Annotated in this window: 102 protein-coding genes, 1 tRNA gene, 1 pseudogene and 1 riboswitch (1 of these 105 running past the window's edge); of the genes and pseudogenes, 38 read left to right on the top strand and 66 right to left on the bottom strand. The window is 38.0% G+C overall.

What is annotated here, in order from left to right; translation table 11 throughout:
• A protein-coding gene (locus AC3EA5_RS11950) for a YjiH family protein (protein WP_488608549.1) crosses the window boundary here: on the top strand, positions 1-918 show its 3' portion. Its footprint begins 438 nt before the window's first position; the window shows 918 of its 1,356 coding nt (coding positions 439-1,356); the start codon falls outside the window, past its left edge; it ends in the stop codon at positions 916-918.
• A gap of 422 nt (positions 919-1,340) precedes the next feature.
• Here the strand turns inward: AC3EA5_RS11950 and AC3EA5_RS11945 are convergent, their stop codons facing one another.
• On the bottom strand, positions 1,341-2,288 hold the full coding sequence (locus tag AC3EA5_RS11945) for an L-threonine 3-dehydrogenase (RefSeq protein ID WP_488608548.1): 948 nt from the start codon (positions 2,286-2,288) through the stop codon (positions 1,341-1,343).
• A 214-nt stretch (positions 2,289-2,502) separates the two neighbouring features.
• Here AC3EA5_RS11945 and AC3EA5_RS11940 point away from each other — a divergent pair, with 214 nt between their 5' ends.
• A complete protein-coding gene (locus tag AC3EA5_RS11940; protein ID WP_488608547.1) occupies positions 2,503-3,123 on the top strand; it encodes a hypothetical protein in 621 nt (206 codons plus the stop codon).
• A 271-nt stretch (positions 3,124-3,394) separates the two neighbouring features.
• On the opposite strand, the gene AC3EA5_RS11935 is transcribed toward AC3EA5_RS11940, so the two are convergent.
• The 12 genes from AC3EA5_RS11935 to AC3EA5_RS11880 form a co-directional block, all read right to left on the bottom strand.
• Positions 3,395-4,591: a glycine C-acetyltransferase gene (locus AC3EA5_RS11935; protein WP_488608546.1), complete on the bottom strand. Its 1,197-nt coding sequence runs from the start codon at positions 4,589-4,591 to the stop codon at positions 3,395-3,397.
• A gap of 108 nt (positions 4,592-4,699) precedes the next feature.
• Complete coding sequence (locus AC3EA5_RS11930; RefSeq protein WP_488608545.1) at positions 4,700-6,781, bottom strand: peptidase M6; 2,082 nt, start codon at positions 6,779-6,781, stop codon at positions 4,700-4,702.
• Between the two features lie 96 nt (positions 6,782-6,877).
• Entirely contained in the window at positions 6,878-7,960 is a 1,083-nt protein-coding gene (locus tag AC3EA5_RS11925) for a hypothetical protein (RefSeq protein ID WP_488608544.1), read from the bottom strand.
• 233 nt (positions 7,961-8,193) lie between these two features.
• Positions 8,194-8,811 carry a YczE/YyaS/YitT family protein gene (locus AC3EA5_RS11920; protein WP_488608543.1) on the bottom strand — a complete coding sequence of 206 codons (618 nt, stop codon included), beginning with the start codon at positions 8,809-8,811 and terminating at the stop codon, positions 8,194-8,196.
• 172 nt (positions 8,812-8,983) lie between these two features.
• Positions 8,984-9,475 (bottom strand): Cys-tRNA(Pro) deacylase, encoded by a 492-nt coding sequence (ybaK, locus tag AC3EA5_RS11915; RefSeq protein WP_488608542.1) that lies wholly within the window; start codon positions 9,473-9,475, stop codon positions 8,984-8,986.
• Positions 9,476-9,489: 14 nt separating this feature from the next.
• On the bottom strand, positions 9,490-10,164 hold the full coding sequence (locus tag AC3EA5_RS11910; RefSeq protein ID WP_488608541.1) for a hypothetical protein: 675 nt from the start codon (positions 10,162-10,164) through the stop codon (positions 9,490-9,492).
• A 141-nt stretch (positions 10,165-10,305) separates the two neighbouring features.
• Positions 10,306-12,480 (bottom strand): DNA topoisomerase III, encoded by a 2,175-nt coding sequence (locus AC3EA5_RS11905; RefSeq protein WP_488608540.1) that lies wholly within the window; start codon positions 12,478-12,480, stop codon positions 10,306-10,308.
• Positions 12,481-12,719: 239 nt separating this feature from the next.
• Positions 12,720-14,543 carry a SpoIIE family protein phosphatase gene (locus AC3EA5_RS11900; protein ID WP_488608616.1) on the bottom strand — a complete coding sequence of 608 codons (1,824 nt, stop codon included), beginning with the start codon at positions 14,541-14,543 and terminating at the stop codon, positions 12,720-12,722.
• 223 nt (positions 14,544-14,766) lie between these two features.
• The gene (locus tag AC3EA5_RS11895; protein ID WP_488608539.1) at positions 14,767-15,330 is read right to left on the bottom strand and encodes an NADPH-dependent FMN reductase; all 564 of its coding nucleotides are present in this window, start codon (positions 15,328-15,330) and stop codon (positions 14,767-14,769) included.
• A 91-nt stretch (positions 15,331-15,421) separates the two neighbouring features.
• The gene (locus AC3EA5_RS11890; protein ID WP_488608538.1) at positions 15,422-17,269 is read right to left on the bottom strand and encodes a cation:proton antiporter; all 1,848 of its coding nucleotides are present in this window, start codon (positions 17,267-17,269) and stop codon (positions 15,422-15,424) included.
• A gap of 4 nt (positions 17,270-17,273) precedes the next feature.
• On the bottom strand, positions 17,274-17,558 hold the full coding sequence (locus AC3EA5_RS11885; RefSeq protein WP_488608537.1) for a hypothetical protein: 285 nt from the start codon (positions 17,556-17,558) through the stop codon (positions 17,274-17,276).
• Between the two features lie 54 nt (positions 17,559-17,612).
• Positions 17,613-18,062, bottom strand: coding sequence for an NAD(P)H-binding protein (locus AC3EA5_RS11880; protein ID WP_488608536.1), 450 nt, complete (start codon positions 18,060-18,062; stop codon positions 17,613-17,615).
• A 128-nt stretch (positions 18,063-18,190) separates the two neighbouring features.
• On the opposite strand from AC3EA5_RS11880, the gene AC3EA5_RS11875 reads away from it, so the two are divergent.
• The 3 genes from AC3EA5_RS11875 to AC3EA5_RS11865 are packed head-to-tail and all read left to right on the top strand — an operon-like array spanning position 18,191 to position 21,045.
• Positions 18,191-19,219, top strand: a complete 1,029-nt coding sequence (locus tag AC3EA5_RS11875; RefSeq protein ID WP_394191703.1) for a hypothetical protein — start codon at positions 18,191-18,193, stop codon at positions 19,217-19,219.
• 39 nt (positions 19,220-19,258) lie between these two features.
• Entirely contained in the window at positions 19,259-19,441 is a 183-nt protein-coding gene (locus AC3EA5_RS11870; RefSeq protein ID WP_488608535.1) for an SE1832 family protein, read from the top strand.
• A gap of 35 nt (positions 19,442-19,476) precedes the next feature.
• Positions 19,477-21,045: an ABC-F family ATP-binding cassette domain-containing protein gene (locus AC3EA5_RS11865; RefSeq protein ID WP_394191699.1), complete on the top strand. Its 1,569-nt coding sequence runs from the start codon at positions 19,477-19,479 to the stop codon at positions 21,043-21,045.
• Between the two features lie 272 nt (positions 21,046-21,317).
• Here AC3EA5_RS11865 and AC3EA5_RS11860 read toward each other — a convergent pair whose 3' ends face one another.
• From AC3EA5_RS11860 to AC3EA5_RS11850, 3 genes are all read right to left on the bottom strand, one after another.
• Positions 21,318-22,772, bottom strand: coding sequence for a phospholipase D family protein (locus AC3EA5_RS11860; protein WP_488608534.1), 1,455 nt, complete (start codon positions 22,770-22,772; stop codon positions 21,318-21,320).
• A gap of 342 nt (positions 22,773-23,114) precedes the next feature.
• The gene (locus tag AC3EA5_RS11855) at positions 23,115-23,660 is read right to left on the bottom strand and encodes an RNA polymerase sigma factor (RefSeq protein ID WP_488608533.1); all 546 of its coding nucleotides are present in this window, start codon (positions 23,658-23,660) and stop codon (positions 23,115-23,117) included.
• Between the two features lie 123 nt (positions 23,661-23,783).
• Positions 23,784-25,046: a CNNM domain-containing protein gene (locus AC3EA5_RS11850; protein ID WP_394189616.1), complete on the bottom strand. Its 1,263-nt coding sequence runs from the start codon at positions 25,044-25,046 to the stop codon at positions 23,784-23,786.
• Positions 25,047-25,299: 253 nt separating this feature from the next.
• Here AC3EA5_RS11850 and AC3EA5_RS11845 point away from each other — a divergent pair, with 253 nt between their 5' ends.
• Positions 25,300-26,697, top strand: a complete 1,398-nt coding sequence (locus tag AC3EA5_RS11845; RefSeq protein WP_488608532.1) for a dipeptidase — start codon at positions 25,300-25,302, stop codon at positions 26,695-26,697.
• A gap of 614 nt (positions 26,698-27,311) precedes the next feature.
• Here the strand turns inward: AC3EA5_RS11845 and AC3EA5_RS11840 are convergent.
• Positions 27,312-27,890, bottom strand: a complete 579-nt coding sequence (locus AC3EA5_RS11840) for a nitroreductase family protein (protein ID WP_488608531.1) — start codon at positions 27,888-27,890, stop codon at positions 27,312-27,314.
• Positions 27,891-27,920: 30 nt separating this feature from the next.
• On the bottom strand, positions 27,921-28,271 hold the full coding sequence (locus tag AC3EA5_RS11835) for a DUF3307 domain-containing protein (RefSeq protein WP_394189622.1): 351 nt from the start codon (positions 28,269-28,271) through the stop codon (positions 27,921-27,923).
• A 143-nt stretch (positions 28,272-28,414) separates the two neighbouring features.
• Here AC3EA5_RS11835 and AC3EA5_RS11830 point away from each other — a divergent pair, with 143 nt between their 5' ends.
• Positions 28,415-29,560 (top strand): HD domain-containing phosphohydrolase, encoded by a 1,146-nt coding sequence (locus AC3EA5_RS11830; RefSeq protein WP_488608530.1) that lies wholly within the window; start codon positions 28,415-28,417, stop codon positions 29,558-29,560.
• A 55-nt stretch (positions 29,561-29,615) separates the two neighbouring features.
• Here AC3EA5_RS11830 and AC3EA5_RS11825 read toward each other — a convergent pair whose 3' ends face one another.
• Positions 29,616-31,445 (bottom strand): sensor domain-containing diguanylate cyclase, encoded by a 1,830-nt coding sequence (locus AC3EA5_RS11825; RefSeq protein WP_488608529.1) that lies wholly within the window; start codon positions 31,443-31,445, stop codon positions 29,616-29,618.
• Between the two features lie 85 nt (positions 31,446-31,530).
• Here AC3EA5_RS11825 and AC3EA5_RS11820 point away from each other — a divergent pair, with 85 nt between their 5' ends.
• A complete protein-coding gene (locus AC3EA5_RS11820) occupies positions 31,531-32,088 on the top strand; it encodes a glycerol-3-phosphate acyltransferase (RefSeq protein WP_488608528.1) in 558 nt (185 codons plus the stop codon).
• A gap of 112 nt (positions 32,089-32,200) precedes the next feature.
• On the top strand, positions 32,201-33,058 hold the full coding sequence (locus tag AC3EA5_RS11815; RefSeq protein WP_488608527.1) for a DegV family protein: 858 nt from the start codon (positions 32,201-32,203) through the stop codon (positions 33,056-33,058).
• Between the two features lie 190 nt (positions 33,059-33,248).
• Here AC3EA5_RS11815 and AC3EA5_RS11810 read toward each other — a convergent pair whose 3' ends face one another.
• On the bottom strand, positions 33,249-33,737 hold the full coding sequence (locus AC3EA5_RS11810) for an amidase domain-containing protein (protein ID WP_488608615.1): 489 nt from the start codon (positions 33,735-33,737) through the stop codon (positions 33,249-33,251).
• A gap of 63 nt (positions 33,738-33,800) precedes the next feature.
• Between AC3EA5_RS11810 and AC3EA5_RS11805 the strand changes: the two genes are divergently transcribed.
• Positions 33,801-34,199, top strand: a complete 399-nt coding sequence (locus AC3EA5_RS11805) for a hypothetical protein (protein WP_488608526.1) — start codon at positions 33,801-33,803, stop codon at positions 34,197-34,199.
• Positions 34,200-34,282: 83 nt separating this feature from the next.
• On the opposite strand, the gene AC3EA5_RS11800 is transcribed toward AC3EA5_RS11805, so the two are convergent.
• From AC3EA5_RS11800 to AC3EA5_RS11790, 3 genes are all read right to left on the bottom strand, one after another.
• On the bottom strand, positions 34,283-34,843 hold the full coding sequence (locus tag AC3EA5_RS11800) for a DUF6241 domain-containing protein (RefSeq protein WP_488608614.1): 561 nt from the start codon (positions 34,841-34,843) through the stop codon (positions 34,283-34,285).
• 86 nt (positions 34,844-34,929) lie between these two features.
• Positions 34,930-36,036, bottom strand: coding sequence for an HD-GYP domain-containing protein (locus AC3EA5_RS11795; protein WP_488608525.1), 1,107 nt, complete (start codon positions 36,034-36,036; stop codon positions 34,930-34,932).
• 231 nt (positions 36,037-36,267) lie between these two features.
• Positions 36,268-36,340: transfer RNA gene (locus AC3EA5_RS11790), tRNA-Ala, on the bottom strand.
• Positions 36,341-36,468: 128 nt separating this feature from the next.
• Here AC3EA5_RS11790 and AC3EA5_RS11785 point away from each other — a divergent pair.
• On the top strand, positions 36,469-37,491 hold the full coding sequence (locus AC3EA5_RS11785) for a DUF2804 domain-containing protein (protein ID WP_488608613.1): 1,023 nt from the start codon (positions 36,469-36,471) through the stop codon (positions 37,489-37,491).
• A gap of 49 nt (positions 37,492-37,540) precedes the next feature.
• On the opposite strand, the gene AC3EA5_RS11780 is transcribed toward AC3EA5_RS11785, so the two are convergent.
• Together AC3EA5_RS11780 and kynA are read right to left on the bottom strand one after the other, a co-directional pair.
• Positions 37,541-38,266, bottom strand: coding sequence for a glycerophosphodiester phosphodiesterase (locus AC3EA5_RS11780; RefSeq protein WP_488608524.1), 726 nt, complete (start codon positions 38,264-38,266; stop codon positions 37,541-37,543).
• Between the two features lie 11 nt (positions 38,267-38,277).
• A complete protein-coding gene (gene kynA / locus AC3EA5_RS11775) occupies positions 38,278-39,138 on the bottom strand; it encodes a tryptophan 2,3-dioxygenase (RefSeq protein WP_488608523.1) in 861 nt (286 codons plus the stop codon).
• 407 nt (positions 39,139-39,545) lie between these two features.
• Here kynA and helD point away from each other — a divergent pair, with 407 nt between their 5' ends.
• Positions 39,546-41,774, top strand: coding sequence for an RNA polymerase recycling motor HelD (helD, locus tag AC3EA5_RS11770; RefSeq protein ID WP_488608522.1), 2,229 nt, complete (start codon positions 39,546-39,548; stop codon positions 41,772-41,774).
• A 123-nt stretch (positions 41,775-41,897) separates the two neighbouring features.
• Positions 41,898-43,085: a GTP-binding protein gene (locus AC3EA5_RS11765; RefSeq protein ID WP_488608521.1), complete on the top strand. Its 1,188-nt coding sequence runs from the start codon at positions 41,898-41,900 to the stop codon at positions 43,083-43,085.
• A gap of 19 nt (positions 43,086-43,104) precedes the next feature.
• On the opposite strand, the gene AC3EA5_RS11760 is transcribed toward AC3EA5_RS11765, so the two are convergent.
• Positions 43,105-43,974, bottom strand: a complete 870-nt coding sequence (locus AC3EA5_RS11760; RefSeq protein ID WP_488608520.1) for a GNAT family N-acetyltransferase — start codon at positions 43,972-43,974, stop codon at positions 43,105-43,107.
• A 121-nt stretch (positions 43,975-44,095) separates the two neighbouring features.
• On the opposite strand from AC3EA5_RS11760, the gene AC3EA5_RS11755 reads away from it, so the two are divergent.
• Complete coding sequence (locus tag AC3EA5_RS11755; protein WP_488608519.1) at positions 44,096-45,163, top strand: acyltransferase family protein; 1,068 nt, start codon at positions 44,096-44,098, stop codon at positions 45,161-45,163.
• Between the two features lie 37 nt (positions 45,164-45,200).
• Here AC3EA5_RS11755 and AC3EA5_RS11750 read toward each other — a convergent pair whose 3' ends face one another.
• The 5 genes from AC3EA5_RS11750 to AC3EA5_RS11730 all read right to left on the bottom strand — a co-directional run bounded on the left by AC3EA5_RS11750 (position 45,201) and on the right by AC3EA5_RS11730 (position 52,027).
• Complete coding sequence (locus AC3EA5_RS11750; protein WP_488608518.1) at positions 45,201-47,024, bottom strand: ABC transporter ATP-binding protein; 1,824 nt, start codon at positions 47,022-47,024, stop codon at positions 45,201-45,203.
• Positions 47,005-48,747: an ABC transporter ATP-binding protein gene (locus tag AC3EA5_RS11745; protein ID WP_488608517.1), complete on the bottom strand. Its 1,743-nt coding sequence runs from the start codon at positions 48,745-48,747 to the stop codon at positions 47,005-47,007. Before AC3EA5_RS11745 ends, AC3EA5_RS11750 begins: the two co-directional genes overlap by 20 nt.
• A 29-nt stretch (positions 48,748-48,776) precedes the next feature.
• Positions 48,777-49,055, bottom strand: a complete 279-nt coding sequence (locus AC3EA5_RS11740; RefSeq protein WP_488608516.1) for a hypothetical protein — start codon at positions 49,053-49,055, stop codon at positions 48,777-48,779.
• Positions 49,056-49,254: 199 nt separating this feature from the next.
• Complete coding sequence (locus AC3EA5_RS11735; protein WP_488608515.1) at positions 49,255-51,084, bottom strand: methyl-accepting chemotaxis protein; 1,830 nt, start codon at positions 51,082-51,084, stop codon at positions 49,255-49,257.
• A gap of 49 nt (positions 51,085-51,133) precedes the next feature.
• Positions 51,134-52,027: a DMT family transporter gene (locus AC3EA5_RS11730; protein WP_488608514.1), complete on the bottom strand. Its 894-nt coding sequence runs from the start codon at positions 52,025-52,027 to the stop codon at positions 51,134-51,136.
• A 347-nt stretch (positions 52,028-52,374) separates the two neighbouring features.
• On the opposite strand from AC3EA5_RS11730, the gene AC3EA5_RS11725 reads away from it, so the two are divergent.
• Complete coding sequence (locus tag AC3EA5_RS11725; protein ID WP_488608513.1) at positions 52,375-54,402, top strand: sensor domain-containing protein; 2,028 nt, start codon at positions 52,375-52,377, stop codon at positions 54,400-54,402.
• Positions 54,403-54,528: 126 nt separating this feature from the next.
• Here the strand turns inward: AC3EA5_RS11725 and AC3EA5_RS11720 are convergent, their stop codons facing one another.
• Positions 54,529-54,984 (bottom strand): threonine/serine exporter family protein, encoded by a 456-nt coding sequence (locus AC3EA5_RS11720; RefSeq protein WP_488608512.1) that lies wholly within the window; start codon positions 54,982-54,984, stop codon positions 54,529-54,531.
• A gap of 10 nt (positions 54,985-54,994) precedes the next feature.
• Positions 54,995-55,741, bottom strand: coding sequence for a threonine/serine exporter family protein (locus tag AC3EA5_RS11715; RefSeq protein WP_488608511.1), 747 nt, complete (start codon positions 55,739-55,741; stop codon positions 54,995-54,997).
• 173 nt (positions 55,742-55,914) lie between these two features.
• On the opposite strand from AC3EA5_RS11715, the gene ade reads away from it, so the two are divergent.
• A complete protein-coding gene (gene ade, locus AC3EA5_RS11710; RefSeq protein WP_488608510.1) occupies positions 55,915-57,669 on the top strand; it encodes an adenine deaminase in 1,755 nt (584 codons plus the stop codon).
• Between the two features lie 191 nt (positions 57,670-57,860).
• On the opposite strand, the gene AC3EA5_RS11705 is transcribed toward ade, so the two are convergent.
• From AC3EA5_RS11705 to AC3EA5_RS11685, 5 genes are all read right to left on the bottom strand, one after another.
• Positions 57,861-59,075 carry a hypothetical protein gene (locus AC3EA5_RS11705; RefSeq protein ID WP_488608509.1) on the bottom strand — a complete coding sequence of 405 codons (1,215 nt, stop codon included), beginning with the start codon at positions 59,073-59,075 and terminating at the stop codon, positions 57,861-57,863.
• Positions 59,076-59,088: 13 nt separating this feature from the next.
• Entirely contained in the window at positions 59,089-59,922 is an 834-nt protein-coding gene (locus AC3EA5_RS11700; protein WP_488608508.1) for a hypothetical protein, read from the bottom strand.
• Positions 59,919-60,608: an ATP-binding cassette domain-containing protein gene (locus tag AC3EA5_RS11695; protein ID WP_488608507.1), complete on the bottom strand. Its 690-nt coding sequence runs from the start codon at positions 60,606-60,608 to the stop codon at positions 59,919-59,921. The genes AC3EA5_RS11700 and AC3EA5_RS11695 overlap by 4 nt, the downstream gene beginning before the upstream one ends.
• A gap of 2 nt (positions 60,609-60,610) precedes the next feature.
• Positions 60,611-60,994: a GntR family transcriptional regulator gene (locus tag AC3EA5_RS11690; RefSeq protein WP_488608506.1), complete on the bottom strand. Its 384-nt coding sequence runs from the start codon at positions 60,992-60,994 to the stop codon at positions 60,611-60,613.
• 283 nt (positions 60,995-61,277) lie between these two features.
• Entirely contained in the window at positions 61,278-63,440 is a 2,163-nt protein-coding gene (locus AC3EA5_RS11685; RefSeq protein WP_488608505.1) for a beta-propeller domain-containing protein, read from the bottom strand.
• 177 nt (positions 63,441-63,617) lie between these two features.
• On the opposite strand from AC3EA5_RS11685, the gene AC3EA5_RS11680 reads away from it, so the two are divergent.
• The gene (locus tag AC3EA5_RS11680) at positions 63,618-64,931 is read left to right on the top strand and encodes a short-chain fatty acid transporter (protein ID WP_488608504.1); all 1,314 of its coding nucleotides are present in this window, start codon (positions 63,618-63,620) and stop codon (positions 64,929-64,931) included.
• A 260-nt stretch (positions 64,932-65,191) separates the two neighbouring features.
• Here the strand turns inward: AC3EA5_RS11680 and abc-f are convergent, their stop codons facing one another.
• The 5 genes from abc-f to AC3EA5_RS11655 all read right to left on the bottom strand — a co-directional run bounded on the left by abc-f (position 65,192) and on the right by AC3EA5_RS11655 (position 71,256).
• Positions 65,192-67,063 carry a ribosomal protection-like ABC-F family protein gene (abc-f, locus tag AC3EA5_RS11675; protein ID WP_488608503.1) on the bottom strand — a complete coding sequence of 624 codons (1,872 nt, stop codon included), beginning with the start codon at positions 67,061-67,063 and terminating at the stop codon, positions 65,192-65,194.
• A 103-nt stretch (positions 67,064-67,166) separates the two neighbouring features.
• On the bottom strand, positions 67,167-67,298 hold the full coding sequence (locus AC3EA5_RS11670; protein ID WP_488608502.1) for an RAxF-45 family protein: 132 nt from the start codon (positions 67,296-67,298) through the stop codon (positions 67,167-67,169).
• Positions 67,299-67,337: 39 nt separating this feature from the next.
• Positions 67,338-68,543 (bottom strand): acyl-CoA dehydrogenase family protein, encoded by a 1,206-nt coding sequence (locus AC3EA5_RS11665; protein WP_488608501.1) that lies wholly within the window; start codon positions 68,541-68,543, stop codon positions 67,338-67,340.
• A gap of 15 nt (positions 68,544-68,558) precedes the next feature.
• Positions 68,559-69,731 (bottom strand): saccharopine dehydrogenase family protein, encoded by a 1,173-nt coding sequence (locus tag AC3EA5_RS11660; RefSeq protein WP_488608500.1) that lies wholly within the window; start codon positions 69,729-69,731, stop codon positions 68,559-68,561.
• 46 nt (positions 69,732-69,777) lie between these two features.
• The gene (locus tag AC3EA5_RS11655; protein WP_488608499.1) at positions 69,778-71,256 is read right to left on the bottom strand and encodes an aldehyde dehydrogenase family protein; all 1,479 of its coding nucleotides are present in this window, start codon (positions 71,254-71,256) and stop codon (positions 69,778-69,780) included.
• Positions 71,257-71,433: 177 nt separating this feature from the next.
• Between AC3EA5_RS11655 and AC3EA5_RS11650 the strand changes: the two genes are divergently transcribed.
• Positions 71,434-72,234: a TIGR00266 family protein gene (locus AC3EA5_RS11650; RefSeq protein WP_394189689.1), complete on the top strand. Its 801-nt coding sequence runs from the start codon at positions 71,434-71,436 to the stop codon at positions 72,232-72,234.
• A gap of 196 nt (positions 72,235-72,430) precedes the next feature.
• Here AC3EA5_RS11650 and AC3EA5_RS11645 read toward each other — a convergent pair whose 3' ends face one another.
• On the bottom strand, positions 72,431-73,627 hold the full coding sequence (locus AC3EA5_RS11645; RefSeq protein WP_488608498.1) for an MFS transporter: 1,197 nt from the start codon (positions 73,625-73,627) through the stop codon (positions 72,431-72,433).
• Between the two features lie 268 nt (positions 73,628-73,895).
• Between AC3EA5_RS11645 and AC3EA5_RS11640 the strand changes: the two genes are divergently transcribed.
• The 5 genes from AC3EA5_RS11640 to AC3EA5_RS11620 all read left to right on the top strand — a co-directional run bounded on the left by AC3EA5_RS11640 (position 73,896) and on the right by AC3EA5_RS11620 (position 79,483).
• Positions 73,896-75,506, top strand: coding sequence for an ATP-binding protein (locus AC3EA5_RS11640; RefSeq protein ID WP_488608497.1), 1,611 nt, complete (start codon positions 73,896-73,898; stop codon positions 75,504-75,506).
• Positions 75,490-76,182: a response regulator gene (locus AC3EA5_RS11635; RefSeq protein ID WP_488608496.1), complete on the top strand. Its 693-nt coding sequence runs from the start codon at positions 75,490-75,492 to the stop codon at positions 76,180-76,182. The genes AC3EA5_RS11640 and AC3EA5_RS11635 overlap by 17 nt, the downstream gene beginning before the upstream one ends.
• A gap of 139 nt (positions 76,183-76,321) precedes the next feature.
• Positions 76,322-77,329: a Bug family tripartite tricarboxylate transporter substrate binding protein gene (locus AC3EA5_RS11630; RefSeq protein WP_488608495.1), complete on the top strand. Its 1,008-nt coding sequence runs from the start codon at positions 76,322-76,324 to the stop codon at positions 77,327-77,329.
• A 159-nt stretch (positions 77,330-77,488) separates the two neighbouring features.
• Positions 77,489-77,938, top strand: coding sequence for a tripartite tricarboxylate transporter TctB family protein (locus AC3EA5_RS11625; RefSeq protein WP_488608494.1), 450 nt, complete (start codon positions 77,489-77,491; stop codon positions 77,936-77,938).
• An 18-nt stretch (positions 77,939-77,956) separates the two neighbouring features.
• Positions 77,957-79,483, top strand: a complete 1,527-nt coding sequence (locus tag AC3EA5_RS11620) for a tripartite tricarboxylate transporter permease (protein WP_488608493.1) — start codon at positions 77,957-77,959, stop codon at positions 79,481-79,483.
• A gap of 182 nt (positions 79,484-79,665) precedes the next feature.
• Here the strand turns inward: AC3EA5_RS11620 and AC3EA5_RS11615 are convergent, their stop codons facing one another.
• From AC3EA5_RS11615 to AC3EA5_RS11570, 10 genes are all read right to left on the bottom strand, one after another.
• Complete coding sequence (locus AC3EA5_RS11615; protein WP_488608492.1) at positions 79,666-80,070, bottom strand: VOC family protein; 405 nt, start codon at positions 80,068-80,070, stop codon at positions 79,666-79,668.
• 98 nt (positions 80,071-80,168) lie between these two features.
• The gene (locus AC3EA5_RS11610) at positions 80,169-81,209 is read right to left on the bottom strand and encodes a ribonucleotide-diphosphate reductase subunit beta (RefSeq protein WP_488608491.1); all 1,041 of its coding nucleotides are present in this window, start codon (positions 81,207-81,209) and stop codon (positions 80,169-80,171) included.
• A gap of 14 nt (positions 81,210-81,223) precedes the next feature.
• Positions 81,224-83,437, bottom strand: coding sequence for a ribonucleoside-diphosphate reductase subunit alpha (locus AC3EA5_RS11605; RefSeq protein WP_488608612.1), 2,214 nt, complete (start codon positions 83,435-83,437; stop codon positions 81,224-81,226).
• Between the two features lie 263 nt (positions 83,438-83,700).
• Positions 83,701-83,878: riboswitch (cobalamin riboswitch) on the bottom strand.
• 199 nt (positions 83,879-84,077) lie between these two features.
• Complete coding sequence (locus AC3EA5_RS11600; RefSeq protein ID WP_488608490.1) at positions 84,078-84,905, bottom strand: undecaprenyl-diphosphate phosphatase; 828 nt, start codon at positions 84,903-84,905, stop codon at positions 84,078-84,080.
• 9 nt (positions 84,906-84,914) lie between these two features.
• Positions 84,915-85,526, bottom strand: a complete 612-nt coding sequence (locus AC3EA5_RS11595; RefSeq protein WP_488608489.1) for a DedA family protein — start codon at positions 85,524-85,526, stop codon at positions 84,915-84,917.
• A gap of 63 nt (positions 85,527-85,589) precedes the next feature.
• Positions 85,590-86,690, bottom strand: coding sequence for a metallophosphoesterase (locus tag AC3EA5_RS11590; RefSeq protein ID WP_488608488.1), 1,101 nt, complete (start codon positions 86,688-86,690; stop codon positions 85,590-85,592).
• A 4-nt stretch (positions 86,691-86,694) separates the two neighbouring features.
• Positions 86,695-87,975 (bottom strand): DUF4139 domain-containing protein, encoded by a 1,281-nt coding sequence (locus AC3EA5_RS11585; RefSeq protein WP_488608611.1) that lies wholly within the window; start codon positions 87,973-87,975, stop codon positions 86,695-86,697.
• Between the two features lie 698 nt (positions 87,976-88,673).
• Complete coding sequence (locus AC3EA5_RS11580; protein ID WP_488608487.1) at positions 88,674-89,822, bottom strand: acyl-CoA dehydrogenase family protein; 1,149 nt, start codon at positions 89,820-89,822, stop codon at positions 88,674-88,676.
• Between the two features lie 12 nt (positions 89,823-89,834).
• Positions 89,835-90,605 carry a 3-hydroxyacyl-CoA dehydrogenase gene (locus tag AC3EA5_RS11575; protein WP_488608486.1) on the bottom strand — a complete coding sequence of 257 codons (771 nt, stop codon included), beginning with the start codon at positions 90,603-90,605 and terminating at the stop codon, positions 89,835-89,837.
• Positions 90,602-91,771, bottom strand: a complete 1,170-nt coding sequence (locus tag AC3EA5_RS11570; protein ID WP_488608485.1) for a thiolase family protein — start codon at positions 91,769-91,771, stop codon at positions 90,602-90,604. Before AC3EA5_RS11570 ends, AC3EA5_RS11575 begins: the two co-directional genes overlap by 4 nt.
• Before the next feature lie 195 nt (positions 91,772-91,966).
• Here AC3EA5_RS11570 and AC3EA5_RS11565 point away from each other — a divergent pair, with 195 nt between their 5' ends.
• The 5 genes from AC3EA5_RS11565 (at position 91,967) to AC3EA5_RS11545 (ending at position 95,436) form a co-directional block, all read left to right on the top strand.
• On the top strand, positions 91,967-92,317 hold the full coding sequence (locus AC3EA5_RS11565; protein ID WP_488608484.1) for a lmo0954 family membrane protein: 351 nt from the start codon (positions 91,967-91,969) through the stop codon (positions 92,315-92,317).
• Positions 92,318-92,329: 12 nt separating this feature from the next.
• Positions 92,330-92,989, top strand: coding sequence for a PspA/IM30 family protein (locus AC3EA5_RS11560; protein WP_488608483.1), 660 nt, complete (start codon positions 92,330-92,332; stop codon positions 92,987-92,989).
• Positions 92,990-93,065: 76 nt separating this feature from the next.
• Entirely contained in the window at positions 93,066-93,770 is a 705-nt protein-coding gene (liaF, locus tag AC3EA5_RS11555; RefSeq protein ID WP_488608482.1) for a cell wall-active antibiotics response protein LiaF, read from the top strand.
• The gene (locus tag AC3EA5_RS11550) at positions 93,767-94,801 is read left to right on the top strand and encodes a sensor histidine kinase (RefSeq protein ID WP_488608481.1); all 1,035 of its coding nucleotides are present in this window, start codon (positions 93,767-93,769) and stop codon (positions 94,799-94,801) included. The genes liaF and AC3EA5_RS11550 overlap by 4 nt, the downstream gene beginning before the upstream one ends.
• On the top strand, positions 94,798-95,436 hold the full coding sequence (locus AC3EA5_RS11545; protein ID WP_488608480.1) for a response regulator: 639 nt from the start codon (positions 94,798-94,800) through the stop codon (positions 95,434-95,436). Before AC3EA5_RS11550 ends, AC3EA5_RS11545 begins: the two co-directional genes overlap by 4 nt.
• Positions 95,437-95,596: 160 nt before the next feature.
• Here AC3EA5_RS11545 and AC3EA5_RS11540 read toward each other — a convergent pair whose 3' ends face one another.
• The 3 genes from AC3EA5_RS11540 to AC3EA5_RS11530 form a co-directional block, all read right to left on the bottom strand.
• Positions 95,597-96,061, bottom strand: coding sequence for a DinB family protein (locus tag AC3EA5_RS11540; protein ID WP_488608479.1), 465 nt, complete (start codon positions 96,059-96,061; stop codon positions 95,597-95,599).
• Positions 96,062-96,191: 130 nt separating this feature from the next.
• On the bottom strand, positions 96,192-97,964 hold the full coding sequence (locus AC3EA5_RS11535) for a mechanosensitive ion channel (RefSeq protein WP_488608478.1): 1,773 nt from the start codon (positions 97,962-97,964) through the stop codon (positions 96,192-96,194).
• A gap of 52 nt (positions 97,965-98,016) precedes the next feature.
• Positions 98,017-99,039 carry a potassium channel family protein gene (locus tag AC3EA5_RS11530; RefSeq protein ID WP_488608477.1) on the bottom strand — a complete coding sequence of 341 codons (1,023 nt, stop codon included), beginning with the start codon at positions 99,037-99,039 and terminating at the stop codon, positions 98,017-98,019.
• 93 nt (positions 99,040-99,132) lie between these two features.
• Between AC3EA5_RS11530 and AC3EA5_RS11525 the strand changes: the two genes are divergently transcribed.
• On the top strand, positions 99,133-99,783 hold the full coding sequence (locus tag AC3EA5_RS11525; RefSeq protein ID WP_488608476.1) for a CPBP family intramembrane glutamic endopeptidase: 651 nt from the start codon (positions 99,133-99,135) through the stop codon (positions 99,781-99,783).
• Between the two features lie 19 nt (positions 99,784-99,802).
• On the opposite strand, the gene AC3EA5_RS11520 is transcribed toward AC3EA5_RS11525, so the two are convergent.
• The 4 genes from AC3EA5_RS11520 to AC3EA5_RS11505 form a co-directional block, all read right to left on the bottom strand.
• On the bottom strand, positions 99,803-100,153 hold the full coding sequence (locus tag AC3EA5_RS11520) for a DUF3889 domain-containing protein (protein ID WP_488608475.1): 351 nt from the start codon (positions 100,151-100,153) through the stop codon (positions 99,803-99,805).
• A 159-nt stretch (positions 100,154-100,312) separates the two neighbouring features.
• Positions 100,313-102,502, bottom strand: coding sequence for a sensor histidine kinase (locus AC3EA5_RS11515; RefSeq protein WP_488608474.1), 2,190 nt, complete (start codon positions 102,500-102,502; stop codon positions 100,313-100,315).
• Positions 102,503-102,659: 157 nt separating this feature from the next.
• Positions 102,660-103,352: a response regulator transcription factor gene (locus AC3EA5_RS11510; protein WP_488608473.1), complete on the bottom strand. Its 693-nt coding sequence runs from the start codon at positions 103,350-103,352 to the stop codon at positions 102,660-102,662.
• 182 nt (positions 103,353-103,534) lie between these two features.
• Positions 103,535-104,413 carry a DMT family transporter gene (locus AC3EA5_RS11505; protein ID WP_488608472.1) on the bottom strand — a complete coding sequence of 293 codons (879 nt, stop codon included), beginning with the start codon at positions 104,411-104,413 and terminating at the stop codon, positions 103,535-103,537.
• 103 nt (positions 104,414-104,516) lie between these two features.
• On the opposite strand from AC3EA5_RS11505, the gene AC3EA5_RS11500 reads away from it, so the two are divergent.
• Both AC3EA5_RS11500 and AC3EA5_RS11495 read left to right on the top strand, forming a co-directional pair.
• Positions 104,517-104,747: an excisionase family DNA-binding protein gene (locus tag AC3EA5_RS11500; protein ID WP_488608471.1), complete on the top strand. Its 231-nt coding sequence runs from the start codon at positions 104,517-104,519 to the stop codon at positions 104,745-104,747.
• A gap of 193 nt (positions 104,748-104,940) precedes the next feature.
• The gene (locus tag AC3EA5_RS11495; RefSeq protein WP_488608470.1) at positions 104,941-106,440 is read left to right on the top strand and encodes a glycine betaine uptake BCCT transporter; all 1,500 of its coding nucleotides are present in this window, start codon (positions 104,941-104,943) and stop codon (positions 106,438-106,440) included.
• Between the two features lie 266 nt (positions 106,441-106,706).
• On the opposite strand, the gene AC3EA5_RS11490 is transcribed toward AC3EA5_RS11495, so the two are convergent.
• From AC3EA5_RS11490 to AC3EA5_RS11475, 4 genes are all read right to left on the bottom strand, one after another.
• A complete protein-coding gene (locus tag AC3EA5_RS11490; protein WP_488608469.1) occupies positions 106,707-107,498 on the bottom strand; it encodes an ABC transporter permease in 792 nt (263 codons plus the stop codon).
• On the bottom strand, positions 107,491-108,138 hold the full coding sequence (locus AC3EA5_RS11485; RefSeq protein ID WP_488608468.1) for an ABC transporter ATP-binding protein: 648 nt from the start codon (positions 108,136-108,138) through the stop codon (positions 107,491-107,493). The genes AC3EA5_RS11490 and AC3EA5_RS11485 overlap by 8 nt, the downstream gene beginning before the upstream one ends.
• 135 nt (positions 108,139-108,273) lie before the next feature.
• Entirely contained in the window at positions 108,274-108,789 is a 516-nt protein-coding gene (locus AC3EA5_RS11480; protein WP_488608467.1) for a YcxB family protein, read from the bottom strand.
• Position 108,790: 1 nt separating this feature from the next.
• A complete protein-coding gene (locus AC3EA5_RS11475) occupies positions 108,791-109,762 on the bottom strand; it encodes a DMT family transporter (protein WP_488608466.1) in 972 nt (323 codons plus the stop codon).
• Between the two features lie 260 nt (positions 109,763-110,022).
• Here AC3EA5_RS11475 and AC3EA5_RS11470 point away from each other — a divergent pair, with 260 nt between their 5' ends.
• The 5 genes from AC3EA5_RS11470 to AC3EA5_RS11450 all read left to right on the top strand — a co-directional run bounded on the left by AC3EA5_RS11470 (position 110,023) and on the right by AC3EA5_RS11450 (position 113,659).
• Positions 110,023-110,655 (top strand): glycerol-3-phosphate acyltransferase, encoded by a 633-nt coding sequence (locus AC3EA5_RS11470; protein ID WP_488608465.1) that lies wholly within the window; start codon positions 110,023-110,025, stop codon positions 110,653-110,655.
• A 150-nt stretch (positions 110,656-110,805) separates the two neighbouring features.
• Positions 110,806-112,035 (top strand): peptidase T, encoded by a 1,230-nt coding sequence (pepT, locus tag AC3EA5_RS11465; RefSeq protein ID WP_488608464.1) that lies wholly within the window; start codon positions 110,806-110,808, stop codon positions 112,033-112,035.
• A 274-nt stretch (positions 112,036-112,309) separates the two neighbouring features.
• A complete protein-coding gene (locus AC3EA5_RS11460) occupies positions 112,310-113,008 on the top strand; it encodes a hypothetical protein (protein WP_488608463.1) in 699 nt (232 codons plus the stop codon).
• 94 nt (positions 113,009-113,102) lie between these two features.
• The gene (locus tag AC3EA5_RS11455) at positions 113,103-113,408 is read left to right on the top strand and encodes a DUF3243 domain-containing protein (protein WP_394189791.1); all 306 of its coding nucleotides are present in this window, start codon (positions 113,103-113,105) and stop codon (positions 113,406-113,408) included.
• Between the two features lie 23 nt (positions 113,409-113,431).
• On the top strand, positions 113,432-113,659 hold the full coding sequence (locus tag AC3EA5_RS11450; RefSeq protein ID WP_394189793.1) for a hypothetical protein: 228 nt from the start codon (positions 113,432-113,434) through the stop codon (positions 113,657-113,659).
• 123 nt (positions 113,660-113,782) lie between these two features.
• Here AC3EA5_RS11450 and AC3EA5_RS11445 read toward each other — a convergent pair whose 3' ends face one another.
• Positions 113,783-114,871, bottom strand: coding sequence for an AI-2E family transporter (locus AC3EA5_RS11445; RefSeq protein WP_488608462.1), 1,089 nt, complete (start codon positions 114,869-114,871; stop codon positions 113,783-113,785).
• Between the two features lie 98 nt (positions 114,872-114,969).
• On the opposite strand from AC3EA5_RS11445, the pseudogene AC3EA5_RS11440 reads away from it, so the two are divergent.
• Together AC3EA5_RS11440 and AC3EA5_RS11435 are read left to right on the top strand one after the other, a co-directional pair.
• Positions 114,970-115,068: pseudogene (locus AC3EA5_RS11440) on the top strand (NUDIX hydrolase); the annotation flags it as partial.
• Positions 115,069-115,220: 152 nt separating this feature from the next.
• The coding region (locus tag AC3EA5_RS11435) for a helix-turn-helix domain-containing protein (RefSeq protein WP_488608459.1) at positions 115,221-115,343 on the top strand (123 nt) is incomplete at its 3' end.

Below are 115,343 nucleotides of genomic sequence, written 5' to 3'. Positions count from 1 at the left end.
TTACCTCTGTTATTAAACTTTGGGTTACTTGAATTCTTCGGTACGATGATGGTTAAAATCATGCGTCCCCTTTTCAAATTACCTGGTCGTTCTTCAATCGATGCATTAGCTTCATGGATTGGCGACGGAACAATTGGGGTTTTATTAACAAGCAAGCAGTATGAAGAAGGCTTTTATACAAAAAAAGAAGCAGCTATTATCGGAACAACCTTCTCCGTTGTGTCGATCACGTTCTCAATCGTTGTTATTGAAGAAGTTGGTTTAGGAAGTTACTTCCTTCCATTTTACGCGACCGTTGTGTTTGCAGGGATTGTATTAGCATTTATTATGCCACGCATATTCCCATTGTCTCGTAAACCTGATGAATATATCGATGGTCGTCCATATGACGAGACTGGCGAAGCACTTCCTGAAGGTTACAATGTGGTATCTCACGGTTTAGAAAATGCTCTAACTAAGGCTAATAAAAACCGTTCTATTGTTGAATTCGTAAAAGATGGTCTAAAAAATGTATTAGATATGTGGATGGGTGTTGCACCTGTCGTTATGGCATTTGGTACAATTGCGCTTATCCTTGCAACTTACACAGATGTATTCGTATGGTTAGGAAAACCGTTTGAGCCATTGTTAATGGTACTAGGAATTCCTGAAGCAGCTGAAGCAGCTCAAACGATTGTTGTTGGGTTTGCCGATATGTTCCTTCCAGCACTTTTAGGTGGCGAAATGATTGAATCTGAATTAACTCGATTCGTTATTGCAGCTGTATCGGTTACACAATTAATTTACATGTCTGAAGTCGGTGGATTACTATTAGGATCTAAAATTCCCGTGAACATTTTAGACTTATTGATTATTTTCATTCTACGTACAGTCATTGCATTACCAATTATCGCTGGTGTTGCTCATTTATTGTTTTAATTATTGTTTCATCCGCAAGTTAAAAGAGGGTGTCTAAGAGTCATGTAAGTTGACTCTTGGAACACCCTCTTTCTTTTTTTTAAATGTAATGGTCGATTTTCATTGCTGCGGACGCTTTCCGCGGGCAAGACTTCAGCCGCTTCCCTCGCGAGCTCAGTCCAGGGTCTTCAGTTCTTGCTAATTCCGCTGGAAAGATTAGAAGCATCGTTCTAATCTTTGCGACGAAGCTAGCGCAGCGATGCAGGAGCAGATGTTTTACGCCGCCTCCATTACAATCGACAAAAGCACGTAAAAATAAATAATCTTAATAAAAACTAAAACTTCTAGACGACTACTTTATAATTTCTCCACCTATTAATATTTGGTTCTTAATGAAAAAACAAAGCATGCTCCTTCAAGGTGCATGCTTTGTTTAGTAATACTTACTTCATTTTTGTTGCTAATTTTTCTAGCATATCTTTCGTCATTTCATCTAAATCATATTGCGCCTTAAATCCCCATTCAGCTTTTGCAGCACTTGCATCAATTGAATCTGGCCAGCTATTGGCAATCGTTTGACGAATTGGGTCAACTTCATAGTTCATTTCAAAATCAGGTATATGTTTGCGAATCGATGCTGCAATTTGCTCAGGTTCAAAACTCATTGCGGTAACGTTGAAGGCATTTCGATGCTCTAGCTTGCTAGCATCCGCTTCCATTAAATCGACAATCGCTTGAAGAGCATCAGGCATGTACATCATATCCATGTATGTACCCTTTTCAATATATGACGTATATTTACCTTCTTCTAACGCTTTATAGTAAATATCCACTGCGTAATCCGTCGTTCCACCACCTGGTGGAGTTACGTAGGAAATCAATCCAGGGAATCGAACGCCTCGTGTATCCACTCCAAATTTTTGGAAGTAGTAATCACATAGTAATTCACCAGCTACTTTATTCACCCCGTACATCGTTGTTGGACGTTGCAAAGTATCTTGAGGTGTATTGTCTTTTGGTGTAGAAGGGCCAAATGCACCGATTGAGCTCGGAGTAAAGAATTGAAGACCAAGTTCACGAGAGGTTTCTAGTGCATTAACAAGACCACCCATATTCAGGTTCCAAGCTAGCAAAGGCTTCGCTTCAGCTGTAGCAGATAACAATGCAGCCATATGCATCATCGTATCCGCACCGAAATCTTTCGCAAGTTTTCGCATATTTTCTAAATCCATTACATCCAATAATTCAAAAGGGCCATCATTTACGACAGGAGAATCTGTCTTACGAATATCAGTAGCCAATACATTTTCAGCACCATAAATGTCACGTAGTTTAACGATTAGCTCCGAACCAATTTGTCCTAAAGCCCCAGTTATCATTATTCTCTTCAAATGAAATCTCTCCTTGTGAATAAAACATTTGTGTTTTTACAGAGTACATATTATTCCAATAAAACGTTGATATAAAAGCTTTTAACCATCACTCATTATAAAGTGTTCATTGTAAATACACAACGTTTTATCAAATACGTTGATTTTAGAAATAACTCGATTCTTTTCTATTGCTGGTTTGCTATACTTAAAATTAAAAAGGGCGTTTCATTACATGAATATTTACAGAACCAGTGTCACTTTCGTACTGACTTTCATTTTAGCTACTTTATTGTTTTCACTTCAGTTCCCCCCATTGGTAATCATACTGACTGTCTTCATTTTTTTCTTGGGATTCAATTTACTCCCTACCTTATATACAATCTATCGCTCAAACAATCTAAAAAGCATTGAGAAGTATATCCAAGCAAATAAAAAGAAACCAATCTTTGCTTACCCATTGGCATTGGCTCATGGCAATGAAGTCGAAATCGAAGAAAGTTTACGTGCCATAATCGAAAAACACAAACAGCCTTACATGCAAAATGTATATAAAACTCTTTTAGCATTGCATCTAAAAAATATTGAAGCCGCGGATACGTACGCACAGCGAATCGATACCGAACCTTTAAAATCTTATTACGCAGCACTAATTGCTACCAAACAAGGTAATTTTGAAGAAGCCGCACGACACGAAGAAAATGTAGGCGTCGAATGGATGATTCATGCATTACATGCCTTGTATGCAAAGGAAAAAGGACAACAAGAATTATTTGAAAAAGAAGCACAACAGGCAATTACCCATTCTCGTGGAATCCAAAAGTATATTGTCGTCCATTCTGTTGGACGCATCTGATTATATAAGTGTCAGCTAGAACGATTTATCCTATTCATGTTAAGAAGCGATTAGCCGATTATGGCTAATCGCTTCTTTAGAGCGGTGTGCGAACAATTACTACTGAGATGACGATAATTCGAACTGAGATCGATATTTTTCTAACTGAGATTGCCATTCTTCTAACCAAGAAGCCAATATTTCTAACTGAGACTTCTCACGTAACCTCAAACATACAAAAAAGCATCAAGGAGTCTCCGTTTAGAGACCCATTGATGCATTGTGAGATGAATTATTGAATTACGCCTAGTTCTTTTCCTACTTTTTCGTAAATCGCGATGGCTTCGTCTAACATTTCTTTCGTATGAACGGCAGTTGGCATATTACGAACACGGCCTGTCCCTTTTTGAACCGTTGGGAAGACAATCGCTTTCGCATAAACACCCTCTTCAAATAATCGTTTCGAGAATTGTTGAGTTAATTTTTCGTCACCAATGATACATGGTGTAATCGGCGTTTCAGAAGCACCGATATCAAAACCTAATTTTTTAAGTCCTGCTTTTAGATAATCTCCATTATCCCAAAGTTTGTCGTGAAGCTCGGTTGAATCGATAATCATCTGAAGAGCTGCTGTGATCGCTGCTACATCACCTGGTGGGACTGCTGTAGAGAATAAAAATGGACGCGAGCGAACTTTTAACCAATCGATTAACGATTGCTTACCAGCTACGTAACCGCCGACTACTCCAACAGCTTTTGAAAGCGTACCCATTTGGAAGTCGATATCTTTTTCTAAACCGAAGTGTTTAACGGTCCCCTTACCTTTACCAGTAACACCAGAGCCATGAGCATCATCAACATAAGTAATTAAATCAAACTCTTTCGCAATTTCAACGATTTCAGGAAGTTTCGCAATATCCCCATCCATTGAAAATACGCCGTCAGTGATGACCATGACCTTATTGTACAGACCAGATTCTTGCACTTCTTTTGCTTTCGCTCGTAAATCTTCCATGTCGGAATGCTTGAACGCAATAATCTTAGCTTTCGATAGACGACAGCCATCAATGATTGAAGCGTGGTTTAATTGATCCGAAAGAATGGCATCGTTTTTATCCATAACTGCAGAAATAGCTGCCATATTACAGTTGAAACCAGATTGGTACGAAATAGCCGCTTCTGTTCCTTTAAACTCTGCTAACTTTTCTTCTAATTTCACATGTAAGTCAAGTGTTCCATTAATGGAGCGGACTGCACCTGCACCTACGCCATATTTATCAATAGCTTCTTTCGCTATGCGTTTTAAGTCTTCGTTTGTTGCAAGGCCCAAGTAATTATTTGAGGATAAATTGATTAACTCTTTTCCTCGAATTTGAATTTTCGCTCCATTAGGACCTTCTACAGGATCCACTTCGTTATATAAACCTTGGTCACGCAGTTCTTGTAAGTTTTCTTGTAAAAAAGCATCTAGTACGTTAGACAAAATCATCTTCCTTTCGATTGTCGTGATACATAGTATTTTAACATACGACGAATCTATACGCACAAAAGAGCGAGCTCGAAATGAGCCCGCTCTTAGTTAATTGCAATTAATCAATTATTTATTCTTCTTGTTGTTTGATTTTAAAACTACTTCATACGTGTAATCTTGTGCATCAAGTTGACCTGGTGCAGCTGCATATGAAGTAATCATTTTCACATTACCTTGTGTTAAGAAGTTACGTACTTGTAACGCTTCTTTATCCGTTACATTGAATGGATCAATATGCATTACTTTTTGTTGACCGTTAGCACGTGTTTGAATTAACGTCACTGTGAAATCAACGTACTCACCTTTAAGTTGACCTAATGATTGGAACTCATCTGTCGATGAACCGTCAGAAGAGAAATCTCCAAGGTTAATATTTTTAATAAACCAACCAGTATCATTGTAGCCCCAGTCTGTTAAGTTACGGAATGATACTAAAACGTCTTGACCAGCATAAGCTGATAAGTCGAATGACTCTGTAGACCAATCTAATTTATGTCCTGTAAATCCAGGTACGTTTTCTTTGATTGTTGGATATCCTTCTTCAACAACATCTGTACGAGTATTTTCATTTGCAAGAGATGTCCATGTTTCACCATTATCAGTGGACACTTGAACTACTGCATAATCCCATTGCTCTTCAATATCATAGTAATGATCGAATGTTAAAGTAGGATTTTCAGTTGGGACTGTTGCACCAAAAATTAAAGCTTGATCCGCTTCATCCCCATTGTTTGCGTGCAGTACTTGTTCAGAAGCATCTAATGGATTAGCAACAGTTGCCCATTGCAACGGTAAGAAATCTACTCCATCAAATTTCAACGCACGTACATCTTTACCGAAATCTAATTCTTTAAAGTCGCCACCCCATGCAGGTACGCCTTCTTTTTCAAATGTTAATGCTTTCTCGAAATCAACCGTTTTCCCGCGTTTATCTCCAGCAGCATTAATCGGCATTTCACGAAGGTCAATGCTATCAAACTTGTAATCACTGCTTACTTTGTCATCGTCTAAAGCAAGAGCAGTCATGAAGTTTTGGTATACCTCTGTAAATGTTTTACCAGTGCCGAACGATTCTAAATGTTGGTCTACTGATGCCATACCTTGAGATGTACCGTCTACTGCTAGTTCACGAATAAAATCTTTGCCGAACTTGTCATACATATAAAGAGTGAACAAGTAGACTTGCCCATAATCTGCAATCGTTTCTGGTCCAGTCTCCGCTGTCCCATGCTCATCCCAGTTTACTAAAGAATTTTCTGGATGATCTAAATAGAAGTTAATCGAACCTTCACCATGTCCGTATCCACCTAAAAATTCAGAGAATGTAGACATTCCTTCATTTAACCAAGTCTCTTCAGAACCATCATTATCGGCTTGAATTAAATGTTGAAGTTCATGGATTGTCGTACCAAAGAATGTGTTTTCTAAACGAGTCTCCCATGAATTCGTATCGATCGTTACAATATTACGGTCTGTATAGTTTTCAAGTGTTTGCCAGAAGAATCCAGCGACAAAGAATGGATAACTTGGATTATTCCAACCTTCATCTTGTACATTATCTACTAACATAATGATTTTGTCTGATCCTTCATAGTATCCCTCTGGAAGACCTACCATACCCGGTAAAGGTGATTTTGATCCATCTAATGCATCTGGTGTCCCAAAGAAATCAGTGGCAACTGGATAAATATTCGAATCAAATTCATCACGTAATTTATCAGCCTGTTCCTGTGTAACAATATCCGCTGGTTTCGGATTATCCGGACCGTACGCTAAATCCTTAGCAACCCAAATTTCAACGTTGTCTCCTACACTTCGTAAAGTAAATTCTTTAAAGCTTAAGTTACGATCAAGGAATAATTTCGTACCACCATCAAACGTAAACGGACTTTCTTCTGAAGCTTCCTCATCTGTAGCAGGTAATTCATCAGCTTGTGCTTTAATGATTTGGTCTGCTTGTATTTGGAAGCTATCACTTGTTGATAAATCATTTAAATATTGATCGATATCAACACGATCTCCGTATTTGGCTGTATTAAAGTTTGAATATGGACTGGCTGCTTCTGCAGGAGCAGATGCGAATGGTGCAAATAATGAAGCTGCAAGTGCACCAGTTGAAACAATAGAAAGAATTTTTTTCTTGTTCAATTTATTTTCCCCCTCCGAATTAAAAACATTAAATCTTCGTCGGGTTCAAGCTTAACACTTTAGAATATTCTGAAAAATGCGGTAAATCTATCATTTTTATATGGTAATATTCTCTATCATTTGATATACAGAATCTTCTATTTCTCGCCATTTATAGTTATTTACACACATGTCCATAGTCTCTCTTATAGTCTCTTCGTCCGTGGAAAATACCTGTAAATACTCCGTTGCAACCCTAATTTCTTCTTGATAGCGCTCTTTTATTTGATTAACAAATATCTGCTCTTCTTCATTCAACTCACGGAACTTTCTAACATCGAATATTTCGTCACTCGAACGTTCAGGCTCGTATTCATGCGGACTTGTGCTATCAAAAAGGATGGTCTGAAGCTCTGGTAGATACACATAATCTATGCTGTTACAATCAAGACCACACCACCCTAACTGTGTATTTAGTCCTACACTTTCTGCTTTTGCTGCAAACCGCTTCATCATCGTTGATTTACCACTACCTGGATAGCCTTTGATGAATATGCGTCTTTTTACCCCCTTAGTTAATGAGGCAAAATGATCTTTTGCTCCCTCAGGCGTGATTGTTCCCATTAATCGATGCGTTTTTAAAGCTTCTTTATTAAAATTAAACGACGAAAATACGTTTTCAAATAGTTCCTCAGCTTGTTGATCGAATGCTTGCCAATCCATCCCTACAATATATGGCTGTTCCCATTCATCATGAATTTCCTTGGCTTTTGTCATGGTTTGCAACATCTTAGCTAGCCATTGCTCACTATGAATGGTCTTTTCTCTTAAAAACCCACCATGTTCTTTTAACTTAGCATCATCATAAGCTTCATAAAATGAAATGACTTGATGGGTGCTGCCGTAATATTTGGGTTCAAATGATAAAGGATGTGCAGCTTGTAAAAATAGCGTTCGGTTTCCTTTAACATATACAGCTTCTAAAACATCCGCATGTAAAGGATCATGAAACCACTCAATGTCATAACCTCTTTTTAAATAATGAAAGCCTACTTGTCGAAATAGTTCAGACAATCGAAATGTAGGTGGAGATTTTATAAAATAGACTTTTCGAGCTTCTCCAATTAATTCATTATAAATGTGTTTGACGCCTTGACCGGTATAAGCCCGTCCAAACTGGTGTGTGATTGTTCCGTTCAATGTATCCACCCTTTCTAATATCAGATGTTTCTACTATATGAAAGAGGTGGTGAAAACATGTTCAGATTTTACCTAACACCGTATTAATGCTTGCTATCGTCAAATTTTCTACCGCTTGCACCATAACCTTCCCTCACTCACGACTTATAATTTACTGCACTCGCCATATTTCTTTCACAATCTATGAATTCGTCCCACGAAAAAAAGCATGCACTGTGTGCACACTTTTGTATCTAAATTTCGATTTCCTTCGTGAATCGATTCAACCAACTTTTCGCCATTGGTAATGTCATGTGAACTATTTGTCCGAGTATAACAGCAATGAGTACTGTTCCGAATCCTATTGGACCACCTAACATCCAACCAACAATCGCAACTACGATTTCAATTCCAGTACGTACTCTTTTTACAGTCCATCCGGTCTTTTCAACAATGAGGATCATGATACTATCACGTGGTCCTGCCCCCATATTGGGTGCTACATATATCCCTACACCTAATCCCATGATCAAAACACCTGCAACAAAAAAGATGGTTTGTCCAAAGTAACTGGTCAAATCAGGTAGTAACCAATTAAAGAAATCGATAAACAATCCTATCAGAATCATATTTAGCCATGTACCTATTTTAGGGAACCTCTTCGTACCTATCGCAGTTCCAATAACGATCACTAATCCCGAAATAATGGACCAACTACCTATTGTTAAACCTACGTTTAAATAAAGTCCCACGTGCAAAACATCCCATGGGCCAATTCCTAAAAGTTGTCCTTTGATTGTTAATGAAATGCCAAATGCAAGAATGATTAGACCGGCTATGAAAAATAGCCACCTCCAATATTTAACTTTCATGTGAACTGCCTTCTTTCTAGCTTATCCTCACTGTGAGTAAGTTGAAGTCTCTTCTGAGAGCTGTATAGTGCTCTTCCAATATTTATCCGCAAAAAAACCATCCATGTATGACATGAATGGCATTACTCATTTATCTATTATAACAAGTATTAATGTTTTGGATAGGCTATTATCAAGAACGGGAAATTAATGCAAATTCCCCTTTTGTATTGGCAATTAAATCCGTCGGTTTCAACTGAATTTGCATACCGATTTTTCCGGCACTCACGATCATTTCATCTAGATTTTTTGCAGATAGATCGATGAAAGTAGGGAACAATTTTTTCATCCCTATAGGAGAGCATCCCCCACGAATATAACCAGTTAACCCAAGTAAATCTTTCACCGGTATTAGTTCCACTTTCTTTTCTCCTGCACTTTTAGCAGCTGCTTTTAAATCTAATTCTTTATCTACTGGTATTAAGAATACATAAGCCTTGCCAGGTCCAGCCGAAGCTACTAATGTTTTGAATACCATTTCAACTGGTCGTCCGATTTTATTTGCAACTGAAACGCCATCTATTTGACCATCTACTACGTTGTATTCATGCAACGAATAGGGAACTGATTGTTGATCTAACAATCGGATAGCATTTGTTTTTGGTGTTTTATTAGCTTTCGCCAATCTTTATTCAACTCCTAAGCAATACGGTAAAAGCTTGGTTGCTGGATTTGGAATCCTTGTTGATTCATTTGAACATGGAATGAGTATTTCGAAATCGCCTCTTCAAACAAACGAAGTTGTCTATGTTTTTGTTGTTCAACTAATGTATTTTGTGGTTCTTGAAAATCAACTTGCATCGATTTATTTGTTGCTTCAAATTGAATTTCTGTTTGTCTTTGTGCTTCGAATTCTATTTGAGACTCTGCAATTTCATTTAACTCCACTTGCGCTTGAGCTTCTTGAATTCGAGTTGATGCACTTGCCGCTAAACGTAAATCTTCCACTGAAGGTTCTGCAGAAGCTAGAGCAGCTCGTTTAACATGCTCTAATAATTCAATTGTTTCTTCTGGAGTGGAACCCGAGATTGCTTGAATTGGCGCGTTACCAAAGGCTAGTGTGTGTTTCGGTTGTTGTTCAATTTCTTGATACACACGAACAGCATCCGCTACTTCTTCTGTATCACCGTCTAATTCCATCTTCCCTAATAATAAATCTTCTAGTTCTGATAATGTTGGTGTTTTAGACTGATAAAAATCCGCCTGTTTTTTATAGGTATCACTAACTTCTCGACGTAGATTCAACTTTTTTCTGTAATCATTTGCAACATCTCGATCCAAAAAACTAGAGCCTATGGTTGCGCTTAAATTCATGCAATTCACCCCGTTTCCACTGTTATATTATGGGTTAGTATACCACCATTGTCAGACTTCTTAAACATTCTTAAGTCCTTAGTCGAAAAGTGATATACCAGAGCCTTTATACCTAATAAAGAAAAATAATAGTTAACTTATTTAGTCATTCTTTTGCATTAACTTCTTTAAGGCTTCAGCCATCGCTGTATTTTCAGGTTCATCTTGTTGTTTTAAATACTTTTGGACGTCACGTTTATTTGCTTTAGCACCGCCAGAAGATTCACGTCGTTTTTCAAAAGCTGAGAGCTTTTCGCGGTGTCCGCATTTACAAACAAATAGTTTTCCTTCGCCTTCACCACGCATTTCGAGGCGTTTATGACAAACTGGGCATCGTGCATTTGTTTGAACAGCAACTTGTTTTTTATAGCCACAAGAACGATCTTGGCAAACAAGGATTTTTCCACGTTTCCCATTCACTTCTAATAAGTTCTTCCCGCATTCTGGACACGTTTTGCCAGTAACATTATCATGTTTAAACTTTTGATCACTTTGTTTAATTTGACCGACCACCGTTTTGGAAAAAGTAATCATATCTTTCACAAACACATCTTTCTTTAATGTTCCTTTTGCAATTTTCGTCAATCGCTGTTCCCATTCACCAGTTAGTGAAGGAGATTTTAAGTCTTCAGGAACTAGTTGCAATAATTGTTTACCTTTTGATGTGGTATAGATATCCTTGCCTTTTTTCTCAATAACAAAAGAATTAAATAGCTTCTCGATGATATCAGCACGCGTTGCAACGGTTCCTAGTCCACCTGTTTCACCTATAGCTTGAATGATTTCTTTTGACTCGCCTGACATAAACGCAGTCGGATTTTCCATCGCCGCTAACAATGTTCCTTCATTAAATCGAGCAGGGGGTTTGGTATCTCCTTGCGTCATGGTAATCGCACGAATCTCAATTGAATCACCTTTTTGGACAGGAGGTAAAGAGCTTTCAACTTCTTCTTCATCTTCCTGTTGATACACCCGCTTCCAACCTTCGTCTCGTACGTTTTTACCCTTTGCCGTGAATTTTTCACCATTCACTTCTAATGTAATGACAGTTTGGTCATAACTGAATGGACCAAGAAAGACAGCTAAAAAGCGTTTTACAATTAAATCGTATAATTTGCGTTCTTTGTCCGATAAGTTTTGAAGAACAGGTGTCACTTCAGTTGGGATAATCGCATGATGATCACTTACACGTGCATCATCTATTACTCCTTTTTGCGGAGCAATTTGAGGTAAAAGCAATATGGAATTTACGACGGCACGGTATGGTTGGACTTCAACTGCTTTTATTCTCTCTTTTAGTGTCGACTTCATATCACTTGAAAGATGTTTGGAATCTGTTCGAGGATACGTGACGACCTTATGACGTTCATAAAGTGCTTGCAATGTATTTAACGTTTCTTTTGCCGACCAACCAAATCTTCGGTGTCCTTCTTTTTGTAGTTCAGTTAAGTCGAATAAAGGTGGTGCTGGTTGTTTTTTGGGTGTGGTTTGAATTTCAATAATTTTACCGTCATGTGTATTTGCCAGTTTTTGAAACACTTGATCTACTTGGTCTTTATTGAACAGCTGTGTTTGGTTGTTTTGACCGAACGTCCACGTATAGGTTGCTTCACCAGTTAGAGCTTGAAGCCCATAATAGGTTTTTGGTTTAAAATCACGGATTTGATTCTCACGCTCAGCAATCATTGCAAGTGTTGGCGTTTGCACACGTCCAGTAGAAAGTTGTGCATTGTATTTAACGGTTAAAGCACGAGTGGCATTAATTCCTACAACCCAATCTGCTTCTGCTCGAGCGACTGCTGCATGATATAAGTGCTCATATGCTTTTCCATCTTTTAATTCTCTAAATCCTTTTTGAATCGCTTGGTCCGTTACAGAAGAAATCCATAATCGCTTCACTGGCTTATGACATTTAGCTTTTTCTAAAATCCACCGTGCAACAAGCTCGCCTTCTCTCCCAGCATCAGTTGCGATAATAACCTCTTTTACATCCGCTCTTGATAGTTGTGATTTCACTGCGTTATATTGTTTCATTGTTTGTTTGATTGGAACGAGTTTGAATGGTTGAGGAATGATTGGTAAATCCTCAAGCTTCCACTCTTTAAAGCTATTGTTGTATTGCTCTGGGTCTGCGTGTGTCACTAAATGACCTAGTGCCCAAGTTACAATATATTGATTTCCTTCTAAAAATCCATTTCCTTTTTTATGGCATCCGAGCACACGTGCAATATCTCTCGCTACGGAAGGTTTTTCTGCTAATACGACTGACTTTGACATACGTCCGCCCCTTTCTTATGTGTTTCATTATAACGGAAGTTCGATTGATTCTAAAATGTTCGAAAGAATCCGTTGAGATTAGCTTTTAAAATTTAGAGAACGAAATACCTACCTTCCCACAAACTAATCCACTGTTTAAAAACAAAAACCAGTCTATTCACAATGTGTGAATGACTGATTTTTGCGGTTGATTATATATGCACGATCTAAAGGTTTTCCAAAGGACTGAAATCTACATTTTATGATTTTAATACGACAACTGTACGATCATCGTGAATATCACCTAGGCGATTTTTTTCTACCTCAGTAATCAAATGTTTTGATATGGTATCTGCAGGTAACGTTAAGTCTATATTGCGAATGGCATTCATCAAGTCTTCGAATAGGTCATCTTCCAATCTTCGACGATCTTCTATTAAGCCATCTGTGTAAAGAACGACTATATCATCTGTTGAAAGTTGAATCGTCTTTGTCTCATACTTAGCATCTTTAAAGAAGCCGATTGCTGCTCCTTTTGTTTCTAGGAAATCAAATTCATTTCGTTCTTTATTGTAAACAAGTGAAGGTTCATGACCCGCAGAGCAATATTGAAGAACTTGTGTTTCTTCATCATAAATCATCGTAAATAAAGTCATAAAGTGTTCAGACTTACTATATTTAGAAAACATTCGATTAATAAAGGCTACAAATTGATCAGGTTTTTCTTGATGTAAATTCACATGTTCAATTGCACCAATCATCAAGGATGTTTGGATAGCAGCCGGAATGCCTTTCCCACTAATATCGGCAATCGTCACCATCGTTTTGCTTCCTTGTTTTAAAATATTATAAAAATCACCATTCAATCGTTTGAAAGGGAAAGAAACAAAACCTATTTGCTCACCTGAGGAGATCTCGGAATTAAAGTCTTTTTGAACAGCAGCAGCTGTTTCAATTTCAAAATCGGTAACTAACTTCTCTTTTGCTAAACGCTCATTTTCTATAGATTCACGTAAATCTCGTAATGTATAAAAATAGCCGATAATTTGTTTGTTTTCTATCAAAGGAAAGCGGTCAATTTCAACAGGGATTCCCTCACCAGTATAGGTTTGAATTTCTTCATATTCTTGGCCTTTTGTCGCTTTGCTTTCAAATTGATTCATCATCAATGTCTCATCTAAACTTGAAGGTATCCGCAATAACTCCCTAGCAGATAAATTGATATATTGAATGGCCCCTCTTGCGTCTGTTTCAATGATCCCGAGTTCAAGCATATTGAACATCATTCGGTTTCGGTCATGTAACCGAGTAATATTGAGAAACGGTGCCTTAACACTGACGATGAATAATACGATGAAAAACATGGAATACCCAATTATTTTATATAAGTGTCCTGCCGTATGTAAATAAGTATCTATCGACTTGTATTGAATGAAAAATACGGATGACAGTACAATTGAAAAAGCACCAATGATATATAAATTACGAATGAATATATCATTAAATTTTTTGGTATTTCTAAGTAAGTGAAAAATAACCAGAAGATGGAGTAAAGCAGTGATAATTTCGAGTATGATTTTTGTTAATGTCGGAGCACCATTCATAATAAGCACCGGCAGTTCCTTATAAAAAGAGAACACAATACCTATTAATACAATGGAATAGATTGTGGAAACCAAAAATGCTATATTTCGATCGAGAAGCTTAAACAACTTTGGCATGAAGACCACAACTGCTAGAATTGAGCTCTCTGTTAGTCGAGCGAAGATCCATAGCCAAATGGAAGTCATTGGAGTGCTTTCAATAAAAAACAGTGGCATCCCTTGAAATGTCAAAGCATGAAAGGTATCAAGAATTCCAACGGAGAAGAAAGCAGCAGCAAGTATGATCGGGAAATGCATTTTTCCTTCTTTATATGTAATCCAGCTATGAATGGCAATGCTCATCGCGATGAAAATAGATACTATTTCAAATAGCAAATGTATACTCGTATGGCTCGGACGAATAGGTTTGTATAAATCGGTGTAAAAAGTAGGGAAAATAATGAAACTTGAACATACTACACTCAAAACCAAGATATACATAGTTAAACGAAAAGTTGTGTTAGGGATAAAAGGATTCATAGGTTCTCCAATAGTTATTAAATAGACTTTAGATTACATATTACATATTACAAAGAAGAATAGCTATAGCCTATCATTCAAGGTTTGACGATTTTTCAAAAGAAAGGTTTTAAGTTGCCACTATTGCTGCTAAAACACAAAAACCACTTCATTCTATTGAACGAAGTGGTTTTTAAAACTGCCATTAAGGAAGATCAATGGTTTCTTTAGATAAGTTTTTACCCATTTCTACATAGTGCACAAAAACACGTGCTAACTCGCGTAATCGATCGTGTACATCTTCATCCACGATAACATTACCTTCACCGAAATGACTCGTATGCGTATACACATAATTTGGTGTCACTAGGCATCTAAAATAATCTAAAATTGGTTTCAATTGATTTTCAATGACCAAATGATGTTGATATGTTCCACCATTCGCGACAATCGATACGGGTTTATATCTCATCGCACGCGGATGAAGCATGTCAAAGGCATTTTTCAATACGCCAGGAATCGACCCTTGGAATATAGGTGTTGCTAAAATATAGCCATCCGCTTCCTCAATTTTATGGACAAGCTTTTGCATATCCGCATTATATTCACCAAGCGGTCGGCCATCTACAAATTGGTGTTCATAATCCGCTAGTTTTAGCACTTCTAGTTCAAGCGCTCCATTCAAATCTTCGATATATACTTTCACTTGCTCGAGTATAGCTCCCGTTTTCGAACCAATGATTGTTCCATCAATAAGCAAAATTTTCATTTGGCATCCTCCTAGTCAAACGCAGTTCTTTCTTCTATTGTATCAAAACGAACCACGTTGACCTATGCACGACGTGTTATTCAACCCAAATTCATTCTTTTGACTGAGACTGTTTAGAACGGTCTGCTTCAATACGTTCTTGTAATTTGACTAATTCCTTTGTCGGTCGCGTTAAGCTAATAACCGTATCACCTGGACCTGCTTGTAATTCATTATTGACTGAATAAAACTCAAGTGTTCCATTTTCTCTCATCAAATACAAAAGAAGCGTATCTTCTTCTCGTTCTTTTAAGTATTGTGTATACGTATATTGCTCAGTTATTGGGGTCTTACGAATAATTTGACCTCTTTCAATTCGGTCATTCAATTTATAAATGGTTTCGTTTGGATTAAATAAGATGCTACCGCCAAGTGATTGATTAATATCACTTACATCCCCTTTGTGTAATGCGGTTTGGAATAAAGAATTGCGACCAAGTTCGGGAACAAAGTTTGAACATACGAGTGCGTTGTAGGAATCCACTTCCGTCGCCGCAATCAAAATCGGGTACGGAGTTAAATCCACATTGTATTCGGTTTGCTCAGAAAGTATTTCCCCCATTTGCGAAGGAATTCCAGCTTTTCTTGCTTCACTTAAGTGGGAAAATGAATTATCCATGATTAACACTTGGTGATTTAGATCTTTTAAAGATTTAGCTAGTTCAGTTGTAAAACGATTTCCACCAACGATTAATACACCTGGACTTTCGGAAGAAGCTAAATTTAATTTCTTCGCAAACCACCCAATGGTAAAACCATGCGCAACAACTGTTGAGAAAACAAGTGCAAAAGTAAGTGCGGTTAATAATTCTGCATCTTCATAACCTTTTTCCAATAAAACATTTGCAAAATACCCAGACACTGTAAGCGCAACGATTCCTCTAGGAGCAATCCATCCAATCAATGCCTTTTCTTTATTGGTAAGATCGGTTCCAATCGTTGAAAGCCAAATAGATAAAGGGCGAACAACTAACAACATAGCTGCTACAAATGAAATAATTCTCCAATCAAATATACGGAGTAGAGTTTCTGGTTGCAGAGACGCCGTCAACATGACAAAAATACTCGATACTAATAAAACAGTAATATTTTCTTTAAAATGTCGCATGTCTTGAATAGAGGCAATATGTAAATTCGCCATCGTCATCCCCATAGCGGTAACTGCGAGTAATCCCGTTTCGTGCATAATCTCATCCGATATGACGAAGGTAAATAGTACGACAGCAAACACCATCGGCGACTTTAAGAACTCTGGGACATTTCCTTTCCCAAACATCCAACCTAATCCTTTACCTGCGAATACCCCAAGTAAAGCTGCAAAAATGGAAGCTGCAAAGAATGTTAACAAGGCTTGAAGTGTTACATCTTTGTTTATAAATTGAATGAATTCAAATGCAAAAACGGCTAATAATGCACCAAAAGGATCGACTACGATTCCTTCCCATTTTAAAATCGCCGCTGGTCTTGGCTTTAGCTTCGCTTGTCTAAGTAGCGGTAAAATAACGGTTGGACCCGTTACAATGAATAATCCACCGATTACAAAGGATACTGCAAGTGAAAGACCTGCTAAATAATGGGCTGCTAGCGAACCGGCAATCCAGGCAATAAATGCACCTAGCGTAACGATTCTCAACAAAGGTTTATTAAACCCTCTTACTTCTCGAAAATCTAAATTCAAACTTCCTTCAAATAAAATAATAGCAACTGCTAAGGAAATAATCGGACCAAATAACTCGCCGAAACTTGCCTCTGGATTTATCCATCCGAACACTGGCCCTACTAATAGACCCGCAATCGACATTAGAACAATTGCCGGCATTCTCGTTCGCCAAGCTACCCACTGGGAAGCGATTCCTAAAAAGATGACAAACATTAAATCAAATAATAGCGAATCAAGCATGGAATCACTCCTCCTTTTTTAATGGTTTATCCACTACTTCAGTAGTTAAGTCCTCTTTAACGAATACACCTTCACGTTTTTCCCAATTAAATAATTGTTCTCTTGGAATGGGTTTTTCTTCTTTTGGAAGTATCGCTTTAACTGCTGCAATTTCATCGGATTGATAAATGGACACCGGTTTATTATTGCCGGATATCGCCTTTTGCAGCATAGCAAACGCTACTTGTTGAGAATCAATTGATCGGTATTTCTTCAAAGGACCGAAGAGCAGTGGATTAACGATTTGCATAACACTTTCACCAATACGTTCTCCTAGTCTAAACTCTTTTCGGTCTCCCGTTAATTAAGAAGGTCTGAAAATCGATAATTTCTTTAATTTTAAATCAATCAGCTGTTTTTCCATCTCACCTTTAACTCGATTGTAGTAAACAGTTGAATTTGGATTTGCCCCCATTGCTGAAATAACTAAGAAATGGCTAACTCCTTTATTCTTAGCCATGCAAGCTAATTGGACTGGATAGGTTAAATCCACTTTTTCAAACGCTTCCTTTGAACCTGCTGTTTTAATGGTCGTTCCTAAACAACAGAAAAAGTCATGAGCAACCTCAAGATCGTTTTCTTCAATGGTATCAAAATCTTTAACGAGCACATCTAATTTAGGATGCTCATAGGATAATGCCTTTCTTGCGATGACATGAACTGCTATGTATGCTTCACTTTCACACAACCACTTCACTAAATGGCTACCTGTTAGCCCCGTTGCTCCAATTACAATAGCAGATCTTTTTTCCAACTCAGTCACCCTTTCAAGTCAAAACGAATGATTAAAGTTTACCATATGCCGAGACAATTTCTGAATATTTATTCATACATCCCGCGAGCTTCCCATACCTTAAGAAGTACATGAAAGGTGGGATTTTAATGGACAAACCGTTCCAACGAATAACAATTCTTTTTTATGTCGGTCACTCTGGCTACCCTTTAAGTCGATGTATCCAACTTGCCAAATTTTTAGCATCTCATCATATACTTTTCCTAGTGAATCAAAAACACACTTCGGTAGTCGAGTCTTTACGCCTCAAAGGGATTGAACCGTTGTTATTTAGTAAGCACTCCGATTTAGAATCACTATTAGAAGATGTTCAAGCAGATGTGTTGATTACGGATGGACTTGATACGGATCTGGAAGAAAGTAAAACGTTCAAAAAAGTGATTCCAACAACCATTCACTTTGATGATTTTGGCGAAGGTGGAAAAGAAGCTTCTCGCGTCATTCAAACCCTTTACCGTGAGGAACGCGAAGCATTGCCTTCTAATTACGTCACTGGCCATAGTGGTTTTATTGTCCCAGATGAATTGGAGCCTTACGCACAACTCGGTTTACGGCCTTCACAGGCATTACCGTTGCCACATATCGTCGTTGCCTTTACAGAAGAAGATGAAGATAATTTATCCTACCGTACACTTCGACATCTCCTGCATTTACAAATCCCATTAGCTGTTACTGTTTTACTTCATTCTAACTATCGCCATAAACGAGATGAATTAAAAATGATGGCACTCGGACGAAAACAAACCCGCATTATCGAAACGGATGATTTCTTGCAAAGTATAAGTGAGTGCGACATGGTTATTTGCGATGCACGCTATACACCTTACTACGTGGCGGTCATTGGAAAACCATGTATAGTCATTGCACAAAACGAAAAAGAAGGACTGCACGGTTTTCCTCGTGAACATAATGGGTTTGTTCATCTTGGGTTGGGACGAAAGTTAAAACAGTCTCATTTGCAACAAGCGGTGATGGAATTTATCCTTCATCATAATCGAAGTGGAAAAGCCGTAAAAAAGCAGCTTTCCTTAAAGTTAAGTAGCAATAATCAAAACATGTTACGTTTAATTGAAAAAATCATTCAAGAAGGGTCTTCAGAGGTGACAAGAAACGCATAAATTGTGATACAATGTAGAAAAAAGGGGAGTTCCTCCTATATGAATGCATCAGAAATTCAAACACAAATCGCAGAACTTAAAATGGATTATATACGATTGCAAGGCGACATGGAAAAATTGGAGTCTACGGGACATCCGGCCATGCTTGAAAAAGCCGAGCAACGATTAGCAGATATGGAAGTACAACTCGCAGAACTAAACAACAAGCTCGCGGCGCTGTAACATGCCCGCGAGCTTTTTAATGGAGGAATGGAAACATGGCATTATTAACAGTAGATAATTTAGGACACACATTTGGGGATCGCACCCTTTTTAAAGACGTTTCTTTCCGCCTTGTTGAAGGGGAACACGTAGGTTTAGTTGGTGCCAACGGCGTTGGTAAATCAACATTAATGAGCATTATTACTGGAGAAATCATTCATGATTCAGGTCGAGTAGAATGGCTACCTGGTACGCATTATGGATATTTAGATCAACATACCCGCTTAGAACCAGGCCGCTCTATGCGCGACACATTACGTGATGCGTTCTTGCCTCTTTATAAAAAAGAAGAAGAAATGAATGTTATCACAAGTAAAATGGGTGACGCCACACCTGAAGAATTAGAAGAATTACTTGAACAAATGGCTGATATTCAAGATGCATTAGATGCCGGTGATTTCTATTCTCTAGATATGAAAGTAGAAGAAATTGCACGTGGTCTTGGTTTAGACGCTGTCGGATTAGATCGTGAAGTTTCTGCTCTTTCTGGAGGTCAACGTACGAAGGTTTTATTAGCAAAACTGCTTTTAGAAAAACCGAAAGTTATGTTACTCGATGAGCCTACTAACTATTTAGATGAAGAGCATATTAATTGGTTATCCAATTATTTAAAGAACTACCCACACGCTTTCCTATTGATTTCACATGATACGGAATTTATGAATGGAAATGTAGATGTCATCTTCCAGTTGGAATTCTCTAAGCTATCACGTTACACAGCAACTTATGAGAAGTTTTTAGAACTTGCTGAAATTAATAAACGCCAACATATCGATGCATATGAAAAACAACAAGATTTCATTAAAAAACAAGAAGATTTCATTGCCAAAAACAAAGCACGTTACTCAACAACTGGCCGTGCTAAATCACGTCAAAAACAATTGGATCGTATCGAACGAATTGACCGTCCAGAAACAGCTGCAAAACCTCAGTTTGGATTTAAAGAAACACGTAGTCCAAGTCGTTACGTAGTAGAAGCAGATCATTTAGTTATCGGTTATGATAAGCCTTTACTTCCTCCACTCTCATTTTCAATCGAACGCGGCGAAAAAATCGCGTTAGTTGGAATGAATGGTGTTGGTAAATCAACCTTACTAAAAACCATTTTAGGCAAAGTACCTGCTCTTGGTGGCAGCGTCATTCGTGGAGATTACTTAGTGACTTCTTACTTCGAGCAAGAAGTGAAAGCTGGTAATGAAACGCCGATCGAAGAAGTATGGAAAACGTATCCGAGTATGGAGCAAAGCGCAGTTCGTGCAGCACTTGCCCGTACTGGTTTGAAAAACGATCATATTTCACGTCCAATGAGCAGCCTTAGTGGTGGAGAACAAGCGAAAGTCCGACTATGCAAATTAATGATGGAAGAAAGCAACTGGTTACTATTTGATGAGCCAACAAACCATTTAGACATCCACGCTAAAGAAGAATTAAAACGTGCGATGACTGAATATAAAGGCACCATCGTCCTTGTAAGCCATGAACCGGACTTCTATGAAGGATTAGCAACAAAAGTATGGAACGTAGAAGAATGGTTCCAAACGGGCGAGCAAAAAGAAATCGAGTAATGCGAAAAAGGGATTGTCTCTATGATGAGGCAATCCTTTTTTGTTGCGGTGGAGTGATGTAGAGATGGTCATTCTCGATTTCGCTGGGGTATTCAAGATTTGGTTGTGTCGATTCTCGATTTCAATGGGTGTATTCACGATTTCATGCGGGCTATTCCGAATTCGATGCCTTATTCAAGTATTCATGAATTTCACACAATTTTTTACCGCTAAAAAGCTCTATGCAACGTTTCTGCATAGAGCTTTTTATTTCTTATTTGCAATCCTATCGATTAATAAGTTGTCACTTTAAATAATTTCTGAATGGAATAGATACCACGTTGCCAAACTGTAAATTCATCTTGGAATTCTTCAAGTTCTACTGTATACATGGCATCTTCATTATTCCATAGTCTTTCAAAATAACTTTCCATTTCGGTTGCCAATTCACTGTCATTTGGGGCAATTACTCTCAGATTCGCTTCTAAATTATAGTTATCTAGTGTGCGTTCTGTATAATTTCCAGAACCATTTGAAATAATGGTATGGTCTTCATTTTGAATCCAAATTGTTTTCGTATGATATTGACCAATAACTGCATTGTACCAGCGTACATTCAGTTTCCCATCTGAATCCTCAACCATTTCTTGAACGACCGGTCGATTTGGTAGACCCGATTTTTGTTGACCAAAAGAGTTTTCATTCGGGTCAAGGATGACGTTTATCTCAACTCCTCGATTCGCCGCATCAATTAAGGTAGTAACAATATCGCGCTTCGCAATAAAGAACATCCCTAACCAAATTTTGTCCCCTTTTTTGGTGTTTTCTAAATCAGCAAGCAGTGCATCTAGAATTTTCTTCTCCGTTAGGTATTGAACCTCATACTGTCCGTCTGATTTCTCCACATCGACTCGGGGTAATTTAGGACCACCGGAATATTGCGAAACTGCTTCTTCCGCTTCCAAAATATCATTTAATACTGGTCCACTTACTTTCAACGCAATATTGCCATGGAATCCACTAGCATCATGAGGATTCGAAGAAGTAACCATACCTTCTTTTTCCGTTATAACTGCTTTTCGATGGTTAGCTTTTACGTTTAATAAAGTCATATAAGATGCAACCGTCATTTTTGGTGCATCACTTGCCATTGCGTTATCAATCCATCCCTTCCCACCAATATCAAACCATTGGAAGAGAATTCGATAGATGCCTGAGTAAACAGGTGTTGAATCTCTTAAAGGATCCAAATCAGTATAGACAATCTCAACACCAGCTTCTCTCATCTTTTTAAACCATTCATTTTCATATGATCCATAACCACGATTAATCGGATCTGTTATAAAAACAATCGGCATATCCGGATTTTCTTTTTTCTTATCTGCTAACTTCGAAGATAGCGTATCTGCAATCTTCGGAAAATCTTCTTTTTGATCGTAAAAACCATCAAACAAGAAAAAATCGACAACGATGAAATCCTCAGCTTCTTCAATCAACTGATAGACTTCGTCAAATATATTAAGTTCATGAACCATGCCCGTCCCTTTTTTATCTTGAGCAAAGGATAAATCGGTTATCATTTCAATATTGTCTGTTTTATGCAATTCTCCTTTATATGAAATCCCTTCAGGCAAAGGCTTAAATGTATGCCATAAAATAACGGCGATATATATTAATGCGAAAACACCTATTGAGCCCATGATAATACGCTTACGCTTGCTCCATTCTTTACGCGGCTTTTTAGCCATCCGCGGTTCCCCCTCATCAAACAAATGTATTACTACGGATATTCCCGTCTATCTGTTTTAACAAACCCAAATAACCTTCAGAAAACAGATTTAAAAAAATAAAGTTTCTCATCAAACTTTGTCATGAACATATTGGTGCTGCACGCTTCGCTTACGCAGCCTTTACTGTTGGCGTTTCCTTTTGAACAATTACAACTGAGATGGCGATTTTTCTAACTGAGATTGTCAAAATTCTAACTGAGACCTCAATAATTCTAACCGAGAACCACAAAATTTTAACTGAGCCACTATTCACCCATACAAAAAAGCATAACCCTTTTTTGGGCTATGCTTTATTCAAAATCAAGCTGGGATATAGTCGGTAATCGCGGAATCGGCAATTAGCATTTCTTTTAATCGCTGTTTGGCACGGAATAGGCGGGATTTCACTGTACCTATTGATACTTTCATGATTTCTGCAATTTCGTTTAGTGAATACTGATGGACATAAAAATACATGACTGTTGTTTGGTAAATGGAGTCGAGTTCCGAAATTTTGTCTCGTACCATTTGTGATAAATCGCTTTTTTCTAAAAGGTCTTCAGATGAAAGGGTTTCACTAGGGACTAAATCGAGAACCGGAACATCTAGTGTTTCTGGTTGATTCATCACATGCTTATTGATTCGCACATTTTTTCGGTAACGGTCTCTAAATGTATTCATACAGATGGTTGTTAACCATGCTTTAAGATGATCAACATCTTTGACGTTCGTTTCATATCTGACTACTTTCAACCATACTTCCTGCATCAAGTCTTCTGCTTCTGTTTGGTTTCGAGTTAACTTTAAACATAGATGGTACATATACCGATTGTATTCGTCGTATACATGATCAAGTGTAACATTCATTTTATTGTCCTCCGTTCGTCCTTGCTGTTATCTCTATTTTGCCAAAGACGAACCTTACCCTCTATCGGAATCTCTTTCAAAATTCTTACAAACGTGTAATAAAGCAAAAAAAGAACAGAAGGACTAGTTGTCCTCCTGTTCTTCCTCTTCTTCTTTTTCTTCTTGAATTGTAATTGTTAATTGCATAATACGGTTTCGGTCCATCTCGTTTACTTCAAAACGAAGATTTTCATAAGTGAATTGTTCTCCGTTATCCGGCATATGTCCAAGTTGTTGAAGGACAAACCCGCCGATGGTATCGTGGTCATTTGGAATTTCGATTTTGAACATTTCATTCACATCTTCAATTTCAAGGCGACCGTGACAAATGAGTCGATGCTCTGTCATTTCAAAAACCAAGATTTCTTCATCTTCATCAGATTCATCTTCGATTTCTTGTCCAATCATTTCTTCGATGATGTCCTCATGTGTAACGATTCCTAGGGTTCCACCATATTCATCTAACACGATAGCCATGTGTTTCTTCTTGGCTAACATTTGTTTAAATACTTTTTCAACGCTGACCGATTGAACAACAAAAAGCGGATCACGATCGATAAGCGATTCTAATTCAAGGGTTGGATCCATTGACCATTCGATAAATGTTTTTGAGTAAAACATTCCGACGATATGGTCCATGCTTTCTTCATATACTGGATATCTTGTATAGTAATGTTCCAATATAATATCTCGTACTTCATCATATGTAGCATTTGCAGGAATTCCTACAATTTCCATACGGTGTGTTTCTAATACATCTTGAACATCTTTATTTGGAAAATCGAGTACACCTTTTAAGCGTTCTGATTCCTCTTCCTCAAATGTTCCTTCCGTAGAAGCGATATCTACCATTGTACGAAGCTCTTCTTTTGTAAGTGTTGCTTCTTTCACTGCGCCTTTAGAAATTATGCGAATAAAAACGTTCGTAAATTTTGCAATTAAGAAAGTAACTGGACGCATAATTTGAACAAGTAATGCAATGATCGGCGCTACCAAATACGCAATACGATCAGCAAAAGTAACGGCTAGTGTTTTTGGAAGTACTTCTCCAAAAATAATGATAATTAATGTTAATCCAGCGGTTGCAATGGCAATATCCCAACCGTATTCCAAAGCAATTAACGTTAATAATGTAGGCATAGCAATATTTACGATGTTGTTACCAATTAAAATCGTCGTAATCATGCGGTCCGGTTTCGCGATGAGCACAAGGAGCTTTTGCGCCATACGGTCTCCTTGCTCAGCACGAAGCTGGACCTTCATCCTATTTACTGCTGTGAGTGCCGTTTCACTACCTGAAAAGAAAAACGACAACACTAAACTAATGGCTAAACCTATAAACTCCAACCGTGTTTCCTCCTATATGAGTCAAAAAACCCGCTCAATTTCAATATCTATAACTATATCATATTCAGAATTTCCATGTCTCAAATGGGAATTCATTTTTTATAAAAATATTAAAGTGAGTTCTTACTTTATACATCTCTTCAGTGATCATTCAAAATTTCCATCTGAATAACTAACCGGTGCTTTACGGATTTCAAGAAATGATTATGATATACTACTCCTATTCTCGAACTATTTAGAAAAGAGGGATATCATGAGTCATTTAAACGAATTGAACAGCTATTTTGAAACAAAACGTGAGGAACATTTAGATGAATTAAAACAGTTTCTTCGCATCCCTAGTGTTAGTTCTTTATCGGAACATAAAGAAGATATGCGTACAGCAGCTGAGTGGTTATCCAAATCATTACAAGAGGTTGGTTTAGAAAACGTTTCAATTGATGAGACGAAAGGTCATCCAGTTGTTTATGCGGATTGGCTCCATGCCGAAGGTAAACCAACTATTTTGGTCTATGGACATTACGATGTGCAACCTGTCGATCCATTGAACCTATGGGAGACAGAACCTTTTGATCCAACCGTTCGGGATAATAAATTATATGCTCGCGGAGCAAGTGACGATAAAGGTCAAGTATATATGCATGTAAAAACAATCGAGGCTTTATTCAAAACAAATGGCGCTTTGCCAGTAAACGTTAAGTTCTGTATTGAAGGTGAAGAAGAAATCGGCAGTCCGAATCTTCCCGAATATGTAGAAGCGAATAAAGAAAAACTATCAGCGGACATTATTGTAATATCTGATACAGGAATGCAAGGACCCGGAAAACCAGCAGTATGCTATGGTTTGAGAGGATTAGCAGGAGTTCAAATTGAAGTGAAAGGTCCTAAAGGCGACTTACATTCAGGACTGTACGGTGGTGGGGTTCAAAATTCAATACACGCTTTAGTTGAGTTACTTGCGTCGTTCCGTGATCAAGAAGGCACTATTCAAGTGGATGGCTTTTATGACAATGTACGGGAAGCGACAGATGAAGAACGTGCGGCATATAAAGAACTTGATTTTGATGAAGAGGCACTCAAAAAAGAATTACAAGTTGATGAATTATTTGGCGAAAAAGGATTTACACATTTAGAACGCACATGGATTCGTCCTACTTTAGAAGTGAATGGTGTATTCGGTGGATTTTCTGGTGAAGGAATTAAAACAGTATTACCTGCTGAAGCTGGTGCGAAAATTACTTGCCGTTTAGTTCCTGATCAGGATCCGGATGAAATCGTAGCGAAATTAAAAGCACATATTGAAAAACATAAACCAGTTGGTGTAAATGTTGAAGTCACGGAATTTGATAAAGGAAAGCCATTCATTACTCCTTTTGATCATCCTGCGATTCAAGCGGCTGGTCGTTCGTACGAAAAAGTATACCAAGTTCCAACTTCCTATGTTCGTGGAGGCGGTTCGATCCCAATCGTCGCGGCTTTTGATGAGATTTTAGGATTACCTGTTGTATTAATGGGCTTTGGTTTAGCATCAGAAAATTTCCATGCGCCTAATGAACACTTCCATTTAGAAAACTTTGATCAAGGTTTGCGCGTTATTGGCGACTACTATTATGAACTATCGAAATTTAACTCAAGTGAATTAGTGAAATAAAAAAATCCCGAATCCGCATATTGTATGCCGGATTCGGGATTTCGTATTTTAGACAAATAATAATGCTTATTTCCATTGCGATGGATGCTTTCCGCGGGCATAACTTCAGCCGCTTCCCTCGCGATGCTCAGTCCAGGGTCTTCAGTTCATGCTTATTCCGCTGGAAAGATTAGCACTAAGAAATTAGTGCTAATCTTTGCGACGAAGCTAGCGTAGCGATACAGAAGCAGATGTTTTACACCATCTCCATTCCAATTACAATTGAAGTAGTTGTAAATGTAAATTTATAATGTTCAATTTTGCTCATATTCAATAAATAACTTATGAATTTTATAACTTTCAACTATATAATTTATTCACATATAAGCTAGTGGTCGGCTATTTCTGAAGACTCCTGCGGAAAAACGAAACACGCTAGACCCCGCAGGTGAAGCTGTCAGAGACAGGTGAGCCGAGGAGGCTAACGTTTCGTCCGCGGAAAGCGAAAGAAATAGCCTACTACATTCTATCAATTGATTATTTATAAAAACAAGATTTCTATTATGAATACTCTTTTGTCTACAATATAAAATCCCGAATCCGCATATTGTATGCTGGATTCGGGATTTGGTATTTTATTCAGTTGCGCCAAAGAAAGTGATGAATTCTTCCGAATCCTTACGTTGTTTCGCTTTTGGCATTTCATCGAAGTAACCGAATTGAAGCATACTTATGATACGCTCTCCTGGTTTCGCTCCCATTGCTTGACGGAATTTCGGTGCATCGATAAATGGAGGCGTCTTCCAACATGAACCAATCCCTAGATCCCAAGCAAGTAATTGTGCATTTTGAATGTATGCGCTAGCTGCAGCATAATCCTCTAAACGTTCTTTTTGACGAACATCTTCAGGTACGATGACAAAAGCATATCCACCTGGTGACGTGAATTTTTTCATGTTTTTCACTAAATCTTCTTCAGAAAGCTCTTTCCATTTCGGTACACCGAATTCACGTAAAAGCTCATGTAATTCAGTGAGTTCTTTTCCGCAAGCAACGACTAAGCGCCATGGTTCTCGGTTTCCGTGATTTGGAGCCCATTTTGCATCATCCAACACGGATATTAAAGTTTCGCGCTCTACTGGTTGTCCATTAAAGTTTTTAATTGAGCGTCTTTGTAGAATCGCATCTCTTATTGATAAAGATTGTTCATTCATGATTGTATGTTCTCCTTTTTATTGCTGAAGTTAAAACCAAATGTGTGCAATCACACCTAAAATAATGAGATGGAAGATTTGGTCAGCCATTATGATTAACCAGCCAGCATCTTTTCCATTTGTTTTCATCACATTCTTTACCCACCACTGCACGAATGTCCGACGGTCTAAAATAATATGACTTCCTATCATAAGTATAATAGCAGTTAAAGGTAATAATCCATAATCCAAATAGACTACGGCAGTTACGATTAGTGTATATATGAAAGAGTGGACCAAAAGTGGAATCCATTGTTTGGTTTTATTCATTGCCATCCAACTCGTTTGAAACAAATAATCGCCTATAAAATGGCCGATTAACATATAACTAAACACCGTCATCCAAGATCCTCCTAAGTGCTAAAGAACTATTTTCAAGCCAATAATCCTTACTATGTCATTCAATAATCCTATGGTAATATTATCATACCAACTAATCGGCAAGAAAAAAAGAACCGCTTTTGAGCAGGAAAGGATTTTCCATGATGACAAATGATAAACCTATCTCCAACTTCAGTGACCAAAACGAGCTAAAGTCCGAAGAAATGCTCGCTGTTATCTTTGAATACATGGGAAAAATAACTGCTGAAAATGATTTAGATAAGTTACTGATGATTTTAGCTGACCTAGGTAAACGGCTAATCATTGCAGATCGCTGTACTGTTTGGCTCTATCAAGCCGCTGAACATCAGCTATGGACTATTGTAGCACATGGCATTGACAAGGTTGTAATTCCCGCAGATAGCGGCTTTGTTGGCCACAGCTTTATGACTGGAGAGCCGGTCATAGTCGAAGATGCGTACCAGGATGAGCGATTTAATGATGCGATTGACCGGAGCACGGGTTATTTAACGAAGTCTGTCGTTTGTATCCCTTTTCGTAATTCAGAAGGAGAAATCATCGGTGCCTTTCAAGCTATAAATAAAATGACCGCCAGTCAAACATTTTCAGAGAAAGATATCGAAGTATTAACTCTAGCTGCTTCGTATTCAGGTAAGTCCTTTGAATCTTCCATTCTTCGAAATGAATTAATAGAAACTCAAAAAGAAATGATTGAAACAATGGGAGAAATCGGTGAAAGTCGTTCGAAGGAAACTGGTCATCATGTTCGACGAGTCGCGAAATATTCATATGAACTAGCTAAGTTAGCAGGATTGCCCGAACAGCAAGCGAGACTACTAAAATTAGCTTCACCAATGCACGATATCGGTAAAGTGGCTATTCCTGATCATATTTTATTAAAGCCTGGAAAATTAACAGACGAAGAGTTTGAGTTAATGAAGACGCATACGTCAATTGGATATTATGTGTTTAAACATTCACAACGTGACTTATTAAAAACGGCTGCGATTATTTCACATGAACACCATGAGAAATGGAACGGAACTGGCTATCCGAATGGGTTAGCAGGAAAAGAGATTCATATTTTCGGACGAATAACAGCCATTGCTGATGTATTCGATGCTTTAGGTAGTGATCGCGTCTACAAAAAAGCATGGCCTCTTCAAGATATTATCGATCACTTAAAGGAACAACGTGGCCAACACTTTGACCCTACTCTTATCGATTTGTTCTTAGGCAACATTGATACATTTTTAGATATTCGGACTGCATTATCCGATGAGATATAAAAAGGCTGCGAGACGATTTTCATAAAGTCATCTCACAGCCTTTTTCTGTATATCTTCACATCATCGTCACTTTGTTTTTCCCGCTCATCTTAGAAGCATAAAGTGCTTTGTCTGCTAGTTCAATCCAATCATTTGGCTTATTAAAATCATGTACGCTTGAAGAAGTACCGCCAATACTAATCGTCGCGACCCCGATAGTTGAACTGGTTTTATGTTCAACTTCCGCATTTCTCATTTCTCTACAAATCTTCTCGGCCATTTGTCTGCCTTCTTCTTCCATCATATTTGGAAGAATGATGCCAAATTCTTCTCCCCCATACCGAGCAACAAATCCATCATAGCCCACTATTTCTTTGAACATGGATGCAGCTTTTTTAATTAACTCATCACCCATGACGTGTCCATAGGTGTCATTATATTTTTTGAATTCATCTAAGTCGATTAACAACAGAGTTAACAGTGATCCATTCTTAATAGCATCAATCGAAAGTTCCTTCATTTTTTCATCAAAGAATCTTCTGTTATTCACACCTGTTAATCCATCAAGTAAAGTTAATTCTTTTAAACGAGCATTGGTTTCACTAAGCTCTTGTGTTCTTCGTTCGATTTTTTCATCTAACGTTTGATTTAAATGAAGGAGATCACTAGTTAAGTTTTCAGATTCCTGGAACTTCTGTGCATAATTGCGACTTAAATTTAATGACTGCACAAAAATGTAAATAAAGAATCCGTACGTCGCTATATTAGAACCTTCAATCCAATCGAGCGATAAAAATACGTCATTTAGTACAGTAATAAAGAAAAATATGCTAGCTGTTAAGTTAAGAACGGCTGTTCTTCTTTTTCTTTTAACCGCTAAAATTAACACATAGAGAGTGTAAATCATGGTAATGGCTGCAACTATCAAGAAGTAGTCAAAAGCAGTCCGATAAAAAACGGGATTTGTCACTAAAGTGAGCAGTATTAAGATTGACGTGATAATAACTGAACCTTGTATTACCCATTTTTTCATTTCGTTTGGATATAAATTACGTAGGAAGAATAAATATAGTAAATAGCCTCCATACATGATGAGAAATTCGAATCGATGCTGCCAAATCCACGAAATATCTGGAAACAATACAGCGATAAACAAAGGTTCCACAAAAAGTGCTCGTAAGGCTACTAAAATACTTAATAAACCAAAATACAGAAAGGCTCTTTCTTGTCTTCTAAATGCAAAAATACCAAATTGGTAAATACCCATAATTAAAATTCCACCGATGACAAATAAAGTAGAAGCCACTAATTCGGTGTAATAAGCAGTCACAGCATTAGCTGCCCCAAAATAAATCGGGTTATTTGCGCCACCGATTGGGTGTTCAAAATTAGCAATATGCATGATTAAACGTACTTCCGTATCTTTAGGGGTAAAAAACGCAACTTCTTTTTTAAACGCAGCTTCACTTGATTGTCTTGACGTCCCTACAAATCCATTGGAGGCAACTTTAACTCCATCAACTATTAATGAGTACGAGGAATATTGATGCGGAATGTAAATCCCCATAACATTTCCTAACCGATTTTCTGGAATTTGAAGTGTTAGTGAATAGGTCGCATACCCATTTCGATCATTCGTAAGTGATGTCCAATCGCTCGGAACCGAAATAAGTTGAGGCGTTTTTAATTGATTCGTTTCTTCAATTTGAGACTCTGTTAAAAACTGTTCCCAGTAAAAAGTCCATTCTCCATTGAGTAAGACTAATTCGTCCTCATTCAATGGACTATTGGTTAAATCCATTTTCCCATTATTCGCAATCATGTAATTGGAATTTTGTATAGTTGGCGTTGCGCACCCCGTTAGAAGGAGAACAATTAGTAATGTAATTTTCAATATAGGATGCATAACCACCCTCCTCTCTATTTATTTTGATTTCCCAATTTAGTGGTTTCGTTCATAATAGAAAGAAAGACGAATCAGGGGGTACTATATGATTGTCTATTGGATCTCAAGCTATCTTATTGGAAACTTTATGACAGCATGGTGGGTTGGCAAGAGAAATAAGATCGATTTACGTGCGCACCGTAGTGGAAATCTTGGTGCACGAAACGCAGGGGCTGTCATTGGGAAGAAAGCATTTTTTATGACATTTCTAGGGGATGCATTAAAAGGAGCACTTGTTATTGTAGTAGGTTTTTATTTTGATTTTTCATTATGGATAATTGCACTAGCCGGATTACTCGTGATTGCAGGTCATTTATATCCTTTTTGGTTAAAAGGTAAAGGCGGAAAAGGCATCGCTACTTTTATAGGCGTTGGACTTGCTATTAATCCAGTATTATTCTGTTCGTTTATATTAGGATTTGTTTTATTTATTCCATTTTTAAAAAGTGCCACTTTAAGCATGTTTTTTGGTTATGTTACGTATATTATAACAGTCTTCATGACACAAGAAGTAACAAATATGTGGCCTCTTCTTATAGCCATTGGTCTTATCTTGTATCGACATCGATTTGATTTTCGACAGTCTTTGGATGAAAGAAAATAGTATCATTTGCATAACTTTAATTAGCTAAAAATAAGAGTTTTGGTTGATTAAATACTTTTAATGTTATAATAATTATAATATTCATACTTTCATATAGATAGGATGTTTTATAATGACAAAGAAACCAATTGCCTGGGTAGTGGATAGTACCGCATATGTTAGTCCTGTGCTAGCAAACCACCCTGATGTATTTGTAGTACCATTGAATATTCATTTTGGACAAGAGCAATATGCTGATGGAATTGATTTAACAACAACTGAATTATATGATCGCATCCGAAATGCTGAAGAGTTCCCTAAAACTTCTCAACCGGCTGCCGGTGAATTTGCGACATTGTATGAAAAAATAAGTGAAGCGTACGAGGCCATTATTGCTGTTCACGTTTCTGAAAAATTAAGTGGAACGATTGGCTCTTCAAAATCAGGAGCTGAAATTGCCGAAGTTCAAATGGAAGTTGTCGACTCTTTTGCTCTCTCTTCGGGTATTACCAAACTTGTAGAACGCGGTTTACTCTTACAAGAAAGCGGCATGGAGTTACATGAAATTGCTGCTCAGTTACGAAATGAAGTCCAAAACCTAAGAAACTATATATTGATTGGTAATCTAAATCAATTGTATAAAGGTGGACGCATGAGTGGTGTTCAATTCTTCCTTGGAAGTTTACTTCAAGTAAAACCAATCATTCATTTAAATGAACAAGGCGAATTAAAAGCATTAGATAAAGTTCGTTCTCAAAAGAAGGCAATGAATTATATTGTTGATAAAGCGGTTGAGTCTTATGAAAAAGACGGCACTCGATCGATTGATTTAATGCACGGGAACGTTCCTGAGCAAGCCGAAGAAATTAAAAACTTAATTCAAGCAAAAACGCCTGACTTAGAAGTTCGAATCGGAGAAATCAGTTCCGTTCTAGCAGTTCATGCTGGAGAAGGTACGATAGCCGCATTGTGGCATGTCCCTGTGAATTAAATAATTAGAAAAGGTTCAGCTAGTCATGAGAAATGACTAGCTGAACCTTTTTTAAACTGTATTGGCTTGTAATGAATAAGTTTACTCGTCAATTTTGTGATTTTACTCGTCAACTTTGAAACTTTACTCGTCACTTTTGGGAATTTACTCGTCACATTTCATCTTTTACTCGTCAAACCTACAAACTTACTTAAGTGAATGAATCTAATATATGAAAGAAGATATAAGTTGTTTTTCCGGGTTCATATGCCATCGAGTTCGTATAGCGCCAATCTCGATTAATACTATTGTTTGTGTGTGCGTTTACGCGTGGTTCATTGCCATCAAATCCCGTAACAATAGTGGAGTGATTAAACCTTCCATCTCCTTCAAAGTCATAACAAATGACGTCGCCTAATTGAAGTTCACTTGCAGATCCCACTTTTCTCGCACGTAACCCTTTCGTGGAAGTATCTAAATACCATCGAAATGAATGTGAAACAGACCAACTAAAACTCCATGTTCCACCTTGCACCCACCAACCTTGTGCACGATTTGGGTATCCTCTCATCGGTGCTCCACCCGCTCTTAAACACTGCGAAACATAATTCGTGCAATCAACGTCAAAGATAGGATAAGCAGGATTGTATGAATTCCACCACTTATTTGCATATTGCACAGCAGCTTCACGATTATACAGATTGAATCCCTCCTAGTGAAAGGTTATGTGTATGAGAGTAAAATTAGAATGGAGTGTCGATGTATGAGAAGAACGGCATTTGGTGTTTTTGTATCGATGATTATTGGGGGAATCGGATTCATCATATTATTTGGAGACCTCAATGCTATATTACTTTCAGTATACGCGTTTCCATTTTTGATTTTTTATGGTCTTCCTGTTGCATGGATGGCTCATCAATTGACTCATGACGAAGTGGAATGGCCGGCTTTAAAGAGACTTCTCGTTTATATTGTAATGGGAGGATGGTTGCCGATACTTATCGGATTCATGGTTTCTTTATATAATGAGCCTTACGACGTGCTAGCCGTCATTGTAATTGTACTTTCAATGATTTTTGCATTTGGATTTTGGTTGGGAGAAGAATTATTTGTCCGAACAAAATTGAACGAATGTACTGAACCGAATTTAATGAAAGTTTAAGTCTTAGAATTAATAACAGTCCTCGCAATAAAAGATCACCCCATTCTGGTGTTCTCTAGAATGGGGTGATCTTTTGTTCTTATTTAATTAACATTAAAGTATTTAGAGATAAAACGCAGTTCCTCTTCATACGTCAAAATTCCAGTTGCACGTCCTACTGTACCGTTTTGTAGCGACCAAATGCTATTGTGATCTTCATCCACTCTACTGAAGTCATCCTCTTTCCAGCGATTTAAGATCTTCAGATACGTACTTTCATGTTTAAAGTTATCTTTATTTCCTTCTACAACATCTATCAATCGTACGACCCTTTCTTTGGTAAGTGGAATCATGCCCCACTTTTTATCAGCCTTAACTTTTTGATGAGACATTTGGTGAATCGCATTTTGAACTTCCCCATCTGTCATCGTTTCTGGATATAGTTCAATGACATCAATTATTTCTTTATCTCTGATTTCAATGACTTTTTCTCCATCATTTTCAATAGCCTCGGTTACAATAACATCCTTTTTGTTAACGATGATTTGGAGATCTGGTTTAATTTTCATATATATAAGAATGCCGATTAGTCCTATAAAGGCAACCAATAAAACCGTTTTTTGAATTTTGTTAAATTTGAGTGGTTTTTTATCTGCGATTGTCATCAACCTCCAATTCCATCTACTAATGGTATTATCACCCAGTTGTTCGTTGATAACAACACTAAAATAGATATTAGAAATTGATGTGCTTATAACAAAGCATCAGCTTCAACAATTTCAATCGTTTGATTTCCTATAGTTGATAAATCAATTTCATATGGTGTTACGTCGATTTGTTCTTCATCCCTAATAATTCGGATTTCCGGACGACCGACCGCTTGATAATTGTATTTAGTCACGATGCCTGTTCTTCCATCATTTAATTTTACAGTTAGACCTGGCGGGTATAGTGCAATCGAATTTTTAAATAAATGAATTTGTTTGCTATCGAACTGTGTCCCGCTCCCCACATAGAGTATTTCCATCCCTTTATGGGGTAACATTGCGGGTCGGTATGGTCTTGGGTTCGTCAATGCATCAAATACATCAACTACACTAATAATTTTTGCGTACTTATGAATTTCTTCATCTTTTAACCCTCTCGGATAACCTAAGCCGTCAACTCTTTCATGGTGTTGCAAAGCACAGTGCGCAACAGTTACAGGAATTTCATGCATTTTTCTTAGCATTTCAAAACCTAGTTCACAATGGGTTTGAACCTGAGCATATTCTTCTTTGGTTAGCTCGTCTGGTTTGTTGAGTATTTCAAGGGGCACATATACTTGTCCAATATCATGTAACATTGCCCCTAAACCGATTTCTTCAATGTTCTTTAATGGCAACCCATTTTCGATGGCCAATTGACACGCATAAATCGATACGTTTAAGCAGTGATTGTATACATAGTTTTCGTGCATTTTAGTCGTAGCTAGTAGGTTAAGTGCATCTTGATTAGTATTTATGCAACTATAAATATCTCGAAATACTTTTTGAAAGCTACGCATGGCTCTCCCAGATTTCAACATATTTTGAAGGTTGGTACGGTTTGAGCTGAACTCGGAAATCGTTTTAAATCCTTCCGTAATCGTCTCCATTGCCTCTAATCTAACGATATCAGGAATCGAATCCACGATTTCAATACCTTCTGAAGCATGATCTTCTATGTAAATTGTAGCGATATGATATTTTTTTAATTTAGTGATAAACCGTTCCGTCAGTTTGGATCCTTGAGTTAAGAGCACTTTTCCCTTGTCATTATAAATAGCTTTCCCTATTCTCATGCCAGGCTGACAGCTATTTATGTTCACTAATCGCATTTCAACATTCACTTCCCTCATATTTACCTAATAACAGAAACAATAAATGCACGTACGAATAGAACTATATGTGTAAACTTATTTAAGTCTATTATATTATAAATTTTGCGAATTATATCTATTTTTTATTAAAAAAAGTGATTAATTAATAAATAATAAAAGTGGTTTTTGCTATTTTTGATAAAAAAAAGAAACGACAAAGATTCTTTGTCGTTTCTTCAAAAATATAAATGGAGACTATCGGGATCGAACCGACGACCTTTTGCATGCCATGCAAACGCTCTCCCAGCTGAGCTAAGCCCCCAAAATTCTGTGAGTGATAGAAATAAAAAAGTGAGTCAATACCGCTTTTTTCAGATTTTTGTTACAATGTACAGTATACCTTAAATGGAAATTGATTCAAGGTGCGAGAGGGTGTCGGAGATGCAGAAAATGCAACAGCATGCGGAACGTGAAATCAGTACACCAGTTTCTTTATGTGATTCAAAAGGGAATTTAAATCCGGCTGCCATTGGATTTGCTCGACAGCCGATTATCGATAGCAATTTAACTGGACATTTTATGCGCAAGAAAAAATGGAACTATTGGTGCGTGTATGGTGAAGATATTCTTTTCTCAGCAACGATTAGTCATTTGGATTATGCCGCTGTCTGTTTCGTGTATTTCTTAGATTACGAAACTCAAAGATTTTTCGAGAAAACAATTACCATTCCACTTGGACAACGGATTAATATGCCGAGTAAGGTTTTAGAAACAGTAAAATTTTCAAATAACGATATGAGCATTCAACTTTTACATATGCAAGGCGAAACACATATGACCGTAACGATTTCAGATTTCGATGGAGAACTACTTCATGCCGATCTGCATATTGAACACCCGAAAAATGATGATTCTTTAAACGTGGTCATCCCATGGAATCGACAACTTTTCCAACATACAGCTAAGCACCATACACTGCCAACAAGCGGCTTTGTGAAAATTGGAGAAAAACGCTATACATTTAACCCAGAAGAAAGCTTCGCCGTTTTAGATTATGGACGCGGTGTTTGGCCGAGATCTGCACTTTGGAATTGGGCAATGGCCTCTCAAAAAGTTGGGGATCAGCGCATTGGCTTAAACTTTGGTGGGAAATGGACCGATGGAACTGGGATGACAGAAAATGCAATTTTCGTGGATGGCAGAATGACTAAAATTCATGAAGATGTATTATTTGAGTATGATCAAAATGATTTTATGAAACCATGGCGCATTCGAACTAAATTTTCTAAGGACGTTGACTTAACATTTACTCCCTTTTTCAAGCGTGTCGCTAAATCGGACGCACGTCTAGTCACATCTTCAGTGCATCAACTCGTCGGTTACTTCAATGGTGTTTTGAATTTAGAAGATGGGTCAAGCTTAGCCATCACTCAAATGCTTGGAAGTTCTGAAGAACATTTAGCTAAATGGTAAATGAAAATCCTCACTGGCCGTTAAAGGCAATGAGGATTTTTTTATTTTTTTAATTATGTGGACCAATAAAATCCATCATCTTTTCAGGGTAATCTGTAAAGATTGCGTGAACACCTATCTCATTCAAAGCTTGAGCATGTTCGATTTCATTTACGGTAAAAACGCGAATGATTGATCCTTTTAACAAAGCTTCTTTCGTCATTTTCCTCATGGCTGCTGGTAAAAAAATATGAAGTGCATCTGCTGGAATAAACCGAGCATAATCATATGCATCCACTAATACTTCCATTGTTAACAAAGCGACTTCTATATGAGGCGCACTCTTCTTAAACTCCCGAATTGCTTCATGATCGAATGAAGATACTACAACTCTATCAGCTATTCCTAGTGATTCAATTTCATGTAATACCTTATTGCCTAGTCCTTCATATGGAAAAATATCTGACTTTAATTCAATGTTAATATGGTGGTTTGTGTCTTTAAAAATATGCAACACTTCTTTTAATGTTGGAATTGATTCATTAACAAATTCTGATGAAAACCAACTGCCGTAATCATATGCTCTAAGTTCAGCTAGCGATAAGTCTTTCACATAACCTGTACCAGTAGAAGTGCGGTCGATGGACTCGTCATGAATAACGACAAGCTCTCCATCTTTCGTTAAATGTACATCCAGCTCGACGCCGAAAATCGGAAGATTAGCCGCTGCTTTGAAAGCGGCGATTGTATTTTCCGGATGTGTTCCTGATAAACCTCGATGTGCATATATTTTCATCCTGTCACCCCTTAAATTTCAGTGCGTAAAGTCCACAGTTCAGGGAAGAAATATTGATCCAACACTTTTTTCAAGTAATGAACTCCTGATGAACCTCCCGTACCTGTTTTAAACCCAATGATTCGTTCCACTGTCTTCATATGACGGAAACGCCATTGCTGTAACCAGTCTTCTATATCCACTAATTTTTCAGCTAATTGATACAGTTCCCAATATGAGTCTACATCTCGATAGACCGTTTTCCATGCTTCTAAAACACTCGCATTTGGTTCGTATGGGCATGAAACATCACGATCTAAAATATGTTCATCAATAGGCAAGCCGCTGCGTGCTAACTTACGAATCGCTACATCATAAAGCCCAGGTTGATTAAATGCCTTTGTTAAAATGCCCAACAATTCTTCGTCTTTTTCATATATTTTAAGAACATGCTTCGTTTTGTAACCTAAAGCAAATTCAATCATGCGATACTGATAAGACTGGAAACCGCTAGCATTTCCTAGAGATGATCTAAATTCCATATATTCTGCTGGCGTCAATGTAGATAGGACATCCCAGGCTTGTATAATTTGAGCTTGTATTTTTGACACACGAGCCAATTGTTTCAGTGCTGGTTGCACTTCATCCTTTTTAATATGAGCAATAGCTCCGCCTAACTCATGCAAAATTAGTTTCATCCACAACTCTGATACTTGATGAATCATGATAAATAATGGTTCATCATGATGGTTCGTTAATCCATCTTGTGCTGATAATAGTTTATCTAAGTGTAGGTATTCACCATATGTCATATTTTCTTTAAAATCCGTATGTAGTCCCGCTTCTCCTTGAGCAGCAAAGTTTTGACCATGATCCATTTTTGGCTTTTCCATGTTTTCAATCTCCTTCAGCTCAACTTCGTCTCGATCTCATCTACTTAGATTATGACATGCATCTTTCCACATTAACAGAGTTCTTGCAATTTATTGAAAATTCTACTTGCTCTTGTTAATTTCATATGATAAGATTCTATTCTGTTTTCAAACCCCAACATCATTAGAAAAACGAAAAGCGCTACTCTAGCCTGACATCGGCGCTGGAAGGACCGATTCGAAAGCTTGCTTTCGTATGAGTTAAGGAAGGAAAGGCTAAGAACGCGACATCGTGTCGCAACGCCTTCATGACCCACTTCCTATGGGCCTAAGCTTAGATGCAGGCTGGCGCTTGTAGTTAGACATTCCTGATATGTAAGACCCATCACGAATTGCAGGACGCAAAAATCAAAATAGCGGAGGACTGTATGACACAGAAACATCCTGATTTTGAACAAGAGCAAGAGCGCCTGACTTACACCAAACACTATATGAAACAACTCCTCGACGAATCCATGCGTGATGTGAAATCTGCGCAAGAAAATATTCGTCACGCCATGGCCGATTTGGATTACTTAGATTCCAGTTTAAGCTATATGAATATTTTAACGAATGCTCGGTTTTTTGAAATGGCTCGGTCCCAAAAAGAAGGACTCGAAGCTATTCAGCAAAAGCCTTATTTTGCGCGCATTCATTTTCAAAAAGATGGCGAAGACAGTGAAATGTTATACATCGGAAAAACCTCTTTATTCCATCGCGAAACACAAGAACCGATTATCGTTGATTGGCGCTCACCCGTCGCAAACGTTTACTACGATGGACGACTCGGGGACATCGAGTATGATGTCCGTGAAGAACGGTTTTCTGGTCATTTGTTTTCAAAACGGCAATACATAATTGAACAAGGCGAACTTCAATCCGTTCGTGATATCGATTTAACAACCAACGACGAATTACTTCAAGATGCACTAGCCGGAAAAGCGGACGTTCGCCTTACTGAGATTGTATCGACGATTCAGGCTGAACAAAATGAAATTATTCGGGCACACTTAAAACAACCTATTTTAGTTCAAGGTGCGGCCGGTAGTGGGAAAACAACAATTGCTCTTCATCGTATTTCTTACTTCCTCTACACAATGGGTGAACACTTTCCTGCCGACAAATTAATGATTCTCGCCCCTTCTAAATTATTCATGGACTATATCGCCGATGTATTGCCTGAACTCGGTGTTAGTCAAATTTGTCAAACCACCTATGCGGATTACGTCTTACAAGCAACTGGCATTAAAGTAAAATTATCCGATTCCAATTTAAAATTGGCTGCATTAACGGAGCAAACAGTTCCAGACGAACAGATGCTTTGGCTTTCACAAATGAAGGGATCCCTAGACTATAAGGATTTGCTCGATTTGTATGTAACGAAATATGAAAAAGAAATCGCTTCTCAATTCGAAGATATTTTCATTGAAAAATATCGAATCATGAAAGGTGCTCGTCTTAAGAAACTATTTCTGGTCGATTTCGCTTATATGCCAATTGAAAAACGGTTGGAACGAATTAAAACTATCTTACTTTCACATGTGCGCCAGAAAAAGAAAGAAATTTTATTGATGTTAAATCAAAAATACGACGATGCATTAGACAAAGCCCTTTTTGGCATACGAGATGACGCAAAACGGAAATCCGAAGTGACAAAATTCATTGATGAACGCGATCGACGTATTCCATTAATTGAAAAAGAATCAAAATCAACCGCTTCGGCTTATATGAGACGTTTCAAAAAAGCTTCTATCAAATCGATGTATCGGAACATCGTGACTGATTCCGTATTTTTTGAATTGCATGCATCAATTTGGAACGAAGAGCAACTTCAATCTTTCCATCAGCATCATGTCCGCGATTCTTGGGAATTAGAAGATTTAGCTCCCCTTTACTATCTTCATTCAAAAGTAAAAGGAATTTCTGACCAATGGAAAATGCGTGTAGTTTTTATTGATGAAGTGCAAGACTATAGTATTTTTCAACTTGCTGCTTTAAAAGAAGGACTGGATACGGATATGTTCACAATGGTCGGCGATTTAGCCCAAGGCATTCACAGTTACCGAGCATTGACTTCATGGGATCCAGTTGTCGAACTTTTCCCTAGAGCGACCTATACAACTCTCCAAAAGAGTTATCGAACAACGATTGAAATAATGGAAATGGCGAATACCATTTTGCTTCAAATGGAGGAAGAGTTGCCACTTGTTGAACCCGTAGTTCGCCATGGCATTCCACCACTTTTTCATGAAATGAAAGAAATTGATGCAAAGAAAATAGCGAGTTTACTGACTGAAATAAGAGAGCGTGGGCATCATTCCATCGCACTGATTTGTAAGACCACAAAGGAAGCTGCTCGTGTTGCACATATATTAAACGAGGAATTTCCGGTTCAATTATTAACCGATCACTCTGACATTGATCAGCAGAAGTTATTAATTGTTCCGAGTCATTTGGCAAAAGGATTAGAGTTCGACGCTGTTTTGGTGACGTCTCTTGACGAACCTTTTAGACCACATTCAATCGATCGCAAACTTTTGTATGTGGCTATGACTAGACCCATGCATGAACTTCATTTAATTGGACCGAGTTATTCTCATTTTCTACTGAATAATTAAAAGATTTTTAGCCGCTTCTTCTTAACTTGAAGAAGCGGTTTTTTTATTTACTCTTGCAACCTTATAAAAATACGTGTATCTTTAAATCGTAATGATTACTATTTAGGCTCAAGGAGTGAAAGTATGAATAATCAAATTCCCGTTACAGTCTTAAGCGGATATTTAGGGGCAGGTAAAACAACGGTTATGAATCATTTGTTAGCAAATAAAGAAGGAAAGAAAATTGCAGTTATTGTGAATGATATGAGTGAAATTAATATTGATTCACAATTAATACAAAACAAGGGATTTTCTCGTACAGAAGAAAAATTAGTTGAGTTAACGAATGGGTGCATTTGTTGCACATTACGTGAAGATTTAATGATTGAAGTTGAGAAACTAGCAAGACAAGGCAATATTGATGCCATTCTTATTGAATCTACGGGAATTTCCGAACCTATTCCAGTGGCTCAAACGTTTACATATATAGACGAAGAAGTTGGGATTGATCTTTCTAAATATTGTCGCTTAGACAGTATGATCACAGTAGTCGATGCTTTTCGTTTTTGGAGTGATTATGAAAGCGGAGAATCCCTCTTGGAGCGAAAACAAACGGATGACGAACATGACGTGCGTGATGTATCTGATCTATTAATAGATCAAATTGAATTTGCAAATATCATTCTAATCAGCAAGACTGATTTAGTGTCCACCGAATATTTACAAGCATTTAAATCCTTTTTAACAAAAATGAATCCTGATGCCATTTTAATTCCTATTCAAAATGGTGTTGTAAACCCTTCAGTTATCTTCAATCAAAATTTATTCGACTTTGAAAAATCGAGTCAATCCGCTGGATGGATGAAGGAGTTAAACGAAGAACATATTCCAGAAACAGATGAATATGGTATCAGCTCATTTGTTTATAAACGCAAACGTCCATTTCATCCAGAGAGATGGAATGCTTGGCTTAGTGCATTCCCGCAAGAAATCGTTCGCTCGAAGGGGTTTTTCTGGCTTGCTACAAGAAATAAGATGGCCGGTCTACTTTCCCAGGCAGGAAACTCTTTGCAATTCCAAGGAGCTGGCTATTGGATTGCGAGTTTATCAAAAGCAGAACAAAAACAAATTATGGCTGAAGATGAAACGATTAGCTTAAATTGGGATGATATACACGGAGATCGACAAACGGAAATGGTTTGGATTGGACTCGATATGGATCAATCTGAGATTGAATCGCAACTTGATGAATGCTTATTAACTGATGAAGAAATGAAGGGGGATTGGACAAAGTTCCAAGATCCCCTTCCACCGTTTGTTGCTGCTAATTAAAATTATAAAAACCACCACTTTAATTAGTGGTGGTTTTTACGTAATAATCTACTTGCAAATTTGTTTTAAACCCTGCTTTTTCGTAGATGGATAGTGCTCCAGCATTATCGATTTCTACATCCAGCATAACCTTTTCTACTTCTCGGTTTTTCGCTTCTGCTAATACAAAATGCAAGATGGCAGAACCGATGCCTTGCCCTTGTTTAGACGCATCTGTTGCAAGCGCAGTGATCCAAAACGACTGATCGTCTTCGACAACCGTGACAGTTCCTACACAAGTCTCATTTATCTTTGCTACGTATACATGGCGACTCGGATTTGACTCATTGAAATTCAAAAGGGTGTGTACTTCTTCTTCAGTATCTCCAAATGCATTCATCAGTATTTGCGTAATTTCATCATGCTCATTTGTTAAAGATTGCACGTGAACTTGGCTATCTGATTTCTGTTCAGCAGGGGCAGCTTGCATGGTTGCTTCCGAGAAATTCCATTCGTAATTTAATGCATCCAAAAATTGCTTGGCATTCGGTGCGTTTTTAATCGCGAGTGCTAACTCTGATTCCGCTCCACGCATTTCAAGATTTTTATTCAAAGCCGAAACTAAAGCTTTGCCAATTCCTTGCTTTCGATATCTTGGGTGCACAAGTCCACTCCATTCATAAGAATGAACACCAATCATATCAATAGCGGATACGACTCCTACTAATTCTTCCTCATCATATGCTACAACTACAAACCCTTTGACAGATTCATCTGTCATTGGATACAGATTAAGTACTTGCTCATATGAAAGCTGGTCCTGTTTTTCAGTTAATTGAATGAGTTCCATGATTTCTCTCGCTGTATCTTGATCGACAGGAAAGGAAACAGTCATTAAGGAAATATCCACACAATTTTCCACCTTTCTATCAGTTGTATGTCATGCTTGTATCAAATCCATAACAATGGTTTATTTTTCATTGAGAAAGGCTATATAATAACAAAAGTTTGATATTTTAAGGAGCCTTCACATGGAGAAGAAACGTTTAAATTGGGTTGATGTCACAAAAGGATTTTTGATGATTTTAGTCGTCATTGGACATTATCCAGGACAATTAGATTTCCCATTAGGAAAGTATATATATTGGTTTCATATGCCTGCGTTTTTCCTGTTAAGTGGGCTATTTTTTAAGCCTGTTTTGGAAAAAGGCAAATCCAAAGAAGTCATCTACAAACGCTTTATGCAGCTTATCGTACCATATTTATTTTTCCTTGTAACGATAACTGTCATCCGTTATGGGATGGAAATCGGGTCAGGAAACATGGAGCTTTCATGGTACTTGAATGACTTATGGACACTCGTCATCGGTGGCCGTTTCGCACGTGGAGCATATGGCGTGTTTTGGTTTGTCACTACCCTATTCTTTACATTCTTGTTTTTCTTATGGATGACTAAGTATTTTAATCGTACAAAACAGTTTATTATTTTGTCGGTATTTTATCTAATTGCTCATGTCGAAAGTTTGTTTGCAATGCGCGTGATTGGCGGTGCACCTGACGAAGCTTCTCAAACAATACCAATGATTTGGAATATCGATGTAGCCCTAATGGCTGTCGTCTATTTCTCACTCGGTTACTATATGAAACATATTTGGATGAATATCACCACACCATGGTTCATTGCTGGTTTAATAGGCAGTATTTCAGCATTTACTTTGGATTGGTACAATGTCATTGACTATCATTTAAGTATGAAGTTTTTGCGGTATGAACACTTTACGCTCGATTTACTTATTCCTATATCGATTACGTTAGTTTTCGTCGGCCTGATGCAGCGCATCACGGCTAAGATGTCGCTATCCTGGTTACAAAAAATTGAGAAGCATTCGATTTCAATCATGTATTTGCATATTTTCACCGATATTGTGTTGAACGATTACTTTGAATACGGCTTAATTGGATTTACTGCCTTCGGGCTTATTGTGCCAATCGTCGCTTCGATTGTCATTCAAAAACTTGTTCCTCATGGTCGTTTATTCCTTGGCGGCTTTAATCCTAAAAGAAGAAAACGTATTTCACCAACCCCATTACCAAATTAAAAAAGAAGGTGGATCTCAAAATGAGTCCACCTTCTTTTTAGATTTTGGATTCAGCAAGCATTTGATAGTACAAGCCTTTGCTTTCGATTAACTCGTCTTGACTACCAGATTCTACTAACTCTCCTTGCTCCAACACATACACAACGTCAGCTTGTCGGATCGTATTCAAACGGTGTGCGATAACAAAACTCGTTCTGCCTTCCATTAACCGTTCAAGTGCTTCTTGAATCTTCACTTCTGTCACGGTATCAATACTGCTCGTCGCTTCATCTAGCAGTAATATGACAGGGTCTGCAATAAGAGCTCTTGCAATTGAAAGTAATTGTTTTTGTCCTTGGCTGATTTCTCCACCATCCGCGGTTAATATCGTGTCATACCCTAAAGGTAGTTTCGCAATAAATTCATGTGCATTGGCTTTATTCGCAGCTTCCATAACTTCTTCATCCGTAGCATTCAATTTCCCGTAACGAATGTTTTCCTTCACTGTTGCTTCGAATAAAAATGGATCTTGTAATACGAATGCAATTTGACTTCTTAATGTCTGCCTTGGTAACTCCTGAATTGGTATATCATCTATTCGAATTTGACCTTCATTGGCTTCATAAAATCGTGCTAATAACTGCATGATAGTTGTTTTCCCAGCCCCCGTCGCCCCTACTAGAGCAGCTGTTTCTCCAGGATATACTGTAAAATTCACATGACGAATTGTATGTTCATCATCCGTCTGCTCATATTTAAAGGACACATTCTCAAACTCCACTTTCCCTGTAAGAACCATATCTTGATAATCGGTTGCATCATCTTTCTCAATCGGTTCACCAATAATGACAAATACACGCTCAGCACCTGCAATTGCCGATAATACCGTATTAAATTGATTCGCCAAATCGTTTAAAGGACGCGTGAATTGTCGCGCATATTCAGAGAAAATAACAATTGTCCCAATCGTTACATGTCCGTTTAGCGCGAGCAAGCCACCAATACCTGCCACAATGGCAAAACTCGCGTTATTCAGCATGTTCATGACTTTCGGGATGAACCCTGAATAAGTAAGAGCCCAAAAGCCGGTTCGACGGAGACGTTCACTCTTTACCGTGAATTCGTCTATGACTCGGTTTTCTTGTGAAAAGGCTTTTACAATTCGCTGACCTGAAATTGTTTCTTCAATCATTCCGTTTAAATCACCGACAGCTTGTTGCTGCTCTTTAAATAGTTTACCTGTTCTTCTAGTGATCCACTTCATGGCAATAAACATAACCGGAATGATGGTCATCGTTAAAAGGGTAAGTAAAGGACTCAAAATGACCATAACAATAACGGTACCGGTTAACGTTAAGATACTCGAAAACACTTGAATAAATGAACTATTGAGCGTGGAACTGACATTCTCAATATCATTGGTTACACGACTCATTAACTCTCCATGCTGTCTTTTATCAAAAAATGAAACGGGCAGTTTTTGAAAATGAGCAAACAAACTTGTTCTCATACGATAAATCGTTTGTTGTGCAATGCCGATCATCCAATAGTTTTGTAAAAACATTGATACAGAAAGAAACACATAAATGATAATTAACCACACAATCTTCGATTGCATGCCTGTAAATTGCCCTTCGACAATATGAGTATCAATAATTTTCCCGATTAAAAAAGGACCAATTAACGCTAGTGCAGAACTAATGACGACAAGCAGCAAAACCGTTATGAGAAGAAACCGTTGCTCATCTACTAACTTCCAAATTTGTTTGAAGACAAATTGCCAGTCGCTCGGTCGATCACCTTTTTTCTTTTTGACTGGTTTAATATCTTCCTTCGAAAGAACTGGTTCATAGCCAAATGGTTTAGAGAGTATGTTGCGCATTTTCAGACACCTCCAGTTCTTGCTGAGATTCTGCTATTTCACGATACAATTTAGAGCTTCTCACTAACTCTTCATGAGTGCCATATCCTGAAATCCGGCCATTATCAAGAAGAAGAATACGGTCTGCTCCCTTAGCTGTTCTAATTTTTTGAGTCACTACTAACATTGTCGCGTCCTCTTTTTCAAGCGCACCCCATAGAGCAGTTTCTGTCTTAACATCTAACGCACTCGTGCTGTCATCCAACAAAAGAATCTCTGGTTTACGCACTAGAGCTCTTGCAATGGATAAACGCTGTTTCTGTCCACCTGAAAGATTTACACCTTTTTGTCCTACACGCGTTTCATATCCTTTTGTAAACTGTTCAACAGAGGTATGAATCTGTGCTTGTTTGGCTGCTTGCTCTAACTCTTCTATCGAAGCCTCTATTTTGCCCCATGCTAAGTTTTGATAAATACTCCCCGAGAATAATAGAGACTGTTGAGGAACTAGCCCAATGGTTTGCCGTAATTGATCCAAAGACCAATCCTTCACATCTTTCCCATCGATTTCAACTGAGCCACTGGTTGCATCAAAGAAGCGCGTTATGAGTTGAAGCAATGTTGATTTACCAGAACCTGTCGCTCCCATAATGGCGAGTTTTTCACCTGATCTCACCGTGAAACAAATATCTTTTAACACAGGTTCCTTCGTATTCAAATAGTTAAAGGAAACATTTCTAAACGTAATTTCCCCGTTTGCAAGCTTCCTCATTTCACCTGTTTGTTCATTGCGTTCTAGACCTTCATTCACCAACAAAACTTCTTCCATACGTTCAGCAGAAGCTTTCGCTCGAGCAACCGCCATGATAATAAAAGCAAACATTGAAAAGGCACCGGTCATTCTCATTGCGTAATTGACAATCGCTACAAGCTCCCCGATTTGGGCATCATTCGTCTGTATTCGATCCGCACCAAACCAAAGAACGGCAAGCAAACTAACATTCATTACAAATAATAGAAGAGGTAAAATAATTTCCATCATTCGTAAAGCTTTCACGGTATCCATTTTCAATAATCCAGATACTTGTTCAAACCGCGAAGACTCATACTTGCCACGCAAATAGGCTTTTATTAATCGGACAGCTTGTAGGTTTTCTTGAAGAACACGATTTACTCGGTCCAGACTAACTTGAACGCGAGCAAAATACGTCACTCCTTTTCTAACCATTATGTATAAAAAGACAATAAGAAACGGTACTGCGACTACTAAAAACATAGCTAAATATGCGTTGACAATGAAAGCCATGATTAAGCTTCCTAACACAAGGAGTGGTGCTCGTAGCATAATACGAAGACTCATAAACAATACGTTTTGAACCATTGTTACGTCACTCGTTAATCGTGTTATAAGACCTGAGGATGGAAAACGCGTAAAGGTAGCCATCGTAAATTGTTGTACTTGTTTAAAAAGCGCACTTCTTAAATCAAACGCAAAGCTTTGCGCCGCATGGGAAGCAAAGTAAGAGTTTGTCGCTCCTGAAAGAAAGGCTAAAAAAGCCATCCCCATCATCACGGATCCCCAAACCCAAATGACCGATTGGTCCTGTTTTAGAATGCCATCATCAATTATTTTGGCAATTAACAATGGCTGGACAAGTTCGACCGCAAGCTCCGTCAGCATAAGGAATAGTGCTATTGCTATTGGCCATTTATATGGTTTTACATACGAAAAGACGGTTTTCATATCATTGTGCCTCCTGAAACTTCTTCGCTCTACGAATTAATTATCTGATTGTTCCCATTATGCCACAACGAAAAGGATTGGGGTACATTATAGACACGATAAATATGCATTTTTTTGTTGGTGAGCAGTCGCTCAGTTAGAGTTCCAGGGTTCTTGGTTAGAATTTCGGAGGTCTCAGTTAGAATTGTGTCCATCTCAGTTAAAAGAATCGACATCTCAGTTGTAATTGTTCCAAGTGGATTAGCGTACGTTGCTTTTCCAACAAACAACGACTGCCAAGCATAGCGGGCAGTCCAAATTTTTTTCAAGATTTTGAATGGCCCCGCTTCGCGGGTGTTTCTGTGAGTGAGCAGTCGCTAAGTAAGAATTCCTGGGTTCTTGGTTAGAATTTTCGAGGACTTAGTTAGAATTTTAGCATTTCAGTTAAAAATTTCGCGATCTTGGTTGTAATTACACTTAAACGTCAAAAAGAAAGAGCTCCTTCTTTTCAGAAGGAGCTCTACTGCATTAAATTTTAAATTGTTGTACAAGTTGTTTTAATTCTCCAGAAAGTCCGTTCAATACATCGGCTGATGATGTGATTTCTTCCATCGAAGCATTTTGTTCTTCTGCTGCTGCTGCAACCGTCTGAGCGCGTTCAGATGCTTCAGTTGAAAGGGCTTCAACCTCACGAACTCGTCCTTCCATTTGGTGAGCAGATGCATTCATTTGTTGGAAGATCGCTGTAATTTCTTCTGTTTGAGCCGAAACTTCGCTAATCATCTTCGCGATCTCATCATAGCTTTCACTCGATTTTTCAGCTAAACCAATTCCAAGAGCCACTTCTTTCGTGGAACCTTGCATGGATACTATAGCTTCCTTAACTTCGTGTTGAATTGACCCAATTCGTGAGTTAATATCTTTTGCAGCATTTGCAGATTGCTCTGCTAATTTTCGAACCTCATCAGCAACAACCGCAAATCCGCGTCCGTGGTCTCCAGCTCGAGCTGCTTCAATAGCTGCATTTAATGCTAATAAATTCGTTTGTTCCGCAATAGCTGTTATAAGACCGACAATTTGACCAATTTCTTCTGATTTCACACTTAATCCACTCACGACATCTGCAGTTTTTTCAGAAACAAGACGGATTTCGTTCATCTTCTGACGTGTTTCTTCCATTACATGAAGACCTGTTGTCGTTAACTCAGTCGTTGATACAGCTTTGTCTGAAACATCTTGAATCGCTACAGAAGCTTGTTCCATACCTGTCGACATCTCACCAATCGATTCTCTCACATGACGAACAGATTCAGCTTGGACATCTGCACCTTCAGACACATCAGCCATCGATTCTGTAATTTGCTCTGTCGCGCGACTCGTTTCAGATGCACTAATTGAAACTTGTTCCGCCGAAACAGCGACTGTTGAAATAGAAGCTTGTAGATCTTTTACAAGCTTTTGAAGCGTCATTAACATTGTATTAAAATGACCAGCTAAATCACCAAATTCATCTCTGTTTTTGATTTGTATTTGGTCAACCGTTAAGTCACCATTTGACATCGCTTTAAATCGATCAGTTAACAATCCAATCGGTTTACGAATTAAACGAGTTAAGAACATTGCAATCGCCACGGTTGCAAGAATAGCAAACAAAATACTAATAATTAACGCTAGCATAACGCCATTAAATGTACTGCTGCTCTGAGCTTCCAATCTTTCAGCTTCATCTAAATCGATATACACTAATTCATCCAATGTTCTTTGGATCGAATCATACTGAACATTCCCTTCGTATGTAAGGGCTACCGCTCGATTGGTATTATCTTTTGTACTAAACACTTGGACTTGTTTATTTTTCTCTATGTATTGATCCCATTTCTTTACAATATCTTTATGTAAATTAATAGCCATCGGATCTTGCAATAGTTTTCCATAGCTCTCTAGCAATGTATTGATTTCCTGAACTTGTGCATCTATACGTTCTGATGTTTCTTTTTTAACAGTTACATCGGTGGATAGAACATGTCTTTGAGTTAAACTCATGACATTTTCCATACGATAGTTTAAAGATTTCACTGCATCTACTCGAGGTAAAATACGTGTATTAAGTTCTTTTGTGTTGTCATTCAGCACGATCGTACTGTATACAGCAATACCACTTAGTATTAAGAATAATAGAATAATAGATGAGAACGCGATGATTAATTTTTTCCGAATGTTAAACCTAGCATTCGATTTTCTGAATTTAGGAGCTTTCATTTTAAATTTTGAAGATCCGACTCTTGGTTCTTTTACTTTTTTAACTTTAGGTACTTTGACTTTAGAGCTTTTGAATGGATTTCGTTTGAATTTACTCATGATTATAGTCCCTGCTTCCTCGTGTCATAATAATAGTATCGGCAAACTTTTACGAATTTTTACCGGAAATTGATAACCATGTGACAAAAAACAACATACAAATCGCCCCTATCCATTGCCACACTCCTAATAATTGATTTAACCAAATTACTGAAATAACCATTGCTGTTAAAGGCTCAATGCTTGAAAGAATACTAGTTTCTGTAGCTGATATGTACTTCATGCTACTTAGGAACAAAACAAATGCTAGCGTACCAAAAATAATAACTGTCATAAGCAACAAGACTAATTTCACATCCATCAAATAAATCCACTCGGATGATTCCCAAATTCTTGTTACAATGCCTAAGATTATTCCACCCATTAACATTGACCAACCCACAACTAATATGACGCCCCACTCTTTCATTAAAGCTGTGGGATATAGAATATAAAAGGCGAAAGAAAAGCCAACAGCAATACCCCATGCAGCAGCTTCTAGACTAATAAAGAGCGTTGATAATGTTCCATTTGTTAATAGCAAAAACAAACCAAATAACGTCCCGATAATTCCAATCACCTGTATGGATGGTGGCCATTTCTTTAAACTCAATGAGACGAAAAGAATGACAAAAATCGGCGCTAAAAACTGAAGGAGTGTTGCAACTACTGCATTACTAGCTTCAATAGCAGCGACAAAAGAGTATTGAACACCAAGCATTCCGAACACAGCAAAAATTAATAAACGCTTAGTCCAATAGGGATCTTTCCAAATACGATAAATCTCTTTATTTTGAAGCCTTAAAAACATAAGTAAACCGGAACCTGCAATAAATAATCGTAAGGTCAACATAAATGCTACTGACAGTGCTGAATTATTTAAAATCCATTCCATTAAAGGGCCTGTTGCACCCCATAGCATAGCTCCTGTGACAATCAATGCAATACCTTTTACGCGTTCCATGCGACCACCTACCTATATATCATAACTTATATCCTACTCTTCTCACAGATAAATTCACACGCTATTAAAAATATTTTATATTTATCCTTTTTTCGACAATCAATGTGATAAAAGAAAACTTACGATAAACCACCTCTACTTTTTCGCGTGCATCCCCTTCTATGTAGCCAAGCTAGATGATCCACTCTTTGATTAATAAAACTTCAACAGAGAAAACCACACTCATATCGTTATATAAAAAAACTATTTTCCTTTATTTTTCAGAATAAACTTTTTTCAAATTAATGACGTAATCGTAAGACTTCTTTATAATATAAAGTAGTATGGTTTACAAGGAGTCCTTAAATATGAATCGATTGCAACAAATATTGGAATCAGGGAACGAAATATTTAACCACGTACCATTTCCAATGATGCTGACAACTAAAGAAGGGATTGTTCTTTGGTGGAGTCGAGAAGCCGAAAAAACTTTTGGCTATCGGGCAGAAGAGGTCGTTGGCCAATTTTATCCTTTTATCGAAGAAGAAAAATCGGCGATGCATAAGGCTACTTGGGATCAAGTGCTTAGAAGCATCGATCCTATTCGATTTGAAGATTTTCTTTTACATACAAAGCAAGGTGAAGAAGTTCATGTATCTGCTGTTTTAAAATCGTTAACGATAGATAACGAGAGATGCGTTATGTTTTTATTTGAACAAGATAATTCATCTATTACGAATGACACCACCGGCGCTCATGAATTGGCAAGTATTAAAAACGGATTAGACCAAACATTTATGCTTACGTATATTGATAAAGAAGGTCTTATTATTTATGCGAATGATTTATTTTTAAAAACGAGTAAATGGACACCAAAAAGAGTAGTAGGAAAATCTTTCTGGCAGTTATTCCCTCCTGGAACTGGTGAAATGTTTGCCAATACAATATGGACTTCGTTAAAAAGTAATCGAGTATGGCAAGGTTCAGTTGAGAAGATTACGAAAGATGGAGAAACTTATTGGGTAGAAATGACCGCTATTCCAGTAACCACTTCTTCTAATGACACAATGTACTACTGCATTTTAGAAAAAGATATTACAGAGAAGAAACGTCTTCAAACTCATCTCGAGCAAATCGCATATGTAGATCCTGAGACTAATTTGATGAATCGTCATCGCTTAGAATATATCGTCTCTAATTTTATTGAAGAAAAACGTCATTTTTCGTTTGTCTTTTTAGATATTGATAAATTTTTCACGTTAAAAGATATGCATGACGAGGATTCTGAAACAACTCTGTTACTTGAATTTGCCAAACGTATGAAAATGTATTTCCAAGATAGCGATATTGCAAGAGTTGGCGTTGATGAATTCGTCGTTCTCACCCCTCTTAGTGAATGGTTTATACAAGGCTTTTTAATTTATTTAAAACAACATCCAATTTATATTCGAAACACAGCTATTCCGATTTCAATTAGTGGCGGAATTACACGTTATCCAGAAGATCAATCCACTTTTCTTCACTTAATGAAAGCATCTAACGCAACCATTCATAAAGTGAAGCAAGAAGGTGGAGGCAATATTGTTAGTCTTTCGAAATCCAGTCATCAAGCACTTAGCCGAAAGTTAACGATTGAAAAACGATTAATAGAAGCTTTACATCAAAAGGATTTACAGGTTTATTATCAACCACAACTTGATGTTCGCACTGGTAATATTTATGCAGTTGAAGCGTTAGTACGTTGGCAAGATGAAGTGCTTGGAACTGTTCATCCTAATGAATTAATTCCAATCGCTGAAGAGTCAGGTATGATTCACGACATTGGGACATTTATGCTTGAACAGTCTTGTAAACAAGCTGCAATTTGGCTAAAAGAAGGCCGTCCACTAAAAGTGAGTATTAACTCATCTGTCCGTGAATTCAGAGATCATAATATGGTGAAAAAAATTCGCCAAACTCTTGAAAAATACAGTTGTCCAGCTCACTTATTGCAAATTGAAATCACGGAAAAGTTTGCACTTGAGGCTGAAGCAGAACAATCGATTATTCGTCAAATGCGTTTATTGCAACAAGATGGTGTTGCATTTGTACTGGATGACTTTGGGACAGGCTATGCATCTTTCAGATACATGCAGTTGTTACCAATCTCTGAACTGAAAATTGATCAGTCTTTCATATCATCGATTATGCAGCAGGAAAAGCTACAGAAATTGGTACATGGTATGATTCAGTTCGGAAAATCAATGAGTATTCGAGTTTTGGCCGAGGGTGTTGAAACTACAGAACAGTTCGAGCTATTAAAAGAACTTGGTTGTGACGCACTACAAGGATATTATATTGGTCACCCAGTCACATCTGAAGACTTAGAACAAACGATTTCATCAAAAAATTCCTGAGTCTATATGACTTAGGAATTTTTAAATAATTTTATAGAATCAAGCACGTGTGCTCATCAACGAAAGCGAAGTTGTATTTCTGAATATCAACAGCATATTGTCATTAAAAATGACTGTCGTGCGAAATTACTTCACAACGACAGTCTTTCTTTTGGCCATATATCTAAAAACCAATTGCATTAAAACTTCTGCAAATACCAACCCCATGGCAATTGCGCCTGACGTCATGAACGCTTTGGAAGCGAAACCAATCGCTGTTAAATAGTCGTTTTCAACAATATTACGCATGGCGTTATAAGCAAGACCACCTGGTACAAGTAAAATAATTCCCGGTACACTAAAAATAATCATGGGCATTTTAAATCGTTTCGATAATATATGTGCTGCTAATGCGACAACAAAAGCACCCGCAAATGATGCCTGAACTTGATCTTGAGAAATCATTGTAAAGGCACTGAAAATCATCCAGCCGCTCATTCCAACAACTCCACATGCAACGACCTTTTTACGTGGTGCATTAAATATAATGGCAAACGATACAGCAATAATAAAACTTAGAATGCCCTGTATAATCCACGTCATGACATCCCTCCTAAAATGATAGTACGAGCGCAACTCCTGCACCGATGGCAAAAGCAGTTAATAGAGCCTCCGCTCCTTTTGAAACACCAGAAACAAAGTGTCCAGCCATTAAATCGCGAACTGCATTTGTAATTAAAAGTCCTGGAACAAGTGGCATTACACCACTAATGATAATAATGTTTAAGTCTTGACCGAGATTTAAAAAGGTGGATAAAAACGCGGTTAGTCCCACAATAGATGCCGCAATGAATTCCGCAAAGAACTTAACTCTCGTTAACTCATGTATTAAAGTAACGACAATGAACCCCAACCCTCCGGCGACAGTGGCTGCAGGAACATCCCATACAGTTCCTTCAAAAAGGATTAGAAAACATCCACTTGCTATAGCTGCAGCAATTAATTGCCAAGAAAACGGAAACAATAAATTGGCACTGGCAATTCGTTGCAATTCCTCATATGCTTCTTCGATTGTTAATTCGGTGGTCGTCAATTTACGTGACACTTGATTGACTAAGGCTATTTTCTCTAAATCTGTAATCCTTAAGCGAATCGCCATTAATCTCGTGGAACCATCCTTTCCTAACGAAAACATGATTCCTGTTGGTGTCACGAAACTTTGAGTGCCGATTAAACCTTGCGAAATCGCCATTCGTGTCATTGTATCTTCAACTCGATACGTTTCTGCACCACTTTCAATCATTAATCGACCTGCTAGCAGGCAACAATCAATGGCCAAATCATTTTTCTCATTCAGCAATTTTGCCCACTCCCTTCAAAAATACCTTTTGCATCATATTATCGAACCTCCGTCTAAAAAACAAATATTGTAGGAATCATAAAACAGATACTGAAACTACAACTAATACATCAAACGCTGTACAATAATACGAATAAGATACATGAACTTTTTAGATAGGAGGTCATTCATCCATGGATTTTATTCGCAAGCTTCAAAAACGAATTGCTACTTCACAAGGGTCTCTTCCCGCCGACTTCATTCTTCGAAATGCTATGGTAGCCGATGTTTTTTCGTTGACTTGGATTCAAGCAGACATAGTGGTATCAGATGGCCAGATTATTGCTATCGATCGCTCCGGTTCATTTCAAGCCTTAAGTGAAATGGATGCGAAAGGACGTTATGTAATCCCTGGATTAATTGATGGGCATATCCACATCGAGTCCTCCATGCTAACTCCTTCTGCATTCGGAGATGTTTTATTGCCCCATGGTGTGACCACAGTTGTTACGGATCCTCACGAAATTGCCAACGTGGCTGGGATTGAGGGGATTCAATTCATGTTAGATGATGCCGCAATAAGTCCAATGGATATCTATGTTATGCTCCCTTCTTGTGTTCCGTCCACCTCATTTGAGCATGCAGGTGCAATTCTTCAAGCAGAAGACTTATTTCCACTACTAACTCATCCATCTGTAATCGGACTAGCAGAAGTCATGGATTATCCTGCGGTATTAAATGGGGATGAGAGCATGCTGGCAAAAATCGCCATGACGCAACATGCAAAATTACGAATTGACGGTCATGGGGCTGGTTTACAACATCATCAAATTCGTGGTTATCGAGTAGCTGGTATTCAAACGGACCATGAATGTACTTCAGCTGACGAAGCACTTGATCGTGTCGAACAAGGCATGTATGTATTGATTCGCGAAGGTTCTGCTGCTAAAAATTTACACGATCTTTTGCCGGCTGTTACTGCAAAAAATGCACGTAGGTTTTTATTTTGCACTGATGATAAACATTTAGATGAACTGGTTGATGAAGGCAGCATTGATCATGCCATTCGACTTTCAATGAAAGCAGGGATGGAACCATTACAAGCGATTCAACTTGCTACCATTAATGCAGCAGAATGTTACGGGCTAAGTGGCAAAGGCGCACTAGCACCTGGATTTAAAGCGGACTTTGTTTTACTGGACAATTTAGAAACGCTCGAAATATCTTCTGTGTGGAAAAAGGGTATACTGGTTTCACAAAAAGGTGAAATGGTCACTTCAACAACTAGCATGACGGATTGTTCAGACCGAATTCGCCAATCTGTTCACTTGCCTTCATTGACAGCTTCAGATTTAGCAATCTCTTTTTCAGAGGGTTCAACTGCAAACGTAATCGAAATTATTCCAAATCAGCTGACAACCAATAGAGTCATTGAATCAGTCGATGTTCATGAAGGGTTTTTTATTCCTAACATTCATCAAGACCAATTGAAATTAGCAGTCATCGAGCGCCATCACCAAAAGCACACGATTGGACTAGGAATCGTAAAAGGTTTTGGCATTCAAAGTGGCGCAGTTGCTACCACAATCGCACATGACTCACATAATGCGATTGTTCTTGGCACAAATGATAAGGATATGTTATCTGCCATAGAAGAGCTTCAATCCATGCAAGGCGGCTTGGTGGTCGTCAATGAAGGCAAAGTCCTGGCGTCATTAGCTTTACCTATAGGCGGGTTAATGACTGAGAGCCCTACTAAACAAGCTACTCAAGATCTTCAACAGCTCCATCAAGCACTCCATACGATTCACCCGACACTTGATTACCATTTAATGTTGACCTTATCATTCCTTAGTTTGCCTGTGATTCCTTCATTAAAATTAACAGACACTGGACTATTTGATGTGGCATTATTTCAACATATACCCGTTGAACACATAGCGCACTGAACCTAGAAAAGGTAATGACTATATGTTCTCTTTATAATTTCTCTCGTAAATAGTGTAATTAAAAAAGATGACTCCGGTACAATACCGAAGTCATCTAATTGGAAAATAAACTTGAAGCTCTGTTATTAAACTGTCCATTAAATAAAGCTTAGTTCACGCGGAGTCCGACCATTCCATTACAGCTATTTAATCTAGTTAACTGACATGTCATATATATACAGCTCAAACTCTTGCATATTTTTTGAAGTGTTTTTTCTAACCACTTCACCCTCATAAAGCGATTCTCCAGTTTTCACATTTACTACAGCAACACTTGCATTCGTTTTTGAATTCATAATTTGGGATACTGCATATAACTTACTTTCTTTAACGATTATTAGTGGCGGAGCCTCATTTGCATTTGACAATTGGATTGTAAACTCATCACCAACTTCATGATTTTCAATATTATAAGGAGTCACAATTAAACTTTGCCCACTAAATTTCGAAAAATACATCGCTGAACCTTCCAAAAAACTAACTTGATTATCATTCAAACTCGCTGGCATTTCGATGGTGTCTTTTTTCTGCGTTTTTAAATTATAGAATAATATCTCTTTACTCGAACTCGCTTCTCTAAGCCCATCTGATCCTTCTTCTAAATTGCTTTGAGTTATTAAAAACACAAGATTTTCATTAGACTGTAAAGGATTAGTATTGATTAATTGAGCATCAACATATGAATTACCTTGTTCTTCAGGAATGGATAAAATCTTTTCGTTGCTGGTTATTTTTCCAGCGGATATGTCGAGAGTGTAGATATGTTTTTCATTGAAATATTTTTCATTTTTCCACATCGTATTATGTGTAATCAATTTTAGCTCGTTATCAATTACCTGTACATCTTCAACAAATATATAATCAGCTACGGATTTGTCTGGAACATTAAGATTGAAGGAAGTTGTGTTGCCATCATCTTTATTTAATATGGATATATCAAATTTAAAGTCTCTTGAAGAGGATACACCCATTTCATACTTCACGTCTGCATACGCTAGTAATTTATCGTTCTCAAAAAAGGAATCGACGCTTTGGCTTTTTCCTCGCATGAATTCACGATAATTCTTCTGTAAATCCTTGATGACTGGAGACGATTGTCCCCTAACCTGATCTAAAAATGAATTGCTATCTGTATTTTCAGAGCCATCAGAAGTGATTTTAAAGTGCGTGTTCGTATAACTCATCACAATGCCTTCATGATAACCACCTTCCAATACCAATGATTTGATTTCTCCAGCGTCACCGCTCTGCTTTTTAATCTCAAATTCTGGGTATTGCGGAGCTGACAAAGCTGAATTGACGTAAAATGCTCCAATGCTAAGTACAATAACAGCTATAGTTGCTGTGAATTTCCAATACTTCTTCATTTCTACACGCTCCCTATACCGTTATTTTTTTCTTTAATAAAAATCCACTCATCCAAATGGACGCTGCAAGTACGATGATCCCCATTACAATCTCCAATACAAATAATTCCATTGGATAGAAAAAGTCATTCAAGACAAAATCTTGCAAAAGTAGTGGTGAAATAAATACAGTTACAGCCATTAAACTATATAGGATTCCAGCAAAAATCCCTTTCCATTTATAGCTTCTTTCAAATAAGATTGCCGTAAATAGAATGGACACAACCATAAATCCTGCCCCATAAAATACAATAACTCCAAAAATACTTGTTGGCATAAATATGTTTAATTCAGGCATGCTGCTGATAATGTCTTTGACATTCAAGTCTACTCGGAACTCATCTGGCACCATCCATTTCAGAATCGTCGTTTCTATTGGAATTAAAATTAGTTGAAATGCTACAAAACCAAACGTCAATAATAAAATGTTTGTTATTTTAGCGTAAAAGATATTCAATCTCGTAGTTGGCAGCATTAATAATCGATATATAAATGTATTTTTTCCGAACCAATCGCGATACCATATGATGAAAATATAGAATCCTACAGCCGCTATGCATAAAGCGATTGGACCAAGGAACCATACACTTCCTACTACCGATAGGAAACTCATTTGACCAAAGTTTGATAAGAATTCTGCTTTTGGCATGAACTCTTCATACATTTTTTCGTTCGCCATGTTTAGATATTTATTGGACAACACAATGACGCCAATAACTTGTATAACTAGTGTAATGCTTAGTAAAACTGCAAATAATTTCGCAGAACGATTAAATTCAAAATTCAACAACTTTAAAAAGTTTTTCATCTCTGGTACACCTCTCTCATGACATCAACCACAGATTTTCCTTCGTTTTCACGAGCTTCTTCCGCGCTAAACTCCTTGATTACAATCCCTTCATCTAACAGCACTACCTTATCAATTAAATGTTCAATATCACCTATTTCATGAGTCGTAATGATAACGCCTCTATTTTCAATTAAATGACTCGTGAACACTTTAGCAATTTCTTCCCGACTAAACATGTCAATTCCGGAAAAAGGTTCATCCATTAATACAAAATCAACATCCATTGCTAAACCTAGAAGTAAGTTAACTTTTGCTGTATTTCCTTTTGATAAGGAAGATATTCTATCGGATACGTTTAAATTAAAAAAGCCAAGTAATTCCGTTGCTCGGTTTTGGTTCCAACATGCATAAAAGTCATTCATAAACTCCATCGCCTCTGATATTTTCATATGTGGGAGCATCGTTATTGCATCAGGAATGAAGGTAACTTTTTCAAACGTTTTTTTATGAATGGTTTCTCCGTCTATTAATATTTGTCCGTTGTTAATTGGGGTAAGTGCCATAATGGCATTTAAAATGGTGGTTTTGCCAACTCCATTAATTCCAATTAAACAAGTGATTTCACCCTTATTAGCTGTAAATGAAACACCCTTTAGTATCTTTTTTCGACCAAAATTCTTTGTGATCTCTTTTACTTCGATCATTTTCAAGCCCCCTTGTCATCATTAATCTCTGTGTATTTTGTTTTTACCAAGTTCAATAATTCATCTACTGGAACATTTATAGACCTTACGGATGTCACAAATGTATCCACTGCTTCAACAAGCAACTCTTCTCTTACCATTCCTAGAATCTTTGCATCCGTCGTAATTTTGCTTGGGTGATTTTTTTCTGTATGGATCAAACCCTGTTCCTCCATTTCCTTATAGGCACGTTGTGCAGTATTAGGATTTATCTTTAACATGTTTGCTAACTCCCGTCTTGATGGTATGTCATCTCCTGGGACCAATTCTCCATTTGCAATTTTCTCTTTAAAATTCCGAACAACTTGCAAATACACGGGATCGCGATTATTAAAATTCACATTCATCAAAGCAACTCCTATACGTAATTTGACGTGTACTACTTAATCTTTTTATAGTGTATGTATTAAGTGGTTCATACAGTTATAAGTGTATTGTATGGTTAATACACTTAGTTGTCAATCTTGTTTTTTGAATTTTTTTCCTTTCGCTCACCACAAAAATACCAGGTACACAAATTCAAACAACTATTTCTTCTATATTTCTCCTTGTTTAAATCTTACAAAGCTCAGTTAAATTGCACAAAAAAAGCAGGCCACTAAGCGTTACGCGTTAGCAGTCTGCCTTCCCTTAATATGAGATAACACCTATTTCTTTAAACGTTTTTAAATCATAATTTCTAATTTCTTCCATAGAAATCGTGTACAAAACATCACCTACGTAAACCATTCGTTGAATTGATTTCTCCCATTCTTCATACGGATGTTGAGGATTCTTTTCTTTAATTAAATTTCCAACCTCTTGAATTCCTTTTTCAGCAGTAACTTCATATACGATCGCACCTTGACCTGCGTATTCCCCATATCCATCCTTTCCTCCTTGATAAACAGTGATCGGGAAGCCAAATAAGTTGTTTTTGCGATGTTGAAATAGAGCCTTGTGATCATATTGAAGCGGACTAGACGTTCCTTGTCCCCCAATAATCTCTACATCCTTTTCTAATGGATTGGCGAAATCAGATACATCAAACAAAGAAACCTTCATCCCCCCAGTCATAATTGCTGTTTGCCCATTTCCAACGTCTCTTGAGAACGTATCGTATCCAAAGCCGATTAAATGATTTTCATCTAATGGATGCAAGTAATTGCTGAATCCAGGAATCTTTAATTCACCTAATACTTTTGGTGAAGTCGGATTTGACACATCCATGACGAATAAAGGATCCGTTTCTTTAAAGGTTACCATATACGCTTTATCCCCCATAAAACGTGCGGAATAAATACGTTCCCCTTTCGCTAACCCTTCAATTGAACCCACTTGGTTCATGCCGGAATCGAGTATAAATAAATTATTTTCAGATGGCGTCTCTTCATTCCAAGCGAATCCTTTCGTTGTAACGATTCGGAAATACCCTTTGTGTTCATCCATTGAAAACTGATTTAACAAACTGCCTGTTACTTCACCAGAGGATACGAACTTAACATTCGTTCCTTCTAAACTAAATTTAAAGATTTCCGTATTGCTCTCCTGTGGATTCCACATCATATCACTCGAGGCATCGTTATCTGTAGTTGAAGTTGACATATAGATTGGCGCTGTTAAATATAAAGCTTCCTTCGACATATACAAGGAATGGCTACTGCCGAGATAGCCCTTTGTTGTGATTTGAGATTCTTTTGGATTGGTTAAGTCCATTGCTGTGATTACACTATAAGTCGCATCTAGTGTCCCTGGCAGAATCGATAAATCTGAATATGGAAGCGGCGAAGCTTTATCGCCTTCTTCGCTATCATAAATGTAGGGGCGCAATTCTAGATTTTCTTCATCCGTAGACATTCTAAAATAGGAAGCCACATTCGTCACAAAATAAAGCATATTGTCTTTCTTACGAGCACCATTTAAATAACCTTCCGATCCAATTTCACGAATTAACTTTGGTGATTTGGCGTCTTGAATATCGTAAAAACGAACATTGGTTGAACTATTAAATGGCATCATCATTTTTTCATTTGACCCAGCAATACCTGAGTAATCGTAGGGAACATGCTTATCGCCAAATACAATGAGGGTTTTCTCATGTAAAAATAGCTGTGTCGGATAATAGGTATCGTCAGGCGGGATTTCTGCAACTTTTTGCATCTCAGTAGGATTTCGAATGTCTGCTATCACCACACGACCATTCCCAATCGAATAAATATAGGAGCCATCTGTTTTCACAGAATCGGATTCATCAACGCCTTTAACTTGATTATTCGTAGTTGAATACTCGACTTCTCCACCTACACCTTCTCCAGAACCAGACGACTTGCTGTCCATTGTGGATTCATCGGTTACAAATTCAGCTTCTTCAACATTGTTTTGAGCCATCATTTTTCGAATAGTCGCGAAGTAGTCTTTTAATTCTTTTTCCGATTTAACCGGTTGTAATTCTTTTTGAACGATAAACGATAGTTCATTAATGGACATGTTTTTGAGAAAACCACCTTGAAGTGCTTCCCGTTTCATGTGTAATTTGTATGAACCTGGTTTCAATCCCGACACTTCAAGTGTGCGATTTTGATTAGTCATCGTAATGGTCGATTCTGGTTCAATACCTTGTTGATCAACTAAATATAAATTCCCATCGATTATTGCTGTTTCTTTTAGTGGTGACGAAAAATTCACTTTCCATTCTGAATCTGATAACGCTACTGGTGAAGCACTAACCGTCACCTTATCAATAAAAAATCCGAATGCTAACACCAACACGGTGATAACCGCTGCGAATAAGAGCCACATGCTTCTCTTTTTCATACTGTCCTCTCCCCTTCATACACGCTTGTTAATGGATTAGACTTCCAATAAATGATTTCGTTTCATTATTTATTAAATAATTTTAGTTTTCAGAGTAATTAATTAATTGCCTGGCGAATATTTTGAATTTAAGATAATATATTCAAAGGACGGGAGATTAATAGGAAGGGGCAAATAATGAAAACTCTTACACGCTTTTCGAACACACTCATGGAACGTTATTTACCGGACCCATACATATTTGTAGCTATATTAACAGTACTTGTATTCTTATTAGGAATTGGATTAACCGATTCTAGCCCATTAGACATGGTCGTTTATTGGGGAGATGGATTTTGGGGTTTATTAGCATTTACGATGCAAATGGTCATCGTGTTAGTAGCTGGTCACGTTTTAGCTAGTAGTCCCGTCTTCAAAAAATTACTTAGTAGCATGGCGCGAGGAGCAAAAACACCTGGTTCTGCTATTCTATTGGTCAGTGCTGTTTCATTGGTAGCTTGTTGGATTAACTGGGGTTTTGGCTTAGTAATCGGTGCTTTATTCGCCAAAGAAATTGCCCGTCAAGTACCTAACGTAGACTATCGTTTATTAATCGCTAGTGCTTACTCAGGATTCATCATCTGGCATGGTGGTTTGGCTGGGTCTATTCCTTTGTCTATCGCTACAGATGGTCATCCATTTGCTGAACAAATGGGTGTCATTCCTACGTCTGAAACTATTTTTTCTACTTACAATCTAATCATTGTGGTTTTACTTTTAATTTCTGTGCCATTATTAAATCGTTGGATGATGCCACGAAAGGAAGACACTTTCATTGTCGATCCAGCATTATTAGTGGAGGAAATCGAAGTAGAGGAAACAAATAATTTAACACCAGCTGCCAAAATGGAAAATAGCTATGTGTTGTCAATTTTAATTGGAGCACTTGGCCTTGTTTATTTAGGCTATCACTTTGCTACTAAAGGTTTTGATTTAAATATCAACATTGTTAACTTAATCTTCGTGGTTCTCGGCATCATTTTCCACGGAACACCTAGAAGATATTTAGCAGCCGTAGCAAATGCGGTGAAAACTGCAGGAGGTATCATCATTCAATTCCCATTCTACGCTGGAATTATGGGGATGATGGTAACATCAGGTCTTGCGGGAGTTATGTCTGAAGCCTTCGTAAGCATTTCAAATGAAAACACATTTGCTCTTTTTGCATTCTATTCAGCAGGGATTGTTAACTTTTTCGTTCCTTCTGGTGGAGGTCAATGGGCTGTGCAAGCACCCATTATGTTAGACGCTGCTCAAACACTTGGCGTAAGTTATTCCAAAACTGCAATGGCCATAGCTTGGGGTGACGCTTGGACAAACATGATACAGCCATTTTGGGCATTGCCAGCATTAGCTATCGCTGGTTTGCGTGCAAAAGACATCATGGGCTATTGCGTGTTCGTTTTACTATTAAGTGGCGTAATTATCAGCATCGGGTTGTATTTCTTTTAAATATATTCTATATTTCCGTCCTTGAACCGCCTTCTATATGGAAGGCGGTTTTTTTAAAGCATAATATGGCGTTTGCAGGGATTAATTTGGCGCAAATGGATTATAATATGTCGTTAGCAGAACTTTTTATAGCGTTATTTGTGCATAATATGGCGATAGCAGACAATAATATGGCGTTGCACCCCAAATTGGACCTAAGAAAAGAAAAAAGCGAAACCGTTTTACACGATTTCGCTTCTTCCTCGTATTCTAAATAACAATCATGCTTCATGTTTAAACCACTCCGCCATCAACTCGTCTAATTTCACTTCCAGTTCCTTTTTTTCAGCCATCATGGATTCGTAAACTTCCCAATCTTCTTCGGCTTCTGCTTGAGCAACGATTGCTGCGATATCTTTCTCTAGCAAAGCAATTTCTGCTTCATACGATCGTGGCTCTTCACTTCGAACTTTGGTTGGTTTCACTCGTTCAACTGGAACATCCAAAGGCATTTCATTTTCCAATAAAACCTGTTGCTCTGCCCATTTTTTTCGTGCCCATTCGTATGGTCCTTCGAAAGTCATTAATCTTCCACTGTCTAACCATGCGGTACGTGGGAAAAGTTTGTTCAAGAAATAACGATCATGGGAGACAGCCAATATGGTACCTTGAAAATCTTCCAACGCTTCTTCAAGAACTTCACACGAATCAATGTCTAAATGATTGGTTGGCTCATCGAGCATTAGTAAATTGACATCTTGATGCATAAGTTGAGCAAGTCTTAATCGCATTCGTTCGCCACCACTTAAATCACTGACGCGCTTAAAGACGTCCGGACCATAGAACATAAACTTCGCTAATATATGTCTGGCTTCCCCTTCAAACACGTTTACTTCATTACGGAACTCATCGATTAAACGTTTCTTTGGATCAGCTACTTCTAAATGTTGAGAGAGAAATCCTACTCGAACATTGCTTCCTAGTTGAACGACTCCGCTATCCGCATGTAATTGACCTCTTAATAATTTCAAAATGGTCGATTTACCTGTTCCATTTCGACCAACAATGGCCACTCGTTCTTTCCAACGCACATTAAAATCAGCTTGCTTGAGTAATGCTTTGTCACCGAAAGATTTATTCACCTGTTCCAGTATGACGACTTCTTTCCCGCTTCTTGGAGCAGCTTCAAATGATAAATTCATTTTCTTTGGATCAATCAACGGTTTCCGTACTTTTTCCATTCGCTCAAGTGCGCGCTCCATGTTCCGTGCTCTTCTATGCATCGCTGCATTTGGAGGAACAGCTTCATTTGCCCATAATTTCAATCGTTTAATGGCTTCTTTCATTTTCTTGATTTTTTTCTGTTGTTCTTCGTATTCTTGGAATTCCCTCATGATACGGGCTTCCTTTTGCACCACGAAGTCAGAAAAATTCCCGTGATATAAAATTAATTCACCATCTTCTAAATCAGCTATTTTCGTCGCTACTTGATCGAGGAAATAGCGATCATGTGAAATGCTGACAACCGTTCCTTCATAGTCGCGCAAATATTGTTCTAGCCACTCAACTGCAAACAAATCCAAATGATTCGTCGGCTCATCGAGTAATAATAGATCTGGTTTAGTTAGAAGCATTTGACCAAGCATAACCTTGGTTTGCTCTCCACCACTCAAGGTATTAAAGGGTCGATTAACAAAAGTTTGTAACTGTAACCCTTGGATGACCTTGTCGATTTCCGATTCATATGAATATCCATCGCGAAGTGTGAATTGTTCTTGAATATTGCCATATTGACGCAGTAATTTTTCCATTTCATCCGGATTAGCTGTCGCCATTTTCTCTTCTAAATCGCTCATTTGTTGCTGCATTTGAAGTAATTCCTCAAAAGCCATTGTTAATACATTTAGTCCAGTCACTTCCTCTGAATAGGAAGGAAATTGAGCTAAATAACCAATTTGAGTTCCTTTTTTGAAATGAATGCTTCCTGCATCTGGCGTTTCAATCCCAGCAATTAATTTAAACAAAGTCGTTTTTCCTGTTCCATTTCGACCAACGACAGCGACTTTGTCTCCCGTTTTTATTGCTAGCGAAAGGTTTTCGAATATTAAATTCCCGCCAAGCATTTTGCTAATTTCTTGTATTGTACAAATCATGATGTTCGCTCCTTTTTAGTCAAAACACAGCTGGAAGCAAAACAAAAAGACTGCCTGAAATCAGACAGTCTTTGCCTTCATGAATAAAGGAAAGAATGACTTATCAGCTGTGAAGTGTATGATATTTTCCAAAAGTGGACAGACCTGTCCCGTTGGCCGAAATATCATGCGTAATCGCACATGAAGTAGATAAAAATTCCAGTATAAATCCATGTGCATTCACAGCTTTGTTCATTCTTTCTCACCACCGTTCATTATAGTTGTGAATATTCTATCATTTTTCTTGATCAATTGTAAATGGCCATTTAGGCAACATCTTCGATAATTTTTTATCTTCACGGTAACCTAGCACATACTCGGCTTGCATAATGGTATGGATTTCTCGCGTGCCTTCATAAATGACAGGCGCTTTTGAGTTACGCAAATATCTCGCGACAGGATAATCATCTGAATAACCATACGCACCGTGTATTTGTACTGCGTCGTCCGCTGCTTGATTCGCAAAATCACAAGCTTGCCATTTCGCCAAGGATGTTTCTCGTGTATTGCGTACGCCTTTATTTTTCAATTCTCCAACACGATAAACCAACAAGCGACTCATTTGAAGTCCCGCTTCCATTTTCGCGATCATTTGTTGCACTAGTTGATGTTTTCCAATCGGTTTTCCGAACGTTTCCCGTTCGTTGCAATACTTCACGCTCGCTTCAATACAAGCCATAATAAGCCCTGCAGCACCAGCAGCTACTGTAAATCGACCATTATCTAATGCCGACATTGCGATTTTAAAGCCTTCGCCTTCTTCACCAATACGATTTTCAACAGGAACTCGAATATCATCGAAGAAAATTTCGCCCGTATTTCCTGCACGAATGCCGTATTTTCCTTTAATGGCTTTTGAAGAGAACCCTTCCATCGTACGTTCAACAATAAAAGCACTTATGCCATGATGCTTCTTCGATTTATCCGTGTAAGCAAAAACAATAAAATGATCTGCTTTATCACAAAGAGAAATCCACGTCTTTTGACCTTTTAGTATATAATAATCGCCATCACGTTTAGCCGTTGTCGACATGGCTGCTACATCGGAACCGGCTCCTGGCTCTGTTAATCCGAATGCACCGATTTTTTCACCCTTTGCTTGTGGGACCAAATATTTCTGCTTTTGCTCTTCCGTTCCCCATTGCATTAAAGTCATGGAGTTTAACCCAATATGAACGGAAACGGCTGTTCTAAAAGCAGTGTCCCCTCTTTCAAGCTCCTCACAAACAATGGCAAGCGAGTTGTAATCCATGCCGCTTCCACCATATGCTTCTGGCACACAAACACCCATAAATCCAAGATCAGCTAAGCGCGTCCACACTTTTTGATCGAATCCACCTGTTGAATCCCACTCAGCAATATAAGGAATGATCTCATCATCTACATATTGACGAACTGTTTTGCGTAGTAATTGGTGTTCCTCTGAAAATTCGAAGTTCATGTTGCTTGCCTCCTGTTAACCGTTTGCAACCGAAGTTGATTGGTGTATGGTTTCTTTAATATGAACGCCTCTTTGTTTCATTGCCTCGATATATGCATCTCCTGGAACAATTTGTTCCGGCGGATAGACGCCACGTTTCGTGATTTCTCCATTACCAATCATTTGTGCCACAACTGAAATCGTATTCGCTGTCGCTCTCGCCATTGCCGTCACTTGATCGTCCATGTCTTTCTTCGTCACTAATTCGTATTCATACGTAACCGGTTCACCCGCTTGAATACCAGATACCGTCACGCGAAGTAGCACAGCATCTTGTTTATCACCTAACAATAATCCAGGCGTAAGTGCTGCTTTCAACACTTCTCTTGTGCTCATTTGCTTGCCATCGACTTCAACCATTGTTTCTTTATTTGTTAAACCAAGGTCGACCAATACTTTGAACTTCTCGGCATGACCAGCATATCGAATGGTTTTATATTCAAGCGTCTCAATATCAGGAAATGTTTTGGTTAAAGTAGAAGTTCCTCCTGACGTATGAAATGCTTCCAATTCTGCAAATCCGTCAAAGGAAATCGGTTCAATTTCCGTTAATGAAGCAACCTCTTCTAGTTGGCCATTACGCAGCACATGTGAAGAATCTGTATAATGATCCAACACACCATCTAGTGAAAACACAATATTGTATTTCAATGGACCTTCAGGTTCAACTGGTATCCCACCAACATACAATTTAATGGATTTCACTTCGTCAAGTTTACTTGCACCATGTCCGGACAATATATTGATCATTCCCGGAGCTACCCCTAAATCCGGAATAAGTGTGATGCCTTTTTGTTCAGCTTGTGTTTTCAACTCTAAAACAGCATCCGTCGCACCACCGATATGTCCACCTAAATCAATGGAATGTACACCCACTTCAACCGCTGTGCGGGCTACTTTTTCATTAAACGAATAAAACAAAGCATTAATAACGACATCACCTTTACTCATAATAGCTTTTAACTCACCGTCATTATGAGCATCTAAGCGTACGGCTTCAATTTTATCGCTTTGAATTTTATCAATAAACGTTTGAACTTGTTCAACCTTAACATCTGCTAAAAATACTTTGTCTACTTTCGAGCTTTTCACTAAATCGCGTGCTGCTTCTTTCCCCATTAACCCTGCACCTAATACGACTATCTTCATTTACAACATCCCCTTTGTAAATCTCTGATTAGATTCTCGTGTTGAATTAAGAATTATCGATTTGAGCTCTTTGCAACTTACCACTAAAATCTATATAAATACTCTTCCACTCTGTATATACATCGAGTGCCGCAACTCCAGAATCTCGATGTCCATTACCTGTACCTTTCGTCCCGCCGAATGGCAAGTGAATTTCTGCACCTGTTGTCCCTGCATTCACGTAGACAATCCCTGTATCTAAATCGCGTTGTGCTTTAAAGATTTTATTCACATCGCGAGAGAAAATAGAACTAGACAATCCAAATGTTACGCTGTTGTTTACTTCAATCGCTTCTTCTAAACTAGATACCTCAATTAGCGAAACAACCGGTCCGAAAATTTCTTCCTGAGCGATTCGACTGTCACGTTCCACATTTGTGAATAAAGTCGGCGCGTAGTAATTCCCTTTTGATAAATGATCTTTATCTAAAATTTCACCACCAACTAAAAGAGTGGCTCCTTCTTCTTTACCTATTTGAACATAGCTATGAATTTTGTCTAACGCTTTTTTATTTATTACTGGACCGATTTTAACGGATTCGTCCATTCCATCCCCAATTGAAAGAACCTTCATCGCTTCTAATAGGCGTGTTTCAAGTTCCTCTTTTACATCTTTATGAACGATTACTCGGCTACATGCTGTACAACGCTGACCGGCTGTGCCAAATGCACTCCAAAGAATACCTTCAACCGCTAAACCGAGATCGGCATCTTCCATGACGATCACCGCATTTTTCCCACCCATTTCAAGCGATACTTTCTTTAAGTGACGACCACCAAGTTCTGCAACAGACCGTCCTGTTTCCGTTGACCCAGTAAATGAAATTACTTTCACGTCTGGATGTTCTATCATCGCTGTACCTACTTCCGAACCGGATCCAAAGACAATATTTGCGACACCTGCAGGTAACCCAGCTTCTTCGAACACTTTAGCCATTTCATATGCCATCATGGGCGTTTCTGTTGCTGGTTTCCACAAGAAGGTGTTCCCCGCAACAATCGCCGGGAATGATTTCCACGTCGCGATCGCAACAGGGAAATTCCACGGTGTAATGAGACCAACTACGCCAATCGGTGCACGAACGCTCATCGCAAATTTATCCGCTAGTTCAGACGGAGTGGTTTCCCCAAACAAACGACGTCCTTCACCTGCCATATAAAAGGCCATGTCGATCCCTTCTTGTACTTCTCCTCGTCCCTCTTCGATCACTTTGCCCATCTCTTTTGTTAATACTTGAGCCAAATGCTCTTTCTTTTCTTTCATAATACGGCCAATTTCATATAAATAATCTGCACGCTTCGGTGCTGGAACGAGTGCCCATTTTTTCTGAGCTTCTTTTGCAGCTTCAACGGCTAGATCAACGTCATCTTTAGTAGATAATCTCACTTGCGCTAATTCTTCTCCTGTTGCTGGGTTGGTAACAGGAACATATTTCGCATCTCCTGCTTCCTGCCACTTTCCACCGATGTAATTTTTCAGTTTCATGTTATTTACCCCTTTCGAATTGAAAACGCTTTCACTTTACTTATTCGACAAAAGACACCCTATCCCTTTTCTATTTTTCTAAATAACGGAATATTCCTATAATAGGATGTTGGATGAAACTTTTTGGTTCACGAAGCGTATGAATGTATAGGTTTGAATTTTAAGGAGGCAATATGTATGAACAATCATGAAATTGATTACAAATTACACGGGGATGATATGCAATTTGTAGAAGTTGAATTAGATCCGAATGAAACCGTAGTTGCTGAAGCTGGCAGCTTAATGATGATGGAAGATGGAATCTCTATGGAAACGATTTTTGGTGACGGATCGTCAGGATCAGCTGGTAGCGGTATGCTTGGAAAACTTATGGGAGCTGGAAAACGTTTGATTACTGGTGAAAGTTTATTCATGACGACCTTCACGAATACGGGTTCTGGTAAGAAACACGTATACTTTGCCTCTCCTTATCCAGGCAAAATCATTCCGATGGATTTAAGTGAAATGGGCGGCAAAATTATTTGTCAAAAAGATGCCTTCTTGGCTGCAGCTAAAGGTGTTTCTGTAGGCGTTGAGTTCCAACGTAAATTAGGAGCTGGATTCTTTGGCGGCGAAGGCTTTATTATGCAGAAGCTTGAAGGGGATGGCCTGGCTTTTGTACATGCAGGTGGAACCATTTATAAAAAGAATTTACAACTGGGTGAAGTGCTACGCGTTGATACCGGTTGTTTAGTGGCCATGACGCATGACGTTGACTACAACATCGAAATGGTTAAAGGTGTAAAAACCGCTTTGTTCGGCGGAGAAGGTTTATTCTTCGCGACGTTGCGTGGACCTGGAACGGTTTGGGTTCAATCCCTACCATTTAGCCGTTTAGCAAGCCGCGTGTTTGCAGCAGCTCCTCAAACACCAGGTGGAGGCTCACCAGGTGAAGGCAGTATAACTGGCGGACTGTTTGACCTTTTAGGCGGGAAATAAAGAAAAGCTGTGCACAGGGTGATTTTTACCTGATGCACAGCTTTTTTTGAGTTATCTCGTCACTTGATTGGAATTACTCGTCAACTTTTGAGATTTACTCGTCAACTTTATAGTTTTACTCGTCAACTCTTTAGTTTTACTCGTCAACTTTACACATTTACTCGTCAAACCCATCTCATAGCCAAGTTATCACGACTTATGAGACCGTCATTCTGCCCTTCATTCGCCAAAGGAAAAAAATCACCGGGACAATGAGTAATGCTGAAGCAGTGATACCTCCAGAGAGAGATGTATACAATGCCAGCAAGCCGACAATGGGTCCGCCTGCAGTTTGCCCGAATGCATCTAATTGACCAAACATCGAAAGCGTCGTAGCTCTTCCCTTCGACTCTATTCGTTCATTCGTAATGATGCTCATCAGAGGATAATTCACATTGCGCAGTGCACTTGCGACCCAATACATCGCTACTGCCAACCAGAAATGACCCGTCCAAGCGAAAACAATCATCGTTCCAATTAACACCGTGTTTGCTAAAATTAATACTTCAGCATATCGACCGTTCACGTTTTTTTCAACCACACGAAGCACGACAATATTCAATAAAAATGCAACCGCGTAAAATGCTCCGAACCAATAGATCGATTCACTTTCTGATAATTGATAATCCGTTATGAAGTGCGCTCCGTATAGTCGATCAAAGCCTTCACTGGCTAATCCCCAGAATAGTGTCACCATCGCGATACTCACCAATACCGTATTTCCGCGTATTTGGGAAGCTCCCGATTGAATTGTCGTCATCATATGAGCCACACCTGAGACGCCTTTCTCTCGAGTGATTTTTACAAACTTCGTTTCAGGTAGCTTCACATATGCCCACACAGCTAAAACAATTAACAACGCTCCTGCAAATAAAATTGCCACTTGGACAGTCCATAACATGGCGATTCCAACGCTTGCTAGAATAGCTGAAAATCTCGCGAATGATGAAAATTGTGAACCTCTCAAGAAGGTCGTTTCTAAATTAGTTCCATCTAATTCATCCGCAATCCAAGCCTGTTCGGCTCCACTTATAAAAGTCCATCCGATTCCCCACATTGTTGAAGCAACTGCAATCGCCCAAAATTCAGGCATACTTCCTTCTAAGACATGTGCGAGTCCGATTATTAAAGTTCCTAGAGCTAACGATTTCTTCCTGCCAAAATGGTCCGCAAATAATCCAGTTGGCATTTCAAATAATAGAACAGAAACTTCCATGATGGTTCCAATTAATACAAGTTCAAGTGCATTTAAATCGGCTTGCATAACGTAATAGATTGCATTTAACGTAAAAACCATTTGAATAAAGAATGAACGTGTACTTGTCACGGTGTAATAAAAATTTTGTATACTCACTTTGAATTTCCTCCGATATGATCATTTTGCGTACAATCAAATCGGAGATCATATTTTATTTCAACATGCCCCCCGATTTGAATAATGAAGTCAATGTTGTTCTTTTCATATGAATCTCTCCTTTAACTTAAACTTTTTTCATTATAGTTTTTATTCAAATAATTGTCACTCTATTCATTTTTAAAACACGAATGTCTAATTTCATATCTTGCCAATCTTTGACGGACTCGTCATAATAGCACTAATTATATGAAACGAGAGTGAGCTTTTGCGAAATTTAACCCTACAATCTAAAATTTTTGTTTATGGTGCTCTTTTTGTTACAGCCATATCTTTATTAATTGGAACTTCGTTTTATTTCACCATGTCAGAAAGTATTGAACAGCAAATAGGAAATCGAGCGCTCAACATTGCTGTGACAACTGCCAGCCGACCTGATGTTGTTGGTGGTTTCGAATCGACTAATCCGTCAGATGTTTTACAACCTATTGCAGAAGAAGTTCGTAAACTTACAGGTGCAGAGTATGTAGTAATTGGGAATACTCAAGGCATTCGGTATGCCCATCCAGTACCAAAGCGAATTGGACAAAAAATGGTTGGAGACGATAATGAAAGAGCTTTAGTAAAAGGAGAAGCCTATATCTCTGAAGCAACTGGTACGCTTGGACCTGCTTTAAGAGGGAAAGCTCCAATAATGAACATGGAAGGCAAAATAATTGGGGTAATATCTGTTGGATTTTTAAAAGATGATATCTCTCATACTTTTTTTAGTTATGTAGATTCCATCATCACCATCGTTTTAATAGCTATTTTATTAGGAGTGATTGGTTCTTCTTTTTTGGCTAGAAGTATAAAAAAAGTACTTTTCAATTTAGAACCAACTGAGATAGCCCATCTTTTCACGGAACGTAATACGTTAATCGAATCCGTAAGAGAAGGAATTATTATGGTCGATAAAGACGCACGAATTTCTATGATTAATAAAGCAGCCTTTGACATGCTATCCATTCCTGAAAACACGTTTATACTTGGTCGTCGCGTTGAAGAAATATTGCCAAATACTCTTCTTCCTCAAGTTTTAAAGACTGGAGAAAAACAGTATGACAGAAGTATGCAAATTCGAGGAAAAGAAACAATTGTAAACCGTATACCCATATTAGTTGGGGATGAGATTGTTGGAGCTGTATCGAGCTTCCGTTTACAGGCAGATTTCAATCAACTGACAACAGAATTGTCACAAGTTAAGCAATATACGGAGGCATTACGTGCACAAACACATGAATATCAAAATTTCCTCTATACGATTAGTGGCCTCATTCAATTAAATTCGTTAGAAGAAGCACTCCACCTCATACATGATGAAACTGAAGAGCATCAGTCTCTGATTCATTTTGTAACCAAAAGGCTACAAGATCCTTACTTAGGAGGTCTTGTGATTGGATTATTTAATAGAGCTCGTGAATTAAAGGTTCGATTTATTTTAGATGAGGACAGCCAGCTGAATAGTTTGCCCAAACATTTGGAAAAAAGCTTATTTGTATCGATTATTGGCAACTTAGTAACAAACGCATTTGAGGCAGTAGAGCACTTGGATGAGTCTGAGCGAATCGTACGATTGCTGATCACTGATAATGGAAATGAAATCTTATTGGAGGTGGAAGATTCTGGTGAAGGTCTTAGCCCAGTCATACAGGAATTTATTTTCAAATCACGTGTTTCAACTAAAGAAGGCCAAGATCGCGGATATGGCTTAATGAAAGTTTCTAGCGATATTAATGATTTAAGTGGTGTATCATCGATTGAAAAAGGCGATTTAGGTGGTGCTTTGTTTATCATCTCGATCCCAAAAGGAGGTTTTTTGCATGGCGGAATTCATTGAAATTTTAATTGTTGAAGATGATCTTCGAATTGCTGATATTCACCGTCGCTTTATTGATAGAATTGAAGGTTTTGAGGTTGTTGGATCTGCTCACACAGGCGTCGAAGCGAAAGACTGGATTTCGGCATTGAAACCAGACCTGATCCTCCTTGATGTCTATTTACCTGACATGATGGGAACAGAACTTTTGTCATACATACAAAGAGAGAGTCCGGATTCAGATATTATTTTTATAACAGCAGCATCTGAAGTTCACGTTGTAAAACAAGCTTTTCGAGGTGGCGTTTTCGACTATATATTGAAACCTCTTACGTTCGATCGTTTTCGAGAAAGTTTGTTCTCCTATAAAGAAAAAAGAATCACTCTTTCAAGCTCTGGCCATTTAGAAGAAGAGTCGATACACCTGTTATGGAACCAACAAAAAACCGTTCTCCCTTCTGAAAATATATTTACACCAAAAGGAATCGACCCAAAAACAATGGAAAAGGTACTTTTCCACTTAAGTGAGCAAACGAGCGGCATAACTGCTGAAAAGTTTGGTGTGATAAGCGGACTGAGTAGAAGTTCTTCCAGACGATATTTGGAGTACTTAGTTTCAGAAAACCAAGCATCAGCGGAATTAATCTATGGCACAATTGGTCGACCCGAAAGACGATACTTCCCAAAAACCTCGTGAACAATATGAACAAAATGGATAGAATGCATTTTATTCCACTTATGACCCAAAACATTGAATTGCATAAAAGTTCTGATAAATTGATGACAGCGCTATGAAAGCGCTGTCTTTTCTATTTCATTCGAGGGGGAAATGATTTATGTGGAAAAAATTATCGACAGTGGCACTTGCCAGTTCTTTGGTATTGAGCTTAGCAGCATGTTCTTCAGAAGGAAATGAAAGCGCTTCATCGAACTATCCTGAAAAAAGCATTACGATTGTAGCACCTTCTGGAGCTGGTGGCGGATGGGATTTAACGGCTCGCTCTATTGCTAAAACAATGAGTGATACAAAATTAGTTGATGAATCTATCATGGTTGAAAATAAACCTGGTGGCGGCGGAGCTGTTTATATGGCAGAGTTTGCAACGAAGGAAGTCAAAAATGATTACGTACTAATGGTGAAATCACCGCCGATTTTAATAAATAACAATAAAGCTGAAGGCAACAGTCCTTACGGATACAAAGATACGAAACCTCTTGCTCAATTGACACGTGACTATGGAGCTATCGTTGTTCAAGCGGACTCAGAATTCAAAACATTAAAAGATGTTTTAGATGCAATTAAAGCGGATGCAACGAAGGTAACATTAGCTGGTGGATCAGCACCTGGATCAATGGATCATTTAGTTGGGATTTTGCCTGCCTATGAATATGGAATTGATCCAAAATCTGTTAAGTACGTTTCTTATGATGGTGGCGGTGAAGCAATTGCTGCTCTACTAGGAAACAACGCGGACGTTATTGCAACTGATGCTTCAACAATCGCTGAATATGTGAAGTCCGGAGATGTTCGTGTTTTAGCAGTTAGTTCAGCTGATCGTTTAGAAGGTGAATTAAGTGAAGTGCCAACATTCAAAGAAGAAGGTATCGATGCAGAATTCACAATTTGGCGCGGACTATTCGGTCCTAAAGACATGTCTGATAAAGCATTTGAATTTTGGACGAATAAGTTAGATGAATTAGTAGAGACAGATGAATGGAAAGCAGAACTTGAGAGAAATGGTTGGCAAAGTGAGTATCGTAACGCTGAAGACTTTACAACTTATTTAGAAGATCAAGACAAAGTTATCGTTGAATTATTAACAGCATTAGATATGCAAAAATAATTCAAAAAGCTTTAAGGGCAATTCTCACACACTACTGGCGGTTGAAGAAACGAATCGTCAAGTTGGATTTTCAAGTGAAAATGAGACTCGCGCTTGAAGCTAAACAATTCTATAACGGTGGCTCAAGTGGCCACCGTTTTCCTTAGGAGGTGAAGAATAATGAGTAAAACGTTCGATCGAATTGCGGGTATCGTCTTTTTACTGATTGGTCTTTTATTTGTGATTGAAAGTCGCTCAATCTCACAAAGTGCTTACGGTTCTTCAGTTGGACCTAATATTTTTCCAATGGCTCTTGGAATTATCCTACTTTTGTTAAGTATTAAGTTACTCTTTGAAACGATGAAATACGAACATGTGGAATCTTCTAAAGAACCTCTCCAATATATGAAATTCCTAATTATTTTTATTAGCGCAGTTGTATATGCAGCTGTTTTGGAACCACTTGGTTATGTTATATCTACATTCATTTTTTTATTGGTTTCATTCCAAACGATGGAACGTGGGAAATGGATTAGCACGATTCTCATCGCTAGTTTCTTTTCTATTGGTGTGTATTACTTTTTTGCAGAGTTTCTTGGTGGATCATTGCCTGGATTCCCAGAGTTTTAAAGTGAAAGGAGTTTTGGTATGACTACGTTAGATTTTCTATTTAATGGGTTTGCAGTCGCTTTTCAATGGCAGAATATACTATTTGCTTTTGTTGGGGTATTAATTGGAACAGCAGTCGGTGTCTTGCCAGGGATTGGTCCAATGAGTGGGGTAGCTCTCTTAATTCCTGTTACAGCAACACTCACTTCAGGTATGCCTACAGAAGCTGCTGCTGCAAGTTCAATTATTTTACTTGCAGGTGTTTATTATGGAGCAATGTATGGAGGTTCCACAACCTCAATACTATTAAATACTCCTGGTGAATCATCTTCTGTTGTTACTACGCTTGATGGTTATCAAATGGCTAGACAAGGCCGGGCAGGTGCGGCTCTGTCCATTGCTGCTATCGGTTCTTTTGTAGCAGGTATCATTTCATTAATAGGATTGGTGTTATTAGCAGAACCGTTGTCAAATGTGGCACTTAAATTTGGACCTGCTGAATATTTTTCATTGATGCTCCTAGGACTAGCAGCCGTTAGTGGGTTAGCTGGAAAATCAATAACCAAGGCGTTAATCATGACGGTTTTCGGTTTGTTACTTGCCACTATTGGAATTGATGCTGTTTCAGGAATTGCTCGTTTTACATATGATTTACCAATTCTGTATTCAGGACTTGAATTTTTAACAATCGCCGTTGGTTTATTTGCATTGGGTGAGGTTTTTAAAACAATCATTGAACGTGATAAAGAAGATGGTGCCATTGCTAAAATCGAACGTGTTCTACCTACTAAACAAGATTTAAAAGATAGTGCAAAACCAATTGTTCGTGGTTCATTACTCGGATTCTTCATAGGCGTTTTACCAGGAGCTGGTGCAACTTTAGCCTCCTTCTTCTCATATATTGCAGAGAAGAAGTTTAGTAAACATCCCGAAAAATTTGGTACAGGCGTAATCGAAGGTGTAGCTGGACCCGAATCAGCAAATAATGCCGCTTCAGGAGGAGCAATGATTCCATTGTTAACTTTAGGAATTCCCGGTTCAGGAACGACGGCTATTCTGATGGGTGCACTAATCATGTATAACATCCAGCCAGGACCATTGTTATTTGAAGATCATCCCGAAGTAGCTTGGGGTTTAATCGCCAGTATGTTTATTGGAAACTTAATGTTATTGGTCTTAAACATGCCACTTGTGAAAGTTTTTGCAAAAATAATACAGACACCTAAGAAATATCTATTACCTATAATTGTTGCGATTTCTTTCTTTGGCGTATATGCCGTTCAGTATACAACATTCGATTTGTACTTATTACTTGCTTGTGGTGTATTTGGTTATTTATTAGCTAAAAACGATTATCCCTTAGCCCCTCTTGTATTGGCTCTTGTTTTAGGGCCAATGATTGAAAACAATATGCGTCGAGCTTTAACCATTTCGAATGGAGACTTCTCTATTTTCGTTATGAAACCAATGTCACTTGTATTTATCCTAGCGGCGGTTGCTTGGTTAATTATCCCGCTTATTTTAAAACTTAAAGGTCGAAATGTTGTTATTAATGATGAAGAATAATCAAGAAAAGAGACTGTCCCAAAAGTGTTAAACACTCAAAGACAGTTTCTTTTTTTAATGAAGGAATCTGATCAATGTGATAAAATTCAAACAGAAAAACAGGTAGCGAAAAACGACTCGTTTTTCACAACCTGTTTTATTTAAAGACTTTTATGCACAACCACTTAAACATTATTTAGTTTTTAAGCTTTCTGGTAATTCAAATCCCACGTATACCCATACTTGTCCATTACTTTTGCGTATTTTGCTCCCCAAAATGTATCTTGAAGCTCCATCGTTGCACTTCCATCAGAGAGTAATTCGTCATACAACCGTTTTATTTCCTCTTCCGTTTCACACTCAATCATTAGAGCTACATTGGTAGACCCTGCGTCACCTGGAGTATGAGAATCAGCTAGCATTAGATTGAAGCTTCCGTTCGATAAATGACAATGCAATATTAAGTCATTTGCTTCAGGAGGCGTTGGAAAATCCCCATCACTATACTTCATCATGCCTTCATTTTTCAAATCAAAAATACGTTCATAGTAAGTCACGGCTTCCTTAGCATTTCCGTAAAACGTTAAATAAGGCGTAATTGGTTTCATTGAAGAACATCCCTTTCGTCAATTATTAAATCATACGTATATATGATTCGATAACTTGTTTTGAAAAGCCTTCTAATATTTGAAATTTTGATGCAATTTTATAAGTCGTCAAAGCCATTATCCTGCACATTTATTTTTACGTATTGCCTCGATTTCTGTTCGAAGAAATCTGTCTTTCCTAAATCAACTTCCTCGTATGCTTTAATCCATTTCAATGGATTTTTTCGATATGCAGGAAAAGGACGTTCACTCTCTAGTTGTGCACAACGTACATTTGCGTAAAAGTAAATATAGGATTCTACGTCCTCCACATCAAGTCCATCGATTTGATCCCCAATGACTTCTCGAGCCCATTCGATTTCAAGTTCAGCTGCTTCTTTAAATATTCTTTCTACATCTTTCTTTCTCTCCAAAGTATTCATTTCTGGATATTCCTCTAATAATTCCAAATAGATTTTCACAAATAAATCAACGTGAATTTGCTCATCACGATTAATGTAATTAATCATCGTACTTGTGCCCACCATCTTCTGGTGACGCGCCAAATGATAGAAGAAGGCAAACCCTGAGTAAAAGAACAGTCCTTCAAGAACAACGTCATAAACAATTGCTGTTAATAAAGAATCGACATCCGGTTGATTGGTGAATTCTTCATACCCCTTCATAACGAAATCATTCCGCTTCTGTAAAACTGGCTCCGTACGCCAAAAGTCGAATACACGATCTTGCTCAGCTTTCGCCACAAGACTAGACAATACATAGGAATATGAATGATTATGAATCACTTCTTGTTGAGCTAAAATAATCATCAACGCATTTAAGCTAGAATCCGTTAAATAATTCGCCACTTTACCTGCAAAATCTGTTTGTATGCTATCGAGTAGAGCGAGTAAGCCTATTATTTTCAAAAACGCTTCTCTTTCCTCAGTCTTTAGTAGTGAAAATTGTTTTACATCGTTTCCCATATTGATTTCAAAAGGGGTCCAGAAATTCCCCAACATGCGCTTGTACTTTGGGTATGCCCAATTGAAACGAACATCATCCCAGTTTAATACATTAGAGGAGGATCCATTCACGATACCTGTCGACCGATTGGGTGCTTCAATATCCATCAGCTTTCGCTTTATAATAGTTGTCATTACTTTTGCCCTCCTTAGCTTGAACAAGATTCACATTCGAGTAATTCAATTGACGTGGACCGAACATAGTATGTCGTTTTCAATCCACTTTTCCATGCGTCCATATGTAAATCGAGTAATTCTTTTGCTTTGATGGAATTTTGCACATAGAAATTTAAAGAAATTCCCTGGTCAAAATGTCTTTGTCTCGCCGCATTTTGTTTTAACGTCCAATGTTGATCTATAAAATAAGCTGATTTATAAAACCAAGTTGTTTCTTTATTCAAATCAGGAACTGTCACCGGAATTTTGTAATCCTTTTTTTCTTCCGAATAACTTTTTTGAAAGACAGGATCAATGCTAGCTGTGCTACCGGCTAGGATAGACGTCGTTGAGTTAGGTGCAACAGCCATTAAATAACCATTCCTCATACCGTTCATTGCTACTTCGAAGCGCAAATCTCGCCATTTACTCGTCGTGTACCCTCTATTTTCAAAATAGGCACCCGTATGAAAATCAGATCCTTCAAATAAGGGATAAGATCCTTTTTCTTGTGCCAATTTCATGGAAGCTTGAATGGTTAAATAAGCAATTTCTTCATAAAGGACATCTGCTAACTTAACTGCTTCTTCCGACTCCCAACGAATACTGTTAAGTGCTAGTAAATGATGCCAGCCGAATGTCCCTAACCCTATTCCACGATAACGGGCATTTGTTCGCTCTGCTTGAGGTACAGGTATCATGTTTAAATCAATGACATTATCGAGCATACGAACTTGGATTTCGATTAATCTTTCTAACACATTGTCTGGGACAGCCTTACCTAGATTAATAGATGACAAATTACACACCACAAAATCTCCAGGTTTTTTTCTCGTTACAATCACGTCATCTTCAATCGAAATGGATTCAAATACTGTGGCACTCATATTTTGCATAATTTCTGTACATAAGTTACTGCTGTAAATCATTCCTTGATGTTTGTTTGTATTACTTCGATTCACTTCATCTCTGTAAAACATAAACGGCACGCCTGTTTCAAGTTGGCTTTTCATTATTCGCTTCATCAAGTCGATTGCAGGAACGACTTCACGAGAAAGTCTTGTATCCCTTACACATTCTTCATATTTCTTTCTAAATGTTCCCGCCCCTTTTGTTTCATCAAAATAATCTTCAAGAGAATACCCTTTAAGCGTTCGAATTTCATGCGGGTCAAATAAAACCCAATCTTCTCGAGCTTCTACTTTTTCCATAAAAATATCCGGTAAACAAACGCCTGTGAAAATATCATGTGCTCGCATCCGCTCGTCCCCATTGTTCAATTTCAAATCCAGAAACGGCAGGATGTCTTTATGCCAAATATCTAAATATACAGCCATTGCTCCTTGGCGTTGACCTAGCTGATCGACACTTACCGCTGTATTATTAAGTTGCTTAATCCATGGTAATACACCACTTGATGCCCCGATAAATCCACGAATGGATGAGCCCCTGCTTCTTACCTTCCCCATATAAATCCCGATTCCCCCTCCAAATTTTGAAAGAGTCGCCACATCTGTATTGGAATCGTAAATTCCTTGAAGGCTATCATCCACTGTGTCAATAAAACAACTGGATAGTTGTCCATGTGGTTTTCCTGCATTTGAAAGTGTAGGTGTTGCAACAGTCATATATAAGTTACTCATTGCCCAGTAAGCTTCCTTTACCTTTCCAACCCGGTCCTTTTTCTCGGTACGCATTAAAGTCATTGCAATGATCATCCACCGTTCTTGAGGTAGTTCCGCAGGTGAATGATCAAAATTTCTTGCTACATATCGGTCCATTAACGTTTTCAAACCGATGTATGTAAAGAGCTTATCCCTTTCTGCATTAAGACAAATGCCCAGTTCAACAATCTCTTTATTCGAATATGCCTGTAATAATCTTTCATCATATAAACCCTTGTGTGTTAAAAGATTGACGTGCTCATAGAATTGGTTGTAGACGTTCTGCATATCTAAATTTCGCATTTTACCAATCACTTCATATGTGTGGTGCAAATATATTCGCGAAGCAACAAATGTCCAAAACGGCTCTACTTCATCCATTAAACTAAGGGCTTCGAGAACCATTGCCTTTGCCCACTCTCCATCTGTTCCCGTGGGGTTCTTTTTTTCCCATTTCGCATGTGCACGCTCAAGTGGAAGTAATTTTTCAAATCCATACTCCTCATGTAACTGTTCGAATACCTTTTCTTTTACCGAAAATATTTTTTGCAAAAGAACCAAACTCCTCTCACTAAACCCTTAAACACAATAGTAGTAAACGCAGCTTGATTCAAAATGGTGTAAGCTGTGTCTTTTATTAAACTGAAATCCGGAAATCAGTATTAAAAAAGCGATAGCTCAGCCTCTTCGGCTGAGCTATCGCTCAAAATTAAGTAAATGGAATTGAGTCAAAAAAGGTTGAATAAGGTAATGGAATCTGCCTTATAACCAGGCTCGCTTCCACTCCTCAACCCCCGAAGAAAGTGTTGCTTATCCGAAAAAAGGCAGGTCTCCTGGCTCGTGCATCTTCCTCCTGTTACCCTTCCCGTGAATTTTCACAGTGGTTGTGTAACATTTGTCCGCACTTACAGTTGCGGGGACAGCTTCGGCATTGACCGAATTCCCTTTTAAACCATACATGGTACCTTTTTTCGTTTGCATACTATATATTGTGTGTGTTTGTGAATTAAATCTAACATATTGTGTTTATTTCGTAAATAGGCAATTTATCAATTAACCGGAACGGTATTTAATTCAGTTAGAAAATACGTACGATCTCCCTAAGGAGGCAAATTTTTATGGTGTTATATAAACTGCCATTCTATTTTCTACAGTAAAAGACGACCATTTCGGTCGTCTTTTTTTACATGATAATAATGATAAATAGGATAGCTGCTAACACCAAACGATAAATCGCGAATGGAGTTAATTTCACACGCTCGATTAGCTTCAAGAAGAACTTAATTGAAATGAGTGCGAACACAAAAGCACTAATGAATCCAACAATGTAAAAAGATAAGTCATCTGGATTAACATGCTCCCAGTTTTTAAATAAGGATACGAAGCTTGCGCCAAACATGATCGGAACTGCCATAATGAACGTGAAGTCAGCGGCTGTTCTATGACTTAATCCGAACAAGACACCACCAGAAATCGTGGCACCAGAACGTGAAAAGCCTGGCCATAACGATAGACATTGAACAAGTCCAACAGAAAAAGCTTGTTTATATGTTATCTGATCTAATGTTTTTGTTTTAGGATCTTTTGGTCCATACTTATCCGCAAAAATCATTAAAATGGCACCAATAACTAAGCCAACTAGTACTGTTTCTACTGAAAATAAATGTTCATCAATAAAATCTTCAAATAATAACCCAAACACACCTGCAGGAATCAACCCTACTAAAACGTGAGTAAGCTTTAATTGTGAACCTGGTGCTACATCTTTCATTTTATAAAGACCAACTAAACTGAATAAACGCTTCCAAAAGACAACAACTACAGCCATAATCGATCCAAGTTGAATCACAATTTTGAATGTATTCGCTGAATATTTCCCTAGGAATTCAGACGTTTGCAACCACATATCATCCACAATAATTAAATGTCCTGTAGAAGATACGGGTGCAAACTCGGTCATTCCTTCAACAAAACCTAATATTAACGCTTTTAGTAATTCTAATAATTCCATAATATCTCCTTATGCTCTTCTTTTTCTAAATTGCATATACCACCAAATGACTGCCAATCCAACGATCACAATCAGTACATACACAATATTTGAATACACATCCATAACGCCTACAATGGACTCCCAGTTATCCCCTACCGCTGCTCCAACTGAAACTAAAATCGTGTTCCAAATCAGTGTACCAACCGTTGTGAACAACAAAAATAAACCAAACTTCATATTGGACATCCCTGCAGGTATCGAAATCAAGCTTCGAATTAATGGGATCAGTCGGCAAAATAACACTGTCCAAATTCCATACTTGTCAAACCATGAATCAGCCTTATGTATATCTGCTTTCGTTAAACGTAAGACTTTACCCCAACGATCCACAATTTTCTCAAGCCTTTTAACGTCCAATTGCAAACCAATCCAGTAAAGAATAATTGCCCCTGCGACAGATCCAGCTGTTGAAACTAAAATCACACCAAGTGGCGTCATCGCTGACTGGGTGGTCATATAGCCACCAAATGTCAAAATGACCTCTGAAGGAATGGGTGGGAATATATTTTCTAACATGATCAATAAAAATATGCCAATATAGCCGTACTGGCTCATGATATCCGTAATCCAGTTTTCCATGTCGAGCCTCCAACTACTACCTAGTTTTTCTTCTTACTTATCGTAACAAGTTTATGTCGCTTTTCATACCGTTTCTTTAGGAGCAAATTTAACGGTAATAGACCAAATCTCTGACCGAGAACCTAAACGAACAGGCGGCCCCCAAAATCCGAAACCTGAAGAAACAAAAGCATGCATCAAACCTTTATGTATATACCCATAATCCAATTCAAACAAACGACGGGTAAATAAATGATTTGGCCACATTTGCCCTAGATGAGTGTGACCGGAGACATGAACGTCTACACCCAACTCAGAAGGTATCTTCAAATTCAGTGGTGTATGGTCCATAACGAACCAAGGATACCTCGCATTCTCAGGCGATAACTCCTCCAACGATTTTCGCTTTCGATTGGTTACATCTTCTCTTCCTGTTACATAGAACGCATCTTCCACACAAATGGTTTCATCTAATAGCATCTGCACGCCAGCGTCTTTCATTTCTTCGACTAATAAAGGAATCTTGCGTCCATAGTATTCATGATTTCCAACTACCCCATAAATACCATATGTCGATTTGAGCTGTCTCATCACACTCGACATGCCATCTTTCACAAACCAAATGGGATCATCATCTACTAAGTCTCCAGCTAATAAGACGAGGTCCGGTTTTTCTTTATTAGCCAAATTCACGAAACGCTGTAAATGCTTTTTGTTGGACAATATACCTAAATGAAAATCAGAAGCCATAATCAGTTTTATATCATTTAAATCAGTAGCCGACTTTGTTAGTTGGATTGTTTGATGACGTACAACAGGTGAAAATGCATAGTAAGAGCCAGCGACGAATATCAGTAAGAAAATCGCAGCCACGACATTTCCAACCATAAATAATGTTTGTTCAGACGGACTAAATACATACATAATTGTGGCAAGTGGGAAAAGAATCAACCCGTATTGCATCACAATAAACCAATAGGAACCGAGTATTGTAAACACTTTAAGTGAATGACTCACTCGACCAATCATATAGCCGAATGAAATCCCAACCCAAATGACTGCAAAAAGGAGCGGATGAATGGACACACCCCATGTTTGCAACCAATTAAATGTAGATAAACCAAAATAAAACACGATGAGTCCATAAATTATAACGATTGAAGTACCAATACTTATGCGTTTCATACGTTTACAGCACCTTAACATCACGAGATCGATCATATCGAATCGTAAATGCCACCTTTTCTTCTGATTTTGCATCAACTGGCACCGTCAGCTGAATGTCTCCGTTTTTTCGTACCCATTCATGTGTAGATTTCACGACTTTATAAATTCCATAACTTGTACTGTGATTAATCAGTAGATCTATCGCTTCCTCTTTTTGGTTGCGCACCTCGTATTCGACTTCTTCAAAAACATATACGCCATTTTTGTATTCATCCACAATGTCGCTTTCAACCGTAATATCAAAAGCTTCACCCGATTGAATCCGCACCAATTCATTTACAGCGGTATGTGAAATCGTATCTTCTCCTATAAATTCCGTAGATCCATCTATTGGATTCTCTTTATATAATTTGAATCGACCTTGCGGAAGTGGCACGCCAAGACCATTTTCTTCTTTATTCAAAAATGTAAAGTAAATCGTTGGATGTAATTGATAAGAATTGACTTCATAAATGATTTTCGACTCAATTTGTGGCGCTGTAAACAATTCAACTTGTTTTTGTTGGCGATCCTTCACCGTTACTTTTTCCGGAATGGTATATAAATGAAAATCTGCGAACGCTTGATGTTCGGCTTGCATGGTCATCTGTTCCGTTACAGCAAACCTCATTTGATCACGACGATATTCATCCGCGCGATTAACCGTACCAGCCATCAGTTTTAACGTCGCATCTGTATACGTCATGCCGGAATTGTTGGTTAACGTGACCCAAGCTGTTAAATCAAAATCATGTTCACGAATTTGTGCCACGTAATCGACGTCCCAGCTTAGACCACCTGTTAAATAAGTAACGCGTGTATCTTCCGCCGTTTTTTCTCTTATGCGCCAAACGAGTGTGGGCTTAAGGATAAGACCATCCGGCAACTCAGGTAACCGAAGTTCTCCTTCCGCATCGATAATAATTTCATGTGTTAAGAGATCTTCCAAAATCAGTCCATTTTGAGCGCTAATGAGTAAATAGGATTTTTCTTCACCCGTTTTTTTATTGACGAGCTTAATTTCTTTTCCGATATATTTTTCTAATAACTTAAACTTATCAACCAAATCAAATTCATAGTTTAGTTCCGCGACCAATAATCCTTTTACTTGAAGTGAATTTGTTTCAATTTGCTGTGGGACATCGAGATAATAAACCAACTGATCATCAGTCAAAGGTGGAATCATTCGAACCTCTTTGACCATGGCAAATCCATCATTATAGACCGTAAGTGATAAGTCTTTTGTTAAACTTCCAGGCATCATCGTTGGCAATGGTCGTTCCTCCTCAGCGTTTTTGGAAAGTATACCATGATATGCGCTAAAGCTCATGGCAATACGTGGTGTGATTGGTTGTGTCCGTGTGTAGTATCGGCTAATTTTAGAGGTTTAATGGTTAACTGGTCTCTTAGTGAAGTTTACTTAGTAAAAATACTCTGAAAAAGCGTGTAGTTAAACCGAAGAATTCATTTATCAATCAGATTAGAACATTTATCAATCAAAATAGAGATTTACCAATCAAATTAGCGATTTATCAATCAAAATGCCACATTTATCAATTAAACTCGTCTCACAGGCAAGTTAACCTACTGAAACAAATGGTTCTCTCTTACAAAAAAACCATTGAATGGTTTGGTTTTCGCTTCGCTTCTGTTTGAAAGAGAATCGTTTCAACAAAGAGTCTCCTCGTCTTATAAAACAACTTTTGACAAAAGACAGTGATTTATCGGTCCAACATGTTCTCACAGTGAAGCTAACTTCGTGAGACTGCTTCAGCAACACGGACAGCAAGTACGAAGAATTCATTTATCAATCAAATTAGATGATTTATCAATCAAACTGAAGATTTATCAATCAAACTGGCACATTTATCAATCAAACATGTCTCACAGGCAAGTTAACTAATTGAAACTCCCCATCCTTACAATCAAAAATAGCCGCTCCATGTAGAAGCAGCCACCTTTTTATAATCCCATTTTCTTTGCGACAATGACTTTCATGATTTCGTTGCTGCCTGCATAAATCGAGGCAACTGGAATATCACGATATCTCCTCGCGATTTTGTATTCTTCCATATATCCATAACCGCCATGAAGTTGCAGGCATTCGCCCGAAATTTTCTTCGCGGTCTCCGTTAGCCAATATTTCGCCATGGACACTTTCGATACGATATCTTTTCCAGCCATATGATCTTCGATTAATGACTCCAAGAATGAATGGCCAAGTTCGATCTCAGTCGCCATTTCAACCAACTTGAATTGTGTATTTTGGAATGAACCAATAGGCTTGCCAAATGCTTTACGCGACTTGACATAGTCAAGCGTCATTTCCACCATATCTTCTGAAGCGATTTGTGCTGAAATCGCAACCATTAGTCGCTCTTGTTGAAGTTTCTCCATTAAATACGAAAAGCCTTGCCCCTCTTCGCCAAGAAGATTTTCAACAGGTACTCGACAATCCTCAAAATACAGTTCAGCCGTATCTTGTGCGTGCATGCCTACTTTATTTAACTTGCGACCTCGCGTAAATCCTGGTATTCCTTCTTCAATCACCAGTAGACTGATTCCGCGATGCCTTGGTTCGATTTTCGTATCCGTCTTCACCGCTACAACAACCAAATCAGCGTTGATGCCATTTGTAATAAACGTCTTTGATCCGTTCACGATATAGGAATCTCCATCACGTACAGCAGTCGTTTGAATTGCAGCTAAATCAGATCCCGCTCCAGGTTCAGTCATCGCAATTGCCGTTATATGCTCACCCGTGACACATCCAGGTAGCCAGCGTGATTTCTGTTCATCTGAACCATACGCTTCTATATAAGGGACAACAATATCGTTATGCAGTCCAACACCTGTCAGACTCGCGCCAACACGTTCCATTTCCTCCCCAATAATAACCGCATAGCGAAAATCAACTTCTAATCCACCATAGGCTTCGTCGACTTGAGGACATAGGTAACCCATTTCACCTAATTTACGCCAAAACGTCTTTGGAATTAAACGATCCTCTTCCCATTGCTCGAAATGAGGAATGGCTTCTTTCTCCATAAATTTGCGAAGAGATTTACGAAACATCACATGCTCATCGGTTTCAAATCGATATTTACCCATTTAACTTCCTCCTCATTTCGGTTGCATGCGAATGGCACCGTCTAGTCGAATCACTTCTCCGTTTAATAAAGGATTTGTTAATATGCTTTCAACTAACTGAGCATACTCGCTTGGTTTGCCCAGTCGATTTGGAAAGGGAACTGTTCGTGCTAACGATTCTTTTGCTTCTTCTGGTAATCCTGCAAATAAAGGCGTTTCAACGAGTCCAGGCGCGATAGACATAACGCGAATTCCATCTCGTGCAAACTCACGTGCAATTGGTAATGTCATCCCCACCACACCTGCTTTTGAAGCACTATATGCCGCTTGACCAATCTGTCCTTCAAACGCTGCAACCGAAGCAGTGTTTATTATAACGCCACGTTCACCTTCTTCATTTGGTGAATTTTGTTGCATCGCATGCGCAGCAACTCGTAAAACATTAAATGTGCCAATCAGGTTCACTTGAATGATTTGTTCAAAGCGACTTAAATCCATTGGTCCTTTTTGAGAAATGACTTTCCCAGGTGTCGCAATCCCTGCACAATTCACCAAAGAATGTATGGCCCCAAAATGTTTGACAACTACTTCAACATTTTTTACAACTTGTTCCGCATCCGTGACATTTGTTTGTAAATAAACGACGTTTTCTTCTCCTAATTCATTAACTAAAGCAAGCCCACGTTCTTCATTCAAATCAAAAATAGCGACTTTCCCACCATTTGCAACTAAATGACGCGTCGTTGCTTCACCTAAACCAGAAGCACCGCCAGTTACTATTGAAATCATATCTTGTATCTTCATTCATTACCCTCCGCGTCAGTTAACCTTTCAATGATTGTTGCATTGGCCATGCCCATTCCTTCACATATTGAAAGCAATCCGTAACGACCGTTCGTGCGATCTAATTCGTTTAATAAAGAAACGAGCAGCTTTGTTCCAGTTGCACCAAGGGGATGACCAAGAGCAATGGCCCCACCATTTGGATTAAGTTTTTCTGGGTCAGCACCGATTTCTTTTAACCACGCAAGTGGTACAGGTGCGAATGCTTCATTTACCTCATAAGAATCCATGTCTTCAATCGTCATATTGGCTTTTGCTAAAACTTTTTGAGTAGCAGCAATTGGACCAGTTAACATTAAGGTTGGATCTGAACCGATTACCGAACGTGCAACGATTCGTGCACGGGGCTTCAATCCTAGCTCATCCGCTTTTTCACGAGACATTAAAAGTACAGCAGAAGCTCCATCACTCATCTGACTCGCATTCCCTGCTGTAATTCGCCCATTAGGATCAAAAACAGTTTTCAGTCCTGCAAGTACTTCCATTGTCGTTCCTGGTCGAGGACCTTCATCGACAGAGAAAGTCTTTAACGACCCATCTTCTTGCTCAACTTCAAGTGAGACGATTTCTTTTTCAAAATGTCCTGACTGAATAGCTTTTTGTGCGCGTTCATGACTTTGCACAGAAAAGGCATCTAACTCTTCGCGCGATAAATTCCACTTCTCCGCTATACGTTCAGCTGATAATCCTTGATTAATAATTTCATAAGACTTCGTCAGTTTTGGACTTGGCTTATAATCACCCATGTTTGAAAACATAGGCACGCGTGTCATACTCTCTACTCCCCCCGCAATGACTATCTCCATATCACCTGAAGCAATTGCTTGGGCTGCAAAGTGGACGGCCTGTTGACTCGACCCACACTGACGATCAATCGTGACGCCAGGAACGTAAGAAGGGAACCCTGCAATAAGTGCAGCGGTTCGTGCGATATTTCCACCTTGTTCACTCACTTGGGATACACACCCTAATATAACGTCTTCCACAAGGCTTTTATCGACGCCGGCTTTATGAACAAGCTTATCTAAAACCATTGCTGCTAAATCGTCCGCTCTCGTATGCGAAAGGCTCCCCTTTCTTCTTGCAACTGCTGATCGAACACCTTCTATAATCACGACTTCTCTCATCGGAACACCTCTTTAATTTCAAAATTGAATGAATATTCACTCACTATCATTCTACCGAAAAATTGGAAGACTTTCTACCACTATCTTAGAAGGAACTACACCTCAAGTCTTAGATGAAAATGCATTCCAAGCCCGTTTGGTAAAAACGCTAGCGTTGGTACGATAAGGGTACAAATTGAAAGGGGAAACAAACACATGAAAAAATTTGGATTAATTGTACTCGGAACAATCGCGGGGATTATCACACTTGCTAGTCTAGGCTCCTTACTAGGTCTTGCATTATCAGCATTACTTGTCTTTGCAGGTATGCACTTTTATTTAAAAGGAGAATCAAAGCTATCTAAGTTTTTCTGGATTGCAGTTGGGATTGTAGGTTTATTAACCGCAGTAGCAAATGTACCTGGTTTCTTCGGAATTTTAGCCATTTTGGCATTATGGTACGTCATTCGCGAATGGAAACAACAGCCAATGACTTTAACAAGCACACCTTACTCAGCTGACCCATTTACAAACTTTGAAAAACAATGGGATGAACTTACCAAATAGGAGGAACTACACATGACAACATTATGGAAACGATTCAAATACGCATTCGAAGCAGACTTGCACAACGTATTCGATAAGAAAGAACAACAAAACCCAATCGCCATGTTAAATCAATATATTCGGGAAGCGGAAAAACAAACCGCTCAAACGGGCAAATGGATTGAACGCCAAGCGCAATTAAAGCTTCAATTGGAGAAAGAACTCCAAGAAGCTCAAAGTATGCTTGAAAAACGCACCAAACAAGCTGAACTAGCTCGTCAAACAAATCAACAAGAATTAATCGCATTTGCAGAGCAAGAAGTTCAAGCTTATGAAAACCGGGCGAATACTTTACAAACGAGTATTACCCGCACGATTGAAGAGTTGTTTGGATTGGAACGAAAATACGAAGAAATGAAACACAAAGTGAAGGACATGAAAGTTCGTCAGCTACAGTTAATGGGCAAAGAAAATGTCACACGTGCTCACCATCAAATGGACCGTGTCTTACAACCTGAATCTTCTAAGCATGCCGAAAAGCGCTTGATCACCTTTGATGATATGGAGCATTTCATTAACCGACTTGGCAATAAAATCGAAAAAGATCATGAAGTTTCTACGATGGAACGTCGTTTAGAACAACTGACGGATGACGCTCAAAAAAATGAACACGCCAAACAAGAAATTGTGTAAACTTAGCTTAGACGGAGAAGGCACTCGTCTTCTCCTTTTCTTTATCATTACCTGATTCGAAAAAGGAGGAATAAGGATGCAAAAAATTTCAACGGATCGCATAACTTTTTGGTTACTTGCGGCGTTCCTAGTTGTTTTTGTGGAAGCGATGTTTTTCCATAACGGCAGCGTATTATTCGTTCTTTTTGGGATCGGGTTAATTTACTTCAGCCTTAGAAAACGAAGTCGTCTCATGTTTTGGGGCGGGATTTTTTGTTTAGGTATCTCCATTCTTTCCATGTGGAGTTTACGCTTATTAATTGCTTCAGCAATTGTTTATATTTTAGTCCGTTTGTGGAAAGGTGACGAAACACATCAAGTTATTGAACCTTTTCTTGGTGATGAGCTAGAATCGTCTAATGCCATCATTCAAAATAAATTATTCTCTGTTCAAAGTACTCCCTTCCAAGCATATGAATGGAAAGATGTTCATGTTCAAGGCATCTACGGGCACCTTACAATTGACGTAACTCAAACCGTATTACCAAAAGATGTCTCCCTAATTTCTGTTCGACATGGCATTGGAAAAATTAGAATTGTCGTTCCATACGAAGTCCCTGTTCGCATTCATTACTCAACATTACTTGGGGATGCTCGATTGTTTGGCGGTCAAAAAAAGCGATTATGGAATCAATCCATCACATGTAAAAATGGGTATGACGAAACGCAAACTGCTTCAACTGCGGAACTGTTAATTTCCGTATCGACTTGGCTTGGAGATGTTGAGGTGATTCGTAAATGAACGGATGGATTAGTCGCGTATTCACGGTTTCCTTTCTACTTTCAGCTGGCGTGTTTGCCTTACTGTTTTCACTTTGGGGATGGCCGACAGTTGAAAAGTGGGATCTTCTTTGGAAGATACAAGATGATAATTTACCGTTCGGCGTCTGGATTTTGGTGGGGATTATCGGCATCAGCTTCTTTATTTCCACATCGACAACTTTACAGATTAGTAAAAAGGAACGGATTGTTGAGCGATATTTACGTCATTCAATCGAATCCGAGAAACAATTAAGTAAAGGCAATTTACCGAATGTGCATGCTAAATTGAATAAAACAATGAGTGACGTGTTTCAATTAATTTCTACACAAAAACGCAGTCTACAAAGGCTTACTGATGAACGTGCGGAAGGTGAAGATAAGCGCATTCAAGAACGCGTTATACAAGAAAGACAACGCTTAGCTAGAGAATTGCATGATTCAGTCTCACAACAATTGTTTGCGGCTTCTATGTTACTTTCTGCCATGACTGAGCAGCAGGAAGATGAAACTGAAGTTTCTAAACCTTTGATGCAAGCTGAAAAGATGGTTCAACAAGCCCAATTAGAAATGAGAGCACTGTTGCTTCATTTGCGACCAGCTGCTTTACATAACAAATCTTTGGCACAAGGGCTAGAAGAGTTACTCATTGAACTGCAACAAAAAGTCCATTTCTCGATTCAATTTCGTTTAGAAGATATTGCTTTATCAAAAGGTGCGGAAGATCATTTATTCCGAATTGCACAGGAAACACTCTCCAATACACTGCGTCATGCAAATGCAACAGAAGTGGAAATCTTATTCGTCGAAAGAGACGGTTTAGCTATTTTCCGCGTTCAAGATAATGGGGTAGGATTCAGGAATGAAGATGGCAAAGCAGGTTCATATGGTCTTCAACATATTGAGGAGAGAGCCATTGAAATGGGTGGATCCAGTAAGGTCGTTTCCGTTCCATCTCAAGGAACGATTATTGAAGTGAAAGTACCTGTTGAAAAAGAGGGTGAAGTAAAGTGATACGAATCGTATTAGTAGATGATCATGAAATGGTGCGAATTGGTGTTTCTGCTTACTTACAAGCACAAGCAGATATGGAAGTGGTTGGTGAAGCGACGAACGGTCAAGAAGCAGTTGATGTCGTTTTATCTTTAAGACCTGATGTGGTGTTAATGGATATGGTCATGCCTATTATGAACGGTGCAGAAGCGACGAAAGCAATTATTCAGCATTGGCCGGAAGCGAAAATCATGATTGTCACAAGCTTTCTTGATGATGACAAAGTATACCCTGCTCTTGAAGCGGGCGCTGTTAGCTATGTCATGAAAACGTCCAAAGCCAAACAAATTGCAGACGCAGTAAGAGAAACCATGAATGGTCAAGCAGTATTGGAACCCGAAGTCACCAACAAAATGATGAAACGGATGAGAACGGGCAATGAACGTCCCCTACATGAAGAATTAACAGAGCGTGAAAATGAAATTCTGCTATTAATTGCAAAAGGTCGCAGCAATCAAGAAATTGCGGATGAGTTATTTATCGCGATTAAAACGGTTAAAACACACGTCAGCAATATTCTTTCTAAGCTCGATGTACAGGATCGTACACAAGCTGTTGTGTATGCTTTTCAACAAGGGATTGTTCCGAAGAGTTAACTGGTTCTTGTGGTGTGCTGCGTTTACTCGTCACTTTTGACGGTTTACCCGTCAACTTTGGTACTTATCTCGTCACTTTTTAGTATTTACTCGTCAACTTTAGCATTTTACTCGTCAAAACGGTCTCAATCCCAAGTAATCTTGGAGTTGAGACCGTTTTTTAATAGACGTTATGTTTACTCATGGCCGAAATGATACCCGAGTGAATACCTTCATGCCAGACTGCAAATTGCATAAGTGCTGCAACTGTTGCCATCTCGTGTAAATTTCCAATCTTCATAGGTTCAGGTAACGATTGATTCAACTTTCCTTCTAACACAGCTTTTATGCGTTCGGGTTGTTCTGCGAGTGCAGTTAGCAACTCCTCATTAGATGGAGGTTCCACTGTCCAGTCAGCTGGCTTCGTTCCCGGAGCAAATAATGTCATCCATTCGGCGTGATCGGGTTCGTACTCAGGTAACGCTCTTTGGACCAACGTTTCCATGGAGACAAAAATATGTCCAACATTCCAGCGAATTGTATTATGAAATCCTTCAGGTTGAATATCCCATTGTTCTTCTTTCACTGCTTTCAATTTACCTTGTGTGTAAATACGTGCAAAATTCATTTGACCTACTACTTCCATATCCTCACACCTCGTTGATTCAGTATGTTTTAAGCGTATATGAATTTATTAAATTAAGAAACAGAAAAATCAAAAAAAAACAGCAACCCCTTACCGAAAAGGAGTTGCTGTTTCCATCTTTCACGAAAACTTATGGACGGAAAGGATCGTCTTTAGGTTTCGTGTTGTTCCAACTATCATGAGCATCCTTATTAAAAGTTGAACCCTCATTTGGAGGAGTTTGATCATATGGATGTTCTTCATCTAAAGTTGGCGTATTAAATCCTTCTTCAATTGGATTAATTGGTGCTGCATTTTGAACTTCATCTACATGTGGTGTAATACCATATAAACTTTGTTCTTTTTTCGATGCATCATTAAACGTTTCTTTCATTGACTCTTTAATTGATTCTTTTTCAGCTTTATAGTTTTCTTTCGAAACTTCTGCATCTTGTAAACTCTTCTCCATTTTTGTTAAATAGCGAGATGCATGTTCACGTCCACCAAGACCAAATGCAAGGCCAAACGCGAGAGCAACTCCACCTAAGATTAAAATGAAGGCTGAGTTAATAATTGAAGCAGCAATTCCTAATTGATCTAATGCCATAAAGAATGCGAATGCTAGAATCGCATATTTTGCTACGTAACGTAGTACATGTGGTGAACCAGATGAATGACTCATTACGCTTCCAACTAATTGCTCAGCTAAGTTAGCTAACCAGAATCCAACAGCTAGAATAATAATTGCTGCAAGAACTGATGGCAAGTAAGCAAAAATACCAGTTGCTAAAGTTACCATAAACTCAAGTTCTAGTAATTGTAGCGCTTCTACTACGAATAATAGAATGATTACAACTTGAACGACAGTTCCAAGTAATTTTGCAAATGATGGAGCTGTACCAGTTCCAGAATTGAAGCCCATTTTCCCGAAGATTGAGTTTACACCCAATTTTTCAAGCAATGAAACAACAATGTCTTTCACCCATTTAGCAACAACAATACCTACTAATACTAGAACGATTGCAATCGCAATTTTCGGTAACATTGCTAAAATATCATTTAGCATACCAACTGCTGGTTCAGAAATTCCATCTAGATCTAGGATTTCTAAAGCAGTAATAGAAACTGGAATCATAATTAAGATAAACGCGATGATTCCTACAACTTTACTAATGCTTGTCCCTTCAAAGAAAGACGAGATGTTTAAACGATCTGCTAAGCGATCTGCGCCAGCAGATTGTAAGAATTTCTCAAGTAAATTACGAACTAATTTAGCAACCAATAATCCGATAAAGAAGACAATTGCTGCAGATACTAATTTCGGAATGAATGTAAAGAAGCTTTCTAACATACCTTCAAATGGTCCACTTAAGCCATCGATGCCTAATGCATTTAAGATTGCTGGGATAAACAATAAGAAGATTAAATAATATGCAACGTTAGCTGCTGTTTCAGTCCATTTTGCTTGGTCAGCCGGAGTAGGTTCTACACCTGCTTTTCCAGTATATTTGTTTAAATTAAGCTTATTGCCAGCCATTAAAATGACTTTCTTCACGATGGTAGCTAGTACCCACGCAAACAATAGAATTAATCCAGCTTTTAAAATGTTTAAGAATGCGCCAGTTAATCCTGAATACATAGAAACAAATGGTGTTGCCATCGTATTCAAGTTTAAAATATTAAAGAATAGTACAAATGCTAGAATTAAAACGATAAAGAAGACGACTTTACTAATGATTTTTTCAACCGTCCATTTTTCATTTTTATTTCCTAAGCGCTCATTTACACGAGATTTACGTAATACTTTATACGTTAAATTCTCCAAGAACTTTGCTACAAAAAATCCAATTAATAATACCAGTAATGCTAACAATAGTTCTGGTAAAAACGAGAGCGTATCTCGCCAATACAAACGATCATACATGCGGTGTCCTCCTTCTAATTTCAAAATAGTTAAATTCTTCGTCCGTATCTATTTACCCTAAGCATTTCTTTTTAAACGCTTCACTTGCTCCTTTTTCTCCATAAATAATTAATACATCATTTTTTTGTAATACTTCCTCCGCAGCTGGATTACTAATCAGTTCTCCATCTCTATGAATCCCTAACACAGTCACCTGCATATCTTGGCGGATAGCTGCTTCTTTCAGTGATTTTCCTACGAAATCACACGCTTGTTCCAATTTCACTTCTTCTAAAGCTTGGTTTTTTTCTTTTGTATGAATCAATAAATTCACCAAATCCGTACTTTCAGGTCTTAAAACAGAGCTTACTAATTCTCTTCCGCCAATTGTAGAAGGATTGACGACCCGACTGGCTCCCGCCCTTAATAGCACTTCTTCTGAACCAGCGTGCTCTACACGTGCTACTACCTCTAAATCTTCATTTAAGGCTTTGGATTTGATTGTAATAAAGACATTATCAGAATCACTTGGTAAGGCAGCTATTAACCCTCGAGCCTTCTCCACATTCGCTTCTTTAAGAATTCCTTCCTCTAATGGACTGCCTATAATACGAAGTGCTCCTTCAGGGAGAACTGCCACCATTTCCTCTTCTGAATCATGAATATAGACAACTAGGACATCCTCTTCTTGAAGTTGTTCAAAAACTTGTTTTCCTACTCGACCTAAACCGCAAACAATTATGTGATTTTCTAAATTTTTTATTGTATGTTCCATTCTTTTATTCCACACCTTTTCTGAAAGTTGATGTTCAATGAAATAAGAAGCCACCGCACCTGTTGCATAGGTCACGACTGCAACACCGAAAGGGATTAATATTAAGGCAAATCGCTTACCAGCTTCTGATTCTGGAACGATATCTCCATATCCAACCGTCATTAAAGAAATAATTGTTAAATAAAATGAGTCAAAAAAAGATAATTCCTCAATTGTCATAAATCCGATTGTGGCAACACTTACTAACACGACTAATCCAATGAGAGCAAATAATATATGTCGAAAACGCACACGTAAATCCATCCATTTTGAAGCCTTCATTCAGTCACCTTCTTTATTTTATTGACTATTTGTATCTACCCGCTTCGAATCCTTTTTAGACAAGTTTCGTCCATGTAAATGGGAGTGATTTAAATGAAAAACTGGGTCATAATATACCCATTCATTAGTATTTTGATTTTATTATGGATTGAACAAGGTATTGAAGTTACGTACATATGGAAGACACTCGCGAAAATCACATTATTCGTTGTGTTTCCGCTTATTTATATAATCCGCATGAATGGAAACATTCTGAATCAACAGCAATTGAAGAAGAATCATTTTGTTCTTCCATTCATTTTAGGATTCTTCACAATGGTGACAATATTTTGCGCCTTTATTCTTTTTCGAGATCATATCGATTTAGCTACCTTGAAAATGGATCTCGAAACAAGAGTAGGCGTTACCGCATCAATATTTCCATTTGTGGCATTATACATCTTGTTCGGCAATTCTTTTTTAGAGGAGTTTTTCTTTAGGGGATGGCTTGTTGATTTATTTCAGAAAACCAAATGGCAGTGGTTTATGCCAAGTTTCTTATTCGCCATTTACCATATCGCTATTTTCTTACCATGGTTTGATTGGCCGATTCTCCTGATTGCTGTCATCGGCCTTTTTATCGGCGGCTTACTCTTCCAATGGCTGAATAAAACAAGTGGCACAATCTATCCCGGTTGGATTGTTCATATCTCTGCAGATATTGGTGTACTTTTAATCGGTTTTTACATGTTTTATTTCAACTGAAATAAATGCTCAGATGACCTTATCTAGACGTTTCTTCAAATTCAATATCAACTAATTCTTCCGTATCAGAATTGAATTCAATTCTTACAAAGACGCCGAATTCCTTTTCACCTTCTTTTAACCAAAGCTTAAAATTTTCAAATGTTGAACCTCCATTGATTTCTCTTCCTTGATGAAGGTAGTCAATAATGTCTGCACTTGGATATTTCAATTTCGTTTCTTTTACAGCGAGTAATCCCCATTTCGCATAAGAAGGCGTTTCGTGTTGTTGTTCTTGAGCTAAAGTTGAAAGCTCGGTGTTAGCAAAATTAAGTCCAATAAAAAACACCGCTAATAATGCCATTCCTAGTAACATAATCGGTTTCCGCATAATTGAATTCATCTCCTTTTAGAAAGGATGAGTCAATCGATTGAAATCATTCCAATTCGAATGAGTTTTTTCGATTTAATCAGCCCTATTTTCTGAATAAAAAAGGGGCTGATCCAAAAATCATATTAAAATGATTTTTGAAACAGCCCCGTCATCATATTACATAGTCTGTACTGATACCGTCACTTTAAATAAATCCCCATCCACTTCAATTTTCATGGATCCACCGTGTAAATCGACAATGGATTGCGATATGGCTAATCCTAATCCTGAACCTTCAGTATGACGAGACGTATCGGCACGTTTAAAGCGTTCAAACAACTCATCCACATTTTCTCCAAGCTCATATTTCGTGACGTTTTTAATGGTAAAATGCGCACAACCATCCAATTCTTTTAATGTGACATACACGCGAGTTCCTGGAAGAGTGTACTTAATCGCGTTCACGATTAAATTATCCAATACGCGCCACCATTTTTGTCCATCAACTAATGCGAAAAGCGCACGGTCAGCTTTAGCAATTCGGAAATCGAGACCAGCTGTTTGAATATCTTCTTCATGCTCGGCTAAGGCTTGCTGCATTAATTGTGTTAAATCTACTCGCTGTTTTAGCAATTCCATATTGCCACTCGCCATTTTTGATACTTCGAATAAATCTTCGATTAAGGTCTTTAATCTTTGTGATTTTCGATCTAATATTCCTACATAAGATAAGCGCTCTTCTAAAGGTAAATCAGGGTTTTTCAATAAATCTGTATACGTGATAATCGACGTTAACGGCGTTCTCAAATCATGACTAACATTCGTTATTAATTCAGTTTTCAAACGTTCACTTTTAGCTTGTTCAGATTGTGATACACGCACACCTTCTCGAAGTTTGTTCAAATGTTTGGCGTGTTCAGCTAAAACTGATTTCCCACGAATATGGACATCATTAATTAACTGTCCTTTCGACATTTGTTCAGTAGCAATCGCGAGTTTATTGTAATCGGCAACTCGTTTGAATAAAAGATACAGTGCGGGTAAAACAAATACGATAAATAGTGGAATATAGATCAGTATTAACTCCGGCACCATGAGAATAATTGGCACTCCTATCCCTGCTAAAAACACAACAGAACAAAGAAGAACAATCTGAATGCCTAATGATCGTTTTAAGAAAGCATTTTTCGTTGTGTGGAAAAGTTTTTGACTTAAGCTATTTTCCCAATACTTTTTATATCCCTCATTCTTGATATCTCTGTACAACCAAAAGATTTGTAAAATAGTAATAGTTATCAGTGCCATTAAAATAGTGAACAGAATGAAACTATCAAAAATGGTACTAGCATATAAATTCATCGGATTTTTTAAATAATTTAGTAAAGAATAAAATGTCAAAGGAATACCCAATAGAGAAATTAAGACACCAGCTAACCTTAACTCCAGGTTTAATTTTTTAATCATTAATGGAGTGGAAAATTCCAAAACTTCTTTCTTTCTCGTCTTATATGTTCGAACGACTAAACCTCCAGCTACTAATCCTAAAAACCAAATGGTGTAAAATATCCATTTGCTTCGCTGAAACATTGTTGCTTCATGATTAAAATCACTTGGAAAACCACTTTTCAGCATTGCAACTGTCCCAGTGTACTGAGCAGATTCAAATTCGATTAATCCATAGATATCGCTTATACCCAAAGGTTCAAGTTCATCATTTACGAAAGAGGAAATTTCTGAATTAACAGGTGACACATATAAATAACTTTTCTTTCCGCCATAAGATTCCTTATATACTGTTGGTGCTTTTAAATCACCGAAGGTAAATCGTTCATTTGTTTCAACATTAACTAAATCATAGGCAAATGATTTGCGTATCCCTTCTGACTTTGACTTAAATTTGGATAATTTCTTTTCATACTTTTGTAACTCTTCTTTTTTCGCTGCTAGTATCTTTTCTTCAACAGCTTCTTCATCTCCAAAGTTATTACGGATTTCTTCTATTTTTAAATCTCGTTCTTTTTTGAGTTCGTTACTTAAGACTGTATTATTATTCATTTCTGCTTCATTAATTGTAGATTGGTATTGATCTTGAACATTTCGGATTTGATCAACTTGAGTTCCAAAGAAATCTCGATATTGTTGAACTTCAGAAGCATCAACCGAAAGATTCTCAATTTCTTCTTTCACGTCCAATGGATTTAAAAGGACAGGACCAAAAGCTTCAATTTTTTGATCAACACTCCATTTAAATTCTTCCGTTTCATAATAATTTGATGCAATATACTTCGTTCCAAGTTCAGGGAAAGTTAAAAGAGCAAATAATGTAAAACTAATTAAGCCAAAAAATATCCATGTAATTCTCTTCATTTATTAAACGTCCCCTCTTAAAATCCTTGTTAGTTGAACGATCGTTCGGTTGGAATGTAAAAACCCTTGCTCAATCAGCTGTTGAATAAAGGAATAACAATACATTAAACTAAGCATCCCAATAGTCAGGGCTAAGATAGACAGCCAGTGAGAAGCTTTACTTTTCGATTTTGTAGCCAACGCCCCACACCACCTTTAAATACCTTGGATTTTTCGGATCTGTTTCGATCTTTTCACGAATTTTGCGTATATGTACCGCCACGATATTTTCAGCGTTATAAGCTGGCTCATTCCAAACTCGTTCGTAGATGTCACCAATCGAAAAGACTCGACCTGCATTCGTTATTAATAGCTCAGTTATTTTATATTCAATTGGCGTTAATTTGACTGGTTCGCCATCTAACGTTAATTCACGTGAATCTAAATCCAGCGCTAAACCATTTATAGCAATTGTCGTTTTTTTGTCTACAAAAGTACCTAGATGCACGTATCGTCTTAATTGGGATTTAACACGGGCAATCAATTCCATTGGATGAAATGGTTTTGTGACGTAATCGTCTGCTCCAACCGATAATCCATGAATTTTATCCGAATCCTCAGCTTTTGCACTTAACATGATGATCGGAATGTTTCGTTCTTCTCGAATTTTAAACGTCGCTTGAATTCCATCCATATTCGGCATCATGATATCGAGTACGATTAAATGCACTTCGTGATTTTCCAATAAAGCAAGTGCCTCTACTCCATCAGATGCTTTTAACACGTGATAACCTTCGTTTTTCAAATAAATTTCAATGCCGTCTCGAATATCTTGATCGTCATCTGTTACTAAAACCGTAAATTGAGTCATCCGTTCCACCTCTTCTTGTTCTTCTCATGTATCTAATTGTAAACGACATTTCTTAACAAATATGTAGGGTATTTCTGAAGAAATTCTTAAGAAAGTTTGTTGTGATATGTTGGTGGCTATTTTAGAGAATCCAAATATACACAACAAAAAAAAGCGTCCCTAAGTTCAGAGACGCGTAAGCCTTATTCAAATTGTTTCGTACGTTTTCTTCCGCTGAATGTCAAAACGATAATTCCACCAAGTAAAAGGACGACACCAAACCAGGACACTGGGCTTAGGACTTCTCCTACAATAACGACACTTAATACCGCTGCTGTTAAGGGCTCTCCTAAGCTTAGCGTGACCGCTGAAGAAGAAGGAACTTTTTTTAATCCAAACAAATACAATATGTAGGCAGCACTTGTGGTCATAATTCCTAAGTATAGAATCGTCCCTATATTCTTAGGTTCAACCACCCATGAACTGTCGAAAATGAATAAAAACGGCATTAGCATGAATGCACTAATTGAAAAAGTCATTGCTACCGCAGGAATGGCTTCTACCTTGGCTAATAAAAATTTACTAACAATCGTGTAAATCGCAAAGACGAATCCTGCGAATAAAGATAATGTTACACCCACTGGATTGACAGTAAGCGCATCTTTATTCAAAAACAATAAAGCACATCCGATTACTGAAAGCGCAGTAGCCAACATCCATGCTCGTGAAGGTTTGAGTTTCAGAAATAACCATTCAATTAATCCAGAAAAAATAGGAGCACTTCCAATCGCAACAACTGTTCCGATGGCAATTCCAGTTACTCGCACTGAAGTGAAAAATAATGGTTGGAATAAAGCCATACAAATCGCTGCGATAATCGTTAGCTTCCATGGCCAGGTGCGAAAACTGATTTTCTTCATGACGAGCATGATTATAAGTAATGAGAATCCTCCAATTGCTAAGCGTGAAGCCCCGATGGTTAGAGGCTGTGCAGTTTGTGGGAGAAAAGTTTGAGCTGTCCCTGTTGTCCCCCAAAGAATCGCTGCGAATAGGACAAGCAAATATGGAATGATTGTTTTCATGTAGTCACCTCTAGATGTTATTGACTGTACTTTACCATATATTGTACTTATTGAGATACACATTTTCGTCATCTATACTACATGTAAGAGGAGTGATACGTTTATGTATTTAACAATAGAAGAAACTGCTGTTTATTTATCTATGCCAATCCATCAAGTACGAGACTATGTGTTAGAAGGACGCATTAAAGCAGTTCATGACGGGGACCAGTTTTTGATTAATCAAGCACAATTCGAGAGACATTTAGATCAAGTTGAAGAGATGAAAAGACAGATTGATGAATGGAGAAATACGCCGATACCTGAAGATATTGATGTGAAAGATGAAGATTAATTTTTATGCTGAAAACAGGTTTAAACTTACCTGAAAACAGGTATTAGTAACTAGTCACTTTTTCTGGTGTGAAATGACTAGGAAAATGAAACATTACGCATACTTTAGGAAACGGACTGTTTGACATTAGGGGCCAAGTTGCGTAAGGTGAACAATTGTGTCACAAAATAAAAGAGAAAATCGAGGGGGAAACATGAAGAAAATTACAAATGTCTTTTGGATTACTTTAGCACTTGTCGTGCTAGCAGTTGGGTATGGAGCTTTAGCACCTACAAGTTTTGAAACCATTACGGGAAATATGCAATCATTTATTACATCTTCATTTGGTTGGTACTATTTAGCTTTAGTTTCAATTATGGTTCTTTTTACAGTAGTTATCATTTTCAGTCCTTTTGGAAAAATCCGCTTAGGAAAAGATACGGATCGACCTGAGTATTCAAGAATTTCTTGGTTCTCTATGCTGTTTTCAGCAGGTATGGGAATCGGTCTTGTCTTTTGGGGAGCTGCAGAACCATTATCACATTACGCAGTCAGCCCTGCGACTGCTGATCCCGGTACACGGGAAGCCTTCCGAGAATCCATGCGTTATACGTTTTTCCATTGGGGATTACATGCATGGGCCATTTATGCGATTGTCGCTTTAGCGCTTGCATACTTCCAGTTTCGTAAAGGAGAACCTGGGTTAATTTCCGCAACATTGAAGCCGATTTTCGGAGACAAAATGAACGGTCCTTGGGGCGTTTTAGTAGATGTTTTCGCTGTTTTTGCAACTGTAGTCGGTGTCGCAACTACACTTGGCTTCGGTGCTGTTCAAATTAACGGTGGCTTATCTTACATTTTTGGAATTCCAAATACTTTTGGCGTTCAAGTCGTCATTATTGCAGTAGTAACTGTTTTATTCTTAATCTCAGCATGGTCTGGTTTAAGTAAAGGAATTAAATACTTATCCAATGTAAATATGATTTTAGCGGTTGTTCTGCTCATATTGGTAGTTATTTTAGGACCTACATTACTGATTTTTAACATGTTTACAGACACGTTAGGTAGTTATATTCAAAATATTGTTCGCATGAGTTTCCGTGCTTCGCCACTTGATGCTGGAAACCGTGAATGGATTAATGGATGGACTATTTTCTACTGGGCTTGGTGGATTTCTTGGTCACCATTCGTTGGGATTTTTATTGCCCGCGTATCGAAAGGCCGCACAATCCGTGAGTTCTTAGCAGGTGTGTTATTGCTTCCATCCATTGTCAGCTTCTTTTGGTTTGCTGCATTTGGAACAACAGCCATTAATATTCAAGACAAAGTAAAAGATTTGGTAGGTATGGAATTAGCTACGGAAGAAACATTGTTCGCCGTATTTAATGAGCTGCCAATGTCGATGGTTCTATCTATAATTGCTGTTATCTTAATCAGCACGTTCTTTATTACCTCTGCCGATTCAGCAACTTTTGTACTTGGTATGCAGACGACAAACGGATCATTGAATCCTTCAAATATAGTAAAAGTTATTTGGGGTCTAGCTCAATCATCAATCGCTGTTATTTTACTATCAGCAAATGGTTTAACAGCCCTTCAAAACATGCTAATCGTCGCCGCATTCCCGTTCTCCTTTATCATGCTCTTAATGATGATTTCTCTCTATAAATCATTAGCAGATGAAGCGAAGAAAATGAAAATAACTAAATCATAAAACCAAAAGCCAAGCTCTTTTTTCATGAGAGTTTGGCTTTTTCTTTGGGTTCAATTTTTGTGAAACGTACAACAATTCTATATTTGATATTGTTTTCGTTTTTTAGAGATTCTATGTTCATTTAATACTCACTTATACTTGTTTCGCTTCAGGTGAACGCTTTCCGCGGGCGGTCCGTTAGCCTCCTCATTCGCGAAGCGTAGGGACAATATGGTGAATAAACCTCTCATCAGCATTGCACATTTTTCTATAAAATCGTCTATGTTTTAATCATCACCCAGAACAACCAGCTGACTTCTTTCATTGAAAAAAGTCTTATATCCTAACTGAAGGAAAAAAATAACGGTAAGCGACACACTCCCCACAATTCCAAGCATGACTGCAATTTGATATTCGATTGCCACAATCGGTGACGTACCGGACAAGATTTGACCAGTCATCATTCCCGGTAAAAAGACAATTCCCATTCCGACCATCGAGTTAACCGTTGGTAACATCGCTGCGTCGAAAGCTTGATTCGTCACGACTTTTGCCGCTTTTTGTGGGGTTGCACCTAACATTAATGCTCCTTCCACTTGATCCTTTTGAGTTCTCATTCCAATCATTAACTGATTCACTCCGAGTGTGATTCCTGTCATAGAATTTCCAATAATCATCCCCGCGATGGGAATAAAATACCTCGGCTCGTACCATGGGGTCAATTGAATCACGACAAATATAAAATAAAATAAACTGCCTAAAATCCCGACAGTCATTGACAATGCGATCACTCTTTTTAATGCCGATGGTAAAATCGTTTCTGACTTTTGGTAAACATTATAAATCGCGAATACTTGCATGAGTGCAATGGCAACAACTGTATAAAGAGGATGAGCATTTTCAAACACATACATCAAGATATACCCAACAAGCACTAATTGAAGAGTCATTCGAATCGTTGCAATTAGAATTTGTCGTTCACGAGGAATGCGTCTCCAACGCACAATAATCAGTAGTACCACGATAAACACATATGCCGATAACAATTGCCAAAAGGAGAGATCCATTACATTATTCACCGGCTTGATCCCCCTTCTTCGTCAAACTGTATGTGGAGACATCGATGCTTTCATCTGCATACGAATCTGCTAGTGTTCGATCATGCGTAACCATGATAATCCCAATCCCTTTCTCTCTTGCAAAAGAAAAAATAGATTGTATAACAATGTGTGCCGTCTCTTGATCGAGTGCAGAAGTTGGTTCATCTAGAAGTAATACTTTTGGATGTATTAACAAACTTCTAGCAAGTGAAAGCCTTTGTTTTTCTCCGCCTGATAATTTTTTCGCATTTGTTTCTAGTTGTTTGTGAAGATGACATACCTCTAATATTTCTGTCATATCTTCTTCGTTTACATTAGGTAATTCCGCAAATTCGCGACCTAATTGTAAGTTGTCAGCTATCGTCCCATCGTAAATGAGACTGGTTTGTGGGACCATTACAACATCTCGTCGTAAAGAAGTTGGTTCAAACTCTTCCACTAATTGATTGCGAAGACTTATTTCTCCCTCTTCAGCACTTTGCAAGTTATTAAGCAAACGGAGAAGTGTCGATTTTCCTGACCCACTCGGTCCGATAATCGCAACAATTTTATCTGTCACAATCTCAAGTTCTGGTATATGTAAAATGTCCCTCACACGGACATTGCTCAATGAAAACATCTGATTTCCTCCCAATTCATTTCTTCTTAAAATCGTATCATGAATTGTTGTCGAGCTAAAATTTCTTGAACAGGGAATGTTTTTTAAAGAAAAAACCTTTCATTTCCCTGTTTGAATGAAAGGTAATTTTGTCCTCTATATTTTCTTAAATCTATTTTGTACAAAACCTTTTATCTCATTCCATTGGGATAGTTCTCGCTTCGGTAAGATGTAAGCACTCATTGATGTATTGTAGATATAGAGATTATAATCGTCCTCCGTTACTCGTTGTATTCCTTCCCACGAACAAGACGTCTGTCGATTCTCCGCTACATCTAAAATTCCTTCTTCCGTTAATGTCATTTCATGTTTCCCAAGAATGCCTTCATTGTTTCCTTCTCGTATGAACTTCACTGTACGTTTTTTAACGGAACGATAAAAATATCGTGGATAGAATATAATCCAAATCACTCCAAGAATTGAAAATACGGTAAGTAAATAGGCAAGAGACAATTCCGATACATAGGAAAGAATGAACGCAACGATCATATACAAAAAGGGAATTCCAAATCGTTGCAAATTTAACGATGTTTGTACAGTTTTTGAGTTTTCAATGTGATGCATATTAAATTGAACATACGATTCCTCAGATAAATGATAGGTAAAATTCATGTCATGTCTCCTCAAGCTTTGTAGGTACTTTGTTCATAGACTTCTGACTGTAATTACTGTGAATAATCATTCCCACAACTACGAGTAGCATCCCAATCCATGCAAGTGGAGATGGGAACACAATGGATAGCAACCAAATCTCACCTGCTAGCGCAAATAGAACCCCTAAAGATTGAGTTGCTTCAACTGCCCCTAGCTTCGTCATATCCCCACGAACAAGATCTGTTGCCATGAAAAAGAGAACCGTCGCGATAACCCCTGAGAAAATAGCCACTAAAAAGGACTGCGTTACTTGAGATACCGATGGTGCTCCCACAGTAGTTGCCCCCACAACCGCGAGCAATATCCATAAAGGTAAACTTGCGATTGTCATCCCTAGCACACGTTGATATGCATCGATTCTGCCTTCACACATTTGCATCATCTTTCGATTCCCAAGCGGATACGCAAAAGAAGCAATAAGTACAGGTAGTAGTCCAAACAATAGCTGTTTGATTGAAATCGATTCTGCATGCTCTATTTGCATCAGCAAAATACCCGCTAACATAATCGCAGAAAACCCAATTCCTCTCCATACAATTCGATGACGAACTTTAACAAATCCATTCTTCGTTTCAATCACAGTAAAAAATAAAGGAGCGAGCAACGCACCTGACACAATGGTAACTTGCCATGTTCCAGCGATTAGCCATCCAGGAGCGAACGCAGCGGCAAATGTAATCGGTGCGTAAAATAGTCCGAAGCCAACAAAACTCCAAACGAACCACTGCATAGGGTTACGTTTCATTTCAATAAAAAGAGCGCCTAAATTCTTTCGTAACCCAACTAAAATAAGCAATAATGGCACCATAAAAAAATAACGAAGTGAAGCACTCCATAACCAATTACCTCCTGCATCCTCCATCGCCGCATTTAACACAAATGTAACAGCGAAAAAGAGCGATGCTAATACACCTAGTACAATGGGACGCATACCAAAATCCTCCAATACCCTATTGCTTCTATTATAGCTAAAGAGATAGGTTGAATGATAATTTTAAATAATAAATTCTGTGTAAGTATTCAGTTTGATATTCTACAAGTTCTTCGTAAGGGATGTATAGATAGCTTTGAAGAAAGTATTATATCAACTTTGTTTTTCAAATTAATATAATACTTGTAGTTAGCAGTTTCCAAAAACATGAAACTAATAATCTACATAAAACGTTTATTAAGATACAGAGGTGAATTTATATGATGAACATCTTGTTGTATATAGGAGTAATTGTTATAGTTGGCTATTTGATCGGAAGTCTTCACGGATCCTATATTGCCCAAAAGTTATCTGGAATTAATGTGAAAGAAAACGGAATTAAAAACTCGGGAGCCTCCAATGCAACGATTGTCTTAGGTTGGAAATATGGTTTACTCGTGGCACTCTTTGATATTGGGAAGGGTTTTTTAGCGGTATTTATTTTATCTTTTCTAATTTCCAGTTGGCAGACGTTGTTGGAATATCATAATTCTCTTTTATTTTTAATGAGCTTTATGGTCGTAATTGGTCATAATTATCCTGTTTGGATGAAATTTAACGGTGGGAAAGGAACTGCTGCAGTCATTGGTGTCTTACTAGCACTTGATTGGAAGATGGGCTTGATCGGCTTGTTTACCTTAGTTGTTGTATCTCTACTTACTGATTACTTACTAATAGGTGTTTTATTTTTATATGTAACTTTTTGCGGGTACTCCATTTGGTTCTCCGATGATATATGGCCAATTATTATCGCATTCTCTCTTTTTATATTAGCTATTTGGAAACACCAAGAGAATATTTCACGATTAAAGGCTGGCACCGAACCACGTGTTTCTCATGTCCTTAAGTTTTAAGATAAAAGTTCAAAAAGTCTCAGAAGCTAGGTTTTCACTTAATAGAACTTTCTTTATTCCTGATTGAAACAAGATTTTACGCAATCATTATTCCGTCATTCATAGTAAAGTGATAAACTAAATGTAGAAATGAACTAAGGAGTTGGACTTATGCAAGAAACGTTAATCGAACGCCTCGTGCGTTATGCCCAAATAGATACTCAATCAGATGCGGAAAGCACAACTTGTCCTTCCACTCCTGGTCAATGGGATTTGTTATATGAATTAGAAAAAGAATTAGCTGCTATTGGTATGGAAGATATTTCGTTAGATGATCATGGCTATTTATTTGCGACTCTTCCTGCGAATACAGATCGAGATATCCCGACAATTGGGTTTTTGGCTCATGTCGATACGACGACTGATTACACGGGTAAAAACGTGAATCCTCAGCGAATTGATTGTTATGAAGGTGGTCCAATCCAGTTAAACGCAGATACTGTGATGTCACCTGAGGACTTCCCTGAAATGAATAATTACATTGGACATACATTAATCACGACTGATGGAACAACTCTTTTAGGTGCTGATAATAAAGCTGGAGTTGCTGAAATCATGACTGCAATGGAGTTCTTGATTAAAAACCCTGATATCAAACACGGTAAATTAAGAGTTGGATTTACTCCAGATGAAGAAATCGGACGTGGACCTCATAAATTTGATGTAGAGAAATTTGACGCTAAGTATGCTTATACAATGGATGGCGGTCCACTCGGAGAACTTCAGTATGAAAGCTTTAACGCTGCAGGTGTGAAAGTGACTGCTCGAGGAACTAGTGTGCACCCAGGTTCAGCGAAAAATAAAATGGTGAATGCCTTGACGATTGCAACTAAATTCCAATCACATATGCCTACTGATGAAGTTCCTGAAAAAACAGAAGGATACGAAGGATTCATTCATTTAATGAATTTCAAAGGCAATGTTGAAGAAGCAAAACTTTCTTATATTATTCGCGACTTTAACCGTGAAAAATTTGAAGAGAAAAAAGCAATTTTCGAAAAAGCTGCTGCTGACATTCACGCTGAATATGGTGTTAATGCCATCACAGTTGAAATAAATGATCAATACTTTAATATGGGTGAAAAAATTGAACCTGTAAAACATATTGTGACAATTGCTCAAGAAGCGATGGAGAACTTATCAATTGAACCAATCATTTCACCAATTCGTGGAGGAACTGATGGCTCTCAACTTTCTTATATGGGCATGCCGACACCTAACATTTTCACTGGTGGCGAGAATTACCACGGGAAATTTGAATACATTTCAGTTGATAACATGGAGAAAGCAACAAAAGTGATTATCGAAATGGTTCAATTATACGAAAAGCAAGCACTTTAAAAAGGAAACAGAAACAAGCATGGATTTTCCGTGCTTGTTTTTTTTCGCAAAAAAAGATTCATGCACACAGTTTGCGCATGAATCTTTTGTATACACAACTTAATGGTGAGGGGGGTTAAGTTTGTGAAATGTCAGCTTCAATTTGGAGAAAAGCCGCTGACTCGTCCTACCATGTTGACTAATACAGAAGGAATATCATTCCTTATACGATAATGATAATCATTATCAGTGGGCAAGTCAACACATTCTATAAAATTATTTGTATACTTAATCTATGACTACTCTAACGAACGATCAAATCCGCCAATTGAATATGTATAGCACGTATGTCAGTCAACCGAAGCATCCTTTATTCACATTGGAGCAACTACATCAAGTCGATATACTCCCGGTAATAAAAACGGTAACTGGAATTGACAAAGGCGCTGTTGCTGCCTCTTACTTCATGCGCAGGTATGGCATGTTTGTCTCCACTCAATTTGTCATGTTTATTACATATGAAGAAATGTGGATGGGCAAAGCAAATCAAGTTCAATTTGGCGCAATAAATGAATACGGCAATATGAGTATAAGTACATTTATTTCGACAAAAGATTATCAAGATACTTCTTCTATTCCACCAAAAGAATTAGTTCATCACATTTTACATGAACAAATTCAACCGATGATACATGCTCTACGAAATTATTCATCCGTCTCTCCCTTAACCCTATGGGAGAATGTTTTCGGATTTATGCTTTGGCATTTTCATGTGATGCTTAACACCACTTCAACGACCGAAATGGCGAGAGAAGTTCTTAATTTATTGAAGGAAGATGACATGTGGACTGGAATATCTTCGCACTCTTTATTCGCCACCTATCTAAAAGGTTCGGAACCTTCCCTTTTGCTCAATACAAAAATTCGAACAACCTGTTGTTTTTCTAAGGATGTGCCTGGATTACAAGCTTGTGGATTCTGCCCCTTACTGTAGTTAATAATACCTATTTTGCACATTGGTAGGTTTTAGGTTTGGGCAATTAGGATAAACCTAACAGTAAGAAGATGAAAAGGAGCGTGTCAATGACATGGAAAACATTCAAGGTAAAGTTCAAGAGGAATTAAACAATGTAAGTCCTGAAAAGAAAGATGAAATTTTAGCGAATTTTTCAACCTTTAAATCTTATTTAGGCGGTAAAGTTGCAACTGGTGAAAAATTAGGTTTAGGTGAAGAGCAATTGGCGAAAACAGCTGAAATGGTTGCTGGTTACTTAGCTAATAATGAAGAACCACGTAATAGTGAAGAAAACTTGCTTCAAGAATTATGGAAGTCAGGCGATAAAGACCAACAGCACGCATTAGCACATATGTTAGTTAATATGGTGCGTAAATAAGGTCAGGAAAGGATCGACTCGTTATGACGAATAAGCCTTTCAATGAACGTGATCGTAAAGATGAAAAACATCGAGATTTAGATAATCCAGATGTAGTTAAAACGGACAAAGAAAGCCTCTTCGACATGCATGACGATATGCAAACCGTCGATGCGGTTCCTGTAGAAGAATTAAATCAAAAAGTAAAAGATGAAAAAAATCATCGTAAAACAAAAGACGATTCTTCTAGCGAAGAACGTTATCCAGATTAGAAATGAAACAGCGTGCATCCGTTTGGTGCATGTTGTTTTTTTCTTATACTGATAGACCAAAACATATACTTTATCAGTATTAAAAAATCTCCTAGCCGATAACCGGTTAGGAGATTTTTGTTATTAATCTTCGTCTACAGTGCTTGTCGCAGCATCACGTATTTCTACTCGATGAGCATATATATTTTTGATGATCGTTTTAATGATTGCATAAGTAGGGATAGCTAAGATAATACCCCATAATCCAGCGATATTACCTGCAGCTAAAATGACGGTAATAACAGTTAAAGGGTGAATATCGAGTGCTTTACCCATAACATTAGGTGAGATTAAATTACTTTCGATTTGTTGAGCAACTAGCATGATAATCGCAACATATAAAGCTAGTTGAGGTTCTTGAACAAAGCCAATAATTAGAGCTGGAATAACTGAAATATATGGCCCTAAGAAAGGAATCACATTCATAAACATTCCGAAAATAGCAAGTAACAACGCATATTCTAATCCAATAATCAGGTAGCCTATTAACAACATGATACCTACTGCAAAACTAACTAATAGTTGTCCTTGAATATATGATTTTAACGTAATGTCAATATCGACTAACGTTTTACGAATCCAGGTTTTGCGATCTCCCTTAAAGAACCCAGCAATAAAAGGTGCAAACTTTTCGTGATCTTTCAGCAAATACACAAGGAAGAATGGAACCAAAACTAAAAGGAACAATCCTTGGAAGAAACTTTGTATGAATGTGACTACCCAAGAACCGAAGCCCATCGCAATATCATTCACACGTCCTGATTGATCATCAATCGATTTTTCAATCGCTTCTGGCAAACGATCTTTTTGGTTAATAACATAGTCGACCATGTCTTCAACGTCTTTTGTAATCTCAGGGGCATCTTCTACTAAAGCGTTCACTTGATCCGTTACAGCTGGACCAATCATGGATGAGAAGAACCATAGAGCTAAACCTATCGTTGCGAAGATCGCCAAAATACTTGTCCATCTCGCCCACCCTTTTGATTCTAAAAACTTAAGTAACGGTCTAGTTAAATAAAATAGTACGCCACCAATTAATAGTGGGAGGAAAATTGTTTGACCTATAATGAGAAGCGGAGAGAAAATTCCTTTCACTTCCATAAACATTCGAATAATTACTAATGCGAGTAGTAAGCCAACACCCACTTGAAACCACAACTTTTTCGTCAATCTATACACATCCTTTATACAACTCTATATCTTAGTATAAGTTATCTATTGGTAGAAAGGGTATACTATGTAAAAAATAATTCAAATGGAAGGTATATATGGAATATTATAAAGAACTTCGAAAATATGTAGGTCATCGTCCTTTAATTTTACCCGGCTCTGTCGTGATTATTCAAAATGAATTTGGGGATGTTTTATCTTTATCCTACAGAAGACTCCCACCTCAAGGAATGAAAAGGGCGAAGCCTAATGAGAGTAGGTAGGAGATGAATGTCGGTTGACGGTAGCCAAAACTTTCCACACGATGATATAATGAGAACAAACATTCGTGTCGTTGGGGGTGGAAATCATGTTAGTCAATAAGGCATACAAATTCCGGATCTATCCAACCAAAGAACAAGAAATCCTCATTGCTAAAACAATCGGATGCAGTCGTTTTGTATTCAATCGCTTTTTAGGGCTATGGAATGAA

Source organism: Paenisporosarcina sp. (assembly GCF_057785155.1).
The sequence above is the reverse complement of the archived record's forward strand: the minus strand, read 5'-3'. Positions and strand labels throughout refer to the sequence as shown.

What these genes read in the sequence shown, in the direction of transcription:
- AC3EA5_RS11940 (WP_488608547.1), top strand. Translation starts at nt 2,503, where the DNA reads ATGAATATTTACAGAACCAGTGTCACTTTCGTACTGACTTTCATTTTA.
- AC3EA5_RS11935 (WP_488608546.1), bottom strand. Translation starts at nt 4,591, where the DNA reads ATGATTTTGTCTAACGTACTAGATGCTTTTTTACAAGAAAACTTACAA.
- AC3EA5_RS11920 (WP_488608543.1), bottom strand. Translation starts at nt 8,811, where the DNA reads ATGAAAGTTAAATATTGGAGGTGGCTATTTTTCATAGCCGGTCTAATC.
- AC3EA5_RS11910 (WP_488608541.1), bottom strand. Translation starts at nt 10,164, where the DNA reads ATGAATTTAAGCGCAACCATAGGCTCTAGTTTTTTGGATCGAGATGTT.
- AC3EA5_RS11905 (WP_488608540.1), bottom strand. Translation starts at nt 12,480, where the DNA reads ATGTCAAAGTCAGTCGTATTAGCAGAAAAACCTTCCGTAGCGAGAGAT.
- AC3EA5_RS11900 (WP_488608616.1), bottom strand. Translation starts at nt 14,543, where the DNA reads ATGTATATCTTGGTTTTGAGTGTAGTATGTTCAAGTTTCATTATTTTC.
- AC3EA5_RS11895 (WP_488608539.1), bottom strand. Translation starts at nt 15,330, where the DNA reads ATGAAAATTTTGCTTATTGATGGAACAATCATTGGTTCGAAAACGGGA.
- AC3EA5_RS11890 (WP_488608538.1), bottom strand. Translation starts at nt 17,269, where the DNA reads ATGCTTGATTCGCTATTATTTGATTTAATGTTTGTCATCTTTTTAGGA.
- AC3EA5_RS11885 (WP_488608537.1), bottom strand. Translation starts at nt 17,558, where the DNA reads ATGCAAATCGTTAATCCACTGCTCTTCGGTCCTTTGAAGAAATACCGA.
- AC3EA5_RS11875 (WP_394191703.1), top strand. Translation starts at nt 18,191, where the DNA reads ATGGACAAACCGTTCCAACGAATAACAATTCTTTTTTATGTCGGTCAC.
- AC3EA5_RS11870 (WP_488608535.1), top strand. Translation starts at nt 19,259, where the DNA reads ATGAATGCATCAGAAATTCAAACACAAATCGCAGAACTTAAAATGGAT.
- AC3EA5_RS11865 (WP_394191699.1), top strand. Translation starts at nt 19,477, where the DNA reads ATGGCATTATTAACAGTAGATAATTTAGGACACACATTTGGGGATCGC.
- AC3EA5_RS11860 (WP_488608534.1), bottom strand. Translation starts at nt 22,772, where the DNA reads ATGGCTAAAAAGCCGCGTAAAGAATGGAGCAAGCGTAAGCGTATTATC.
- AC3EA5_RS11855 (WP_488608533.1), bottom strand. Translation starts at nt 23,660, where the DNA reads ATGAATGTTACACTTGATCATGTATACGACGAATACAATCGGTATATG.
- AC3EA5_RS11845 (WP_488608532.1), top strand. Translation starts at nt 25,300, where the DNA reads ATGAGTCATTTAAACGAATTGAACAGCTATTTTGAAACAAAACGTGAG.
- AC3EA5_RS11840 (WP_488608531.1), bottom strand. Translation starts at nt 27,890, where the DNA reads ATGAATGAACAATCTTTATCAATAAGAGATGCGATTCTACAAAGACGC.
- AC3EA5_RS11835 (WP_394189622.1), bottom strand. Translation starts at nt 28,271, where the DNA reads ATGACGGTGTTTAGTTATATGTTAATCGGCCATTTTATAGGCGATTAT.
- AC3EA5_RS11830 (WP_488608530.1), top strand. Translation starts at nt 28,415, where the DNA reads ATGACAAATGATAAACCTATCTCCAACTTCAGTGACCAAAACGAGCTA.
- AC3EA5_RS11825 (WP_488608529.1), bottom strand. Translation starts at nt 31,445, where the DNA reads ATGCATCCTATATTGAAAATTACATTACTAATTGTTCTCCTTCTAACG.
- AC3EA5_RS11820 (WP_488608528.1), top strand. Translation starts at nt 31,531, where the DNA reads ATGATTGTCTATTGGATCTCAAGCTATCTTATTGGAAACTTTATGACA.
- AC3EA5_RS11815 (WP_488608527.1), top strand. Translation starts at nt 32,201, where the DNA reads ATGACAAAGAAACCAATTGCCTGGGTAGTGGATAGTACCGCATATGTT.
- AC3EA5_RS11805 (WP_488608526.1), top strand. Translation starts at nt 33,801, where the DNA reads ATGAGAAGAACGGCATTTGGTGTTTTTGTATCGATGATTATTGGGGGA.
- AC3EA5_RS11800 (WP_488608614.1), bottom strand. Translation starts at nt 34,843, where the DNA reads ATGACAATCGCAGATAAAAAACCACTCAAATTTAACAAAATTCAAAAA.
- AC3EA5_RS11795 (WP_488608525.1), bottom strand. Translation starts at nt 36,036, where the DNA reads ATGCGATTAGTGAACATAAATAGCTGTCAGCCTGGCATGAGAATAGGG.
- AC3EA5_RS11785 (WP_488608613.1), top strand. Translation starts at nt 36,469, where the DNA reads ATGCAACAGCATGCGGAACGTGAAATCAGTACACCAGTTTCTTTATGT.
- AC3EA5_RS11780 (WP_488608524.1), bottom strand. Translation starts at nt 38,266, where the DNA reads ATGAAAATATATGCACATCGAGGTTTATCAGGAACACATCCGGAAAAT.
- kynA (WP_488608523.1), bottom strand. Translation starts at nt 39,138, where the DNA reads ATGGAAAAGCCAAAAATGGATCATGGTCAAAACTTTGCTGCTCAAGGA.
- helD (WP_488608522.1), top strand. Translation starts at nt 39,546, where the DNA reads ATGACACAGAAACATCCTGATTTTGAACAAGAGCAAGAGCGCCTGACT.
- AC3EA5_RS11765 (WP_488608521.1), top strand. Translation starts at nt 41,898, where the DNA reads ATGAATAATCAAATTCCCGTTACAGTCTTAAGCGGATATTTAGGGGCA.
- AC3EA5_RS11755 (WP_488608519.1), top strand. Translation starts at nt 44,096, where the DNA reads ATGGAGAAGAAACGTTTAAATTGGGTTGATGTCACAAAAGGATTTTTG.
- AC3EA5_RS11750 (WP_488608518.1), bottom strand. Translation starts at nt 47,024, where the DNA reads ATGCGCAACATACTCTCTAAACCATTTGGCTATGAACCAGTTCTTTCG.
- AC3EA5_RS11745 (WP_488608517.1), bottom strand. Translation starts at nt 48,747, where the DNA reads ATGAAAACCGTCTTTTCGTATGTAAAACCATATAAATGGCCAATAGCA.
- AC3EA5_RS11735 (WP_488608515.1), bottom strand. Translation starts at nt 51,084, where the DNA reads ATGAGTAAATTCAAACGAAATCCATTCAAAAGCTCTAAAGTCAAAGTA.
- AC3EA5_RS11730 (WP_488608514.1), bottom strand. Translation starts at nt 52,027, where the DNA reads ATGGAACGCGTAAAAGGTATTGCATTGATTGTCACAGGAGCTATGCTA.
- AC3EA5_RS11725 (WP_488608513.1), top strand. Translation starts at nt 52,375, where the DNA reads ATGAATCGATTGCAACAAATATTGGAATCAGGGAACGAAATATTTAAC.
- AC3EA5_RS11720 (WP_488608512.1), bottom strand. Translation starts at nt 54,984, where the DNA reads ATGACGTGGATTATACAGGGCATTCTAAGTTTTATTATTGCTGTATCG.
- ade (WP_488608510.1), top strand. Translation starts at nt 55,915, where the DNA reads ATGGATTTTATTCGCAAGCTTCAAAAACGAATTGCTACTTCACAAGGG.
- AC3EA5_RS11705 (WP_488608509.1), bottom strand. Translation starts at nt 59,075, where the DNA reads ATGAAGAAGTATTGGAAATTCACAGCAACTATAGCTGTTATTGTACTT.
- AC3EA5_RS11700 (WP_488608508.1), bottom strand. Translation starts at nt 59,922, where the DNA reads ATGAAAAACTTTTTAAAGTTGTTGAATTTTGAATTTAATCGTTCTGCG.
- AC3EA5_RS11695 (WP_488608507.1), bottom strand. Translation starts at nt 60,608, where the DNA reads ATGATCGAAGTAAAAGAGATCACAAAGAATTTTGGTCGAAAAAAGATA.
- AC3EA5_RS11690 (WP_488608506.1), bottom strand. Translation starts at nt 60,994, where the DNA reads ATGAATGTGAATTTTAATAATCGCGATCCCGTGTATTTGCAAGTTGTT.
- AC3EA5_RS11685 (WP_488608505.1), bottom strand. Translation starts at nt 63,440, where the DNA reads ATGAAAAAGAGAAGCATGTGGCTCTTATTCGCAGCGGTTATCACCGTG.
- AC3EA5_RS11680 (WP_488608504.1), top strand. Translation starts at nt 63,618, where the DNA reads ATGAAAACTCTTACACGCTTTTCGAACACACTCATGGAACGTTATTTA.
- abc-f (WP_488608503.1), bottom strand. Translation starts at nt 67,063, where the DNA reads ATGATTTGTACAATACAAGAAATTAGCAAAATGCTTGGCGGGAATTTA.
- AC3EA5_RS11670 (WP_488608502.1), bottom strand. Translation starts at nt 67,298, where the DNA reads ATGAACAAAGCTGTGAATGCACATGGATTTATACTGGAATTTTTATCT.
- AC3EA5_RS11665 (WP_488608501.1), bottom strand. Translation starts at nt 68,543, where the DNA reads ATGAACTTCGAATTTTCAGAGGAACACCAATTACTACGCAAAACAGTT.
- AC3EA5_RS11660 (WP_488608500.1), bottom strand. Translation starts at nt 69,731, where the DNA reads ATGAAGATAGTCGTATTAGGTGCAGGGTTAATGGGGAAAGAAGCAGCA.
- AC3EA5_RS11655 (WP_488608499.1), bottom strand. Translation starts at nt 71,256, where the DNA reads ATGAAACTGAAAAATTACATCGGTGGAAAGTGGCAGGAAGCAGGAGAT.
- AC3EA5_RS11650 (WP_394189689.1), top strand. Translation starts at nt 71,434, where the DNA reads ATGAACAATCATGAAATTGATTACAAATTACACGGGGATGATATGCAA.
- AC3EA5_RS11635 (WP_488608496.1), top strand. Translation starts at nt 75,490, where the DNA reads ATGGCGGAATTCATTGAAATTTTAATTGTTGAAGATGATCTTCGAATT.
- AC3EA5_RS11630 (WP_488608495.1), top strand. Translation starts at nt 76,322, where the DNA reads ATGTGGAAAAAATTATCGACAGTGGCACTTGCCAGTTCTTTGGTATTG.
- AC3EA5_RS11625 (WP_488608494.1), top strand. Translation starts at nt 77,489, where the DNA reads ATGAGTAAAACGTTCGATCGAATTGCGGGTATCGTCTTTTTACTGATT.
- AC3EA5_RS11620 (WP_488608493.1), top strand. Translation starts at nt 77,957, where the DNA reads ATGACTACGTTAGATTTTCTATTTAATGGGTTTGCAGTCGCTTTTCAA.
- AC3EA5_RS11615 (WP_488608492.1), bottom strand. Translation starts at nt 80,070, where the DNA reads ATGAAACCAATTACGCCTTATTTAACGTTTTACGGAAATGCTAAGGAA.
- AC3EA5_RS11610 (WP_488608491.1), bottom strand. Translation starts at nt 81,209, where the DNA reads ATGACAACTATTATAAAGCGAAAGCTGATGGATATTGAAGCACCCAAT.
- AC3EA5_RS11600 (WP_488608490.1), bottom strand. Translation starts at nt 84,905, where the DNA reads ATGGAATTATTAGAATTACTAAAAGCGTTAATATTAGGTTTTGTTGAA.
- AC3EA5_RS11595 (WP_488608489.1), bottom strand. Translation starts at nt 85,526, where the DNA reads ATGGAAAACTGGATTACGGATATCATGAGCCAGTACGGCTATATTGGC.
- AC3EA5_RS11590 (WP_488608488.1), bottom strand. Translation starts at nt 86,690, where the DNA reads ATGAAACGCATAAGTATTGGTACTTCAATCGTTATAATTTATGGACTC.
- AC3EA5_RS11585 (WP_488608611.1), bottom strand. Translation starts at nt 87,975, where the DNA reads ATGATGCCTGGAAGTTTAACAAAAGACTTATCACTTACGGTCTATAAT.
- AC3EA5_RS11580 (WP_488608487.1), bottom strand. Translation starts at nt 89,822, where the DNA reads ATGGGTAAATATCGATTTGAAACCGATGAGCATGTGATGTTTCGTAAA.
- AC3EA5_RS11575 (WP_488608486.1), bottom strand. Translation starts at nt 90,605, where the DNA reads ATGAAGATACAAGATATGATTTCAATAGTAACTGGCGGTGCTTCTGGT.
- AC3EA5_RS11570 (WP_488608485.1), bottom strand. Translation starts at nt 91,771, where the DNA reads ATGAGAGAAGTCGTGATTATAGAAGGTGTTCGATCAGCAGTTGCAAGA.
- AC3EA5_RS11565 (WP_488608484.1), top strand. Translation starts at nt 91,967, where the DNA reads ATGAAAAAATTTGGATTAATTGTACTCGGAACAATCGCGGGGATTATC.
- AC3EA5_RS11560 (WP_488608483.1), top strand. Translation starts at nt 92,330, where the DNA reads ATGACAACATTATGGAAACGATTCAAATACGCATTCGAAGCAGACTTG.
- liaF (WP_488608482.1), top strand. Translation starts at nt 93,066, where the DNA reads ATGCAAAAAATTTCAACGGATCGCATAACTTTTTGGTTACTTGCGGCG.
- AC3EA5_RS11550 (WP_488608481.1), top strand. Translation starts at nt 93,767, where the DNA reads ATGAACGGATGGATTAGTCGCGTATTCACGGTTTCCTTTCTACTTTCA.
- AC3EA5_RS11540 (WP_488608479.1), bottom strand. Translation starts at nt 96,061, where the DNA reads ATGGAAGTAGTAGGTCAAATGAATTTTGCACGTATTTACACACAAGGT.
- AC3EA5_RS11535 (WP_488608478.1), bottom strand. Translation starts at nt 97,964, where the DNA reads ATGTATGATCGTTTGTATTGGCGAGATACGCTCTCGTTTTTACCAGAA.
- AC3EA5_RS11530 (WP_488608477.1), bottom strand. Translation starts at nt 99,039, where the DNA reads ATGAAGGCTTCAAAATGGATGGATTTACGTGTGCGTTTTCGACATATA.
- AC3EA5_RS11525 (WP_488608476.1), top strand. Translation starts at nt 99,133, where the DNA reads ATGAAAAACTGGGTCATAATATACCCATTCATTAGTATTTTGATTTTA.
- AC3EA5_RS11520 (WP_488608475.1), bottom strand. Translation starts at nt 100,153, where the DNA reads ATGCGGAAACCGATTATGTTACTAGGAATGGCATTATTAGCGGTGTTT.
- AC3EA5_RS11515 (WP_488608474.1), bottom strand. Translation starts at nt 102,502, where the DNA reads ATGAAGAGAATTACATGGATATTTTTTGGCTTAATTAGTTTTACATTA.
- AC3EA5_RS11510 (WP_488608473.1), bottom strand. Translation starts at nt 103,352, where the DNA reads ATGACTCAATTTACGGTTTTAGTAACAGATGACGATCAAGATATTCGA.
- AC3EA5_RS11505 (WP_488608472.1), bottom strand. Translation starts at nt 104,413, where the DNA reads ATGAAAACAATCATTCCATATTTGCTTGTCCTATTCGCAGCGATTCTT.
- AC3EA5_RS11500 (WP_488608471.1), top strand. Translation starts at nt 104,517, where the DNA reads ATGTATTTAACAATAGAAGAAACTGCTGTTTATTTATCTATGCCAATC.
- AC3EA5_RS11495 (WP_488608470.1), top strand. Translation starts at nt 104,941, where the DNA reads ATGAAGAAAATTACAAATGTCTTTTGGATTACTTTAGCACTTGTCGTG.
- AC3EA5_RS11485 (WP_488608468.1), bottom strand. Translation starts at nt 108,138, where the DNA reads ATGTTTTCATTGAGCAATGTCCGTGTGAGGGACATTTTACATATACCA.
- AC3EA5_RS11480 (WP_488608467.1), bottom strand. Translation starts at nt 108,789, where the DNA reads ATGAATTTTACCTATCATTTATCTGAGGAATCGTATGTTCAATTTAAT.
- AC3EA5_RS11475 (WP_488608466.1), bottom strand. Translation starts at nt 109,762, where the DNA reads ATGCGTCCCATTGTACTAGGTGTATTAGCATCGCTCTTTTTCGCTGTT.
- AC3EA5_RS11470 (WP_488608465.1), top strand. Translation starts at nt 110,023, where the DNA reads ATGATGAACATCTTGTTGTATATAGGAGTAATTGTTATAGTTGGCTAT.
- pepT (WP_488608464.1), top strand. Translation starts at nt 110,806, where the DNA reads ATGCAAGAAACGTTAATCGAACGCCTCGTGCGTTATGCCCAAATAGAT.
- AC3EA5_RS11460 (WP_488608463.1), top strand. Translation starts at nt 112,310, where the DNA reads ATGACTACTCTAACGAACGATCAAATCCGCCAATTGAATATGTATAGC.
- AC3EA5_RS11455 (WP_394189791.1), top strand. Translation starts at nt 113,103, where the DNA reads ATGGAAAACATTCAAGGTAAAGTTCAAGAGGAATTAAACAATGTAAGT.
- AC3EA5_RS11450 (WP_394189793.1), top strand. Translation starts at nt 113,432, where the DNA reads ATGACGAATAAGCCTTTCAATGAACGTGATCGTAAAGATGAAAAACAT.